Here is a 115,343-nt window from a genome sequence, read left to right as displayed (position 1 = left end):
GTACGTTGGATTTCTCCAATGAGGCATTGGATGCGGCCGATAAGGGGTATAAACGTCTTATGACAGCCATCGGCCTTTTGGATAAATTGAAGGTATCGAAAGGCGCTGATTCATTCAATTTAGCTGAAATCCGCCGTAAATGTTATGCTGCTATGGATGATGATTTCAATAGTCCTGTGCTCATTGCCGAATTGTTTGAAATTGTACGTATCATCAACTCAATTTATGATGGTAAGGCGAAGGTAACGGAAGAGGGATTAGTAGACCTTAAAATATTCATGAAAGAATTTGTTGAGGATATCTTAGGGCTCAGAAACGATCAGACTTCCGCATCTGATGATATCGATGACGTTATGAATCTGGTTATTAAATTACGTAATGAAGCGAAGGCAAATAAAGACTTCGTGACTTCAGATCGTATCCGTGATGAGCTTAATTCTATTGGAATTCAGTTAAAAGATAGCAAAGAAGGAACACTTTGGAATAAGATTTGATAGATAAGAAAATCGAATTTATAAAAAGAGGAAAGAAAGATCATTTGCATATGAATTTTTGGAATAGGCTATCCGTCGTCGCATTGATGAGTGTCGCTGGTACGACACTATATGCACAGATACCCGAGAAAGTTGGAAGCCTATTACAGGCCGATAAGGACGCTGCTGCATTGTCGAAAGCGTCTACGCCGCATCAGGCATTTTTATCGATCATTGATAAGGAATCTACGTTTTATGTTCCATCGGCGGTAAATGCTTATAACTACCTCAATAATAGACCAAATATTCCCGATGTTTTGAATTGGCAGCCTACATTTGCACTGATTGCTAAGAGTCAGGAATTTGGTGTTACTTCGGGCTCCATGGATTTTCAAAAAGTAGGTGCTCGATTGCGTCATGGAGAATATCTGACCGTATGGAAGCGGAATAAAAAGGGCAAGTGGTTGGTTGATATTCGTGCCGAAGTGGAAAATAATGGAAAGGATGGGGATTTTGATCTTGAATATATCGAACCTACCGATTCCTGGTATTTGAAACATCGCTCTAAAGTGCGTTTAAATCAGCGCGAAGATATTGTCTTGGAAACGGACAAATTGATGTCAACCGTATTGAAAGCAGACAACCCAACCGCATATAAGGAGTTTTTAAGCGAGGATGTCCGGTTTTTGTTCCCGTGGACCAGTCCGATGGAAGGAAAGGCAACAATGATGGCTTATCTCAAAAAACAACGGATGACGATAGAAACAGTTCCTGAAGAGGTAAAACGTTCTTACAGTGGTGATTTTGCGTATACAAAAGGAACTGCAACAGTAAGGCAAAAGGATAAAGTTGTGAAGTATAATTATATCCGTATCTGGCAACTGAGCGAATTGGCGAAAGATGATGTGAAGAAGGCCAATTGGAATATTCTGATTGAGATGATGTTTGAGAAATAATAAACGACAACTGTAAAATAAAAAGGGCTTGAATATTTTATTCAAGCCCTTTTTATTTGATTAGCGTTGTACGCTTATTGTTTTTTCCATTTTTTCAATTCATCGCAAGAACCAAATTCGTCACTGATATTGATAAATGTTGTTTTCGATTTATCGTCAAACCATTTACTTAGATTGCGATTGATTTTATCTTGTTTGGCAGCCTCTTTAATCTTTGTGAAATCTTCGTCCAAATTTGCTTTATGTGGCGGGATACGTGTTTTCAGGTAATTGAAACGGTAGCCAACATCGCCCATTTTGTCCGTAAATTGCTCCGGTTTAGAATACTCGCCAGGTTTTAGCTGGTCAATCGCTGTAAAGACTGATTTCTCCAATCCATCCATAGGAATCACAGTGGTACGGCTTGACCCCTCTTGATTTAGGATCATACCACCATTAAATTTACTTTCTTCTGCATCCGAGTAACTTGTAGCGGCGTGATAAAAATCCAATTTTTTGTCAACCACCAATTTATAGATACTGTCCAGTTTATTTTTTGTCCGTTCCAATGCGGCTGGACCAGGATTGATCTTCATCAGGATATGGCGAGTGTGTACCTCTTCACCACGTCTTTCGAGTACTTGTATGATATGGAAGCCATATTTGGATTCTACAATAGGTGAAAGTTCTCCCGGTTTTAATTTAAAGGCCATCGCGGAGAATTCTTTTACATAATTGTCACGTGTGCCAAAACCTAAATCACCACCATAAGGAGCGGATCCCGGATCCTGGGAATATAGACGAGCCATTGTGCCAAAGTCAGAGCCATCTACAATCTGCTTGCGAATACCTTCAATTTTCTCCCGTTGTTCTTTTTTCTCTGCATCTGTCAATTTGGGCATCATAACAATCTCACCAATTTCCACTTCAGTATTAAAATAAGGAAGGCTGTCTTGGTTTAGACCTTCAAAATAACGTTTGACCTCTAATGGTGTCACATCGACTTTTTGAACAATATTTTGTTGCATCTTATTTGCTTTCAATTGCTCAAAAACACTTGGACGCATTTCTTCCTTATATTGTAGAAGAGAGCGGTTGAGGAATTTCTCAAGACGTTCTTGTCCACCCGCCTGTTGGGACATATGGCGCAAACGGGAATTAAGGTTGTCATCAACTTCAGTTTCAGTAACATCGATAGAGTCGATGACCGCCTGTTGGGAAAGCAGTTTTTGAATAATTAATTGCTCAAGTACGCCACATTTAAATTTTTCATTAGGTTTGTTTCCTTGCGCCAACCATTGTGAATATTGCATATCCACGTCGGACTGTAAGATAATGCCCGATCCGACCGTTGCAACAACGCGATCAATAACCTGACGTTGCGCAAGACTGGCTTGAATTGATGCAAACAGCAATAAAAACAATATATAAATGGTTTTTTTCATCCGTATAAATTATTTATGATATTAATGAGTGTTCCTCATTTTGTTTTAAATGAGTTCGTTTACTCATTACCTTCGTACTCTAAGGTATTCGTGAGCTCACTTCGTTCGGTTCACTCTTTTTTGTTTATGATTTACTCATGATTAAAGACACAAGCCCTTGCCCATATGAGTCGTAATTCTGTCCAATATATACTTTTTTGAACAACAGCACAAAATTATCAGATTATATGAATTATTCGTACTTTTATTTAACAATATTTTTGTATTCCCAATATTTAAAATTGGCGATTTTGGAATTGTTAAAATTGATGCGCTAAAATACGCATTTGCCTATAAGAAAGGACGGTTTTAACCAAATTTAACAAGTCTATTGCCGATATTTACGCGTATAAAATGGCTGGGGTGAGTATCAACACTTATAAAATAATTTCAATGAAAAAAGCATTTATTTATTTGATGACAATTTTACCACTTGCTAGTTTTGCTCAGCAGATTCCTATGTTTGTGGGGACGTATACCAGCAAAACTGAAAGTAAAGGTATCTATATCTATAATTTTGACGTTAAAACAGGTGAAACAACCTTGTCGAGTACACAGGAGAGCAAAGACCCTTCATTTTTGGCGCGAAATAATAACTTTATTTATGCCGTCAATGAAGTTCCAAATCAGGAGGGAAGTGTTTCCGCTTATTCTTTTAAGGATGGTCATTTAACCTTTCTAAACTCGCTTCCTTCTGGCGGAGAGTCACCTTGTTTTGTTGAAGTGCACCCGAAAGGAAGTCTGCTTGCTGTGGCAAATTACACGGGTGGGTCAGCAGCTTTGTTTGATTTAGAAAGTAACGGTGTTTTGAGTAAGAGAGCTCGATTGATACAGCATGAAGGCAAGGGAGTTGATCCGCAGCGTCAGGAAAAACCACATGTACATTCGACCTTTTTTTCCAATAAAGGAGATAAGTTATATGTTCAGGATCTTGGGCTGGATGAGATCTCCATATATCCGGTGAATAAAGCTGGGAATATCTATAGTCTAGCCGAGGAATCTGAAGACATCTTTACACCTGCAGGCGGTGGTCCACGACATATTGTATTCGATAAGAAAGAGAAATTCCTGTATGTCGTCCTGGAAATGACTGGTCAAATAGCATCGTATAAAAAAGATGGTGATGCGTGGATGTACCAGAGTACTTTTGAAATCAATCCGGAAGGCTTTAAGGGTAATAACGGTGGCGCGGATATTAAGCTGTCTGCTGATGGGAAATTTCTGTATGCGACCAATCGTGGTGATGCAAATACAATAGCTACTTTTTCGGTTGAGAAGGACGGAGATCTGAAGAAAATATCCAATCTTTCAGTGAAAGGTAAAGGACCTCGTAATTTCAACCTTTCTCCAGACGGGAAATATCTTTTGGTTGCCAATCAATATACAAATAATATTGTTTTGTTTAGCCGGGATGCCAAAACTGGTTTGTTGACAGATACTGGGAAAGAAATTTCTGTACCAGCACCTGTTTGTATCATATTCTAATCAAGACAAGAAGTTCAAATAAGACAAGAAGATGTTTAAGAAAAACCGTATACGTTTTTCTTAAAAATCTTCTTTGCGGCAATCCAGTTTGCCTTCGTTCTCAAGATCATTTAAGGTAGTTCCCTTCCATGTTTTAACTCGTTGGATATAGGCTGCTCTGCCAATCATATGTGCTGCAACTGGAGCCGTTAGGATCAGGAAAAATCCAATAGCGATGGCCTTGGTCGTTACGGATACATCCGGGAAGGTCATGGCTGCACAGATGAGTAAAAGCCCTACCCCCAATGTTGCCGCTTTGACAGTTACCGAAAGACGTAAATAAAAATCGGGCATCCGCAAGATGCCAATAGAAGCAAATAGTATGGCCAGTGCCCCAATGGTGCTGAGTATGGCTAAAGTAATATCAATCATCTTTACTTTGTTTTTCTAAATAAAATGAAAAAGCTATAGTACCTAGAAACGCGATGAGCGCCAAGATCATGGCAATATCCAGAAACACTTCCTGCGAAGTTCGTATACTATAAACGGTAATAATGCCGATCCCGATGGTGATAATGAGATCTAAGGCAATAACACGATCAAATATCTGGGGACCTTTATATAACCGAATAAAAGCCAATATGACTGAAATAGTCAGGATCGGGAGGATCACATAATCGAAATAGCTATTTAAAGTCATCTTAAAAGTTCTAAAAGTCTTCGTTCAACATTGTTTTTAAGGGTAGAAACAAACTGCTCCTTGCTCTTCATATACATCACATGGATAAAGAGTGTTTTTTTATCTTCACTTACATCGAGGATAAGTGTGCCGGGTGTCAACGAGATAAAGGTTGAAAGAAGGTTGATTTCTAAATCCGTTTTTGCATCCATGGGATACTTGACAATCGCTGGTTTGATAAAGAACTTAGGCGTTATCACGTCATAGGCCACCTGTACATTGGCGACAATCATTTCCCACAGGAAGAAAAGAATAAAACTCAATGTTTTGGGTACCCGATAAAAGTAGCGTTGATCCACCTCATTCCGATTCATCAGCCAGAGAATACCAAAGCCTAGCATAAAGCCGAAGAGAAAGTTAGTATAATACATCGACCCCGTCAGTGCGACCCAAATAAAGGATAGCATAAGGTTCATTAAAAACTGTTTTATCATATCATTTCTGCCCTCCTAATACAGCGTTTATGTAAGGTGATGTGTCCAACAATTGTGTCGCAATCTGATCTGCGACATGGATAATCGCTTCGGCGTTGAGCCCGATATACAGGGACGCAGATGCCAAAATAACGACGGGAAGTATGAGCATTGTTCTTTTATAACCGATCATACCTGCAAATTTATCCTCAATGATTTCGGGATCGGGTGCATCTTTCCAGAATACCTGTGCCCACATTTTGGCGATGACAAACAAGGTGATAAAGCTGCCAATAATCAGGGCACCTGCGAAAGCATATTTTTCCAGTTGGAAAGCATCTTTGAATAGATAGATTTTAGGCCAGAATCCCGAGAGAGGGGGGATGCCCACCAGTGAAAAAAGAACGATGGCGAAAAGTAAGGAGATCTTCGGATATTGTGCATAAAGTCCACCCAGTTTGGTCATGTCCATGGTTCCGCGGAGCTGCCTTATAACACCTGCCATCAAGAATAAATTTGTTTTCACCATAATATCATGGATCAGGTAGAATACGGCTCCCAATAAAGCCCATTTGCTATACAAGCCCAGTCCTCCAATCATAAAACCAATATGACAAACGATCAGATAGGAAAACAACCTTCGGATATTGGTTTTGATCAATGCGCCAAATGCACCGGTCAGAATCGTTAATATGGCTAGCACGATAAGGAGTTCCTTGGTAAAATGATTGGGGATAAATAGCAAGGAAAAGACCCTGAATAAGGCGTAAATCCCAACCTTGGTCAATAATCCTCCAAATGTCGCTGCTACGGCCGAAGGCGGAGTATGATAAGAGGAGGGTAACCAGAAATAGAGTGGAAATACGGCAGATTTAATGCCAAAGCCGATCAGGAAAAATGTTGCTGTAATTTCTACTAATGCCTGATTTTGTATTTTCGGGATACGCAGGGCCAGGTCCGCCATGTTTAATGAGCCCGAAATACCATAGAGTATTCCAATACCTGTTAAAAAAAATGTCGAGGCCAGGATATTCATGGCCATATATTTTACGGCACCTTCCAGTTGGGATTTTCTTCCGCCGAGGGTCATGAGCACAAAAGAAGAGATAATAATAACTTCAAACCATACATATAGGTTGAAGATGTCACCTGTCAGAAAGGCGCCATTAAGTCCCATCATCAAAAAGTGAAAGATCGGGAAATAACCATAGAGGATGCGCTGGCGCCCCACGCCGACACAGGAAAAGATGGAGACCGCCAGACCTGCGATAGAAGTCAGGAGAACAAGAGTACTGCTGAATAGATCGGCAACAAAAACGATCCCGAAAGGAGCTTTCCAGTTGGCTGCATTCATGGTCAAAATACCACCATCATAAACCTTGAAGAATAGTTTAAAGGCAAGAATGAGTGCGAGCAAGCTTCCGCCAACGCTCAGAAAACGTTGTGCAGTAGATTTGCGCCACAACATCAGTTGGACAATAGCAATAAATAAATGCACGATAATCGTGGCAATAATGTGGTTATCTATCATATATCTTCTTCCTCAGGCGTGTTCAAATCATCCAGATCATCTGTCCCCAGCAATGCATATACACGCTTGAGTAAAACGATGGCAAAGGATGTTAGACCAAAGCTGATCACGATGGCCGTTAAAATAAGTGCTTGCGGAATCGGGTCCGCATAAATATCGGTGAATACCTTCAGATCGGGTCCAATGATGGGTGGTTTGCCTTTAATAATGTTTCCCAATAAGAAGATTAATATGTTGGTTCCATTGCCAAGCAACATAATACCCAACAACAATTTCACCATACTTCGACGCAGAATGAGGTATATTCCGGCAGCATAAAGGATGCCGATCAATAGTACGAGTATCAGTTCCATTATTCTTCTTCGGTAGTTAAAGCAATTGTAAATAAAATTGTTAGAACGACACCTATGACAACAAAGTATACGCCAAGGTCAAAAAATAAGGCTGTTCCTATCATCCCGATGACGGGGATTTTCTCTTCAAGCCAAAGCCCCGTCATAACGGGATAGCCAAAAAATGCAGGTAAGAACATACTTATGGCCGAAATTCCCAACCCTATAGGGATGAGTGACAGGGGTTTGTACTGAATCAATTTCATGGTATTTTGAGGGCCAAAGGCAAAACTATGCAGGACAAAGGCGATAGAAGCAACCAGGCCACCGACGAAACCTCCGCCTGGATAATAGTGTCCTCTTAGCAGGAGGAATACCGAAAAAAGTAAAAGTATCGGTAATAGATACCGCGTAGCGGTTTGTAATATTGTACTGTTCATCTGTTATTATTTAGCTATGCATCATGAGATCTTAGCTCATGAGTGGATAGCTGTTAAACATCATTATTCTTTATCTGAGGATTTTAAACGTAATTTCAATAAGCTATATACCCCTAATGCAGCAATACTCAATACGACGATCTCAAACATGGTGTCAAAACCCCTGAAATCCACCAGCAATACGTTTACTACATTTTTTCCTTTAGCAAGCACATAAGCATAATCTCCGTAGAAATCACTGATATTTGTCGTTGTTGGTTCATGCAGAACACGAAGAGCAACCATGGACAGTAGAACGCCGAAAATGATAGCGACGATAGCGTCACGAATGACGGTACGTCGGTTTGCTAGATTCAAGAATGAAGGGAGTTTAAAGAGTACCAATACAAAGAGCACCACGGTTAGGGTATCGATGGTAAATTGCGTCATGGCTAGATCCGGTGCACTGTAAAACACGAAAATAAGACATATGGCATAACCTACAACACTTGTAGCGACCACGGCTGTCAATCGGGATGAAGTGCGGATCGTCAATACAATGGCACCGATCAAAATGCAGACTGTGGTAACTTCATAAAAGCTTACCGGAGATAGGGTATCCCATTTAATATGAAGTGGGCCGCCTAGGTACAGTTGATAGGCAATCAGCAATTCAGCAAATAAGATAATTTTCAATAAATACGAACGCAAATAACCGTTGTGCATCTTGTTTGTGAAGAAGGCAGAAAATAAAACAATTTCCTGCGCACAGATCCTGATGATATTTTCAGGAGAAATCTTATTAAAGGTTGTGATCCAAGCTAATTTCTTATCGCTAGGTCGATTGACGAAATAGAGCAGTGTACCAGCAGCAATCGTAATTGCACTTAGGAGCAGAATTAAATTAAATCCATGCCAGATTTTCAAATGAAACGTTTCGGGCTTTGCGAGTATGCTTGTTGCGGTAGGTCCGGCAATCCATTCGCCAATAAGTCCGGGGATACAGCCAAAAACAACACCTAGAACGGCTAAAAGCAGAGGTGGGATCCACATGGCTTTATAGGGTATATGGATTGCACTAAATTGCTCCGGCAACTTCCCCATAAATGGTTTTATGCCGGCCATAAATCCTGCAGATACCAAGAGTATATTGGTGGCTACTGCGGCGATGGTCAAATAGAGAAATAGATTTGGGGCGGCGTGTAAGGTTGCTTCGTAAATCAGATCCTTTCCAATAAATCCAAAAGTAAGTGGAACACCGGCGCTGGAAAGAGCAGCCAGAAAACCAGCAATAGCGACAGGCATCAAAACCTTGTGCAGACCCCGCAGGACTGTGAGATCTCTTGTTCCGGTTTCATGGTCTATAATCCCCGTAATTAAGAATAATGCAGCTTTATATAAAGCATGTACAAGGATAAAAACACTGGCTGCAATGATGGCGTCCTTTGTGCCCAGACCCAATAAGAAAACCAAAATACCTAAGGCAGATATAGTTGAATAAGCTAGGACCCCTTTTAAGTCGGTTCTGAAAAGCGAATGGAATGCGGCATAAAGCATCGTGAAACCACCAATAAGCATAAGCGAATAAGTCCAGATCGGATTGCCACCAAGAATTGGTGAAAAACGAGCCAAAAGATAGATTCCCGCTTTGACCATAGTTGCCGAATGTAGGTAAGCTGATACCGGCGTCGGTGCTTTCATGGCACCAGGTAACCAAAAATGAAAAGGGAATTGTGCTGATTTCGTAATTGCACCAAGTGCTATCAGGCCGAAGACCAAGGGGAACAGCGGGTGTTGCTGAATGACTGATACTTTGTCAATGAGTGCTGTAATATGGTAGGTGCCGGCAATATTACCCAGCAAAATAAAACCTGCCAGCAGAAAAAAGCCTCCGAAACCTGTAATGGATAATGCCGTTAATGCGCTTTTGCGTGAATCTTTGCTGTCATTATTAAAGCCGATTAGAAAAAATGAACTGATCGAGGTCAGTTCCCAAAAGATGAAGAGTAATAGCATATTGTCCGACAGGACGAGCCCCAACATCGCCGACATAAAAAGACAGAGGTAACCAAAGAATCGATCGAAATACCGATGCCCTTTAAGATAGGCATTCGCGTAGAAAAAGATACAAGCCCCGATTCCAGTAATCAATAAGGAGAAAAGTAGAGATAGTCCATCTAATTTAAAATCCAGATTTATGCCTAAGGAGGGTACCCACGACGTTGATTGTACGAAATAGGAACCTTGACCAATAGGTACGATATATTGAGCAAAGTATAAAAATAGAAGTACCGGTAAGAATGCGAGAATAAAACCCCATTTGGTTTTTAGGAATCGACCAAATGGAACAATAAGGCTCGATGTTATTAATCCTGACAGAACAGTAAATAGCATTTAGTCTTTGTTTTAATTTTTTGAAAGTCTACAATATAGTAAAAAAAGCGGAAAAATGATGTTTTTTTGCCGTTTTCCCTCTATATAAATGATAAAAGTGGGTATTTTGTTTGGGACTAAGAACAGATTTTTTAGGGGAAAATATGTTTGTAAAAATGAAATAGGGGACTCTAATTTATTGAGAAATAGATTTTTTTAATATGTAGTATGAGTAATTTATGTAATAAATATGTTAAATTTTGTTTAAAAAAAATTAAAAATTCTATATTTACAGTAGACTAGTTTATCAGCCGCCAACGATTGTTGCTAATCAATTTTGTTATACCCGTTAGGATTATGGGACCTGAAGAGAAGTTATTTAGATTGTATTATAAAAGCTTGTGTCACTTTGCGTGGAAATTTGTAGGGGAATCTTCTATTGCCGAAGATTTGGTACAAGAAGCATTTATTACTTTCTTTAAGGAAAGGCAGCGTATGGATGAATCTGAAAGTTTTGTGCGAAATTATTTATATACTGCGGTCCGGTTTTCTTGTTTAAAACATCTTAGGCATGAAAAGGTAAAGGAAAAGTATTGGACTCGAGTTAAGTTCAATGAGGAAGATGAGCATTCTGTTGAACTCTCGATAATTCATACCGAAGTGCTCAATGAGGTCTATCGGATTATTGCCGAAATGCCTACCTCATGTCAGCAAATATTTAAGATGGGTTATTTGGAAGGGTTGTCGAATCTTGAAATTACAGAAAGACTTCAGCTTAGTGTGAATACTGTTAAGACCCAAAAACAACGCGGAATGAAGATCTTGCTGGAAAAACTGCACCCCGAATTTCTACCCATTATTATTTTTTTATTAAAATAATTTTAATTTCTTGTCACCCTCGACAAATCTATAGGGTTTCTTACCTATAGATATGAAAGCTAATACCAATTACATAGCCAGACTCATTTATAAGTTACTTCGTGGTCAAGAAACCATGGCGGAACGGGATGCTATTGAGCATTGGCGAAAATCTGCCAAGAGTAATGATGATTTGATGGAAAGCTTTCGGGACGCAAAGAATATTGAGACAGATCTTCACTTTTTTGCCAATTTGGATGAAGACGGTGCTTGGCGTAATATTCAGCAAACTCCTCGGAGATTAAAGAAAAATTATAGACAATTTCTTCGTGTAGCTGCCATTCTCGTCGTATTATTAGGAGCATCACTCTTTTATCTATTTCAGCAGGACGGGAAAGTGTCTGACAAAGTAGCATCTACTACTCCTGTAAAAAAAGATATTTCACCTGCGCAGCCAGGAGCCCTATTGGTGCTAGCAGATGGATCAATAATGCCTTTGGAGAAGTCAAACAAAACAGTAGATCAAAAAATAGTAGCCTTAGCGAATAAAGATAATGGCAAGAATATAGATAATCCAATAAAGGAAGCTCCTCTCCAATTTAATACATTGGTTGTTCCTAAAGGCAATTTTTATAAGCTAACCCTAGAAGATGGTACTCACGTATGGATTAATGCTAACTCTCAACTCAAATTTCCTATAAAATTTAAAGATAATGAGCGTCGTGTGTTCTTGGAAGGTGAAGCTTATTTTGAGGTAGCACATGAGGCAGGGCGTCCTTTTTTTGTGGAATCTAGGGGAAACGAAGTGAAGGTATTGGGGACGCATTTCAATATTAATGCTTATGGAAATAATGTTCGTACGACATTGTCTTCGGGAAGAGTGCAAGTGAGTCATTCTGGAAATGTTGTTGTTTTGGAGCCCGGGGAATACGCGAATCTTGTAGGAGAACAGCTTCGGAAAGGAAAGGCAGATTTGGAACACGATCTATCATGGCATAACAATCAGTTTTACTTTAAGAAAGAAACCATTGTTGAAATTGCCTCAACACTTTCTAAATGGTATGACATACAAGTTAAATTTAAAAAAGATGTTGCATTAGATAAAGTGTATACTGGCAACTTTAAGCGTGATGTTAAGTTATCGGAAGTTTTGGAAATGCTGACTTACGTCTGTGATTTGAAATTTGAGTTTCAAGGAAAAGAATTAATTGTCGAAAACAAATAAAAAGGAGTGCTTATGTAAGAGAAATAATACCTAACCTTAAGGTCTTACATATAAAAAATAGAACAGGAATGTTGCAGCATCCCTGTTCCGGAATGATCAAAAAGGCCTTAAAAAAATTAAAAAGCGAATTAAGTAAACCCAATTAACCACAAAGAGTAAATGTATGAATAACTTACCATTTGGCAAAACGTGGCGACTGATACCTCATGACCCTCGGTTTTGCAAACCTTTACGTATTATGAAAATTAGTACCTGTCTTCTTTTCGCCTTTGTGACCGGAGTTCAAGCCAACGGCATTGCGCAAAAAGTTACTTTGAAGATGAAAAATGCACGGATTGAGGAGGCGCTCAATGCAATTTCCAAGCAATCCGATCTGCAGCTATTTTATGGGGAAAATATTGATTCTAAAGTCAGGGTCAATGTGAATTTAAAAAATGCTACAGTAGAAGAAGCATTGAATTCTGTTCTGCGCAGTAATCATATCGACTATAAGATTATTGCCAATACGATCTCAGTGAATGGTGATGCAGATAATCGTTCTACCATAAATACTTTACAACAGGTTGTTTCTGGAACTATTAAGGATCAAAACGGGAAAGTTTTGAGCGGAGTCACTGTGTCTGTGAAGGGATCTTCCATATCAACTCAGACAGATGAATCTGGGCATTTTAAGATTAATGCTTCAGCCAATGCTGTTTTGATTGTACGATTTATTGGCTATTCACTGAAAGAAGTAGCAGTGGGAGGACGCAGTAATATTGCTGTTGAATTGGAATCCGATGAAAGACAGTTGGATGTAGTTGATGTTGTTTCTACCGGTTATCAAAATTTAAATAGAAAACTATTTACTGGAGCCGCGACTACAATAAAAGGGTCGGATATCAAACAGGACGGTATTACCGATGTCAGTAGGATGTTGGAAGGACGAGTGGCGGGGGTATCTGTACAAAATGTATCTGGAACTTTTGGTGCAGCCCCTAAAATACGTGTCCGTGGAGCAACTTCAATTACAGGGGATAATAAACCGTTATGGGTTGTTGATGGTGTTATTTTGGAAGATGTTGTAAATATATCGAATGAACAATTATCGTCTGGTGATGTCAATACACTGATTGGTTCCTCTGTCGCTGGAATCAATGCGGATGACATTGAAAGTTTCAATATCTTGAAAGATGCCGCCGCAACAGCACAATATGGTGCCAGGGCGATGAACGGCGTAGTCGTTATTACGACCAAAAAAGGAAGAATAGGAAAACCGTTAATATCGTATACAGGTAATTTTTCAACCTTTTTGAAACCGACATATAACAATTATAATATCATGAATTCTTCGGATCAAATGTCGGTTTATTCAGAGCTTGCACGTAAAGGCTGGCTTAATCACTCTAGTGCATCAAGAGCTGAGAACGGTGGTGTTTATACCAAAATGTATCATTTGATCAATTCATATAATGAAAGTAATGGGAAATTTGGGCTCGAAAACACGCCTGAAGCTCGAAACAAATTTTTAAGTAGATACGCGCTTGCTAATACAGATTGGTTTGATGTCTTGTTCAAAAACTCATTTATGCAAGAGCATGGTGTAAGCGTTTCATCAGGTACTGATAAATCTCAGTTGTACATGTCAACAAGTTATTTAAACGATAATGGATGGGCTGTCGGAAATAAAGTACAACGCTATACGACAAATATCAATGCTTTATTTAATCTGTCAGAAAAATTAACACTTAATTTTATTACTACGGGTTCCATTCGTAATCAAAAAGCTCCCGGCACAGTAGGAAGAGTGAGTAATCCTGTTGAAGGAAAGTATTCTAGAGATTTTGATATTAACCCTTTTAGCTACGCCCTTAATACGAGCCGAACAATGACGGCCTATGATGAAAATGGGAATAGAGAAAGTTTTACGAGAAACTTTGCTGACTTTAATATTTTAGACGAATTGGATAACAATAGTTTGGACCTGAGTATGTTGGATTTAAAAATTCAAGGTGGGGCAAATTATAAGTTTTCCAAGCATTTTAAATATGATGTGTTAGCTTCCATGCGCTACGTAAAAAGCGGTAACGAACATAAAGTAAGGGAAAGTTCCAATATGGCAAATGCATATAGGGCGGACTACGATTCTTATGTTCAAGATAATAATCGCTTCCTATACCGAGACCCAGCCCACCCTGAATTACAACCAGTAGTTGTACTTCCTTATGGAGGATTTTATAATACCAACGATGATTTCTTAAAATCATATATGGTTAGAAACTCATTTGAGTACGATAACACTTTTAATGAAAAGCATCTCGTAAATATTTATGCATTCCAAGAGTTACGTATTGCTGATCGTCAAGCCAGAAGTATGATTGGTTACGGGTATCAATATGATAAAGGGGGAGTGCCATTTATCGATCCGAATATTATAAAACAGGCGACATTAAACAACCTGAATTATTATTCAATGGGACATAAGTATGACCGCTTTTCGGCATTCATGACGCGGGCTGCATATTCCTATGATGGAAAATATTCTATCAACTTTACTGGTCGTTATGATGGATCGAACCAGTTAGGAAGTTCGAAGACAGCACGATGGTTACCCACTTGGAATATTTCGGGCGCATGGAATGTTGATGAAGAAGCATTCATGCAAAATCAGGATATCTTAAATAAATTAACGATTCGTGGTACCTATGGTTTAACAGCTAGTCTTGGTAATGCAACCAATTCAGCTTTAGTACTTCGGAATGGAAGTGCCTTAAGACCTTATTTAGATGAAATAGAATCTGTAATGAATATACAGTATATTGAAAATAAGGATCTAACTTGGGAAAAACAATACGAAACCAACCTCGGTTTCGATATGAGTTTCTTCAAAAGTAAATTGAACCTGACCGTTGATCTATATAATCGAAATGGTTTTGATTTGATTAGTCCCTTGCGTACTTCTGGTATAGGAGGCCAATATTTGATTACAGCCAATTATGCTGATATGAATTCTAAAGGTATTGAGGTGACATTGAGTGGACCGATTATCAAGAATGATTCGTTCAGCTGGAGAAGCAATTTCAATTTTGGCTACAATAAAAACAAAGTGACAAAGTTAACGAGCCCCCAATCTATTTTTAATTTGGTAACGGCTGATGGTGGACCGCAAGAAGGTTATCCATATCGTGGATTATATTCCATCGAATTTACGGGGTTAAATCACGACACCGGTATTCCTGAATTTATCAATGAAAAGGGAGAAAAAGGTATTGATGTTTATATGCAGAGTCTCGAAACGAAGCATCTGAAATACGAAGGACCTACGGATCCTAAATTAACTGGAGGTTTTTATAATTCATTAAGTTATAAAGGATTTACATTAAATGCATTATTTACGTTTTCAGCGGGCAATAAAATTAGGTTAAATCCGTCATTCGCTACATCCTATTCTGATTTAGATGCGATGCCAAATGAATTTAAGGATCGATGGACGATGCCGGGAGACGAAACCATAACGAATATTCCATCTATTTTAGATGTTGAGGCTGCCAATACGATTAGTGGGCAGTACCCTTACAATACCTACAATTATTCTACTGTGAGAGTTGCTGATGGAGGTTTCGTTAGGTTAAAACAATTGGCATTAGCGTACACGCTACCATCCAATTTTCTCAAATCTCTCAAAGCAAATCACGCTTCGATTGGTATAACTGCGAATAACTTCTGGTTGATTTATTCGGATAAAAAACTAAAAGGCCAAGACCCGGAGTTTTTTGCATCAGGAGGAGTTGCTCTACCAATACCTAAGCAGTATACTTTGTCTTTAAAAGTTGGATTTTAATAAATAATGTTAAAATGAAAAGAAGAAATTTAATTCTATATATGGCGTTGTCTAGCTTATTTGTTGCAACAAGTTGTAATAAATTTCTGGAACATCAACCCGATGATCGTACTGAACTAAATAATGCTGTTAAAGTAGCAGAATTATTAGCAAATGCTTATCCACATGGTAATTATATTACTATGGCAGAGTCGATGAGTGATAATGCTGGAGATAAAGGTGGAACAACACGAGAATTGCCCAATTCATCTGCTTGGAATTACGTCGATCAAGTAGATCCAACTGACATAGATACGCCACCATATTATTGGAATGCTTGTTATAAAGCGATAGCAGCAGCAAACTATGCACTTGAGGCCATAGATAAAGCGGGTAATACAGAAGAATATGCTGCCAGCAGAGGTGAAGCCTTGCTCGCACGTGCCTATGCTCATTTTATGCTAGTAACATTCTTTGCGAAAGCTTATGATCCAGCGACTGCTAAAACGGACCTCGGTATACCTTATGTTACACTTCCGCAAAAAGTCGTCGAAGGCAATTATACACGTGGTACTGTTGCCAGCGTTTATGAAAATATTGAAAAAGATTTGACAGAAGGCCTCCCATTGATTAAAAACAACAAATATGTAGTTCCGAAATACCATTTCACGACACAGGCGGCGCATGCTTTTGCTACTCGTTTTTACCTATTCAAAAAAGAATACGCGAAGGTTGTTGAACACGCCAATGCACTATACCCGGGTTCGACGGTAGGAGAGGATCTACGTCCCTGGAATACAACCTATAATGCGTTGGGATATTACGAATTGCAAGCAATTTATACGAATTCGACAGAGGCGGCGAATATTTTGCTCCAGGAATCTCAGAGCGAGTGGGGAAGAAGTTATGCCGGTTATAATTACGGTTTAAGTTCTAGTTTGTTGGGGATATTTAGTCCGGCAAATAATCCTAGTGGAAAACAATTGGCCATGGCAACTAAGATTTTTGGAGGAACTGAAATGGTTTACAATATTCCCAAATTCAAGGAACATTTTGTAAAGGAATCGATTAATGCAACTATAGGTGACGCCTATAATATGGTGCCACTACTTACCGCTGAAGAAGTTTTGTTTAACAGAGCGGAAGCAAATGCGATGCTAGGAAATAGTGCACAGACAATCAGTGATCTTGATAAGTACCTTTCAAAGCGTATTATAAATTATTCAGCTACGGCCGACAAATTCTCTGTAGAAAAAGCGAAAAACTTTTATCAGAATTCATCAGATAAAGATGCTTTAGTATCATCTATTCTAACTTTTAAAAGAATGGAATTTATGCATGAAGGCATGCGCTGGTTTGATATCATCCGATTGAAAATCCCGATCGAACATGTTAGTGCTAATGGCAAGAATAAAATTATATTGGGTGCAGATGATCCAAGGAGAGTGGTACAAATACCTCAGGACGCAATTGCTGCTGGACTTGAAGCTAATCCTAGGTAATGTCGACTTTTAAAAATTGAATTATGAAAAAGAAATTTAAAAATATATTTTTTCTACTGCTTGTGTCTTCGCTGATTTTCGGATGTAACGATAAAGACAAGCTGACATCGGATATTGTAGGTCTAGGAGGAGATACTTGGACCAAGACAGAGGTAGACGATTGGATAAGCAAGAATTTTACTACGCCATACAATATCGAAGTAAAATATAAATGGGATAGATCTGAACTACCAGAGATATATAAGAATGTAATTCCAGTGCAAGAGCGGTTGGTTATTCCAGTGATGGATATTATCAAAAAAACTTGGATTGAACCTTATATCGCTATTAAGGGGGAGAATTTTATGAAAAGGTACACTCAAAAGCAGTTCTTTTTGGCTGGAAGCCCTTCCTATAATAGCAATGGTACTATTACGCTAGGTACAGCTGAAGCTGGACGGAAAATTGTTTTGCTGGACTTGAATACATTTGATCCAGATAACAAACCTGCAGTGCGACAAATATTACATACAATGCACCATGAGTTTGGACATGTCCTGAACCAGAATATTGCTGTAACGCCTGACTACCAGAGAATAACTCCTTCCGACTATACGGCAACTTGGTTCAATATTTTTAGAGGGGCTTATAGCAGTACGGCTGCTTTGGATAAGATTATGTATGAAGCTGATTTTTGGGGTAAAGGTTTTGTAACACCTTACGCGAGATCTAACAAGGACGATGATTTTGTCGAAACATTATCTACACTACTTGAAGGCGGAGACGCTTATTATAATAATATCGTCAATAACTTATTTGTTTATGAAGGGCAATATATTAAAAGAAATGGAAAAGGTATTTATGAGCAAAATACAGATGCGAGAAATAAACTTTTAAAGAAGAAGGCGATCGTAACCACTTATATGAAAAATGAATGGGGAATTACGTTATCAGATCTTCAAATTAAAACGCAAGAGGCTATAGAGGCTAATTCTCCAACACCAGCATTGAGCGAACTGTTAGGACCGCAAAAAACTTATAGTACGATTGCAGTAAATCCTCAGAAATTGTCGGGTTTATCCGCTAAATTTTTGACAGCATTCAATACATCTAATGCTGCATTGCAGGCAAATATGGGGTTATATGTCGATAATGTTTCCTTAATTTTTAGTACTGCAAATAGAGTGATCCTCCGTGTAAATTTTATGGATCCGACGGTTGCTGTTGGTGCAGGTTATAATGCTGATTTTAGTTATACAATTACAAATACAGATGGAGATTTAAAATTGACTTATACGAATCCACAGCCAACGAATGCAAATGCGAGAGCAATAGAAGCTTCGGTGTCGCCGATTGTTAATTATTTTTCTAATCAGACTTTTACAATGAGATGGATAGATGATATCATTCCACAGTCAAAAGGAATCTTTGGTGGCTTAATCAATAAAAATGATCCGACGTCTTATGTTTTTGGAACATTGTAATGAAAGAAGAAACGCAAATTAGAACAAGATGAAAAAGTACTTATTATTTTATATATTATTTATTCTCGCCTTCTCGAGCTGTAAGAAAGATAAAACTTCGCCAGTTCTAGATGATGTTGACGTCAGATTGGCGGATAGTCTCGCTCAGTATCAAGCCACGCTTGCTAGTGCTCAATATGGTTGGAAGGCCTATCTTCTAACTAATATTGATATAGCCGTAGATTTTACCATGAAATTTAATGACAAAAATCGCGTAGTCATGACTGCTGAATACGGGGCTGATGAGGAAGAAAGCTCTTATAGACTTAAAGCATTGCAACGCCCGACATTGTTGTTTGATACCTATTCTATATTACATGAGCTTTCTGATCCCAATCCCAATGTTTTAGGAGGTGGGGTCGGAACTGGTTATGAAGCAGATTTTGAGTTTGCAGTAATTTCAGCTACCAAAGATAAAATTGTCTTGGAGGGGACTTTCAATAAAAGTAAACTTATTTTGGTTAGGGCAGAATCAAAAGTTGATTTGGAATCAACCTATAACGAGACGAGTGCTATGCAGGATAAATTGTCTCAGATACATACCTATTTTAAAAGAACTGAAATCGGTGGAAAAAATTACGAAGCTAAGATTGATGTAGGAAATAAACGTATCAATTTTATTTCCTCAGAGACCGGTGATAATGTGGGAAGTAATTTTTATGTCGTCAAAAATGAGGTTAGATTTTTTAATCCAATAGTGATTGGCAAGGATAGTATTGTGAGTCTTTCAGATGTAAAGTATGATCCTTCTGGCTTTTTATCGGCAAGTTCAGGATCTTTAAATATGAGGATTACAGAATCAATTACGCCAATGAATTATGATAAGACCGCAGTAACGCGTTTTTGGAGATCAGATCGTCAGATTTCTTTTTCGGCTTGGGTTAAGGATGGTGTAGAAGACTATTTGAATGACAATAGTGTTTCTGTAGGTACAGGAATGAACAGAAGAATTGCCTGGTTGGATTATGGTCCTGGTTATGATTTGCTTGGATATGCGCAAGGCAATTCGTTGTATTTCGGTACTGCGATTGCTAGTACGATTGACTTACAAACGGGGCTTATTAAGTATCAGTATGTAGGAGCTCTGGGAACCATTCCAGCAGCCTATAGAAATATAATTTTACAAACAGCACTTGATTTTACGGATCCAAAAGGATTATACGTTATCGAAACAGCGCTAGGACAATATGATTTAGTAACTGTGTCCGATGCGCGAAAATGGATTAGTTTTGGACGATAGTCAACCAACTCTTCAAAATAGTTGGAAATCTATGTAAGAAAAATTTATGATGTGACAAGGAGATACACAAAATGTGTATCTCCTTTTTAATAATTTCGCATAGAATAAAATAATAAATGGTTAAGCTAATAAATAGATTTAAATGATGTATTGGAAAGAAATGATAAATGGCAATAATTTACCGAAGTTGGTCCGCCTTCTTTCCCAGATTGGACTACTATGCATCGCCTTGCTGATTGCACATTATTCTACATATCAATATCTTCCAGATTGGATTAATACGATTATTTCTTTTATTGTAGAACTTTTTACGATTCCATTGATGATTATGGTCATATTCATTTGGATAATGTCGCTTTTTTTTCTTGTATTTAAGAAAACGCATAGAGCTGATTGGATCTTGAGTATACTTTATACTTCAGCAACTATTATTTTAGTGTTGTTTGCAGATTATTTGGTATAAACGCCATGGCTTTAGGCTTATTAATCGTTGAGCTATTTATTTTTGTTTTCTTTTCGCATTTACCCTGATAAAATTGAAGCTGAAATTCTGCCTTTGGTGAAGTTTCTAGAATTTGGCTGCTAGATATTAAAATAATTGATCTATTAAAAAATCATTAGTTATGAAAGAAGTCTTTAAAACACACATAAATTTCGGAAGCTATATCTGGGGTGTTGCTATGATCCTATTTATTGTAATGATATCTTATGAAGGACTTGAAAAGGGACTCTATATGGGTACATTCCTCTTGTTTGGTGTATTTGCATTAACCTGGTATTTCACCTTCTTTTTTAAACGGTATTGGATTGAAGGTGATAAGCTTTTTATTAAGACAGTCTCAGGTACAAAGTCTGTAGATATTACTTCTATACGCAAATTAGAAACTGACAAGGTAGACTGGTTTGGAACGATGAGACTTACAATTTTAAGACCCTATAGAAAAGGTATGTTGTTACATTATAATTTGGCTGACGATATATTCGTCGATCCTGAAAATCCCACTCAGTTTATTGATAAATTAAAACAGATTGCTCCGAACATCGATGTGATAGAGGGGAAATAATCATTCCTCTGGAATATATGTTAAAAAAATAGGTTATATAGGTTTTTTTGTTACAATTAAATTGACTTTTTGGGGAAAATCTCATTTTCTGATGTGATCCCAATTTTTTGTTTTACTTTGCTTAAAGTAATTATTCTTTTCTTTTTTATTTCTGATTTTCTAAGTTTAGAAGGATAGTGGGGAAGAAGAAATTCTCCTTGGTAACTTTTTTGCGTAAATAATAAAAAATATTTAGCACTTTTACCAAACAATTATTAATCACTTATTTTAAGTGTACACATATGTCCTAAAATGTCCCCTACGAATTACAATTTGTAGTTACGGAATGTCTAACTATGCAGAAGGAAGAAGTATTATTTAAAACACACTATAATGGGCTGTGCCACTTTGCCTGGAAAATTGTCGGTGATTTAGCTGTGGCAGAGGATCTTGTGCAAGATGCTTTTGTTGCTTATTTTAAAAACACTGGGCAAATCAGTGACAATGAGATTGCGATTAAGAATTACTTGTATAGTTCGGTTCGTTTCGCCTGTTACAATCATATTCGTCACGAAAAAGTACAACAGCGATATTGGAATGTCGTCGGATTTACAGAGGAGGATAATATTGCTCTTGAATTAAACATGATTCATAGTGAGGCCATTCAAGAAATTTACAAAATTATAGAACAGATGCCGGCCTCTTGTCAACAGGTCTTTCGCCTTGGTTATTTGGAAGGCTTGTCTAATCTTGAAATAACCCATGAATTGAAAATTAGTATCAATACCGTAAAAACCCAAAAACAACGCGGTATGAAAATGCTCTTAAAACGGCTAAATCCTGAGTTTTTACCCCTTATTATTTTTTTGTTAAAAAATATTTAAATTCTTGTCACCCTTTTTCCTGTCTTAAGTTTCTTTACTATACAAAATGGAAGAAAACTCAGGACATATCTCTCAGCTGCTTCAAAAATTTCTATTTGGTCAATTGACTGATGTAGAAAAAGTAGAATTTGAAGAATGGCTACAAGCTAATGACCAAAATAGACGGCTTTTAGAATCCTTTCGAAAAGCGAAGAATATCGAACAAGATTTAGCTATTGTTAAGCAATTGGATGCAAATAAAGCATGGCAAAAACTTAACAACAAGAATGAAAAGTCTAATAATAAATGGTTTATCGGGATTGCGGCATCATTACTCCTTTTGGCTAGTTTTTTCTATCTGTGGCAGAGTAACCATTTGCGAACTGATGATGATACCGTATATACCTCGGCTTCGTATTTGGCGCAAGATGTCGAACCGGCACAGAGTGGCGCTATCTTGCAGCTGTCAAATGGTAAAAAAATCGCGCTTAATGACAAAATTTCGAGGACATATGATAGCAATAAGACATTTGTAGGAAATGGGAGCGAATTAATCGTTAACAACACTAAAAGCCAGCATGTATCTCGTTTGAATTCGCTCATTGTGCCGCGTGCAAGTTTTTACAAAATTACATTGAGTGATGGTACCAGAGTATGGGTCAATGCGCAGTCTAATCTAAAATTTCCAGCACAGTTTTCCGAAAATGAAAGAAGGGTTAGTTTAGAAGGAGAGGCTTATTTTGAAGTGGCACACGACGCTAAAAAGCCTTTTTTTGTTGAGTCAAAAGCGGGTGAAATCAAAGTATTGGGTACCCATTTCAATGTATTTGCTTATCACGACGATATTCGTGCAACTTTAGTCGAGGGAAAGGTCGAAGTAAGACAGCATGAGAATAAACTGGAACTGAATCCGGGAGAGTTTGCTTCCCTTTCAAAAAATAATATGATAAAAGGGAGTGCTGATATTCAGCAAGATTTAGCTTGGCATAACAACGAATTTTACTTTAAAAAGGAAACGATTGTAAATATTGCCCATCAATTGTCCCGGTGGTACGATCTGGATGTAAAATTTAGAGGCAATGTACAGCTCAACAAAGAATATAGCGGCAGTATACAGCGGGATGTAAAACTTTCTCAGGTGCTGGAGATGCTATCTTACGTCAGCAATCTCCGGTTTGAAATTCATGGCAAAGAATTGATCATTGAGAACAAAAGCTAACTTATTTTAAACAAATATATAAACTAATTCAGCGAGGCTTATGATATAATTATACGCTCCAATCATTAAATGCCCAAAAAAGAGAACAGGAATGTTGGCGCATCCCTGTTCAGTAATGTGATCAAAAGGGCTCATAACTTAAAAGTGAACTATTAATTACCTAATTAACCACAAAATGTAAATGTATGAATAACTTACCATTTAGCAAAGCCTGGTCCTTGTTACCTCAAGACCATCGGTTTTGCAAACCCTTACGTATTATGAAAATTAGTACATGCCTTTTATTCGCATTTGTAACCGGTGTTCATGCAAAAGGAACAGCACAAAAAGTTACATTGAAAATGAGGAATGCACGGATTGAGGAAGCGCTCTCCGCAATATCCAAGCAGTCCAATCTACGCGTTCTCTATAGTGAAAATTTGAACGCAAAATCTCGCGTTACAATCAATCTAAAAAATGCTTCTGTAGAAGAGGCGTTAAACTCGATACTAAGCGATAAAAATATCGAGTACAAGATTATTGCAAATACAATTTCTGTCAATAGCAATGTAAAGAACCAAGGAGTTTTCGAGAGCATTCAGCAGTCGATCAGCGGAACGGTTAAAAATGCTAATGGAAATCCTTTGGCTGGCGCTACAATCACGGTCAAAGGAACTTCCATTTCCACGCAAACAGATGCAGATGGGCATTTTAAGATAAATGCTGGCGGAAATGCTGTATTGGTTGTCCGCTATGTTGGATTTAACAATATGGAGGTTGTTGTCAATAATAGAAATACAGTATCTATCGTATTGGATTCTAATGAAAATCAAATCGAGGAAGTTGTTGTAACGGGGCTTGGAGCTAAGATTGACAAACGAACATTTACAGGAGCTACGGCTAAGGTTGATATGAAAGATATCGAACTAGGCGGACTTCCTGATCCATCCAGAGCATTGGAAGGACGTGTCGCTGGGGTCTCTGTTCAAAATACAACCGGAACTTTCGGATCGGCACCGAAAATTAGGGTTCGTGGGGCGACGTCAATTTACGGTAGTTCAAAGCCACTTTGGGTAATTGACGGGATCATTATAGAGGATGTTGCGAATGTTTCTTCGGATGATTTGTCTTCAGGAGATGCGTTGACCTTAATCAGTTCTGCTGTCGCTGGATTAAATGCCAACGACATCGAGTCATTCACTGTGCTTAAGGATGGTTCTGCAACTTCGATATATGGTGCTAGAGCCATGGGGGGGGTTATTGTTATTACTACAAAGAAAGGAAAAGCTGGTCGAAATTCTGCAAATTATGTTGGCGAGTTTACCTCAAGAGCAATTCCTTCTTATGATAATTTCAATATCATGAACTCGCAACAACAGATGGCATTTAATCAAGCACTCGAACAAAGAGGATGGTTAACAATGGCTGACGTTGCAAGTAAATCCGAATCGGGTGTATACGGGAAAATGTATGAGTTAATCAAATCGGGGCAATTAGAGAATACACAAGAGGCACGAAATGCCTACTTAAGAAAAGCAGAATACCGAAATACAGATTGGTTTAAACAATTGTTCAGCCGGACAATTATGCAAAATCACTCGGTCAGTCTTTCTTCAGGTACAGATAGAGCACAATACTATACATCTATCAGTGGAGTCTTTGATAATGGATGGACGCGTAAATCGGATGTAAAGCGCTATACAGGTATGTTCAATGCCTCGTATAATCTATACGATAACCTTAAGTTAGATTTGCGGACAAATGGATCTTATCGGGATCAGCGAGCGCCTGGTACGATTGGTTCAACGGTGGATCGAGTCTCCATGGAAATTAAACGCGATTTTGATATCAATCCTTATACCTATGCGTTAAGGAGCTCCAGGACACTCGACCCTAATGAATTCTATACGCGGAATTATGCGCCATTTAATATCCTGCATGAATTGGACAACAATTACATGGATATCAATGCTGCCGATATCAAATTCCAGGGAGAATTGAAATGGAAGCCAATTAAAGCGCTGGAGCTAGGTTTATTGGCTGCTACAAGATATCAACAAACGTCGCAGCAGCACTATATCAAAGATCAGTCAAACCAAGCATTGGCTTATCGCGCGATGCCAACAACATTTATCCGCGATGCGAATCCATTCTTATACAAAGATCCAAATGACCCTTATGCCGTTCCTGTTTCTGTCTTACCTTATGGCGGTATTTATAATCGTACGGATAATAAAATGTTTACTAAGGATTTCCGTTTTACAGCAGCTTTTGACAAAACTTTTAAGGAGATTCATAAAGTATATGCATTTGCTGGTGCTGAAACGAATTCTGTGGATCGAAATCAGAACTGGTTTAGAGGTTGGGGGTTACAATATGATTTAGGAGAGATTCCATTTATAGATTATAATCTGTTTAAGAAGAGCCAAGAGGAAAATGCTGATTATTATTCTATTGACAGAAAGAAAAATGGTGATGTTGCTCCGGCTCGTAACAGACAGGTGGCGTTTTATGGAACCGCCAATTATACGTTTGACAACCGATATACCATTAATGGTACATTACGGTACGAAGGAACCAACCGTTTGGGGCGTACAACCTCTGCACGTTGGATGCCGACATGGAACGTTTCAGGAATGTGGAATGTGATGGAAGAAGATTTCTTTAAAAAACTGAATACGCCATTTTCAAATTTGAGTTTCAAGGGTTCTTATAGCTTGACAGCGGATAGGGGACCAGATTTCGTTACCAATTCGAAAATTATTATTCAGAGTTACAATCCTTGGCGACCTAGTACAGCTGATAAAGAAACCGGATTGAATATTAATAGTTTAGAGAATTCTGAACTCACTTATGAGAAAAAGCATGAGCTAAACATTGGTACATCAATTGGTTTATTTAAGAATAGAGTTGCATTGGATGTTGATTACTATAAACGTAAAAATTTTGACTTAATCGGTATCGTCAATACACAGGGACTTGGTGGTGAAATTTCTAAATACGGGAATGTTGCCAATATGGAATCTAATGGATTGGAATTTAGTCTTTCGGCAACAATATTGAAAAAGCAAGACTTCTCTTGGGTTTCTAGTTTTATCTATACCAAAGCAAAAAACAAGATTACTGCTTTAGAAAACAATAGTAGAGTTTCAGATTTAATTGCTGCCGGAGGATATGGATTGGTTGGTTATCCCGTAAGACCGCTATTTTCCATTCCATTTAATCGACTTCTTCCAAATGGTCTGCCAGTGTACAATTACATTGATGGTACAGAGACAACGACAGGTGTTTATTTTCAAGAACGCAAGAGAATAGAATTCTTAAAGTACGAGGGACCGACCGAACCAACCGATATGGGAAGTTTTGGGAACATATTTTCGTATAAGAATTTTAAACTCAATGTATTTATTACCTATTCCTTTGGAAACGTGATTCGATTAGATCCTGCTTATAAAACAGGTTATACAGACTATAATGCTACACCAAAAGAGTTTTGGGATGCATGGACTGTTCCTGGAGAAGAAGCCTTCACGAATATTCCAGTTATTTTGGACTCTCGCTTTATTCGTAACAGCAGTCAATTTGACTATGCATATAACGCTTATAATTATTCCACGGAAACTGTTGCAAAAGGTGATTTTATTCGTTTGAAGGACATTTCCTTATCTTATGAGTTGCCGAAACATTTTGTGCAATCCATTAAGATGAACAATCTTGGTGTGCGATTTAATGTGGTCAATCCTTGGCTAATTTATGCCGATAAGCGACTCAACGGACAAGATCCTGAATTTGTGAACTCAGGAGGTGTGGCATTACCGATTGCGAAACAATATACATTAACCTTAAAAATGGGATTCTAGCATATGAAAAAGAGACTATCATATATATTAATTGCCGCGGGAATAATAGCGACAAGCTTTTCTTCCTGTAAGAAATACTTGGATGAATTGCCCGACAACAGGGCCGAATTAAATACAACGGATAAAATAGGGAAGATGCTTGTGGGCGCTTATCCTGAGAATGCTCATGTCTTGGTATCAGAACTGTCCTCGGATAATGTGGATGACGTTGGACCAGTTTATCTGAACTATTCTCGTTTTATTGCACAAATATTTGCGTGGGAAGATATTACTGAAACCAGTAATGATGGGATTGATCGTATTTGGGGATCTTGCTATAGTGCGATTGCCAGCGCTAATGCGGCTTTGCAAGCAATTGAAGAACAGGGAAATCCAGCGAGTTTAAGCGCTCAACGTGGCGAAGCATTATTAGCACGTGCTTATAACCATTGGATCCTTGTTAATATGTTTGCCCAGAATTATTCGAAAAAGCATTCGACAACAGATTTGGGGGTTACCTATATGACAAAAGGGGAAACGACTTTAAATCCCAAATATGAACGAAATACTGTTCAAGAGGTTTACGATTTTATTAAGAAAGACGTAGAAGAGGGCTTGCCATTAATTAATGATGCTTCTTATGCCAACACTAGTGTTGCAAAATATCACTTTAACCGTGCGGCAGCGTACACATTTGCCTCACGCGTTGCATTGTTTATGGAAGATTGGGCGAAAGTAGTTGAGTATTCTACCGAAGCGTTGGGAAATAATCCGGCAACAACTTTACGGGATTATGCAACGATTGCTTCGTTCTCCGCTGCCTACGACAATACAACAAGGGCGTATAATGCGAGTTCTTTAAAAGCTAATTTCCTAATTGCTACAGCTTATTCAGCTATGGGAACTACTTTCCGTGGAAGTTCCACGAATAACAGAATCAACCATGGTGGCACGATTGCAAAATTCGAGACAACTTTTGCTAAACAAGTTTTCGGAACAGCAGTATCAAGTACAGACTATAGAGTCCGTGTATTTGGTTATGTCAGTACTACAGCAAATAAGGTGCTTTTTCCACATGCAGCATATATGTTCGAATATACCGATCAGGTGGCGGGAACTGGATATACTCGTGGAGTTTATACACCAATCACTTCAGAAGAGGCATTATTGAATAGGGCTGAAGCAAATATCCAGCTTAAGAATTACCCAGCAGCCATTGCTGATATGCAAATCCATATCAACAACAATACCATTAATAACCCAGCGACAATTAGTGAGGTGTCTATTAACAATTGGGCAAATTCATTCGATTATTTTACACCAACAGCTCCTACACCCAAAAAGAGATTAAATCCAGATTTTGAATTCGAAAAAGGGGGGACACAGGAGAATATGATTCATGCACTACTATCGCTCAAACGTCTCCAATTCCTACATACCGGATCAAGATGGTTTGATGTAAAACGTTATGGCATTGAAATTACCAGAAGAACAGCACCAGGAGTCTTTAATGCCAACAATTTCCCAATTACCGTGACAGATAACACGTTAAAAGTAAGAGATAATCGTCGTGCGATTCAACTCCCTCAAGATGTGATCAACGCAGGTTTAACCCCAAATCCTAGATAATATGAAATTAAATACAAGAATATTTATGTTATTAGCTTCATGTGGCGTATTGTTGTCCGCATGCAATAAGGAAGATAAATTGGATTCCAAAAGTGTTTTTGTGGATTCCGAAATTCCTAAAAATGCTTTGGATAACTATTTATATAATAATTATACTAAACCTTATAATGTTGAGATACTTTATAAATATGTAGATAAAGAATCTGATATGTCCTTTCGTTTGGTCCCCGCCCCTTATGAGGCTTCTATACGATTGGCAAAATTGATGCAGTTCCTGGTGATAAAACCTTATGATGAGGTCACAGGAAGCCAACAGTTTTTAAAGAATAATTTCCCTAAAATTATCACGTTTACAGGATCAATGCCTATTCAGACAAATGGGACCGCAATTTTGGGAACTGCAGAAGCAGGAACCAAAGTCTCCTTGTATAACTTATTGGCTTTAAACGAAACAAGTGGAAAAGATCGCGATTTTTTAAATTCCAATTTCTTTAAAACTGTGCACCATGAGTTTCAGCATATTTTGAACCAAAATAAGCCCTATCCAAGTAATTTTTTGGAGATTTCGGGCCGTGGATATGTAGAGGATGAATGGAATACTAAATATACCAGTACTGGGGCTGCGGTTGCTGCAGGCTTTATATCACCATATGCATCTAAAGCTAATACAGAGGATTTCGCGGAATTATATTCTTTTTATGTAACTCGTAGCCAAGCTGATTGGGACGCGATTTTAAATTCAGCTGGATCAACGGCAGAAGGTCGGGCAACCATTGCTTCTAAGCTGGTGATCGTAAAAAATTATATGAAATCAGAATGGGGAATAGACATGGATGTATTGCGCTCGAATATTTTAGCGAGATATAGTCAACTGAGTACTTTTGATCAAACAACTTTAAATTAGGAAAAATGAAATTTAAACTATTTATATTAGGAATATCCATTTTGTCTTTGAACGCAAGTTGTGAGAAGAAAATGGATCATATTTTCGACGATAGTCCGTCAGACCGATTAAATGCAAGTGTCGAAAAAGTTTATTCAGGAGTCCAGTCGAATAAGGATGGCTGGTTGATTAAATACTTTCCGAGCAGTGGGTTGGAATTTGGTGGTTACACCTTGTTTGCCAAATTTACGAATAATGTTGACGTAAGCTTTGAAGGAGATATGACGACCTTGGCAGCACAGACTAGTACTTATACTGTAGTTTCCGGTGCTGGTCCTATTTTAACTTTTGATACTTACAATAAGATCTTCCATTTTTTCGCATTACCTCAATATTTCAATAAGAATAGCAATTATCAATTGCCGGGTTTTATTACGTCAACAGCGGGGGTTGGTGCATCTAATGAAGGGATGAAAGGGGAAAATGACTTTTTGGTAACCAAAGTAACAGCAGATTCGATTGTTATGGAAGGCAGAAAGTCCTACAATAAGCTGGTGATGGTGCCGATTAAATCTGCAGACGCAGCTACAATTGTGGCAGCATACCGTGCAGCTGTCACAAAGTTTAATGCCTTTTCAAATTACAAATTCGAGGTCGGAACAGAGTCTTTTCCTGCAACATTTGCAAATGCGACAACGAAGAGAGCATTGCTTATCGCAGGAAATGCGAAACCATATGCTTATCGCTATACGCCTACAGGACTCGAATTTTACACTGAATATGATGTAAATGGAGTGAAGTTTAGAGAGTTGAAGTATGTAGAACCGACAGGTGCATATACCAAGGGCTATTTTACCAATGATGCAGGTACGATCAAGTTAGTTCCACAAAGTTAAAAACTGATTTTCTCCCTGCGAAATCAGGGAGAAAGTTTCATATGTTTATTTAGTGGCCCCTTCAGAATATTTTTTGGAGGGGCTTTTTTGCAAATATTTTTTTCCATGTAATGATTCTATTGATTTAGTTGTCATAATTAAAGTGTAAAGTCTTTGCCTTAAATTAATATGAACCAAATTGTAATTATGAAGTATTTTTTTAGTGTCTTTTTATTTGTTTTTGTAGCTCAGTTATTCGCGCAACAAAAAAACAGTCAAACTAAGCACCTACCATTTGAGACGATCTATTTTGCTGGTGTTCAATTTAACAACGCCAGCAATTTGAATAGGATCTTGAAAGAATATGATTCCGGAAAGGTGCCTGGGTTTGGTTGGAATGCAGGCGCCGGACTGGCATACAGGACGAAACAAACCCTGATTGGCGTGAATTTTAGCCTGTCGACAAGCAGTAAAAACGACAATACGATGAACACAGGAGATTTTACGATTTATGTATCTACCAATGCGATACGTACAGGCAGATTGATCTTTAGTCCACAGCTGGGAATCGGTACGCAGTCTACTACTTTTACGGTTCAAAAGAAAAATCTGAATGGAGAATTTGGCGACTTTTTGACCACGCAGTCCAACCAAACAAAAATGGAGCATGATGCTGCGATTGTCGATTTAAGTGTTACGTTGAAAACATCTAATTCCGAACGAACGAGCGTTCTCCCGGAATGTAGAGTCGGTTATAAATCTTCTATTACACAGAATGAATGGAAAGTAGTGAATGCTGCCGTTTCAAATGTTCCGAAGGACAGACTTGGACATTTTTATGTTCAGTTGGCTTGGGGTATTGGACGATAAAAAAATTAAATTCTAATTATTTCTGCTGAAAGTGGATTTTATTTTCTAAATCTATAGTGGAGATTAATTTGAATATTAGTTTTGGATAATTCATTTTATTAGCAGACAGGAGTAATAGTTACCACTCATAGATCTTTATGAAAACACACTGTAAGTTATTTTTTCTTTACTGCCTTATTATGGTAGTAATTATATTAAGTCAGCAACTTATTGACGTTTACTTTCGAGGTGAAGCAGCAGAATTTACTGTCGGTAGAATTGTTGCAACACTTGTGTATTTGATAATCGGGGCGTTGGTGCTTACATTTGTGGAAATAAAGACAAAGAGAACTAAATAGATTAGAATCTCTAAATATAGCTGCTCTAACCGTAGAAAGTGATACCTGGGAAAATATAGAAAAGCTGATTATTTCACCAAAACAAATGATGAAAAGATTATTGTTCCTTGTCTCTTTGATTTTCTTCATGCTAGGATGTAAGAAAGAAAAAGACGATGCTAACCCTTTCTTAGGAGAATGGGAAGTCAAAACTATCTATACAAAGTATACCGACCCAGTTGCTGGACTAAGAGAGGAAACAACTGACGTTAAAACATTTTTGGCGAAGAATGGCTATTACCCATCGACATATAAAGGACTGCTGTTTTATAGTGTTGATAGTGCCGCATTGATAACATCGGAGACATTTACTGTGTCTGACAACGGTGACTATTTGTATATAGGTCCAGATAAACCTGGTCACAAAGACGAAACGAGAGATAGGTTAAGCGCGAGCTATAAGGTCGATGGCAATACCATCACTTTTCAATTGGAACCATTACCTGTTCCGCAGAAGTTAACTTATCATTATGCTTTCGTGAATGGTTTTCTTGAACTTACTGTAAAAGATATAGATAGTGAACTGGAAGGAAAGCCTGTGATCCATAAAGAAGTATGGACATTGCAGAAGAGTAAATAATGCTATAACTTAGCGTATTGCCTAATTTTTGAAAATCTATTAAAGCTCCAATGAAACGAATCATTGTCATCCTGTTGATTAGTATTATAAATACAGTTGCCTTGCAAGCGCAGCAAAAAAACAGGCCATTTCAATTTAAGAAACCTGTTAAGGTCGTTGAACATGCTAAGTATGGCAAGATTAGCCTATACGACGCGAGAGAAATAAAAGATAATCTTGGCGTGATACAAGTCGGTATGTTGAATGCAAACCGACTGTTGGTGGCAGATCCATCATTGGAAAAGCAATTGCAAAACCAATTAGAACAAATGGCATCAGGCAATAAAGCTGACGGCGAATTACTGATGCGGTTGGAGAAATTCTGCATGGCCGAATTGACAGGTGCTTTCTCCGAAAAGGGATTTTTGGATGTTAGAGCGATTTTATTTTCTAAGGAAGTAAATGGGGATTATTTACAGGTTGCCCGTATTGATACGTCGATCGTTGTGAAAGGGATGGATGTAACGAAAGCGACTTTGGCGCGTGCAAGTGAGGTGGTCAATAACCTGATCTTTGAGGCTTTAACCAAAAACAGCGATACGACAAAAAGCTACAGTTTCAGTGAAATCGAAAATTACGACTATATTCAAAAGAAACAATTAGCACTTTACAACGCCACAAAATTGAAAGATGGGTTATATCTGACCTATGATGAGTTTGCCCATCAAACACCATCCGGAGGAGAAGCTCAATTGAAAGATGGTGATTTATACTTAGGATTCTTTAAAGAAGATGAAAAAGGGAAGCTTAAAAAGATAAAACCAAAGGATTATTACGCAGTAGTGCATACTGGTCATCCATTTGTTTCAAGTCAAGAGCAGTTTTATTCGTTAAGCAAGGAAGATAATGATTTTATTTTTGTAGGACCAGTTAAGGAAACGGCTTCTGCGACCAATGTCGTTGTGGCTTCAGTGTTACTGGGTGCAATAGGGGGGATGCTAGTGTCAGGCCCCGAAATAAACTATTATACCCAGAAGCTTGATTATGCTAACGGTACCTTTATTCGAATGAAATAGGAGGCAGAAAAGTACTCCGGATTCTCGTCACGCCGTATTGACGAAGAACACAGACTGATCTACAAGTATGAGGAAATTCAAATTCTAATTGCTAAATGTAGGTTCTGTTATCATTGATCTGTTTTGAGGAGTAGAAAAATGACTCGGAGCAAAATGTATTTTAAGTTTTCCACATGATGTTAATAACGATGTGGAAAACGATGTATTGCTATACTTTTCTGATACCAACTTCATACCAACTAGTGGTCAACTCCGTACTGTAACCGCCTTGTGTGCACAGTGAGTCCACGTTGAGTCCACCTTCTAAGGGTGCCTTCACTGTACAGACATCCTGTTTGCATCTTGCTTGCAATTAGAAGGTGGTTAGGAGTTAGTTATAACTAATCCCAAAAAAGGTATCACTAAATTTTCAAATTTATAATTGCTATTTGCTGCAGTTTTCGAAATCCTTAAAAATGAACAAGATACTTGACATAGGGTCGTTTTGGTGGTATATTTATTGTATGGGAATAAATGATAATGGCTATATCCGTGGACTGGTTGGCCCACTGGTAAGCAGAAAGGTAGGAACAAAGAACTACATTCAAGGTAAACCACATCGTGTAAAACAAAACGTCGACACGAAGAAAGCTGGTAAAGATTTTGGACAGGCAAGTCGCGCGGGCGCTGCAATTAGGCAGGCTTTTAGGTTAGTGCATCAGGAACTGCATGATGGACAAATGGGCAATCGCTTGAATAGACAGATTTATAGGGCAATGAAAACAAATATCGATGACGATAGGGGAACACTGTGCCTAAACAACTGTAGGCTCGACAGATTGGTGAATTTCCAATTCAACGAAAATTTCCATATGCAGGATGCGCTGAATATCGATCCAACGGTTAGCCTAACCGAGGAGAATCAGATCGAAATCTCATTTCCGATATTTGACATTAACAGAGCATTAATGCTACCCAAAGATTGTAATGCTATCGCCTTTAAATTCCATACCTTTTCTTTCAATTTCAAAGAAAGGGAATTTATAGAAATAAAGGATGAAGAATGGGAGATCGATATCGTCTATGGACAGGATCCAATTCCGGCCAAGACGATCAGCATCCCATGCAACGAATTTGTTGGTACACCCATCCTGGTTGGATTTACGATCATATATCTTCATAAAAATGGCCAACGCTGCAATGTGCTCAATGAAGTTGATTGTACGCCTGCAACTATTCTAGCTGCTTTCCAGTTATAAAAGTGATCTTAATCTTTACCTATATTTTTTCCTACCGGAGCGGATATCCATTTACCGCTCCTTTACCTCCATTTACCGACTTTTTTATTCCTTTGATCTAAATGTAATAAAATGGAATGCCGGGTTGTCTTACTTTTGAATCAGAATCTTAAAGGAAATGATGCAACAAAATCAAGTTCCTTGCGACAATTAGAAAAGAGACAAAAAAACTAACACTATAAATAAAGTATTATGAAAACTTTAGTAAAGACATTCGCAGCAGCAGCATTGATTACGGTATCAACTTTCGCAATGGCAGCAGCTGACCCAGGTAAAGCATTAAACCTTTCCACAGCTGATTTAGCAATCGATAGTTACGTGTCAGTAATGACCGAAGGGGCATCTCAGGGAGTAGAAAAATTATTCGCATCCGAATTCAATCAAAAAATTCAAGGCAAAGTTGCGCGTACCAATAGCCGTTCGGAAGTTATCTCTTTCCTGAAAAAGCAAAAAGGCGAAAAGTTAAACTGCAGCACAAATACAGAAGTTCTTGAGGAATCTGAAAACTATATGGTTGCACGTATCACCATGAAGTTTGATGATTTCACCAAAACAGATTTAGTGACGTTGGTTAATGAGTCAGGAAGCTGGAAGGTTGCAAGCTCTGTAAACTCCTATAAATAGAAACTGTTTAATTAAATTCATATGTTTATTTTGGCCACGTCGGGATGATGTGGCTTTTTTTTTTATCAGAAATAGCGTATGGATATTTTTGATCAGGAAATCTTGGAGTTGTAGCAGAATTTAAAGTAGTCAAATGTAGCATACATTAGTAAGTTCTCTAAGTTATCAACAATGTTATTAACATCCTGTGGAAAACATTGGGTTCAATTGGGATTACTTTGAGTGAACATAATAATTATTTAACCTGCTAATTTCTTACTTATCTGGTTTATTTATTATCATTGCGAAACTATTAACAAATTTTATGAAGTCCAGGGGGTATTTAGTGCCAAAACTGATTTGTTTTTTGCTAGTCAATCTATTTATATTAAATGCGGGTGCTCAGATTGCGACAACAGTATATTGTACAAAGAAAGGGCAGGAAACCAAACGAAATGATTCTGCTTATTTTTCCAGAACTATAGTCCCCATGACGGATCAGGCGATGTCATATTTTAAGATTGAGGAGCATTATTTAGCGAATAATGCCATTAAGTTAATAGGGACAGCACAGGATACAGGTGTTATTATAAAATTTGTGGGGAAGCTGCAGGAGTTTTATGACAATGGTGGAAAGAAGAGTGTAAAAAATTATAACGCAGAAAGTTTTCTAGTTGATTCGGCATTCTATTGGTATCCAAATGGGAAATTAAAAACGGTTTCATATTACCCATTGAACGAAAAAGTGGATAGAAATATGCCTTTTTATATTGCTCACTACGACTCTTTAGGCAATAGGACCCTTGAAAATGGAAATGGTTTTATTCGCATTGAGTATGATGATGACAATTATCAAGAAGGAAAAATGACAGACCATCACCATGATGGCAAATGGCAGGGTATCGTTTTTGGTATGCCTACCACTGAGGTATTTAATAAAGGCAAATTTCTTTTTGGTGTTAAGACCCGAAAAAATGACACAGCTATTAACTACGATTCAACCACTTATATGGTTAATCCGGAATATCCTGGCGGGATGTCAAAACTCATGAAATTCGTTTCAAAACATTATAGATTCCCTAAAGAAGCCAAGCGAAATAATGTAAAAGGAACACTGGAAATTAGTTTTTTGGTTAATCAGGATGGGTATTTAGAGGATATTGCTGTGAAAAAAGATTTGGGATTTGGGACGGGGGCTGAGGGTGTGCGTGTATTAAAAATGGCAGAAAGATGGAAACCTGGAATCAGCCGCGGGGAACCTATCCGTGTCATGTATACGATGCCGATTCGGCTAAATTCAAACTCCTGATTGATTGCCTGTATAAAAAGGATTGTGTTTTTTGAGCGGCTGTCCCTTTGTTCCTATGATGGGGACTAGAATTAAATGACGTTCTCAAATTTGGCAATAAGACGGGGGTATCAACAATCTTATTAACACAATTATTTGCACTTTTAATTAATTTGGATATATCTTATTATTACCGCTATACAAACAATTATTATGAAGTATTATTTACATTTTGGGGCGACACTCGTTTGTTTTCTGCTGGTCAATCTATGTTTATCGAGCCTTTATGCCCAAGTTGCTTTTACAAGTTATCATAAGAGAAATGGTGCAGAAACGAAACACACTGATTCGGCTTATTACATGCGTACAATTCATGTGGATGCATCGGGAAAGGATAAAGTTTATCGTGTCGAGGAGTTTTACACGCGCAATGATTCGATCAAACTCAGTGGGATCAGTACAAATGCGCTTTATCCATTTAAATTTCGCGGACGAAAGTACGAATTTTATGAACAAGGGACGTTAAAAAGCTTAGAAAACTATAGTGACGAGAGTGCTTTGATAGATTCTGCTTTTTATCTATACCCAGGTAATAAATTGGAGAAGATTGTTTTTTATCCCAGTAGCCTCGATAAAAAAGGAAAACTGAAAATAGAAGATCCTATGTATGTTGTGTACTACGATTCTCTCAACAACAAAACACTGGAAAATGGAACTGGTTTTATGCGTATAAATTATGGCTGGAGCTATGAAGAAGGGCAAATGAAAAACCATTTACGTGAAGGTGAATGGACAGGAAAGATGGGAAAGGATAAGTTTGTTGAAACTTATTCGAATAATCAACTAGTATCAGGTACTAAAACAAAGGTTTCCGGCGAAGTTTTTAAATATGATTCGTCCAACTTTATGAGTCCTCCAGATTACCCCGGTGGAATTTCAAGACTCATGGGCTTTATCGCAAGCAACTATGTCTACCCAAGGGAGGCCATTAGTAATCAGGTGTCTGGTATTGTAATGATAGCCTTTGTGATAGATAAAGATGGCAATATAAAAGACCCAGTTGTCAAGAAAGATTTAGGTTTCGGAACAGGAGAGGAAGGCATTCGTGTGATAAAAAAAGCAGGTAAATGGAAGCCCGGCATACAGCGTGGAGAGAAAGTCAATGTGCAGTATTCGCTCCCAATCCGGTTGAACACGTCAAGATAGACCTGTTTCTAAGGCATAAAAAAGAACTATACGCAGTAATGTCTTAACTGTTCGAAATTGCGTGATGGGGTTATACTGGCAAATTAAAGAAAAATGGCTGTCCGATCTTTTTTTGGACAGCCATTTTTAGGGATAAAAGTATAAAATATACTATTTTTTCAAGGCTGCTGCGCCTTTGATGATGCCCTCCACAACAGTAGGGTCTTGAAGCGTAGAAGTATCTCCTACATTGGCGATATCGTCTTCGGCAATCTTGCGTAAGATACGACGCATAATCTTTCCTGAGCGTGTTTTTGGTAGGTCATCTACAAACTGAATAATGTCTGGTTTAGCAATCGGACCGATAATACGCGAAACAGTCTCCATGATATCTTTTTTGGTTGCTTCGGCGTCCGTATGGTGGTTGGCAATGACGTAGGCATAGATACCTTGCCCTTTTACAGGGTGCGGATAACCGACAATGGCAGACTCCACAACGTCAGCGTGCATATTGATCGCATTTTCTACCTCTGCTGTGCCGATGCGATGTCCCGAAACGTTCAGTACATCATCTACACGGCCTGTGATTTTGTAATAGCCCTCCGGACTGCGGAAACATCCATCGCCCGTAAAATACATATCCTTATAAGTCGAGAAATAGGTTTGACGGCAACGGTCATGATCTCCCCATGTCGTGCGTAACATGCCTGGCCAAGGGAATTTGATACACAGATTGCCCGTAACATCATTGCCCTCAATTTCTTTTCCACTTTCATCCATCAAAGCAGGTTGAATACCTGGCATTGGGAACATGGCATAACTTGCTTTTTCGGGTGTTACTCCCGCTAATGAAGTGATCAAGTGACCGCCATTTTCTGTTTGCCAATACGTATCCACAACAGGACAGTTCTTTTTGCCAACTTTTTCATTAAACCAATTCCAGGCTTCTTCGTTGATCGGTTCTCCTACGGATCCCAAAACGCGCAAAGAAGAAAGATCGTTTTTGTCTACGAATTCGTCACCAAAAGCCATCAACGAGCGTAAAGCAGTAGGGGATGTATAAATGATGTTCACCTTGAATTTATCGACTATATCCCAATAACGGCTCGCGTCAGGGAAAGTTGGCACACCTTCAAACATCAAAGAAGTAGCTCCCTGTGACAGCGGTCCATAGACAATGTAACTGTGTCCTGTAATCCAGCCAATATCTGCCGTACAGAAAAATACATCGTTTGGCTTATATTGGAACGTATTCATAAAGGTATAGCCTGTGTATACCATATAACCACCACAGGTGTGTACAACACCTTTAGGTTTACCTGTTGATCCTGATGTATAAAGGATAAATAAAGTATCTTCAGCATCCATCTCTTCGGCTGGACATGCCGGATTTCCTTGTGTTTCTACTTTTTTGATCTCATCTTCCCACCATACATCACGACCTTTGATCATCGATACCGGCGTACGTGTACGTGTTAAAACAATTACTTTTTCAACGGTGTCGCATTGCATTAATGCATCGTCTACAATATTTTTTAGACCAATGGTTTTATTTCCACGGTAACTACCATCTGAAGTAACGATCAGTTTGCATTCTGCATCTACGATACGATCCGCAATAGAACGTGCTGAAAAGCCTCCAAATACCACAGAGTGAATAGCACCGATACGAGCACAGGCCAATACAGCAATGACCAATTCAGGAACCATTGGTAAGTAAATACATACCCGGTCTCCTTTTTTGACATTATTATTTTTAAGTACATTGGCAAATTGTTCTACCTTTTGCAGTAATTGCTTATAGGATAGAATGCGGTGTGCTTCATTGGGATCATTAGGTTCCCAGATGATGGCAGGTTTATCGCCATTAGCATAAATATGACGATCAAGACAGTTTTCTGTAATATTTAATTTTGCACCCTCAAACCATTTGATATTGGGTTCTTCAAAGTTCCAGTTCAGCACTTTATTCCATTTTCTCTTCCAGAAAAAATGATCTGCAATACTCGCCCAAAACTCCTCAGGTTGTTCTACACTTCGCTTATATTCACTTTGATATTCTTCAAATGATTTTATTTGTAGGCTCATCGTTATTAGGATTATTATGAATTATTTTACTTTATATTGTTATCGTTGCGAAATTGTTTTTGATATTTCGATTTCGGTGTACAATTTAGCGGTTTTTGCCCATTTTATCAAAAAATTGATGTTTAATATAATGTTAAACTACTTTTATCTATAAGATTGTTATCTTGCAACAAGATTTACCAAGATGTCTTTTCTAAGAAAGCTATTCTATATTACAATCTATACAAATCTCCTGATCGCTATGGCGGCCATGGCACAATGTGCACTGACTTATATCATATTCGAACGGTCAATCAATTGGTATATCGTTTTAGTGGAGGGGACAGCGACTTTATTGCTTTATAATTTTAGCCTGTGGTGGTCCAAGCCGAAGAAGCCAAAAGAATCAAAGTTCCCCCGGACACGCTGGATCTTTAATCATGAATGGGTCATGTGGTTAAACAATGGTGTAGCTTTACTGGTACTGGGGTATTGCTTGTGGTATATCCATATTTACTCTTTTCTGTTTTTAGGATTTATTGGAATTCTAAGTTTATTATACGGAATGCCACTGTTTACTTTCCGTGATCGCAAAGTGGGGCTTCGACAAATCCCCGGTGCCAAGATCTTCCATATTGCCTTGGTCTGGGTCTGCAGTAGCGTAGTACTCCCCTACGTGGAATTGGTCAACGTAGGTGTCAAAATAGATCAGTGGGTTTTTATTGCCCTTTGCGGATTGAAGTTTATATTTTTGGTTATTTGCACCTTGCCTTTTGATATTCGGGATATCCAACAGGATTCCTATTATCACTTAAGGACTTTGCCCAATATGCTGGGCGAACAAAAAGCTAAAAATCTAACTTATCTGCTGTTGGGCCTTCATTGTATTTTGATCTTGACGGTACCCTATACAGTACCTATTAAAATTGGGTTGATTCTGACGAACTTGCTCGTATTTGCCCTGCTAAAATTGGCTGTTTTCAAAACAAAAGGTCACTACCACTACGCTTATCTGCTAGACGGTAGCCTGGTGCTGCAGTTTCTGATCGTTGTTCTTGTTGGCATTTTTAATCCCGGAACGTAAGTTTTTATACATTCAAAACAACTAGACGACCTTAACGTTCGACGTCTGTAAGCATAGGACCCGCTTGATTGGATATTTTGGCAAATGAACCGTTGTAATAATTAAGATGCCAGAAAGGCGATGATCTTATCTGCGGCCACTTCCGATAATTTATAATAACTTTCAAAGGTCCATCCGGCAACGTGTGGTGATAAGATTACATTATCTCTTTGAATAAGATTTGTGTACCATGTCTGTTCAGCTAGTTTCGGAAACTTTTCTACCGGTAACACATCAAATGCCGCACCGAGAATAGCGCCAGAATCGAGATGATCAAGCACTGCGGGTACCTGCACAATACCGCCACGTGCTCCGAGTAAAAAGAAAATAGGTTTTTCAAATTTAGCCAGATAATCCGCATCAATCATTCCGCGTGTTTCGTCTGTTAAAGGAATATGGAAACTGACCACATCGGCTTCCTGGTAGATCTTCTCCATAGTTGCCGCTTCTGCATACTGATCTGTGTAGTCGGTCCGGTATTTATCATAGGCGAGCACATGGACGTCAAAACCGGATAGCTTTTTTGCCATCGCCATCCCATTGTGCCCATAACCAATTAAGCCAACGGTGCGCCCCTTAAGTTCATAGCCACGGTTAGCTTCCCGAAGCCAGTGTCCCGATCTGATTTGCTGGTCGCCACGATTCAGATTGTTCATTAAACTTAACAGCATGCCGATCATATGCTCCCCCACGGCATCCCGATTGCCTTCGTTGGCCGGAATTAACTGCAGGTCTCTTTGTGCAGCAATGGCATCGTCGATATTGTCCATGCCAGCACCGGCACGGGCAATAAAGCGGAGATTTGGCGCTAAGTCAAAAAAATCTTTATCGACCTGAAATTTGGAGCGGATGACCAGGCCTGAATAGTTGTGAATAATTTTCTCGGCTTCTTCCCGGCTGATATCAGGTTGATAATCGTAATGGATACCGGCCTGCTCAAATTTCTCAAGCATAATCTCATGAATGTCGTCGACGATCAGAATAGTAGTTTTCATCCAATTATTTTTTATGCGGGAACTAAATCATAGTGCTTCAGTTGAGCACTATAATTTAGCTCCCGACGTCATGATTACGGTTAATCTGCATAAAATCTACAGATAGTAGTTTGTTAAGCTGCTGTTGTTTCATGCGGTTCGGCATGATTTTCATACAAAAATTTCGCATTCCTATCAGAAATGGATTTTCCCATTGTGCAATTTTGCCTATCCTCCAGGATGTATTGCAGATATAATTTACCCGATCCAATCGTCTTTTTTCGAACCGTTGAAAGGCTAAGGTAATCGAAGCTGCAGTTCGCAGCTCATCCATCAGTACAGCAATATCTTCAATAGCCTGACAGGCACCCTGGCCCAAGTTTGGTGTGGTGGCGTGCCCGGCATCTCCAAGCAATAATATATTGTCAAATGCAAGCTGCCTGAGCGGAGCGATGTCGATGATATCGTTTGCTATTAGCTCGCTATCCTTCGTTTCCGAGAGGATTGTTGGAATAGGAGTATGGTAATCACTGAAGTTGTCGAGCAACTCCTTTGTTTTCCAATTTTTTAAAACAGGGTTCTGTGCTTCGGTATTGATGCAAGCGTACCAATAAATACGGTTATTGACAAGCGGGGTCATGCCAAAGCGTCCTTTTGCGCCCCAGGTTTCCGTACCTTTCTCCAGCTTTATGCTGCTGTTGTCTATGGTGGCCCGCCAGCAGGTATAGCCCGAATAGCGAGGGGAGGAGCCCGGGATAAGTTGCTGCCTTAGTAGCGAATGTACTCCGTCGGCAATAAAAAGGGCTTGGCCCTGTACATGGCTTCCATCCGCAAAATAAACATGAATATCTTCGCCCACACGTTCCAAGGAAACAGCGCGTTTGCCAAGGTGGATTTGTGTGTTTGGGATTTTGGATAACAGAAACTGATGCAGGTCTGCCCGATGGATAGCAAAGTTGTCCTGTTGGTATTTTCGGCTGATTGATTTGGTGTCTGGTTCAGCCAGCATATTTCCTTTTTGATCCAGGATATTATAGGATGCAAGGTAATGTCCTATTGGAATGATCTCGTCTTTCAAGCCTAAATGTTCCAAAGCCTGCATGGCGTTGGCCGCAAGTCCGAATCCTGCACCTATGCCCTTGAGCTCGGAAGCACTCTCATAGAGATGTGCTTCAATGCCCAGCTTTGCGAGTCCTATTGCAGCACATAATCCCGCGATACCTCCACCAACGATAATAAATGTGCTGTCTGCTGTCCGCATATTAAAGACTATTTGCTATTTCATTTGTTAAGCCCACAAAATCATCGACCGTCAGTCGTTCTGCACGGAGTTCATACAGTGGATTGTCGGACATTTTATCTTTGGGAACGACACCCGAAAGTGAGTTTCGGAGGGTCTTACGACGTTGGTTGAAACCCGCTTTTACAACACGCCAAAATAATTTCTCATCACAATTCAATTGCTCACGGTCATTGCGCGTCATGCGAATAACGCCCGACAATACTTTTGGTGGTGGGTTAAATGCGCCCGCCTTGACGGTAAATAGGTATTCTACCTTATAGTATGCCTGTAAAAAGACACTTAATATGCCATATTCCTTGCTGCCCGCTTTAGCCGTACAGCGTTCGGCTACCTCTTTCTGGAACATACCCGCCATCTGAACGACACGTTGGCGTTCATCCAAAATTTTAAAGAGAATTTGCGAAGAGATGTTATAAGGGAAATTTCCAATAACAGCCATTTTCTCACCAAAATACTGTGAAAAGTCAAGGGTTAGAAAATCACCGTGGATCAATCGTTTGCCCAATTGGGGATATTTATCATCCAAATAAGCAATAGATTCATCATCCACATCGATCAAATAGGTCTCATATTCCTCCTTCTGCAGGAGAAAATCCGAAAGCACCCCCATTCCTGGACCTACTTCAAGCACCTGGCTAAAACCCAATTTAGGATCCAATGCTTCCACAATCTTTTGTGCAGCATTTTTGTCGTTCAAGAAATGCTGTCCTAAATGTTTTTTTGCTCTTACTGTACTCATGTTGCAAAAGTAAAAAATAAATAAGTGAAAAAGAACAATAAGCCCTGGCTGTATGAATTCATGTCGTGATGAGAACTACGCTATACGTACTACTCTATACTTAATATGTTATTCTAAGAAAAAAAATCCCTATTTTTGAATCAAAGCATTTAAACAGAATGAGCGATAAATTAAAAATCGGAATTACCGTAGGCGATATTAACGGCATTGGACTTGAAGTAATCATTAAATCTTTGGTAGATCAACGTATGTGTGACTTCTTTACGCCAGTGGTTTACGGAAACACAAAGGTTGCTTCTTTTCACCGTAAAGCGATCGGGGTAAATGATTTTAGCTTTAATGTTATTAATGATGCTGAGCAGGCGCATTCCAAAAGAGCAAATATGATCAATTGCTGGCAGGAAGATGTCAAGATTTCGTTGGGTGAAGAAAACGAAATTGGCGGTAAATATGCTTTTCTATCCCTGGAGAAAGCCGTTGAAGATCTAAAAGCGGGTAAAATCGATGGTTTGGTGACGGCTCCTATCAATAAGCATAACATTCAGCAGGAGGGATTTCAATTTCCGGGTCATACCGAATACCTGCAAGCCAAAGTTGGAGCCGATGATGTGCTGATGTTTATGGTATGTGATGAATTGCGTATTGGCGTGGTGACAGGTCACATCCCTCTGCATGAAGTCGCTACTCATATTACCGAAGAAGCCATTCTTAAGAAACTTGCACTGATGAATGACTCTTTAAAGAAAGATTTTTGGATTGAAAAACCTAAGATTGCAGTATTGGGACTTAATCCGCATGCTGGTGATCATGGGATTATTGGCACCGAAGATGATCAAATCATTAGGCCTACGGTAGAAAAGGCAAACGAACAGGGGATCTTCTGTTTTGGCCCTTACCCAGCCGATGGTTTTTTTGCAAAAGGGGCTTATGAAAAATTTGATGCGGTATTGGCGATGTACCACGATCAAGGGTTAATTCCTTTTAAACATATCGCTAAAGGCGCTGGTGTGAACTATACTGCTGGTCTACCCATCGTACGTACTTCGCCGGATCATGGTACGGGCTATGATATCGCTGGAAAAAATCTAGCTTCCGAAAGCTCTTTTGTAGAAGCCATTTTTTCAGCTTTGCACATTGTAAAGCGCCGTCGTGAACAAGCCGAGTTACTTAAAAATCCACTTGCTTTCCGTAAATTATCCAAAGATAGGGATTAGGGGAAAAAATTGTTACTTTTGCAAACTGTTTGGTTTTTTACCTGCTGTTTTGACTATGTACGATAATTTACAACATCCAATCTTTTCTATCATTAAGGAACTCGCCGAGACAACAAATACCGAATGCTATGTCATTGGTGGGTATGTTCGCGACTATATCATGAAGCGTCCTTTTAAGAATGATGTTGATATTGTTGTTGTCGGTAGCGGTATTGAATTTGCGACTTTATTGGGTGAAAAGTTGCATACTAAAGTTGCAGTATATAAGAATTTTGGCACAGCAATGCTTGTCTATGAAGGACTGAATGTAGAGTTTGTCGGTGCGCGAAGGGAATCCTACCGTGCCAATTCACGTAAACCTATTGTAGAAGATGGTACCTTAGCCGATGATCAAAATCGCCGTGATTTTACGATCAATGCCATGGCATTTTCGTTAAATAAGTCCGATTACGGCACTTTAGTTGATCCATTTGAAGGTGTACAAGATCTTGAGCACCGTCTAATTCGGACGCCCTTAGATCCGATAGAAACGTTTTCTGATGATCCATTGCGGATGATGCGGGCTATTCGCTTCGCTACACAGTTAAATTTTAAAATTGCTATCGAAGCCATTACAGCGATCACCGATACCAAAGAGCGGATAAAAATTATTTCTAAAGAACGGATTATCGATGAAATCAATAAAATTATTCTTTCCCCAAAACCTTCTGTAGGTTTCAAATACCTATTTGATACGGGGCTATTGGAATTGATATTTCCGGCGATGTATAATTTACATGGTGTGGATGTTATTGATGGCAAGGGGCATAAAGATAATTTCTATCATACCTTGGAAGTGCTGGATAATGTATGCGAACTATCAGATGATCTCTGGTTACGTTGGGCAGCCATTATGCATGATATTGCTAAACCGGCTACAAAACGTTTTGATAAAAAGCTCGGTTGGACTTTCCACGGCCATGAAGATCGTGGTGCCCGGATGGTGCCTAAACTTTTTGCTGAATTGAAGCTTCCGCTCAATGAGAAGATGAAATTTGTTCAGAAACTTGTACAATTGCATCTTCGGCCGATTGTCTTGGCACAAGATATCGTAACAGATTCTGCGGTACGTCGTCTGCTGTTTGAGGCTGGCGATGATATTGAAGCCCTGATGATGCTGTGTCATGCAGATGTGACGACAAAAAATGAGTTCAAAAAGAAAAAATATCGCCAAAACTTCGAGCTTGTCAAACAAAAACTGAAGGACGTGGAAGAACGGGATAAAGTCCGGAACTGGCAGCCACCAATTAGCGGAGAAGATATTATGGTCTTGTTTGGCTTAGCTCCGGGGCGTACCGTAGGACAACTGAAAAATTTGATCCGAGAAGCTATTCTGGAAGGTGAAATTCCAAATTCCCGGGTAGAGGCCTATCAATTTTTGGTGAAAAAAGGTGGGGAAATGAACCTGACGATCAAACAAGAAATCCCATTGGAAATTTCCAATTCTTAAAATATAGTATTATTTTTAAAAGATTAAAAGAAGAAAATAGCAGAGATGGCAATTTATAGATTTAGAGTTACTTTTGAAGATTATGAAGATGTATATCGTGAAATCGACATGCCTTCAAAAAGTACATTTATAGAGCTACATGAGGAAATCCATAAATCAACAGGGTATGCTGCAGATGCATCTTCCTCTTTCTATGTGAGCAATGATCAATGGAAAAAGGGAACAGAGATCGCATTTAAGCCTACACAGCGTAAGAAAGATGCTGAGGTGTTGTTGATGGAGAATATCCGTTTAAGTAAGTTTATCGATGATCCACATCAGAAATTTTACTACGTTTACAATTTTGATCGTCCTTATGATTTTCAGGTTGAGTTGATCAAGATTCTAAAAGAAGAGGATGGCAAGGATTATCCGGCGCTGTTTAAGTCTATGGGTCAGGTTCCTAAAACAATGACTGCTGCTAATTTTCCAGTATCAGATGCTGTTGAAGAGGATGAGTATGTGGAGGAGGATGATACACAATATGGTGTAGACGACGAAGACGAACTGGACGGCTTTGATAGCGATGATGAGGAGGAAGATGAAGATGGGGGAGAAGAGCGTGAAGAATCCAACGGCTACGAAGACGAATATTAATTAAGAATACTTCACAGGCCATTTTCAGTCTGTGGAGTGCTATATTATATGGCAAATAGAAAAACATTGATAGCCATTGTGGGGCCAACTGCTGTTGGTAAGACTGCAATGGCTATTTCATTGGCTCAATATTATAAAACAGCGATAATTTCCGCAGATTCCCGTCAGTTCTATCGGGAAATGTCTATAGGTACAGCAAAGCCTGATCCGGAGGAACTCCATGCTGCACCACATTTTTTTATCGACTCGCATACAATCACGCAGGATTATTCTGCAGGAGATTTTGAGCGGGAGGCCTTACAGAAACTGGAAGAGTTATTCCAATTGCATGAGGTCGTGATTATGGTAGGTGGTTCCGGCTTATTTGTCCGCGCTTTATGTGAAGGATTGGATGATCTGCCTAAGGCTGGTGATGAAGTGCGCGAGCGACTTAATCATGAACTTGCCACTAATGGATTGGAAGTCTTAAAAGATCGATTGAAAAGCATCGATCCTGCCTATTTTGAAACTGCAGACATCGATAATCCACAACGTGTAGTTCGGGCTCTTGAAGTTTTTGAGGCGACAGGCAAACCAATGTCCTTTTACCACAAGAAAGAAGTTGAGAAAAGACCTTTTGACGTACTTACAATAGGACTGCATATGGATCGGGCTCAGTTGTACGAAAGGATCAATTTGCGTGTGGATTTGATGTTGGCCAAGGGCTTATTGGATGAAGTGAAAGCTTTACTTCCCTTTAGGACGAAGCCTGCATTGCTCACTGTGGGGTATGCGGAGTTGTTTGATTATCTGGATGGAAAACAATCTTTGGCAGAAGCTGTAGAAAAAATCAAACAAAATTCGAGGCGTTATGCCAAGCGGCAGATCACCTGGTTTAAAAAATATGGTCATACACATTGGTTCCAATCCCAGGAGACAGGCGCTATCATTGATTTTATTCAAAAGGAGCTGAGGGGAGAGCATTCCTAAGGATCTGACTGGAGAGAACTTGGAGTTTAGATAGATGAAATAAAAAAAGCCTTTGTTATTAATAACAAAGGCTTTTTTTATTTCATCGTGGAAATTACTTCACTAAATAGTTCCATCCGAATGGATCTTCTACTTTGCCATAACGCAAGTCGTTAAGGTAATTCAAAACACGATTTGAAAACTCGCGGCCCTCTACTGGCGGCAAGTGATAATCTTGTCCTTCAAAACCGATACGGCTGATATCCGTAATTGTGGCTGCAGTACCAGCTGCGAAAGCTTCCGTTACTGTACCGGCTTTAATACCGTCAATTAGTTCTTGAATAGATACCTTTCTCTGCTCGGCTTTATAACCCCATTTCTCCGCCAATTCCATAATTGTACGGCGTGTTACACCGTGTAAGATAGTATCACCATGTGGTGTGATAATCGTATCTCCAATGCGGAAAATAAGATTTGCCGTACCTGCTTCTTCAATATATTTATGTTCAGAAGCATCTGTCCACATAATTTGGTCATAACCTTCGTCATTAGCCAATTGTGTTGGGTAAAGCGATAAGGCATAGTTACCTGCATTTTTAGAAAAACCAACACCACCCTCTGCTGCACGTGTATAGTAGGTCTCAACTTTTAAGCTGATTGCTTTGCTGTAATATGCGCCTACAGGGCCAGTGATAATGATAAATTTGTATGACTTAGAAGGGTGTACACCTAATGCTGCTTCTGTTGCGAACATAAAAGGACGGATGTACAATGATGAACCTTCTTTTGCCGGGATCCAGTTACGGTCGATGTCCAATAGTTTGCTTAGACCATCCATAAAAATTTCCTCAGGTACCTCCGGCATTTGAAGACGTGCGGCAGATTTGTTGAATCTTTCCCAGTTTCTGTCCGGACGGAAGATACTCACTGTTCCATCTGCAAATTTATAAGCTTTGATTCCTTCAAAGATCGCTTGACCATAATGTAATGCGGACATCGAAGGACTAATACTGATATCTCCATAAGGGACGATGCTGACATCTTTCCATTCACCGTCATCATAGTTTGCGACCAGCATGTGGTCGGATAAAATCTTTCCGAATTTTAGATTGTCGAAATCTACTTGCGAGAGTCTTGAATTTTGAGTTGGCTCTACGCGAATTGAATAGTTCTCTGTCGCGTTCATCTTATTTTTTAATTACTTAGGCTAAGTTAGGAAAAAAATGAAATATAAGTTGCACCTATAGCCTGATAATTTACTCGCCTTGATATGCCTGTTATTTCGGACAGTTGTTCCCTATTTTACTACACTTTTTTTTGAAATGGAAGAATTTAACTTCATATCTCTCGGTTAGTCTGTATTAATAATTAAATGTGTTAATTTTTTATTAATTAACACGGTTATTTCATATTATGGCATAAAGTTTGGCTGTAAAGAATGCGGCCATATAGATGGGCTTTTTGGTCCGCAGTAACGCTATAAAATCACTTATCATAAAAATAAACTTAGTATGGAATTGACTCACAGTCTTAACAAAAGTAGTGAAGTAACATCAGGTGATAATCGCTCAGTGTTACAGGGTGAAGTTGAAGTTCAGAAGAAAGGTATTTCTATGAATTTTATCCTTGGTTTTTTTGTTTTTTTATATAAAACGGCAATTAAACCTTAACAAACCTCCATTATAGTCTAAGCTTTCTTGAGCTTATCAATCAGACGAACGCAAAGCCGTTCTCAAAAAACAACAAAACAGCAATATGAGATTAGCCAAAATATAGGGAAACCCAGGAAATTTTGGCTAATCTCCAGCCGAAAGCACTGATTTTATTCAGCTAATATCTTTAATAAAGGATCGAGGTATTCGCGGCTATTGCTTAATCTTGGAACCTTATTTTGTCCACCTAGCTTACCTCTCGATTTCATCCATTTATAGAATGTATCTTCGGGTGCGTTGTGTACAATAGGTGGACGAAGAGCCATATTCTTAAAACGTTTGGCGTCGTAATCGGAATTGATTTCACGGAGTTTTGCGTCTAATATTTCACAAAAACGCTTAAAATCATTGGGTTGTTGCTCAAATTCGATCACCCATTCATGTGCTCCAGCTTCAGCATCTTTAAAATACACAGGTCCGGCTGTATAATCTTTTATACGTGCCTGTGTTAATTTGCTCGCTTCGGCCAGCGCCTGTTCGGCATTGTCAACAATAACCTCTTCACCAAACGTATTGATGTATTGTTTGGTGCGTCCGGAGATCTGAAAACGATATGGCGATAATGAAGTGAATTTGATGGTATCTCCGATTTTATAACGCCATAAACCAGCGTTAGTAGAGATGATCAACGCATAGTTTTTACCGAGCTCCACCTGATCCAAACGTAAAGTAGACGGATTTTCCTCGTGCATTCGCTCTGTCGGTAAGAATTCGTAATAAATACCATAATCTAACATGAGCAGAAGATCTTCCGAATCAGATTGATCCTGTAAACCAAAATACCCTTCTGAGGCATTATAATTCTCAAGATAATACATGTTGTCCGAAGGGATCAATTTTTGGAATTGCTCGCGGTATGGCTTGAAGCTCACCCCGCCATGTCCATAAAACTCTAGGTTTGGCCAGACCTCCAAGAGGTTGTCTTTGCCTGTAATTTCAAGGATACGCTTGGCCATAACAATATTCCAGGTCGGTACGCCGGCTAGGCTGGTTACGTTTTCTTTAATCGTTATTTGGGCAATTTGCTCAATTTTCTCCTCAAAGTTGGGATTTAAAGTAACCTCCATATTGGGAGTTCGCTTAAATTCAGCCCAAAAAGGAAGGTTACGGATGAGGATCGATGAAAGGTCCCCATAATAGGAATCTGGACTGAAGTTGTTTATTTGCGAGGATCCGCCAATAACGACAGATTTTCCGGTAAAAACGCGGTTTTCGGGTCTATTATGGCAATAGATCGTCAGCATATCCTTGCCGCCCTGAAAGTGACATTCCTCAAGCGCTTCTTCGCTGACAGGAATAAATTTGCTGCGATCAGATGTGGTACCCGAGGATTTTGCAAACCATTTGATATCGGAGGGCCACAGGATATTCTGTTCGCCTTTTATCATGCGGTCAACATAACCTTTGATATCATCATAATCCTGTATTGGGACACGTTCCTTGAAAATCTCTGGTGTCAATATACTGGTGTAGTCGTATTTTTTTCCCCATTCCGTCGCCTCAGCAGTGGCAATTAAACTTTGAAACCATTCTTCTTGTACATCGTGTGGGTATTTCATGAAAAGTTCAATCTGGTGGATTCTTTTTTTCATGAACCAAGTAAAAATGGAGTTTAATAAGGCCATAGGGGGAGATCTGCTTTAATCTTTAAAATTTTTTCCTTCTTAATTCAAAATGTCGACCGAGGTAAAATTTACGGGCGAGCTCATTATCTGCAATTTCCTCAGGTGTACCTGTCAGCATGATCTTTCCTTCAGTCAGGAGATAGGCCCTGTCCGTGATGGATAATGTTTCCTGTACGTTGTGATCGGTAATTAAAATGCCGATATTACGGGTTTTGAGTTTGGCCACAATCGTCTGAATTTCTTCCACGGCGATCGGGTCAACCCCTGCAAAAGGCTCATCCAAAAGTATAAAGGATGGATTTGCAGCTAATGCTCTCGCAATTTCGGTACGTCGACGCTCCCCTCCGGATAACAAATCACCTCTGTTTTTACGGACACGGTGTAAACTGAATTCGGTAAGCAATTCTTCCAGTTTCGCCAGACGCTCCTCTTTATTCGGATAGTGGATTTCTAATACAGCCAAGATATTGTTTTCTACAGAAAGTTTCCGAAAGACGGAAGCCTCTTGGGCTAAATACCCTATGCCACGTTGAGCACGCTGGTACATTGCATCTTGCGTAATTTCTTGATCATCGAGGAATACTTTACCTTCATTGGGCTTGATAAGACCAACAATCATATAGAAAGAGGTGGTTTTTCCTGCTCCATTAGGCCCCAATAGTCCGACAATCTCTCCTTGTTCTACATGGAAGGAAACATTGTTGACAACGGTGCGTTGTTTGTATTTTTTTATGAGATGTTCTGCCTTTAAAATCATCTTCGTGGAATGTCTTGTGTTTTATGGTATGCTTTCATACATGGTATTCAATCCAGTATGTGGGTTCTTTGCCTCGGACAAATCTTGTGTAAATATATTTAATATCTTCTTACTATTGCAATACTAATACTTAATCCCTTTGATGTTTAGCTGTAAGTTTCTTTTGTTGCGCCACACATTCTCTTCAATGCTGTAGCAGATGTCGAAACTTTGTCCGGAATTGATATGCGTGATATGTTCGGCCAGACCAAAACCGATACAGTCAAATGAAGGGGAGTCTTCCTGAACAACCGTCATTTTGAGATGATTGGTACCTACTATAAAGGCTTGTCCTACTGCGTTTACTTTTTTACTGAGGAATATAGGGGCTTCATTCTGGGGACCGAAAGGTTCAAACTGTTGGAGAATCCGAAAGAATTTAGCGTCGATGTCCTTCAATGCTAATTTTGCATCGATTAAAATTTCCTGCGTAAGCATTTCCGGACTGATACGTCGCGATACCACTTCCTCAAAACGATCTTGGAATAATGTGACATTATCTAAGGACATCGTTAGTCCAGCAGCATATTTATGACCACCAAATTGTTCCAATAGATCAGCGCATTCGCTCAACGCCTCATATAAATCAAAACCCAGTACCGAACGGCAGGAACCCGCAATATGACCATTTGTTTCAGTCAATATAATTGTCGGACGGTAATATTTTTCGGTCAGGCGGGAGGCTACGATGCCAATGACCCCCTTGTGCCAGTCTGCTTTATACAATACGGTGGATTTACGGCTTTTAAGTAGGGCATTATCTTCAATGAGCGCTAGTGCTTCTTCTGTTATTTTGAGGTCAAAGTCTTTACGTACATTGTTTTGATCATCTATGCTCGAACTAAAATCTTTGGCTTCTTGCAGCGATTTGGAAATCAATAGTTTGACGGCGTCTTTAGCGTGATCTATTCTGCCCGCAGCATTAATACGGGGTCCGATTTGGAATACAATGTCGTTAACAGTAAAGATCTTTGTTCGATTATTTGATAAATCAATCAGTGCCTTTAGTCCAACGCAGGGATTCGTATTGAGTTTAATAAGGCCAAAGTGGCTGAGTATTCTATTTTCACCGGTAATAGGAACAATGTCCGAAGCAATACTCACGGCGACAAGATCCAAAAACTGATAACAGGCATTGATATCCATGCCGTTGGTCAGGATAAAAGCTTGAATTATCTTAAAGCCAATTCCACAGCCCGAAAGTTCTTTGTAAGGGTACTCACAATCCACACGCTTGGGATCCAATACGGCATAAGCCTTGGGTAGCTCTTCACCAGGGAGGTGATGATCGCCTATAATGAAATCAATTCCTTTGCTGTTTGCGTAATCTATTTTATCGATTGCCTTGATACCGCAGTCCAGGGCGATAATCAAGCTGAAACCATTGGCTGCTGCGTAGTCGATTCCTTGTGTAGAGATGCCATAACCTTCGGCATAGCGGTCTGGTATATAAAACTCCAGCTGGCTATGAAATTCCCTGAAAAAACTATAAACAACGGCTACTGCTGTGGTACCGTCTACGTCATAGTCTCCATAGATGAGTATTTTTTCTTTGTTGCCGATGGCCTGGATAATACGGGTGATGGCTTTCTCCATATCCCGCATCAAAAATGGATCGTGCAAATCCGATAATTGAGGTCTAAAAAACTGCTTTGATTCGTCAAAGGTCTCAATTCCCCTGCTTACGAGCAACTCTGCTAATACAGTGTTGATGTTTAATTCCTCGCGCAGTTTGTTGGTTATTTTGACATCAGTTTTAGATTTTAGTACCCACCTTTTTTGCATATCTTTGCACAATATTTTAAGTGTAAATATACGTTTTAAGGCTGGACTTACCTAATTCCTAAACCTGGTATTGGTCTGCTGTTGCTTAACGTGCATATTCCCAATGTTTTAAATATGGTGCAGGCTTATTCTTTATATGAAGGTTCTTTTTCAGTAGACAAAAGCAGAAAATTTATACCTTTTGACCCGTCAATAGACAATCCACAGGACCGGCCAGGTTCCCTATTTATCCAAGTTCACCCTTTTTTGATTGAAACTGATGCGGGGCTTGTGCTATGCGATACTGGTTTGGGCTATACCGATAAAAATGGCGGGCTGCAGTTGCATCATAATATCCGTAAATTGGGTTTCAGACCAGATGATGTGAAATATGTGTTAATGTCTCATCTTCATAAAGATCATGCTGGTGGGATGGTGACATTTGAAAACGGGACTGGTCGCATTGCATTTCCAGAAGCCGAATATATCGTCCAACGTGGCGAATGGGAAGACGCCTATTCAGGCATCTCCAGTTCATACAGGACCGAGATTTTTGATGTGATTCAACGCAGTGGAAATTTGGTTTTGGTGGAAGGTGAAGGAAGAATAAATACAGAAATCAGCTTCGCGCTCAATGGTGGACATACCGCACATCATCAGGCATTTCATATTCAAACGAGTGATCAGCATTATTTCTTTGGCGGTGATGTACTGCCTGAGCCCGAAGAAATTTTTCATAACTATGTCGCCAAATATGATTTTGATGGCCGGCGCTCCCAAGCCTTGCGTCAGGAGTATTGGGCGGAAGGCGCAGCAGCAGGCTGGATTTTTTTATTTTACCATTCAAAAAATATCACCATTGGCCGTAGTCAGATCCGAGAAGATGGAACCTATAAACTGATTGACGCGAAGTCATAAAAGAAAAACCTCCATGGCCTATTCGGCACATGAAGGTTTTTAGGATGGTTTTAGTAGCCTGGATTTTGCGGGAAGGCTGCACCGGTATTACTGTCAATAACTTCCTGCGGTATCGGCCAAAGAATAAATTCTTTCTTGACGACGGCTTTCGACTGCGGATTCAGTGTCTGCACCCGACGTAGGAAAATATCCTCGCCAAAACGGGCAAGTGTCATGCGGCGCATTTCCTCGCCAATAAGTTCTCTTGCGCGTTCGTCTAGAATGAAGTCTGCATTAACCGCTGAAGCATCAATTAAGGAGGCTTTCGCACGGGCACGGACAGCATTGATGGCATCTTTCGCTTGTGCGGGTTTATTGGCACGCCAGTAAGCTTCAGCCAACAGCAGGTAAGTCTCCGCCAAACGCACTTTCACGCGATCCTTCATATTTCCTTCAAATGCAGGATCGACAGCTGTTTTTCCATAGAAAAATTTGGTAGTTGTCGGGAAGACATTGCCCGACTCCTTGATCGCGTCCGTAAGTTCGATTTTCTTTCCATAGAGTTCAGGTACGGAAGGATCGTTATAATACCAATCACGTTTGATATTGAAAGAGGAGTTTCTGACATCTTGTTTTTCATAACTATCCAGCCACCATTGATAAGGACGTACATGACCAAGACCTCTTCCACCAAGGGAATCAGCCAAAGCAAATCCTTTTTGCTGTGAATAGAAAGGTACCCAGGCACGTTTGCTCCAATCGGTGTAACGGTCACCGCCGCCTTGTGTGTTGTACTCTAATTGGATGGCCCAGATTGTTTCTTGGTTACCAGAACCTCGATTTTGATTGTTTTCGATAAACATATCGTGGAAATAATCTCCAGCTTTATCTTTTTCGGCGCCGAATCGCTGGTCATTTAATTTAAAGAAACCGCTTTGAATCACTTTGTTGGCTGCCTCCGCAGCTAGATCTGGCTGTCCAGCTTCGATATATGCCTCTGCAAGGTAGTGTAAGGCAGCCCATTTTGTCAATTTACCCTCCTGAATGGTTCCTGGATTGTCAGGTAGATTTTCGCTCGCGTATTTAAGGTCTTCAATCATGTGCGTCAAGATTTCAGCTTTCGGTGTGCGGGTGAAATCGCGGCGTGGTGTTTCGGATACTTTGTCTACCCAAGGCACATCGCCATACAGATTGATTAAGTAACGATAGCTATAGGCGCGGAAGAAACGGGCCGTGGCTTCCACACGTTTTGGATCGTTTTCTTTGTCTGTCCAGCTGATACCATCCTTTTTTAGGGCCTCTAGGATCGTATTGGTATTACCAATAAATCCGTAGGCATATTTCCAATAATTGCGGACATAAGACGAAGCAGGATTTAGCGTATAATTGCTAAAAGGAGCCAATGTAGCGTCTGTACCTGTGGTTTTGATGGCAACAATATCTGTTCCGACCTGTAGTGCCTCTTGCGGAGTTGCTCCCTGGGAAAAAATACTTCCGTTCCAGGTCAGGAACTCCATGCGGGCATAAGAATATAAGCCATTTAGACCAGTTTCGAATCCTTTTGTATTAATATAAGTATTATCTGGCGATTGAAAACTGCTGGTGTCTTCATTTAAGAAGTTCTTGCTGCAGCCTGTGAAAAGTAAGGCGAGGCCAGCTAGCATTGTATATAAAGTTGTATTTCTTTTCTTCATGATGTTGATGTGTTTAGAATTGGACATTTACTCCCAATGAGAATGTTCTCGCAACAGGATAAGGACTGGCAATATTTGTCGTTGTTGGATTACCTGTCGTCGAACTTACGCTCAATGCCTCTACGTTGTAACCTTTGATTTTGGAGAATGTATAAAGGTTACGGGCGTTGATAAATGCTTTAATAGAAGATAGATTCAGTTTTTTTAGAAAATCTCCATCAAAGGTATAACCCAGGCTAAAGTCTCTGATTCGCCAGTACGATGAATTGATGTAGTAGGTGTGGTTGTTTACAGGAGTGTATCCAGGCGATGGAATATCTGTATTTGTATTCTCTGGTGTCCAGTAAGGCATATCAGCAAGGTAATTGGCCCCATTATTAGGTAAGAAACGTTCGATATTTTTGAAATCATCTACTTTCGTCCCACCAAAAGCTCCATTCATAAAGAATGATAGGGAGAAATTCTTATAGGTGAAATCATTGCCGATACCTAGTGTATAAGGGGATATTTTGTTTCCCATCATGGTGCGGTCACTGGCATCAATTTTACCATCGTTATTCAAATCTGCTAGCTTGGCGTCGCCGGGTTTCGCTTTAGGTTGATAGGAGTTTGCGATGTCGTCGCCCTCTTGCCATACACCAATGACCTTATAGTCGTAGAAAATACGAATTGGCTTTCCGATTAACCAGGCATTGGTCAAATCGTCTTTTCCATCAGCGCGCAGTTTCGTGATTTTGTTGTTGTTATAGGCAAAGGTTGTATTAACATTCCATTGAAAATTATCGTTTTTGACCGGTATGGCATTCAAAGTAACTTCGATTCCTTTATTGGAGGTCTCCCCGATATTGGTTAAAATGGTATTATAACCATTCATGACAGGGACCTGTTCGCTTAATAAAAGATCCGATGTTTTGGATGAATAGTAATCGATCGTTCCGGAAAGTCTATTTTTAAGGATACCAAAATCTAAACCAAGGTTTAACGAAGCTGTAGTCTCCCAAGTTAGATTGCTTCCACGGCCATTGAAATTCATCACAAGTCCTTTGACCGGGTCAAGACCATAGATATAATCTACGTTGGTCAGACGGTCGTAAGTTTGGTAAGGTGATACGGCCTGGTTTCCATTTTTACCATAAGAAACACGAAGTTTTAACAGATCGAAATAGTCCTGCACATTTCCTTCTTTAGAAATTACCCAGGCTCCTGCAATGGATGGGAAAAATGCATATCGGTTGTTGACAGAGAATGCACTATAACCATCCGAACGACCGGTCAAAGTTAATAGGTAACGATCCTTAAAAGCATAGTTGATTCTTCCCATATAGGAAATCATGGCCGTATTTTGGAGGTTGGATTCGATCTTAAGGTTTTTTGACGCAGAAGCCATGTTGTTATACCCAGCATCTGATACAAAATCGTCTCCATTCATCTTCGAGGTTTTGAGATTTGTTTTCTGTGAAGAATAGAGGCCCACGACATTGATCTTGTGGTCACCAAAGGTACGATCATAGGTCAAGAGATTTTCCCAGGTCCAATCCCAGAAATGCTCATTGTAAATTGAACCGGTACCATTCACGCCACGTCCAGTAACTGTATTTGAACCGTAGTAAGAGTTTTCGTTGATATTTCTGTAGTTTGTTCCGAAAGTAGTTTTGAAACTTAATCCTTCAATAGGGAGTTTCACATCAAGCCAGGTATTGGCATAGACTGTTCTTCGTGTCTGATCCCATTGGCCTTTTTCGTCTGCGAAAGGATGTGCCCAAAGTGTTTGTGCGTACATTGGGTACGTAACAGCAGTACCATCAGCCTCGCGGTTTTTACTATAAGGAGCGAGTTTGACAACGCTCTCAAGGTTGGGCTGCACGCCATCGCGGTTGCCTTGCGACGCTTGCATGGTCATTCCTAACTTTAACCAGGAGCTTAAACTCTGGTTGAGATTTAGGTTGACATTGTATCTTTCATACGGGGTGTTTTTTACCACGCCATCTTGATTGAGGTAACTGACAGAAGCATAATAATCGGATTTATCCGTTCCGCCTGAAAAGCTGAGCTGATGTTCCTGAACTGGCGCTCCGCTATTGAATACTTCATCCTGCCAATTGACTTCTTCCCCTTTTTTGTACTGTTCCAAAACGTTGGCAAAAAGATAATTCTCCGGATTCAGCTGGTCGCCGGTTTTTCCTTTTGAAGCCTGGTAATCACGCATAAATTGGATGTACTGTGGACCATTCATCAATTTAAGGCGGCGTTCTACACTTTGAACCCCAAAATAACCATTGTAATTGATGCGCGCTTTTCCTGCTGCTCCTTTTTTCGATGTGATGATGATGACACCATTTGCCGCTCTTGAACCATAGATTGCAGTAGACGAAGCATCTTTCAATACGGAAATACTGGCAATTGTATTGGAGGAGATATCACCTAGGGAACCGCTAAAAGGAATACCATCTAAGATAATTAACGGGGCGTTGGAAGCTGAGATCGAGTTCTCGCCCCGAATATTGATGGATGCTGTTTCTCCGGGTTTGGCAGATCCTGAATTGATCGCTAGACCAGAAATTTTACCTTGAAGTTTGTCGACAACATTTGGAGAGTTTATTCGTTCCAGTGATTTTGCTTCTACTGTCGCGATACTTCCTGTTAAATCGCTTTTCTTCTGCTTTCCATAACCTACGACCACGACTTCATCCAAAACATCCTCGGACTTCGTCAAGGTTATTTGTGCTGCTTGTGATGCAGAAACTTCTTTCGCTGTAAATCCGATGGAGTTAAATGTGAGGATGGCACTCTTTGAACTGACGCTCAGGGAGAAGACGCCGTCTTGATTGGTTGTTGTTGCTGCCGCTTTGCCTTTCTCGGAAACGGTAACGCCGCTTATTGGTTTTCCGGTTTCGTCAACGACCTTGCCGGAGATAACTTGCTGGAAAGGTGAACGGACGGTTATAGCAACCAAATTGCGTGGATTTGCTACCCCGCAAATAGGTGCTGCTAATGACAAGATTGATAAGGGTGTCAGTAGGATGAGATGACTCTTTTTGACCATAGGTGTGTAATTTAGATTCAGTAAGTGTGTAATTTAGATTCAGCAATTATAAAGAAATAAAGCGTTGTCAATTCTTTGCTTGTTGGAACAAACGATTGCATGAACTACGAAAACGTTATAGAAATCGGCATTTGTAATGAAAATGGAAGCTAATTGGATCTGGTCCGATCTGATCTAACAGGCTAAGCGTTTGAGCTGACACTTTAACAGCTAGGAAGTAGACTTAGTAGGGTGTTTAAGATGGAGTTGTCAAGTAGTCTTAGGTAGAAAATCTGGAAAAATAGGTTAAAAAGGTTGTTTTTCAGCTGTTTTTTTAGTATTTTGGGATAATTTGCTTCTTTTAGCCCATTCCGTCAGATGCCTGCGGATTCGTTTAAGATTGATTTTTTGGGTAAATTTGTATTTTAGTAGCTAAGGGCTAACGCTGTTTTTTCTGAAAGCAGTTATTTTTATTGATTCGTGTTTTTTTAAGAGGTATCAATGAGCTTGTTGCACTTGGTTATTGGCAAGAAAGAACCTTTTTTGTTTCCATCACTTTTGGAGCACACAAAATTTTGGAGGTTTTATTATTAGTATTTATTTAAATAGAAGATTATGTCTATTGTAAGAGAGTCCGATCTGATTGGAATTGGAAAAAAATTTCAAATTGAAACCGATGCTGGAGACAACATGGTTGTTGTTATCCATGACGATGGCAGACGGGAACTTTATCGCTATGATGACGAGGAGCACGAGTCACGTTGCGTTATGACGCTAAATGACGATGAATCTCGTCAGATCGCAGGTATTATTGGTGGCCTGTCCTACAAGCCAAAGGCTTTGGAGACAATTGAGGTTGCTTTGGACGATTTACGTATAGAATGGTACAAGGTAGAGGGTAAAAATGAAGGTGCCGGAAAGACAATTGGCGAGCTGGAAGTTCGTCAGCGTACCGGTGCTTCGATCATTGCTGGCATACGGGATGATGACACGGTTATCAATCCTGGACCATCTTATTTGATTAGCCCGGGTACAACCCTCGTCATTGCCGGAAAGAAGAATAATATCAAACTTTTAAAGGAAATTTTACTGTAATTTATGCTATCACATACCTTAATTCTGGAAATTGGAATCGCTGTAGGACTTGTTGCCATTGTTGGCCTGATTGCCAATAAGCTTAAGTTTTCTGTTATTCCGTTTTTCATTATCATAGGTATGGTGTTGGGGCAGCACGCCCCGCAAGTTGGCATGGTGGATTTAACATTTACAGAAAGTAAGCCCTTTATAGATTTCATGGGGCGGTTGGGCGTATTGTTCCTGCTGTTCTACCTTGGCCTTGAGTTTTCAGTCAATCGGCTTATTAAGTCCGGTAAAGCAATTGTGACCGGAGGGACAATTTATGTCTTACTGAATTTTACCTCAGGCTTATTGATCGGATGGTTAATGGATATGCCTTTTAAAGAAATGATGGTGCTATGTGGCATTATGACAAGTTCATCCACAGCTATTGTTGCAAAGGTTCTGACAGATCTTAAACGTACGGCTAACCCTGAGACAGAGGTTATTATGGGGATGATTATGTTCGACGATCTGTTTATCGCAATGCATATTTCTTTTCTTTCGGGTCTGATACTGACGGGGAGCAGTTCGTTTTGGACAGTTGCCGGTACTTCGCTGCTTGCCTTGGGATTTATATTGACCTTTTTGATCTTGGGCAGAAAACTGGTTCCTTCGATCGACCGTCTATTGAAAGAGAAAACTTCCGAATTATTCATATTGATCATCTTTGCGCTCCTTTTTATTGTCGCGGGATTTTCCGAAACGATTCATGTGGCAGAGGCTATTGGCGCGTTGATGGCCGGATTGGTGCTGGCGGATTCGCAATACATCAAAAAGATCGAATCGATGGTGCTACCCTATAAGGATTTCTTTGGCGCCATGTTTTTCTTTAGTTTCGGATTGTCTATTGATATTATGTCGCTTGGAGGTGCTGTATTGTGGGCTTCGATTGCAGCGCTGGTAACGGTGATGGGCAATCTTGCTTCGGGCTATTTTGCGGCGAAATTTTCGGGTATGAAACCAAAAACCTCATTTGATATTGGCTTTACTCTTTCAGCCCGTGGCGAATTTTCCATTATTATGGCAAATATTGGTAAAGCAGGGGCTTTATTACCGGTTATTCAATCCTTTGTGGTCGTATATGTGCTCATTCTTTCCATTGTATCCCCACTATTGACCAAAGAGTCACGCAATCTGTGGAAATTGCTTTTCGGTGCGGATGCCAATAGCGCCAAGCCTTTGAAAAAGCTGAGTGATTTGGAAAATAATCAGGGAAGGTAAACCCGTGGATAGGCTACAGCTTTTTGTGGGTTGGTCACAAAATAGGTGGTGCTAAAAAAATCAAGCCAAACTTTTTGAGCATCTAAAGCTCAAACGATCTTTTAGAAGAGGTATATAGAATATATAAACAAAACAGGGCTATCCAATATTTTTGAATAGCCCTGTTTGTATGATTAGGTGCTAAATTTTACAGAAAACCTAATTCTAGCTTTGCTTCTTCAGACATCATATCTTTGGTCCAGGGTGGATCAAACGTCAATTCGACCAATGCTTCTTTGACGCCTTCAACGCCAGCAACTTTTTCCTGTACTTCATTCATAATTTCGCCAGCTACCGGACAGCCCGGAGCAGTTAGCGTCATCACGATCTTTGCAACCCCCTCTTCCTTGGTAATGATTTCATAGACAAGCCCCAAATCTACAATATTTGCCGGTTTTAGCTCGGGATCATAAATCGTTTCCAGTACAGCTTGGATTTGCGGTGCCAAACCCAGTTTATCTAATACGATGATACTCATTTATTCAATTTTTTATCGTTAATAGCGTCCTGATAGATCGCCAATAATTTTTCTTCATTTATTTCAGGAGTAAAATTACTAAAATAATAAGCTTTGCTGGTCTTTCTTATCTCATCTTTTTCACTTGTCGACTTTGTACTCCAGGTTGTCAGGCACTGGATGATATCTTTTTTATTGTGGGGGTCGAAAGTCTCTCCTGTTTTGCCGGGAATGACCAGTTCGGGCAATGGACCTAGATTGGAGCAAAGCACGGCAGTCCCGACGGAGTAGGCTTCAAGGATAGTGATTGGCATGCCTTCAAAACAAATTGAAGGAACGAGCAGCGCCTGTGCATTTGCTATCAAGGGAAGTATTTCAGCCCTGTTTTTAAAGCCTAAGTAGGAAATATTAGGTTGATCTTTGATCCGCCGAATGACCTCCTCTTCGAGCGGGCCGCCGCCAATAATTCGTAATTGAAAATCTGTGCCAATAAAGGCGTCAATCAGATTTAATATCCCCTTTTCGTCCGAAAGACGACCGACGTAAATAAAATAAGGCTGCGTAATGTCTGGTGTTATTGCAGTAGGGAAGACAAAGTTGGGTTTAATATCAAATTGTGTTGATGGGAGTCCTAAAGTTGATCCAACAAAGATTTTTTTTGCAAAGGAGCTTAAGGTGATGTAGCGATTTACCTTTTTCCAAGTTCCGATTTTTCGATGAAACCAATAATTCAGCGCAAGAAGAAATGTTTTTACAGTCGAATTATTAAATGCTTTTTGTCGAACGGCCGTCCAGGGAAATCCTTCTTGGAGTGAGTCCAGAAAAAGATGGTTGTGGTGGTACAACGTCGCCGAAGGGCATAGTAAACGGAAGTTATGCAAGGTCATGACCTGTGGGATGCCAAGTTTAGCAATCGTACGTACGATGATCGGACCCGCAGCATAATGCGTGTTGTGAATGTGAACAATGTCCGGTTTAAATGCTTGAATTGTTTTCTTGATGTGCTGAGCTGCACAGATATTCCAAAAAGATCCCAATGTCTGTAGTGCACCCCGCCAGCCCTTTTTATTCTGAAAGGTCAGTCTGTGGACCTCATGTCCCTGAGCGAGGAGAGAAGATTCTTGCTGGAATACAGTGTCTTCACCACCAGGAGCTTGGTAAAATGTATGGATAATCAGTATGCGCATAATAAAAGACTTATACAAATGTACAATTTTGGGGTGACTTCCTTTCAAGGGACAAAATTGCCATTTCTATATGATTATTGCTATATTCGCAAGATTCGATCGTAAAGATATATGCAACATTTACAACAACTCGTGATAGAGGCGATAGAGACAAGTCAATTTCCTGAAACACCATCAAATTTATATGATCCAATACGGTATATATTGACTTTGGGCGGAAAGAGGGTTCGACCGGTGCTGACATTGATGGCCGCCGAATTATTCGGCATGCAAGAGATGGATGAAATTATCCCTGCTGCCAAAGCAGTGGAGTTTTTTCACAACTTTTCACTGATCCACGACGATCTGATGGATAAAGCTCCTTTGAGAAGAGGTAAAACAACAGTTCACGAAAAGTGGGATGCTAATATTGCGATATTGTCTGGCGATGGACTGTTGGTTAAAGCCTATGAGGAAATCTCAAAGTGTAATCCAATTTACCTGCCTGCGACCCTTAAAATTTTGAGCAAAGTAGCGATGGAAGTATGTGAAGGGCAACAATTGGATATGGATTATGAAAGCCAGGACGCGCTCACAATGTCTGAATATTTGGAGATGATCCGTCTAAAGACCTCAGTGTTATTGGGTGGAGCATTGCAGCTCGGTGCCATTCTGTCTGGAGCAGATGAACAGCAGCAGCAGCTGATCTACGAATTTGGCGAGAATGTAGGTTTAGCATTTCAATTGCAGGACGATATCCTGGATGCTTATGGAGACCCAGACACCTTTGGAAAGATCGTTGGTGGCGATATTATGATCAATAAAAAAACCTTTTTACTGGTGAAGCTGATGGCGGTGATTTCGGACGAAGATAAGACAGTCTTACAACGTTTATTGGAAGCTACCATGGAGACTGTTCCGTCAAAAGTAGCTGATATGCTTGCATTATACGAGAAGTATGGGATTAAAACAGCAGCGGACGAATTGAAGGATATCTATACACAGCGGGCTTTTGAAAAAATGGAAGCATTGAATGTACCAAATGATCGTAAAGAAGCGTTATTAGTGTTAGCAAATAACCTTTTGGTGAGACAGCAATAAGTATTAATTCTATTAAAATTCGTATCTTGCCATTAAATGGTTATTTTGTAAGAAAATAATTAAATAAATTTTTAGATTACGTTCATGGAGCCTTTAAAAATCACCGTATTTCAAGCATATCTATTCTGGGAAAATATAGAGAAGAATCTGAATAATCTCGCATTGAGACTTTCCTCATTGCGTGAGAAAACGGATGTTATTATTCTCCCCGAAATGTTTAATACGGGCTTCACGAACAATGTTGAAAAATGTGCTGAACCTGCAAATGGGCCTACCACAAGATGGTTATTTGAAATGGCAAGCTCGCTGAATTGTGTTGTTGCAGGTTCATTGATCATTGAAGAAGGTGGAAAATACTATAATCGTTTTGTATGGATGTTTCCAGACGGGAAATATGTTAAATATGATAAGCGACATCTTTTTGGATTATCGAAAGAAAGCGAATACTTCGAGCCAGGTAATGAACGCATCTTAGTGGATATCAAAGGATGGAAAATTTGCCCAATGATTTGCTATGACCTTAGATTCCCAGTCTGGTCGAAAAATCAAAATGGAGCATATGATATCTTAGTTTATACGGCGAGCTGGCCAGACAAACGCTCCGCGCACTGGAGAGCCCTTATTCCTGCGCGTGCGATAGAAAATCAGGCTTACGTCGTTGGGGTCAACCGCGTTGGGCACGATGGTAATGATATTTACTATTCCGGCGGTTCGATGTGTATATCTCCACTTGGTGATGTGGTGTATTACAAACCGGAAGACGAGGATCTGTATACGTTTACCTTAAATCCGAATGATCTATTGGAAGCTCGTGAGAAATTCCCTTTCCTGAAAGACTCTGACTCTTTTACTATTGGCTAACTCCCTCTAAAATAGGTATAATTGCAAGCAATTATTTTGTTTGTATCCTTTTTATTTATTAAATTCAGTCTAGTATAAATCAAATTTTTATGATTTATCAACATCTACTGATGACATGTTGATAAAATTTTGTTTGAGAGAGCTATATTAAAACGTAATTTAGGCTAACTATTAGCCAAAATACGTTTAGTTTTTTTCTCATGTTGTATGAAAGCCGACGTTTTATTGTTGCAATAAGTTGCGTAAACAACCATAACCATTATTCATATGTTGGACCAAGATTTAGTATCACAAGAGTATTTTTATAATTTCCTAACTGGAAAATACTCAATTGCAGTTATGCGGAGATTACAGCGTAATCTCAAGGAGGCCGGGTTAAACATTACTTCTGAACAATGGAGTATCATGTATAATCTGTGGGTAGAAGAGGGGCTTACCCAGCAGGAACTGGCTATTCGCACATTTAGAGATAAACCCAGTGTGACTCGCTTAATTAATAACCTGGAACGGGTAAATCTGGTTATCCGTGTTAATGATAAAAATGATAGACGGTCCAATCTGATCTATCTGACAAAAACGGGGCGAAAGATGAAAGATGAAGGGATGAAGCAAGCAAAAAACACGATCGAACAAGCTCTAGGGGGATTGGCCGACGATCAGATTGCCTTGTCAAATACGATTCTGCATCGCGTACTGTTTAATCTGAAATAAAAGATAGCTAGCTGTCTGACCTTTTTTAGTGTCTAACCTATCGACCAGCAAGAACCTTCGTTTGCTTTCATTGCGGTTGGTGCCTGTAAAGGCATGAAGATTTTGTAAGGAAAGTCTAAAGACATAAAAAGTCCCCTATGTAAGAAGAACATAGGGGACTTTTTTATAGGATTGTTAAGTATTAATCTTCAAAGAGCTTGCTTTCGAAATCTGTATGGCTGTTGACCAATTTGCCTTCCGTTCCGAAATAGATTTCTTGAAAGCTTAGTGTCCGGATGGCATCCACTTTACGATAAAATTTATCGGCCGATACATCCGATAGGGTCTTGAAACCACAAGCTTCCATAATTTCGACCGTAGCACGTAATGTGTTGCGGTGGAACTGAGCAACGCGCACATATTTATCGTTTACGTCGAGTCCTTTGTATAAATGCGGCTGTTGTGTGGCAACCCCTACAGGACAGACGTCTTCATTACATTTGAGTGCTTGAATACAACCTAAAGCGAACATCATACCGCGAGCACTATAACATGCATCTGCGCCTAAGGCAATGACTTTTAAGATGTCGAAGCCCGTTACAATGCGGCTTGATACAATAACTTTAACGTGTTTTTTTAAACCAAAGGCAATCAAGGTTTTCGTTACAAATGCCAATGCATCGTATAGTGGCATCCCTAAGTTATCTGTAAACTCCAGTGGAGCAGCTCCGGTGCCACCTTCCGATCCATCCACGGAGATAAAATCAGGGAAGATCTGCGTGTTTTGCATGGCGTGACAGATGTCGATAAACTCATGTTTGTCGCCAATACAAATTTTGAAGCCGATAGGCTTTCCACCGGATAGCTCGCGTAGCTGTTGTATGAAGTGCATCATTTCAGTTGGCGAGGAGAAAGCACTATGTGCTGGAGGCGACATCACATCTGTTCCAGGAATGACGTGACGAATAGCAGCGACCTCAGGTGTATTTTTTGCCGCTGGAAGAATACCTCCGTGACCAGGTTTGGCCCCTTGCGAAAGTTTCAACTCGATCATCTTCACGTTTTCACGATTGGATTTTTCTTTGAAAAGTTCAGCGTCAAATTTTCCTTCCTGATTACGACAGCCAAAATAACCTGTACCGACCTGCCAAATTAAATCACCACCATTGTTGTGGTAGTCACTGATCCCCCCTTCTCCGGTATTGTGTGCAAAGTTTTGAAGTGCAGCACCTTTATTCAATGCAGTGATTGCAGTTTTACTCAACGCTCCGTAACTCATTGCCGAGATGTTAAACACACTTAGGCTATAAGGCTTTTTACAGGCCGCATTTCCAACGGTAGTACGCAGATCGTGGTTTTCGATATGACAAGGGAAAACAGAGTGCGCAGCCCATTCGTTCCCCACAGCCTGCGGATCAGTCTGCATACCAAATGCTACAGTTTCACGCTGATTTTTAGCACGTTGGTATACGATCGAACGCTGTCTTCTGTTGAAAGGACGTCCATCCATGTCTGATTCCCAAAAATATTGTCTCAACTCAGGACGAATAGATTCGAAGATATAACGGAAATATCCAACTAAGGGATAATTGCGTAGGATGGCATGTTTGGTCTGGAAACTATGATATAACGCGATCAATAGCAATGGAAATGGAATGATAAGCAGCCAAAACCAGCTTGATGTAAATATAAATCCAAATGATACAATGATTAAATTAATCACAATCATTATTGAAAGAATGAGTTTTCTAACTTCCATAGAAAATACGATTGTTTAGTTTTAATTCGCTATTTTAATATTTAGCCCAACTGATTATTTTAGTACTCAATTAGCATTCCAAAATGCGCTTTTGGACGAAGCAAATGTACTAAAGTTCCTGAAGTAAATGGATATATTTACCCCCTGGAGGTAAGTTTTGATAAGTTTATAATCGTTTCTAACAAACTATTTTCTTTTAGTAATCTCCTGCGACAAAAGTTGATAGATTTGCTGTAAATCTGGTTTATTGCTAATAAATTGCAAATGTTTTTGCATTGTCGCTACATCTTGTCGGATCGCTGGCCCTGTCTGAACTGTTATTGGAATATGATTTTGTACTTTTTCTGCCGTCTCCAAGATGATTGGTTTGATCAGATCAAAGGATAAGTTGTTTTCTTCCAACAATTCATAAGCCATTTGATAGAGGATATTCGAAAAATTATTGACCATGACAGAGGCGAGGTGAATTGCGAGTCGCTGCTGTGAATTGCAATAGATGCTCTGTGGGGCAAATGTTTGTGCAAGCTTAAGTAGTGTGGCACTATTTTGATCCGTATTACCTTCAACACAAAATGGAATAGCCGAGAAATCGACTGCTTTGTTTTTTGACAGGGACTGCGGTGGATAAATGACTCCCGCATTTTTAAATTCAGTCAGTACAGATAGGTCGGTCGCTCCTGAACAATGGACAACAATGCCGGTTAAATCCTTCGGCAGCGCTTCTATTACAGGTAAGATGGCCTGATCCGAAACAGCAACAAGGTAAAGATCGGCATGTAAGTCAAGCTCAGACAGCTGGTCAATTGCAGTGCAATGAAGAGCAAAGGCCAATGCATCTGCATTGGCCTTTGTTTTACTGTAGATCTGAACGATATGCTGTCCTATTTTTTGAAACTGTTGTCCAAAATGCGTAGCGGCATTACCGCTTCCTAAGATCACAATGTTCATTATTTAAGTGCTTTTCGTTTCTCCTCTTTGTTTCTTCTCACGATGGACATGATAAAACCAATGGTCATAACAATTGTTCCACACCAGAAGAAGTTGATGTATGGGAATTTAATGGCTTTAAATACGACCCATTTCTTTTCCGGAAGTGGCTTTTGATAGACCATAATTTCCAGTTTATCTTTGTCAGGTTTAATTCCAGTAAATCTGAATTTAAGCCCCTGCTCGCTGACGTCCTTATTGAAGTCGTAAACGCCGCCCTCTTTAATCAAGTAGATAGGCTGTACCTCATAATGTTTGTTGTCGGCCGAAAATACTTTTATTTTCAATCCCACCATGACGTCATTAGGCCCCTTTGGAATTTTCTCCAGGTGAGCCTCTTTGTTTAAGCCTTCAATGACATAATATCCATTTCGGTAGCGTAAGGTGTCGCCGATATTCACCTGGTAGGTTGCTGGCTCCTCGTAGTCTTCGAAACCAGTTTTTTCTTCGGCTGGAACTTTAGCATGTGTTGCTTGACTTTCTGCTGCAGCGGCAGTAATCAGTGTATATACGTCATGTGTGATATAATGTTTGGTCGCTGGTGTACCAATTAAACCACCCATTTTCGCGTTGTTTTGTGCAAAAGGTTGCAGTACAAAATGCTCCTTCACTTTGCCTGTTTCTTCGTCGATACGTTCATATTTTATTTTATAAAACGTATTCGGTGCAACAATGCTATCACCGATATAGGTAATTTTGTATTCACCCATTTGTACAGGTTCACCCTCAGTCAAGAATAAGTTGTCGCCAGGCTTTTCTACTTTGTCAAATCCCGATACAGCGATGTAACCCGTGTTGTTGACTGAGATGACCTCGTTGGTCGCCGCAGCAACCATAGCGCCGATAAGTAGTAAACCAAAGCCGATATGGGCTACCGAAGAGCCAGCCAGTTTCCATTTACCTTTTACAGCGTCACCCAATACGCGAATATTCGCCAGGATACAGAAAATACTAGCGAAGGTGATCAAAATGTAGATCAAGTTGGTATAGGTCTTCGTAAAATAGACGACAGCAGCCGTTAGGATTAGAGACACAACCAACGATGCTACAGTAGAAGCCAAAAACTTGCGGCTATCGGTACGTTTGTATTTTAAGAATTGCGTAAATCCGGTTAAGATCATCACGATGACGGCAAAACCCGATTGCCATTTGTTATAATGTTGGATCGGATCCAAAGGTGGAGCTACCTTGGTACCAAAGATCTTGTTGAACACGGGAATTGATGTTGAAGCAATGATCTGTGCACAGGCTACAGTCAATACCAATGCGCCAATAAACATCCAAAATTCTCTCGAATAGATATCTTCATCCTTTTCTGTGATGGGCATCTCCTTCTTTTTGACCGTAAGAAATACCACCATGATAACCAAAAAGACAACATTGAATAAGATCAATTGTCCGCTCATGCCCAGATCGGTAAAGGAGTGTACCGAAGTCTCTCCAAGTACGCCACTGCGTGTCAGGTAAGATGCGTAGATAACAAGAACAAAGCTGATCATCGCCAAAAATGTAGCGGTGAAATAGGAATGGCCTGAATTCTTGTAAGCAATCATGACGTGAACAGCAGCAATCAAGGTAAACCAAGGAATAATGGATGCATTTTCTACCGGATCCCATGCCCAGAAGCCACCGAAGTTAAGTGCTTCGTATGCCCAGAATGAGCCCATGATAATACCTGCACCTAAAATCATCACGGCAAATAAAGCCCAAGGAAGTGCTGCATTGATCCATTCTTTGTATCGCTTGGTCCAAAGAGCACCGGTTGCATACGCAAAAGGAACAATCATTGACGCAAAGCCAAGGAATAGTGTTGGTGGGTGAATCACCATCCAGTAATTTTGAAGCAAAGGGTTCAAACCATTACCGTCCGTAATGAGTGAAAGATAATTAGCTTCTCTAAAGATTGGAATATCCATTGCTTCACGCAATAAGATAAACGGAGAGCTACCGATACGCAGACCGAAGATTTCCACACCAATAATCATGGAAGCTAAAAATGCTTGGCATAACATGACGAAAGTCATGACAGACGATTCCCAGCTTTTTGCTTTAAATAGCAAAACAGAACCTAATACTGTTTGCCAGAACATCCAGAGCCAAAAACTACCCTCCTGACCTTCCCAAAAACTGGAAATGATGTAGTAGGTAGGGAGTGTCTTGGACGAGTGCGCCCAAGCATAATTATATTCAAAAAGATGATTGTATATAATGTAAAATAAAGTTGCACCAATCGCTACTACGGAGACCGCATTAGCCCAAAAGGCAATACGTGCAATTTTTTTCCATGAATTCTCTTCAGGGTATTTTGTTGCAAAAAAGTAGCTGATACAAGATAGAAGTGCAGCACCAAAAGAAAGTACAATAAAGAATTGTCCGATCTGCCCTGGTAGCAGGTGCTCACCAACGTAATTAACGTCCATTGAAAATTGATTTTACGAATTAATTATTGAAAGCAGTAGCATTGATCTCGGTGACGACCGATTTATCGTTATATTTTGACGGACATTTCATTAATATCTTACTTGCCCTAAACACATTCCCGTCCATTTTTCCTGTCAATACAATTTGCTCTGAACGTTCAATATCTTGAGGTTTGGCGCCTCTAAAAATCACTTCACATTCTGTACCATCGTTGTCACGCATGAAAAACGAAAATTTGTTGGCATCAGTTTTGGGATCATAATGAAGCGCTTTGTCTTTATTCAATTGACCTACCACATATAGTTCGGTTTTCTTTTCTTTAGCTTCGGTAAATGTCGAATAAGTACTTGAATCGGTGTAGATCACAAGTATCATGGCAATTGCGACAGCAATGATAGCGATTAGAATAATTGAACTTTTTTTCATCTTGTATTTTAAATTATTATGAGCGTTGAATCTCCTCGTTATAAATGAGATCGGTTCACTCGATTTGTTTTTTATGGGCGGTAAAGCAACCCTTTACTTATTATCTATTAATGGCTGTTCCGATCTGTCAGATATCTTCCTGTTTTTTTCGAAAGATTATTACCCAAACCTGACAACGTTATGCGCGCTAAAATCCCAAATTGTTTACATTTGACACCTAATCGAATGCAAAATTACAAATAGATTCGCTAAGAAAGGAATAATGCAACTTTTCCATATTATTTATATCTATTCTAAATAGTTTGAATTAATTGGAAAAATAAGCTAGATTCGAATGCTTTTGAATAATTTGAAGTGAAATTTGCTATTTTGGTTCTAATGATATCGCATGAATTTTACAATTGCCTGTTAATATGAGTGTTGCTTTGCGATTTTTGGGGCTCCTTTGGGTCCTTATATTTCCTTGTTTTTTTGTGTTTGGGCAGGTAAAATTCCGTAACCAGGAAATTTCCATCCAGAATGACAATGATGTTTATCTCTTGACAGGTCAAGATCGGTATTATACCAATGGTATCAATATCAATTACAGGATTGCGTTGCCGGGGAAGCTGGATCGGCAGTCTTCAAATACCGTGTTGGATTTTGAACTAGGCCAACGCATTTACAATGGTATCAGTATCATTGATTATAAACGGCAGGAAAAGAAATACGATAGGCCATTTGCGGGCTACCTCTATTTTAGTGCAGCGGGAACACGATTCTTGCCGCACGATCAGGTTCTTGAACTCAAAACCGAATTGGCGCAGATCGGTCCAAAATCATACGGTGAAGAAGCGCAGAAGTTTATCCATCATCTATTTGGTATGTATGAGGCTACAGGTTGGGACACGCAGCTTCGAAATTCCTTTGGTATTGATTTAAGTACAACCTATAAAAAAGGACTATATCGCAGTCAAAACCAACAATTCGATGTGGGAATTATTGGTGAGGGGACTATTGGTCTAAATAACACCAATATGGCTATGGCGGTTCCCCTGCGCGTGGGGAAGCTGAAATCGTATCATGCCTCGACCTTTACACACGGGCATTTGACACAGGTGAGAGAAGATGCTGACAAAGAATGGTACTTTGTTTATCAACCGAGTGTAGCCCGCATTTTTTACAGTGCAACAGTAGAGGGAGGAAGGGGCGAAGATGATCCCATAGGTAAGCTATACACTGTCCAGCCATGGATGCTTAGTCACCGTATTGGTTTTAACTGGTCTAACCATAAGGTCAATTATGGCATCAATTACATCTTCAATTCGAAAGAGCTCAAATCGGTATTTCATCGACATCAATATGGCGAGTTGTTTTTTGCCTACCGTTTTTGATCCGCCAGCTATTAGGTGTGTCTATATTGATCCGCTCATAGATAGAGTCTCCTTAGATCCGTTGTCCTGTAAAATGCTTTTCGTTTGTAGCTTGTTTAACCAGGATTTTCTGGAACAGGATCAGCCAATTTTTGCCCAATTAATCGGGTAGTGAGCATAGCGGCTACGGTGTCTCCTGTGGCGTTGAGCATTGTTGCGAGGGGATCGACCAAAGTTGCGATAATCATAATGGACGGGATTACCTCGGTTGGCATCTGATAAACCGATATAATCAGCATTTCTCCGATATAGCCACCGTTTGGAATGCCACCGGCCACAATACTGACCAATAAGGTAATTCCTACCGCCATAATCAGATTCGACGGATCAAAAAATTCCTTTCCACTTAATAAAAGTGCGATATAGATTTTAAAGATACAGGCAATTGCCGATCCATGCTTGTGCAATGTGGTGCCTAACGGAATGACGACACTAGCGACGCTGTCGGGGATTCCAATTTGTTTGGCCGCGAGTAAGTTGGCTGGCATGGTGGCGAGGCTGCTGCAGCTGCTCAATGCCGTTAAAGAAGGCAGGATGTTGTTTTGCCAATATCGTTTGACCCCCTTAAGGCCGAATGCTAAAAAAGCGAATAGACTGAATACAGTAAAAAAATAGCAGATTCCAAAAAAATAATATAGACCGATAGGTTTAGCATAAAAACCAAAGAGCTGTGGGCCTAATGTTCCAACCTGATAGGCAAAATATGCACCCAAACCAATAGGGGCTAAGCCCATGACCATCACGAGTAGGTTGCCCATCACAATATTGCCCGAATTGATAAATTTGCGGAAAACTTCTGCCGATGTTCCGGATTTGCGTGTAGCAATGCCAACCAGGAATGAGAAGATGACAAAAGCCAGCATATTCTGACGTGATAATAAGCTTGAAAATTCGCTAACAGTCAGAAATCTAACCATTTTTTCACCCCAGGAATCATGAATAGCAGTGTCTATCATATTGCTGGTCTGTTCAACAGCTAACGGAGCATCTACTGGAAAGAGATAGAGGAAGAGTATGCTTGATACTCCGGCAACAACAATGCCCAGTACAAATACAAATGACATCATGCCGATAATCCTTCCCAATACACTATCGCCATCGATATTGGCAACGGAGGAGGATATCGCAAAGAATACCAAGGGTATGACGCTGACAAAGAGTAGGTTTAGGAAAATATCGCCGATAGGTTTAAGATTGTTGACACTATGAGGAAAAAAGATGCCGATCAAACTTCCGATACTGATTCCGAGAAGGAGAAGCAGGATGCTACCATAGTTCTGGACAAAAGTTTTTATAGCGTATGTCATAGGTAGATGATTAGTTATATTTCAAGAATTCACAATAAATAAAAGCTTATGTTGGATTTGTATCACGATCACCTTTGAGCCAAGTGGTGTTAAAGCATTGTCTGTACTTGTTAGGCTTGGATAGTTCATTAGGTTTTGTGAATATCTAGTATTTAGAGTGCTAAAATAGTGTTTTTCTCGAATAGGTCTATCAGCGTCAGTCGAATTAGTGCATGTTTGTTCATTTTTTTGTTTTTTTACTGAAAAAATCCGCTTTTTTCTCTGAACGTTTTTGTTCTATTGATTTGCGTTTTTTTACTAATGGTATCAATGAGCTCGCTATGATCGGTTATTGGCAAAAAAGAACCTTCTTTTGATTTCATGACTGTTGAGGTCTATGAAACCATGAAGGTTTTGATACTCGAGTAGGCTTTTTTATCTTTGGACAGTAGCAGTGATAAGCATCCTGGGCAAGGAGTACGCCATTTGTTTGGCTTCCATTTCTTTGTTTGGACTTCATGCGTGAAAATTGGAACTTAAAGTATTTGTAGTAAAATGGAATTTGTAACGACAGGAGATGGTTCGAAAACTTTGTTTAATGCCGAAATAGGTGAATGTTATCATTCTAAACACGGCGCGGTACAGGAAAGCAGACATGTTTTTATAAAAACAGGGCTTGACCACTATGTACAAACGACAGGAGCAACAGCTGTTGGTATTTTGGAGGTCGGGTTCGGGACAGGTTTGAATTTTTTGCAAACTGCCGACTTTCTTCAGGATAAATCCTTTCGAGTGGACTATGTCGGAATTGAAGGGTTTCCCTTGCCTTTGTCTATTATTGCTGCAACGGGTTATGATGCGACGGTGGGGCCGACGGTATGGGCTGATTATCTTGATACATACGAAAGAGCGTTGAAGGAAAATGTACAGCTTAATGAACGGCTAAAGCTTTATATTGACCATACCTTATTAATGAATTTTCAATCGGATAGGTTATTTGATGTCGTTTACTTTGATGCCTTTGCGGCAGTGCATCAACCTGAGATGTGGAATGATGCTGCTTTGGGGCATATTGCGCAGTTTGTCAAACCTGGTGGAGTCTTTGTGACTTACGCTATTACCGGAAATCTCAAGCGTAGTATGAAAGCATTGGGATTTTCAATTGAAAAGGCTCCCGGAGCACCAGGTAAACGGGAGATGCTTCGTGCGACAAAGTTGTAGAGGATAATTCTCTCGAAGATATTTGGCTCTACTTAATTTTTTAGATTATCTTTTATTGAGCAATACGAACATAAGTCGGGAAACAGTACGAAATTCTTTGTATACAAATCAGTTGTTTGTTGTCCAATTATAAGGCACTAAGTAAGCTGATATAATTATCAATATAGTGTAGTTTGTCTTTGGATTTGTATTGCTGGATATAGCGCGGATGGTCTAAGATGGTCATTTTCCCGAATAACTTTTCTTCTTTGTTGATCTTAGCAAGAAAGGTTGCATTTTTCTTTCCTAAAACAAAGACTTCATCGGTCTCCAGTCCCATGGAAATATGTTGTTTTAGTGAATCAAGCATAAAGGGTCTGACCATGTCAAAAAGCTGTTTGTCGTCGTAATAGTTGGCATTGATCCAGTTGTTGGGTTTTGTCTCTCGGACTATAGCTAGAGGAAAGGGTGAATTGATATAAAATTGTTTATAGAAAACATCGGGGCCGCCATAGGCTTCGATCATATCGTACATGAACACCGAAGATATTTCATGGGTATGCGCAGAATGCATTTGTATGCCACATGCACTAGCTAATCGTTTGGTATCCGTAAAAGGAACGCCCGTTACACCTGCGCCGTGTCTGCTTGGATTGATACCGATAATGAATTTTCTTTTTAAATTGTCATTATAGTATTTGTTGTAAAACTGTTCCATCACCATCAATGTCTCGGGATTATCAAGGTAAGGGTTAATTACGTTGAACTCCGAAGGTAGATTTCCTCTGTAATGAAGTTGTTTGTTAAATAAAACTACTTTTTCCGCAAATGTCAGCATGTTTAGTGTGTTTGAAGACAAGGTACGATTTTTAAAGAAGTTAAAAACAAAACAGGGCACCATTTTGGCGCCCTGTTTTATGCTTTATCTTGGGTCAGGATTAGTGACCTTGCGTACCGTCTACACCATGTGAGTGTCCATGAGACAACTCTTCTTCAGTAGCAGGACGTACTGTTAAGATTTCGATATCGAAATTTAATGTTTTGCCAGCCATTGGGTGGTTTAAGTCAGCAACAACTACTTCTGGAGTAACCTCAGCTACTACAGCGCGGAATTGGTTTCCTTGGTTGTCTTGTAAAGGCAATACTTCTCCTACTGGAGGTAAACCTGTTTCTTTGAACATATCTACTGGCAATTGCGCGAATGCTCTGTCGTCTTTTTGACCGTAAGCATCATCCGGTGCCAATTCAAATGAAATTTTATCACCAACGTTTAAGTCTGCGATGTTTTCTTCAAATTTAGGTAACATCATACCTACACCATATAAGAAATCTAAAGGTTGTTCTGCAGTTGTTTCTTCAACGAAAACTTTTTCACCGTTTTCTACTGTGTGAAGTCTGTACGTCAATGCTACGACGTCGTTTGCTTTTATAGCCATCTGATTTTGATTTTTGGAAGCCCGAGGCTACCGTTTATTAAATATAATTTATTAACGCTTGTATTGAATCCTGTGGTAGACTGCAGGTCCTGTTTTTACAAAGATATGCTTTTGTCTCCTTTCCGACTCTATGTTCGAGCAATGGAAGATTCTCTTCCGTACCGCCAAGAACAATTTTATTCGGAATATAATAGTTGCCGAGTTCATTTTTGAAAGCCATCGCTTTATCCCCCGTCAATGCAATTTCATTGATTCCATATATTTCTTCTAGCAATAATATTGCCCAATTTGAATAGGCCGAACCATAAGTCTTGATTTGCGGGAATACATTCGCCAGCAATTGGTCTGTAATGGCGATGTAATTTTCATCATCAAAAAGCAAACCTAATCTTTTCAGCTGACGAACCATCGTCGACGAAGAGGATGGGATTACATTATCCATAATTTCGCTTTTTCGTGCGATGAGTTCCTCTGCCTGCGACGATGTGTAATAGAATGTTTTTTGTGATCCATCGTAAAACAAAGCAATGGCCTTATCAGCGAGCTGTCTTGCTTTTGTAAGCCAATTGAGGTCAAATGTGGCCTCATATAAGGCTATAAAGGCTTCGATAGTGAATGCATAGTCATCTAGGAAGCCTGCGATTGCTCTATTGTTATCTTTTGGTTGGTGCAATAACTGGAGATCGTCTTGAATAAGATGCGTACAGATAAACTGCGCATTGTTTAAAGCGAGTTCAAGAAAATGGCTGTTTCCAAGACTGTGATAGGCATCAAGGAGTCCTTTTAGGAATAAGGCATTCCAAGTGGTCAGCTGCTTGTGGTCGAGTCCCGGCCGGACTCGTAGTTCACGATAGTTGTATAATTTTTTCTTTGAAATTTTTAGAAAATCTGCCCATTCGTCAGCTGACATATTGACCTTTGCTGCTAACAGGTCTGCATTAATGGCGCAAATTGGGATGTTAGTTTTCTCTTCTTCCCAGTTCCCTGCTTCGGTCATGTTAAAATATTGGCCAAGGAGGGTAGCATCATCGCCCAATACCTCGTCAAATTCAACTTTGGAGAAGGAATAGTATTTTCCTTCAATACCTTCGCTATCTGCATCTAAAGCGCTATAGAAACCATGGTTCGGCGCTAGCATTTCACGCTCGGCCCAAGTAATCGTTTCTTCGATAATCCGCTTATAGAATGGATCCCGACTTTGTTGATAAACTTCGGCATAAAGGGATAGTAATTGCCCATTGTCATAGAGCATTTTTTCGAAGTGGGGAATATGCCAATAATGGTCGACCGAATAACGCGCAAAGCCGCCACCGATCTGGTCGTATATACCTCCCGATCCGATCTTTTTCAACGTAAAATGAACATGATCCAAGAGTTTCTGATCGTTGGCCAGCACGCCATATTTTAGCAAGAATAACCAATTGTTTGGTAATGGAAATTTAGGTGCTCTTTGATAGCCGCCTTCCTTATTGTCGAAGGTTTCTGTCCAAGGCTCAACAATTGCGCTTAAGTCTTCGGAAGTATATTGCTCGGGAATGGGATTGATGGGTAGTTTCTCGGCCCGTTGAATACCGTTGTTTAGCTTTTCGGCATAGTCAAATGCGACTTCGGGTTTATCTTCCCACATTTGAGCAATTTGCAATAAGATATTCTGCCAGTCGTGCGGTTTGAAATAGGTGCCGCCATAAATTGGTCTTCCGTCGGGCAGGCAAATACAATTCAAAGGCCAGCCACCAGCATTGGTCATCAGTTGTACGGCGAGCATATAGACCTGATCAATATCGGGGCGTTCTTCGCGGTCAATTTTGATCGATACGAAAAACTTATTCATGGTTTGGGCGATGGCTGAGTTTTCAAAACTTTCACGCTCCATCACATGGCACCAATGGCAGGCCGAGTAGCCAATGCTTACAATGATCAGTTTATTTTCGTCTTTTGCTTTTTTTAAAGCTTCCGGCCCCCAGGGCATCCAATCTACTGGATTGTGCGCGTGCTGTTTAAGGTACGGTGAATGTTCAAATTGCAATTGATTCGCCATAAGACGAAGGTAGTGAAAAAGTAATTATTAACGAGCCTAGTGAAAAACATACACGTAGTAAACTTTGCTGTAGCATTTTTTTTTATTTCTACGTCGTATTAAAGTAACTTCATTGGCTTGAAAATTAATTAGATGTTATAAAATGTCCGATGAATTTGATTATTTTTACATACGTTTATTATTAGCTTTACCGAAGTCCTATGTCAAATGACGTTGACCTGCTTAAAAAGATAGTCCAAAAAGATCGTGATGCTTTTGAAGCTATTTATAAGGCCCATTTCCGCAAATTGTATATCTTATCTTTTCGTTACGTGCGAGAGGAAGGAATCGCCGAAGAGCTCACCAACGATGTATTTATGATGTTATGGGAAAATGCAGGAAAATTGACCATTAATCAATCACTTGGAGCTTACTTATCCCGGAGTGTTATCAATCTCTCGATTACTTACCTCAAAAAGAATCAACGTTTATTAGAACGGAATAATGATTATAGCAAAGAATTGGATCTGACAGATGAGGAGGATCAGACCGATAGCGCTGAACTTTACGAATCCAAATTATTGATGATCGAAAGCCTATTGGACGGGTTGCCGCCGCAGTGTCGAAAAATTGTCCTCATGAGTAAGTACGATAAGATGAAACAGCAGGAAATTGCAGACCAGTTGGGAATCTCCATTAAAACTGTAAAAAATCATTTGACCATCGCTTACGATAAAATTCGGGTAGCCTTGGCAAAGCAAAAAACATTTTTACTGCTTCTGATCGGCTTTTTATTTTTTTCATTGGGACTTTTTGTCCAGTTTATTATCTTATAGATATGGAAGAAAACAATATTTCAAGATTTATTCCTTATGACTTGATTCAGAAAGAGCTGGATGGGACTATTTCCGAAAGGGAAGGGGTGTTGCTTGAACGTTGGATTTCTGAAGACACGGAGAACCATCGATTATATGACGAAATCAGAACGATATCCGATGACCTTATTGCATTGGAACACTATAATAAAGTAGATACCAATAGTCAATGGAACAAATTTAAACTGAAGCTGGATAGAGCAGCCAATGTTCAAGATCAAGAGATCGCGATACCAATCAGAACGATCTGGAGACCGTGGACAAAATTTGCGGCAGCGGCAGTGTTATTTATCGTAGGTTTTGCCTGTTATTTGAACTTTGACCGTTGGATGGGCTATGAAATCCGAATATATGGCTCAGCAGCGCAGCAACCTATTTTGCTTCCTGATAGTTCGGTCATGATACTGCATGCAGGAGCAGAAGCTGTGTTCAATAAACGAACATTTTCGGAAGCAAGAATTGTTACACTAAAAAAGGGAAAAGCGCTATTTGATGTCAAACATCAAATAGGGAACTCTTTTATGGTTGATCTTGAAAATAATTATGTGCGTGATATCGGTACTACCTTTGAAGTAAATTTGCTGGCAGAAGATGTTGAAGTACTTGTTAAGGAGGGAACTGTAGCCCTGAGCAGTGGAAAGGGCGATCATGCGGAAGAACTTGTTTTACAAAAAAATCAAAAAGGACTCTATAAAAGGCAGACAGCGTCCTTATCCAAAATCGATCTGTCGGCAGAATATGATACTGATGTAGCACAAAAACTAAGCTACTCGAATGTTCGATTGGACAGTATCTGCGCGGATCTGGAAAAACATTTTCGAGCGAATATAACTGTTGTTGGAGATAGCCTAAAGGCACGTAAGCTGAGTATGTACTTTGATGGGCAAACGCTCAATGAGATTGTTCAGATTCTCTCCAAGACCCTAAATGTGAAATGGAAAACGGGTAAAAAAGGATATAGTATCTACGAATAGACTTTTCGCGTTGCTGATATGAAAGATAGGGTTCTGTATCGTCTGCTCTTTTTCTGCTGGTTAGTTATAGTTATGTGTTCGAAATCCATGGGCCAGGACTCCCCTGCAGACTGGCGAATTTCAATTGACACACATAACAAACAGATCATTCAGATACTTGCTGAAATTCATAAAACATACGATATATCTATGTCCTACGATGAGCAGATTTTTAACAAGGACATTATCTATAGTCGATCATTTAATAGATCGAGCTTAGAAGAGGTTTTTAATTATTTGCTGAAAGATTCTAATGTTGGATTTACGATTATTAATAGGGCGCTTATCTTCTATGAAGAAGATAAAACTTTTACCGTTAAGGGACGTGTTATAGATAGTCTAAGCGGTGAAAACCTGATCGGTGCTACTTTGTTGATTGCAGAGAAAAGTAAAAGCAGCTCAAGTAATAAATATGGGTTTTACTCGCTGACATTGCCGCGGGGAGAATACAATTGTTATGTAAGTTATTTGGGCTATAAGACAAGAGTAGTCTCATTGAATGCTGAGTTAGCAAATAATTATCTCGTCATTAAGCTCGCTCCAGTGGATTTTAACCTGAGTGAGGTGGTGGTGAATGTTGATTCTTCATTGACAGCGCAGCATTTGGGAAGTTTCACGGACAAGATCAATTGGTCTCAAACACGTAGAAATGCTTTTTATAAGGGCGAGGCAGATATCATGAAAGTCCTACAGATGCAAAATGGAATTAATGGATTGACGGAAGGTGGTAGCAATCTTTTTGTGCGGGGAAGCGGGAAGGATCAGAATCTTATTTTGCTTGATGAAGCTGTTGTGTATAATCCGTCTCATCTATTCGGTTTAACCTCCGTATTTAATTCGGATATATTGAAGAATACACAGCTTTATAAGGATGCTATTCCTGCAAGTCTAGGCGGACGACTTTCTTCCATTATGGATATGAGTACCAGAGACGGTGATGCCAATGCTTTTCATGTTTTTGGTGGATCGAGCCTATTGATAGCTCGGGTGGGAGCTGAGGGGCCCTTTATAAAAAAGGGAAAAGGTGCTTTCATTGCCACTGCACGGGGGAGCATATTAAATGCTTTTAATATGGATTACCGTCTGTTTAATGTCAAAGGCAAGTATAGCGACTATAATGTGAAGTTTAACTATACATTTGATGAAAAAAACCGAGTCTACCTTTCGGGGTACTATGGGCAAGATAAGGTGATTTCACCAAATAAGAATACAAATCGTTGGGGCAACTGGACGTCCACTTTGCGATGGAACCATGTACATAGTGATCGGTTATTTTTGAACCTTTCGGCTATTTTCAGTGATTATCATAATAAATTGGATGTCAGTAAGCCTGAATCGAGTGATAATCAAATCTGGTTGACACGTATACGTGATTTTAGTTTGAAATCGGATTTCACTTATTTTATGGGATTGGACCGTACCTTAGATTTTGGTCTTCAGGGGACCCTACATCGTTTCAATCCCGGCGAGATATCACCAATAAATTCGAATACGGAGGATAATATTTTCAGGGCACAAGCCTATGATTATACGGGGTATGTTTCTTTTAACTGGAAGATTGATTCTGCCTTCCGGATTGTTGCGGGAATGCGCGTCAATGCCTTTTTTAATGCCTCTTTTGGACGCTATTATTTATTGGATGGTAACTCGTATAAGCCACTGTCTAACGATGCCGACAAGAAAAAGTCGTACTATGGTTTGGAGCCACGCTTGTCTTTGCAATATAAAATGGGGACAGATTATGCTTTCCGATTGGCTTATAATCGAAACTATCAGTATTTGCAGCTATTGCAGAATGATGAATTGGCTTTTTCCTCTTTGGAGGCCTGGGTACCGGCAGGACTGAATATTAAACCACAGTATGTTGATGCAATTTCTTTTCGAATAAACAGGCTATTGTATTATGGAAATATTGGATTGGAAGGGTATTGGAAAAAAATGGGAAATCAGGTCGAATTGATCGATCATGCACAACTAATACTCAATCCTTTTATCGAAACACAATTGCGACAAGGCAAAGGGCATGCGTACGGGCTGGAATTATCCATCAATCAGCGTATCGGTGATTTTTCAGGGAATATTTTGTATAGTTGGTCGAGATCTTTTCGGAAGATCAATGGCATCAATAAGGGAAAGGAGTATGTGGCCAATTTCGACATTCCACATGTGCTCAAGAGTAACTTGTCTTATGATCTAGGACGTTCGGTGCATCTCAGTGCTTTTTATACCATTCATACAGGAAGGCCTTTGACTTATCCAATGGGATTTATGGAATATGAAGGGATCTATGTTCCGGTTTATTCAAGCCGTAATTCGCATCGGATGCCTACATTCAGTCGTTTTGATTTGAATTGTTCTGTAGATTTGGAAACGATAAAGCAGCGGGAACGCGGAAGAAAACATACCTTAAGTTTTGGATTGTATAATGTATTTGATCAGCGTAATCCACTATATTATAGTTTCTCCGAAGATGGCAATGAGAACTTAACGATTCAGAAAACATCATTTTCTGGGAGAGTACCGTCAATTAATTACACCATGAGATTTTGATATGAGATTCTTGTTGATTTTAGTTACTTATCTTCTAGTGGTTTCTTGCCAGAAATCAGCTGTAGACGAAGGGCAGTCATACGATATGATTGTTGAAGGGGGAATTAATACGATGTATAAAGAGCAGTATATCCAATTAAAGAAATTGGAAGGACTGAAGTCAAATGCGGGGACTGTCGGGATCAGCGGAGCTACTGTGCGTGTAGCGAATGGTCCCAATGTGATTGAATTCAACGATTTGGGCGGGGGACTTTATCTGGGTGAGCTGTTCAATCTAAAAGACACCGTCGGCAACGTATTTCTGCTGACCATTACATTGAATGGGAAATCGTATGAAGCTCAGGATCAATTGATCCCTGTGGTACCTATTGAAAATGCGTTTTTACCGGTAGAAAAAAGTAGTTTGAATAACAAATGGGAGGTAAAGGTCAGCAAACACTTATTTGGGATGCGTACCCCCAATAAATGGCTCATCATCCCTCAAAAGGATTTTTCAGAGGGTGATATCTCTTCTTTTCGATCTCCTTTTAGTTATAGTTATCGCTTGGGAGCACCCAATGTATTGAATAATCTACTTGGCAAGACATATAACTACGAAGTTTCAATGAAGGACAGTTTAATCGTTTCTAAGTTTTCCGAATCGCCTCGTTACTCTCGTTTTCTTTATAATCTATTTCAAGAGACAGAGTGGAAAGGGTTGTTGTCGGCAGTACCAGCCAATGTTGAAGGTAATATTTCCAATAATGCCCTTGGTTTTTTTTATGTCATGGACGGAGTCCGTAAATCTATTCCGGTAAAGGCTATTAGGACTAGTAAATAATACCTTAAGGAAGGATGCTAAAGCATTTTTAGCGACGAATAGATAGCCGAGTTGTCTCAAAGAATTGATATCATTCAAAGCAACTATTTATACATAATATATACACATGAAAACTGCACAATATAAAGCAGATAGATTATTCCTATTTCTATTTTTCTGGTTATGTCTTGCCCTAAAACCAATGTATGCAGAGGTGCTACCAAATTATGTTATCCCACTTAAGGATACGAATAATAAACAAAAAACAATGCTTGTGTTTATTACGGGTGATGGTGGCTACAATGATTTCAGCAAAAGCCTGCTGTCCTATTTCTCACTCGATGGCTATCCCCGTTTGGTTATCGATGCAAAAAAATATTTTTGGAAAAAGAAAACCCCACAGGAAGCGGGAAGAGAATTTGAACGGTATATCGACCATTTCAAAAAGGAGTGGGATTGTGATCAGATTTATTTAATAGGACATTCATTCTCGGCAGGGGTGTTACCCTTTGTCCTGAATAATTTCTCGGATCCATTGAAAAAGTCCATCCGGCACGTGACCTATCTGTCACCAGATCAGTATGCGAGTTTTGAGGTAACGGTTTCGACGATGCTCAACTGGAAACAGAAACCCAATGGCTATGAGGTACTCGCTGAAGTCATGAAGCTAAAGCAATTCTCCTCTACTTATGTCTTCTGCAAAGAAGGAGAGGAGGATCTTGTGAAAATGTTTCGAAATGCGGGCCTGAAAGTCGAAGTACTGGCAGGACCGCATAATTATAATCGCGATTTTAAGACTATTTATAATACGATTCGATTAAGATAACATTCTATTAGGACCTTTTTATTAAAACCTTGTCATTCTACTGAATTTTAGATGCAAGGTTTTTTTTATGCGATACCGTTTTTTATTGGTCTTACTGTTCTTTACTTCCCGACTATTTGGACAAGGAACTGCATTAACAGGAATTGTCTTAGATGCCTCGACAGCGAAACCTATACAAGGTGTGACTGTCAAGCTTTCCAATACTGCCAAATCTGTAGCAACAAATAAAGAGGGGCAGTTTCAGCTACCTTCAGTACCTGACAACTGGGAGTTACAGTTAAGTGCAGTTGGCTATAAAAAACAGGTATTCCCGATGAGTGTTGCGCAGGGTAAGAAAGTTCTTATTATCCGTTTGGAAGATGAACAACAAAGTCTCGATGAGGTTGTTGTGAACGCGCCTAAAAAGAGAAAATATTCCAATAAACATAACCCAACAGTAGATTTAATCCGTAAAGTAATTGAGAAAAGAGATGAAAATAATGCGTTAAATGGAACAGCCGGTAGCTATCAAGAATATGAAAAACTATCGATGTCTTTGTCTATCCAAAATCAAAAGGTGGATAAATCTCGTTTGCTCAAACGTTTCGGATTCTTGAAACAGGGGATGGATACGCTAAAGTATCCCGGTAGGTCGCTGGTACCCATATTTATGGATGAGAAAATAGGTCAGCGACAATTAGACGCTGCTAAAGGTTCTAGCTTTGTTTTACTGGGTGAGAATCAGTCGCGCGTAGATCAGTATTTGGATGAAGATGGTATCGACGAGTATTTGGATAAGATCTATGGCGAAACAAATATCTATGATACGGATGTCTCTATTGGGAATAGACGTTTTTTGAGCCCTATAGCGACGTTGGGACCTTCCTTTTATAAATATTACCTGGTTGACACTTTGAAGGATAGCAAACCTTGGCATGCCAAAATACGCGTAGAGCCACGGAATAGGGAGGATGCACTTTTTTCAGGCTGCATCTATATCCGCTTAGATGGGAGTTATGCATTGGATCAAGCGGAGCTGACCATCAACGAAGCGACCAATATCAACTGGGTAAAGGGGCTGAATATTGTATTGAATTATTCGGAAAATCAAGCACAGCGTTTTTTTCTGAGTAGAGGGGTGCTGACGATAGATTTGGGAATTTTTAAGGATGGTATGGGCTTGTTTGGGGAGAAAGTGACCAGCAGATCATTATCTAGTGAAAGTCAGTTGATTATCAGTGGTAAAGCATTGACTCGAACTGGGCCACAAAATCCAAATGGGATTGACTGGAATGTTGCAAGACCTGAGAAACTGAGTAAGTTGGAGCAGCAGGCCTTTACGAATATCGATAGTTTAAAACAGTCAAAATCTTTTAAAAACTTGATGGCTTTGGGTTCCTTTATCATGTCGGGATATTATGGGCGCGGTGTTATCGAAATAGGGCCAGTACCTTCATTTTATAGTTTTAACCCCGTTGAAGGAAGCCGATTTAAATTCGGGGGCAACACGACGGATATTTTTAGCAAGACATTGGTTCTCGATGGTTATGGTGCCTATGGTACGAAAGATAGGCAATGGAAATATAATGTGGGTGCCACATACTCCTTTAATGGTGAATCGGTCTATAAATTTCCAGTAAAGTTAATCACAGCAAAAGTTAGTAAAGAGGTGCAAGTGCCGGGACAGGATCTAAATTTTATCGACAATGATAATTTTCTACTTTCCTTCAGAAGAGGCGAAAATGATAAAATGTTTTATCTACAAAGAAGGCAGATCGAATATTGGCAGGAGTTTGAAAACCATTTATCTTTTAAATTGGGATTCTTCAATCAGATTCTTAGTCCAGGTGGGATTTTAGCGTTCGACCGCAGAGCATTCAGAAGAAGTAACGGTAATGAGCTCTGGACTTCTGCTTTCACTGGGGAAATACGCTGGGCTCCACATGAGAAATTATATCAGGGTAAACGGTACCGACGTATTATCAATACTGGCCAGCCTATTTTCACGTTAGCAGCGCAGATTGGCGTAAAGGGATTATTGGGAGGAGACTATAATTATCAGCGTTTTATAGTCAATGCCAATAAGCGATTTTTCGCTTCACAATTTGGCTTTGCGGATCTTGTATTTGAATCCGGAATCCAATTTGGAAAAGTACCTTATCCGTTGATGATTATTCACCGTGCAAACCAAACGTATTCGTACCAGCTCAACTCATACAATTTGATGAATTCGATGGAGTTTATGAGTGATAAGTATACTTCCTTATTGTTGCAACATTCATTCAATGGCTTTTTTCTCAATAAGGTTCCCTTGCTAAAAAAACTGGATCTCCGGGAAATAGCGTCAGTAAAGATGTTGTATGGAGCTGTCGATGCTTCCAACAGATACACCAAAAGTTTTGATGAATTGCCCAAAGATCCGCGGGAACCGCAGTTGTTCTCGCTTAACAATGGAGCTTATATAGAAGGCAGTCTCGGCTTGAGTAATATTTTTAAAATTCTACGCGTAGACCTGGTTCGTCGTTTTACGTACCTCAATAACCCCGGGATATCTCCCTGGGGCGTTAGGGCGAAGATCGGTATTGATTTTTGATGCTATAAAAATCGACAAATGGAATTGGGACTATTTTTAGGAAATGGTGTCATTAGTAAAAGCGGTTTAGAAAAATTAAAGAATTGGGCTTGTCAGTTCAAGATGTAATTATGCTGATGAAAAACAAAATGTTGATCTGGAAATCCTTATTGGGGCTATTGGTTCTTTTGGGGGCTGTGTATTTTTTTGTGAATCAAAGACAGGAATTGGCATCGTCTGTAGGGCTTATCCAGTCAAGTTCGTTGTTTTGGGTGGCAATAGGTATCGTTGTTTCTTTGGCTTACATCGCCATGCAAGGTTTGGTCTATGTATATAGTTTCAGGTCTTTGCAACAAAAGCTATCCCTAGGTGGGGCTACTCGCTTATTTCTAAAGAGAAACTTTATCAGTGTCTTTCTTCCGGTAGGTGGATTTACCTCACTGGCTTTCTTTAAAAAAGAAGTCAATCAGGAAGGAATCGACGATTCAAACGCCAATCTTTCTTCGGTTATCTATGCCGTCATTAGCCTAGTATCCTTATTTATACTTTGTCTTTTTGTTTTTCTGTTTGTAGGGATAGCAGGTCTTGATGTTCAGATCATAGGGATTATGTTTGTTTTTAGTGTCCTATTGTTGGGATTTGGCTGGTACTGCAGGTCGTTTTATCGAGGCGGAAGTGCATATACGCTCACCATACGTTATTTCCCGTCGATAGCAGGCACCTGGGATGAATTGCATAAAAAGGGCGTAAATTTCTGGGCAGTATTGCAAAGTCTAATTTGGGCAACAGCCATTGAGCTAGTCGGGATTTTACATATCTATATTGCTATGCTTGCTTTAGGCTTTGAAACATCGTTATTGGCCTGTACGGTAACCTATGCAGTCGGAACGTTAGTTTATTGTTTTTCGCCATTGATGAAGGGGGTGGGACTTATCGAAGTGTCTATGGTTGTCATTCTGTGTAAGTTTGGCTACAGCGAAGAACAGGCTATTTCGATATCCTTGTTATACCGTTTATTTGAATTCTGGGGGCCATTGGCATTGGGCGGCATTAGTTTCTTTGTAAATAAGAATAACATCTTTGTTCGGATACTTCCATCTGTTTTTATTTTTGTGATGGGACTTATAAATATCATTTCGGTATTGACGCCAGCTATCCATAGCCGTGTAGCTGCATTAAAACAATTTATATCTTACGACGCGTTAAACTTTTCTAATGCAGCTGTGCTTTTCTTTGGCATACTGCTGGTGATGTGCTCGGGCTTTTTATTGAAAGGTTTACGTATGGCCTGGTATGCTGCGGTGGCACTATGTTCACTTTCTATTATTGCCAATCTTTCCAAAGGTCTGGATTTTGAAGAAGCCTGGTTCGCTTTTTTGGTGCTGTTGATGCTCCTTTATTCATCAAAACATTATTTTATACAAAGCAATAGAAGGCTAAGCTCCTTAAATCTCAGTTTGGTCCTGTGGCTTATCGGAGTTGTGCTGATGTATGGGATTGCTGGGTTCTATTTCTTGAATGCGAAGCATTTCAATATGGACTTTACCATTGTAAATGCGGTGAACAATACATTGCATTGTTTTCTATTGCTGAATGGTGATGTCGCAGAACCCCAGACTGCCATAGGACAGTACTTCTTGTATTCCATTAATTTTTTTAGTGTCGTTAGTCTTTCAGCATTATTCTACTGGATGGTAAATCCTTGTCAGTTAGCGGAAGAAGATGCCGGTGGACAGATTGAAATTGCGCAGCATCTTTTGGAGCGTTATGGTAAATCGCCTGTCGATTATTTCAAGACCTATGGAGATAAAGATCTTTTCTTTAATGCTGAGCAGACGGGTTTTATTGCGTACAAAAAATGTTATGGTTTTGCTATGGTACTGGAGGGACCCGTTTGTGAGGACAGGGAGGATGCGATGAAAGAATTGATTAATGCATTTGAACGCTATTGTCGCAAATCGAGTTTGAAAACAGCCTATTACCGAGTTGACGGTAGACATTTAGGGATTTTCAAACAACTTGGCAAAAAATCTTTTCTGATCGGAGAAGAAGCGATTGTCAATGTCGATAATTTTTCACTGGAAGGTAAGAAACGAAAATCGCTTCGAAATGCGGTGAATAGTATTGAGAAAAAAGGATTTGTTTCGAATTTATATCGGGCACCGTTGTCAAATGGTTTGCTTCAGAAGTTGCAGGTTGTATCGGATCATTGGTTGCGGGATATGAAGCGCTCAGAACGTGTTTTTTCTCAGGGGATGTTTGACGTTGGAAAGATTAAAAATAGTCATGTAATTACTTTGGAGGACAATGAAGGACGCATTTTGGCTTTTTTGAATATCATTCCCAATTATGCTCCGGACGAGGCAACTTACGATCTTATTCGAAAATTGCAAGATGCTCCTGGCGGAAATATGGATGTATTGATTATTCGTTTTTTGGAGTATTGCAAAGAGGAAGGTTATTCTTTTCTAAATATGGGGTTGGCGCCTTTTTCGGGGTTTGACAAGAAGAAAGGGCTCGTTGAACGCATTATTAGTTTTTTATATGAGAATAACCCGTATTTCCGTCAACCAAAGGGACTAAAAGAATTTAAGGAAAAATTCGATCCTTGCTGGGTCGAGAAATTTGTCGTGTATTCACATGATTTGGATTTGATTTCAGTGCCTTTGGTGATTGATAAGGCAATGAAATCAAATGCGGGTAAGTGATAGGGGTGACTTTTGCTGAAAGTGAGTTTGTTCTTTGAATAGAATTTTAATCAATTATTTGCACAAGATCGGCACAATTGCCGCTGAGCATCTGAAAGGTGAAACCGGTATCGAGTTTTATCTCTGCGCATGATGACGTACGTAGGTACGCCGCTTTTCGGGTCAGGTATTCCACGAGATCAGTTAATGTGGGGTTGTGGCCAAAGAGCAAAACATGATTGATATGATCGGGAATTGCATTGATGATGGATAACAGGTGTTTGTAGGTGCATTCATAAATTGTTTCTTCAATTTGAATATCAAAAGAAGAAGCGCCCATCACATCCAGAAAAATACGTGTTGTTTGGAGTGCCCGGTTGGCCGGCGAGCTGATTACAATACTGTTTTCATCTAGGGTCAATTTTGTAGCGAGCTTGGCAGCAACCTGTTTTGCATGCTGAATTCCATCAGAAGTAAGAGCGCGGTCAAAATCGTTTATGCCCGGAATGGTTTCAGCTTTGGCATGTCGGATGATATAGAGTTTTTTACTGTTGTCCATGATTAAAATTTTTGATTCTATACTAATAACGCTTTTGTTCCTTGTTCATTGTGTTTGCTAAGGGAGACAAGGGGTTATTGCTTATGAATACAAATAAAAATAAATCAAGTTTTGAAAAGTAAATATTATATGAATAATTATTGCACTTTATTTAATTCTTTGTATCTCTCAAGGGGGCTGACCATGTATCGGTCACTTGAAAAGTGTGCAAGGGACTTTCACCTCTATATTTTTGCATTTGATGATGAGTGTTATCGTATTCTGTCTGAATTACAGCTGGCTAAGGCTACTGTCATCCGATTGTCTGATTTTGAAGATGAGCAATTATTGGCTATAAAATCCACTCGTACTACAGGAGAATATTGTTGGACTTGTACGCCTTCAATTATTCTATATAGTATTCGAAAATTTGGTTTATCCAATTGCACGTACCTGGATGCGGATTTGTTTTTCTATGCCGATCCAGTGGTGTTAATTGACGAGGCAGGGGGAGCATCCGTGATTATAACCCCACATCGATACAGCCCAATGTATGAAGATAGCGAATCGGGAGGGATCTATTGTGTGCAGTTTGTTTACTTTAAGAATTCAGATGAAGGTATAGCGGTTTTGGAGTGGTGGCGTTCAGCGTGTATTGAATGGTGCTACAATCGCAGGGAACCCGGAAGATTTGGCGATCAAAAATACCTGGATGTATGGACGACTAGGTTTACAGGGGTGCATGTCCTGGAACATTTAGGCGGAGGTGTAGCGCCCTGGAATGTTCAGCAATATGATTTTGAACATAAAATAGGGCAAGTCTGGGGCAAAGAGCTTGCTAGTCAGTGTTTATTTCCCGTGGTGTTTTATCACTTTCATGCGTTAAAATATGCAGAAATGAATTCTTTTACTCTTGCAGGCGGCAATTTAATAAGTGATAATGACATCCATTTTTTGTATAAACCTTATGTAAAAGCATTAAAAAATTCAGGTCGTGAAATACGGTCTTTATCACGCTTACTCCAATTCCATGAGATGAATGAAATTCCGCGTATTCGTAAATCACTACGCCGAATGTTTAATTTATATGTACTTGGCAAATTTAGAGAATACTACCATCAATCCTATTTCTTAAGATAATGGCTTATCAAATTGATTTAAAAACATTTACCGATGATCGTGGACATTTAACGGTGATCGAAAAAATAACCCCTTTTGAGGTGAAAAGGATATTTTATATTTATGGTGTTGACGGATCCATACGGGGTGGACATCGACATCATAAAACTGTACAGGCTGCAATTTGTTTAAAAGGCAGTTGCGCGATTTACAATCAGGATGGAGGCAATGAACGGATTTTTGAATTGAACTCACCTGATCAATGTTTAATATTAGAACCAAGGGATTGGCATCAGATGTTTGACTTTTCGGAAGATGCTATTCTTATGGTACTTGCTTCTGAATATTTTGATTCAACGGATTATATTTACGAACCCTATTTTATACATGATAGCTTACGAGAGTTTACGTCAGGTCAATAAGGAATTTATGGAGGAGTATACGCAGGTTTTTCATGACGTATTGCATGGAGGCTGGTATATTTTGGGAAAAGAAGTACAGCAATTCGAGCAATCATTTGCGGCTTATTGTGGTGTGCAACATTGCATCGGTGTAGCCTCTGGACTGGATGCGTTAGTTTTGTCATTACGTTATTTTGGCTTTACTCCCGGCGATGAAGTGATCGTTCCTGCTAATACCTATATTGCTTCAATTCTTGCCATTATGCAGGTGGGGCTAAAACCCGTACTTGTTGAGCCCGATGTGGATACCTACAATATTGATCCTAAAAAAATTGAGTCAGCTATTACAGAAAGGACCAGGGCGATTTTAGTTGTTCATCTCTATGGTAAATTGTGTGAGATGGATCCCATCATTTCTCTCGCGGGTCGATATGGACTACGTGTCATTGAAGACTGCGCCCAAGCACATGGCGCTAGCTACAATGGCCAAAAGGCGGGTTCATTTGGCGATTTTGGAGCGTTCAGCTTCTATCCGACTAAGAATTTAGGCGCTTTAGGGGATGCTGGAGCTATAACATGTAAGGATGATAAACTGAATAATTCGATTCGGACCCTACGTAATTATGGTTCGTCTGCTAAATATGTCTTTGATGAAGTAGGTTATAACTCGCGGCTCGACGAGTTGCAAGCTGCCTTTCTATCTGTGAAATTAAAATTTCTAGATAAGATTACAGCTCACAAACAAAAGCTGGCGGCAGTCTATCTGCGTGAGTTAAAGTCTGATTTTATACTTCCGGTTGTACAGCCTCAACAAGAGGATGTTTATCATATTTTTGCAATCCGTCACCCTGAACGCAATCGGTTGAAAGAATATCTATTGGATAATGGTATCGGAACGGAAATTCATTATCCTATTGCACCGCATCAACAAAAAGCGATGAAAGGAATTTTATCAAGCGATAGATATCCCATTTCTGAGGAACTTCATCGAACTATATTGAGCCTTCCTATTTCTTATGGACATACGGAGGATGATATTAATAGAGTGGTCGAGGTAATGAATAAGTTTTCCTGAAATTTTTTACGAGCAAATTATTGAGAGACCTTATCAATGGAATTTTTTTAAAGAAAAAAAATAGGGCAATACGTCTTCTGTTGGCTTTAATTTTTTTAGGATTAAGATCTTGCCAAATTTCGAATGTCGCATAATGTAACCCTAAGATCTCTAAAAAATTGAGGTCTTTTGTATTTGGTAGAGTGCCCAAAATCATGCTCCCATTTCTGGTTGTATTTAATAATTCCGAAGCCGAGGTCCGTAAACGAAAAGCATCAGGGCAGGTTGACTTAAGGAAGTTACCGTAAGTTTCATATTCGGAGAATCCAGAAAGTGCCATATCTTTTGTGGCTATATTTTCAAGGATATAATATGGCCAGACCTGATTCTCAGCGTTTGTGCTCAGCTCAAGTAACATTTTTTGCATCAGCTTTGTTTGGACCATAAAATGCTCAGATATAAACGAGTAGTTGACTGTTTTTGTTATGCCAAGTATATGTTCTAATGTTTCAAAATAAGGATTATGATTTTCTTCACTCTTGTGGATGAGCACCTTATCTTCTTGATCAAAGAAATTGATTGGTTTTAGTGGGATTGTATCTGCATCCCATATTAGATAATAGTCACTTTGAATGATTTTGGAAACTTCCATTTTTAAGAATTGCTGGAAGTACCAGCCGGCTCTATCTCCATTCGCTATTTTGTGTTTTAGGAAGTCAGCTACAGATTGAAAATTAAACTGGTCAAACAATTTATTTTCATTAATAAGAAGTAAATTGTTTAGATTGAGCGCTTGAAATTTTTCGAAATGAGAAGGGTTTGTTATGACATAGATTTGTTGCGCTTGAAAAAATAGTTTAACCTGATTGATCACGATCTTTGCAATTTCGATGTGTTGCGGACCTACGCAGATGACAATATCGTAGTTTGGGTTATTTATAAATAATTGCATCACTGGAGAATCTAGATGAGTTAAAATGTGACAAAAGTTGGTAGGATTAATCCCGTAGTCTCTATCGTAGCATCATTAATCCATTTTTTTGGCGATACCACAACTTTATCCGGATTATCGTTTAACCAAGCTCCCCACCAGCTAAAACTGCTATTCGCGATAATATGATGTTTACACAATGACATGAGCTGTAGATCGCGAAAACTGTTAGAGCCGGAGTTATGTTCAACGAAGATAGCATTTATATCTTTAAACTCTGATTTACACCATTTAATATCATTAGAAAATACTACAAAAAGCGGTGAATCCTGTGTCTCAAGTATATACTGTATGCTTTTTTGATAGTATTCCTCCGTACATATATCTTTAAATAAGGGTTCTTTTAGATAATCGCCTCTCCGGACATGTAGTGAAATTGCATTGTGATTGTTTATTAAATGCTGTATTTGGATGTTTTTAGCGTCTTCTAAAGGAGGGAATATGAGATGCTTGTGAAGAAGTGAAGCTACATGATTGACATAGTCAATGTGTTGCCAATAGCCCCAGTAATAGCGACTTTTATTCTCTTCAAAAATCTGGCCTGCATAAGCAAATTGCGGAGATTCCTCAAAATAGGCATTTTTGGTAAAGCACATTCTTCTTAATTTTCGCCAACTCCAATTTCTGTTTTTTTGAGAATATAGATTTCGTTCAAAGGAATTTATCTTAGGAAGCTTAATATTAAATATAGTTTCCAGTTCAAAACCGTTATGCAATTCATAATCCTCAAAATCAATTAAATCAGCTTTTACACATTTGAATTTTTGCTTTAATGCTAAAAAAAAAGCATATTGAAATAATTGGTTGCCGAGACCACCTAAAAATTTAACTATTTTCATTTTTTAGATTTTAAAAAAATTTGACAGTTTTTTTTAATGCCCTTCTAAATTGTTTTGCTGTAATATATTTCCATCCAAAAAAGGGCTTAGAGAAGAAATAGAATAAAGTTTTTTTTCCACCATTATTCATGATTACCTCATACCATTTTTGAAAAATAAATTGATATGTTTTAGATGATAATGATTGATTAGTGGGATTAATTTGATGTAATAATTGGATATAAAATTTTTTATACTCATCAATGCTAATGCCGGGCCAGTCAAATGGAGGTGTTATCATTTTTTGATGCTTTATATCTGAGGGCAAATTAAGGCTATAAAGAATATTTTCTTTTATCGGTAAAATTTGATTTTCAAGTTCTACTGCATATTTTTTTGAAATGCCTGAAGTATGATCCCGATATAAGAGTAGGCACTTATCTAAATTTGCCACAGGGTACTTTGTTGAAATTCTCAAAAATAAATCGTAATCTTCTGCGAGGGGGATTCGGTATCCATTGAATTCTCTAAAAATATCCATTCTCATCATAACGGATGAGTGAGTGAAGTTATTGCCAAAAAGCAAGAGATGTCGAAGTAAGTCAGGGTCTGTCTCTACCTTAAATTTTTGCCCCGTAGGTATTCCTTGGGGATTTATTACATCTGCATGCCCGCCAATTAATGCGAGTTCGGGTCTCTTAATAAATTCGTCTATTAGTAATTGCAAACGATCTGGGATCGCAATATCGTCACTGTCCATTATCGCGATAAAATCTCCAGTAGCTTCCTGTAAAGCTCTATTTCTAGTGATTACAACGCCTTGATTAATTTGATTCTGCAATAATTTGATCCTGCTATCATCAAATTTCATTATCTCCCTTACGGTATTATCCGATGAACAATCATCTATTATTAGGAATTCGAAGTTACTATAGGTTTGATTCAGTATACTTTGAATTGCCTGTGCAATATATCTTTCGGTATTATATGCGGCCATTAAGACCGTTATCAAAGGCTGGTTTGAGCTCATTATAGTGTTGGGTACATTTTAATCAATGCCATATTTAAAACCCTAGCTTATGGCAGAATGGTATAATATTTTCTTTTCTTGTAAAAATATGCAAAATATCTATATTGGAAGGTCTTTTTATTGATTCTATTATCAAGCTTTCTGTGAAATTTGACCTGAAATGAGGAACAAAATATTTTCAAAAAAAACTCAATTATCAACGAGTTTGAAAGCTTATTTTTATCTTTATTGTGTTGATGAGAAGTTCACCAGAAGAGATGATAGTATACTCGATAATGACGAAGAATAGGATATTATTGGTGTGTATATATGGGAATTATGTATATATTTTATGAAGAAAAGAATTTTGCTGCTTGTTCCAAATGATTATAAACTCTATTTGTTAATAGAACGAAATTTGTTAGAGATTGGTTTTGAGGTAACAGTTGTCCTCCATGACTCCATAAAATTTAAATATAAAAATATATTCCAGAGAGTCATTAATACGATAAAAAAACTGATAGATGGTAACAATCAATATAAACAACAACTTGCCCGCGAATATACAGCTGAACAGCTTTTAAAGAGAATTGATACCTTTGATTTATTTGATTATTGTTTGGTTCTTAGAGCCGATTTTTTTCACAAAAATGTGTTATTAGCGGCCAAAAACAAATCTAGGTATATGGTGTCCTATCATTACGATGGGTTAAGACGGAATCCAGATATCTTTAAAATGATTCCACTATTTGATAAATTTTATGTATTCGATGAAGACGATGTTATCATAAATGACGAACTGCAGACTTATCTTTTACATAATTTTTATTTCGACTTTGTTCAAACAACTGATTCGATTAATTATGATACCTATTTTTTAGGCTTTTATAATAAGAGTCGGGAGCTTTCTTTGTTAAACTTGTTTGATATTTTAACTAAAATTTATCAAACAGTAAAATTTCAGATTGTGTTTCCTTCCAACCAGTTAGAGCATTCAAATCTTTATAAAGAGAGGGGGATAGAGTGTTTAAATGAAATTATTCCATTCGAAGACTATTTGAGGCATATAGAGCAAACAAAGGTAGTAGTGGATTTTTTAATTGGTGATCATAACGGATTATCCTTTCGGATATTTGAAGGATTGAAATATGAAAAAAAAGTGATTACGACCAATGTAAATATCATTAAATATGATTTTTATCATCCCAATAACTTCTATGTCTTAGACTCTTCTTCAATGAATTATATAGATATCCTTGCTTTCCTCGGAACTCCATATGTTGCCATTGATCCAAGCATTAAAAAGGAATATAGCTTCTCTTCTTGGATCAGTCAAATATTAGATATTGATTGAGATTAATAATTTGCTTCGGAGGCTACTAAATTTCCATCCTCGTCAAATTTCCAAGAGCTTGAGCTCGAAGATGTTCTCATGTAAACATTTTGCTCTTCTGTAAGGTTTTTAGGATCCAAATACCAACCCATATGTTTACAAGTGAAATCTCCTGCAATGCGGATACCTTCATAAAATTTCATTGGTTTCACTTTGAATTTTTTCGGATATTTTGGTTTATAAAGAGCAAATGTAGTATCTATACCTGCTTTGTATATATTTGATCCTAATTTCTCTTGCCAGAATTGTTTTTCCCATTTTAGCACCTTCTCTTTAAACGGATAAAACTCAGGGATTGTTTTTAAGTCAAGGGCAAATCCGACCTTTTGTATTTTATCATGGTACTTATCCATGACATTTATCATGATATCTAAAAAATTATCTGGCAATTTTTCGTTTGGAAGAATATCCGCATCAGTTATACAATAATATCCGTATCCATATTTATTTTGTAGATCCTCGTTTTCAAAAAATACCATGTGTCCCAAATTTTCAGACATCATTTCTATTTTTACCTTATCTTTGATTTGACTATAATACGCTAAAAGAGGCTGATATGTTGATTTATTGTCAATAATTATTATATTTTTAATATTCTTAGCAAGAAGAAATGAAACCAAATTTTTTAAATTTTCCAATTGGTTATAATTGATAATTATTATAGGAATGCTGCTAGCATCTTTTCTTTGCTTTTTTACTTTTTTATCGAAATAAATTAAAGATACGTACTGTAAAAAATGATATATCCGTTTTAATTGTTTTTTCATTAGCCAAATTCATTGTGGTGAATGCCAAATTTACTAAAAATAGTTTTTTCAAATATTATAAAGTATGCGTGTTTTTCTTTTTACTGTATAATTTTGATGTAAGATTAAAAAGACGAATTATGTTTTTTTAAGGTATTTTTCCATGCATCTGTTACGTCCTCTCTTTCATTGGCTATACTATAATTTGTCAAGATAAAATCTGAAGCTTGTTTTCTTTGACGTGTTACTAGATCTGGGTTTGTCTCAAATAAACCTACTATATAAATAATTTTATTGACATATCCTATTATGTCTCCTTCCTCTATCGAATATGAAAATTCTGGGTTAAAATATTCCGCGCCTCCTCTGCCTTTATATCCCACAACAATACAGCCACAGGCCATTGCTTCGGCGGGTGGTAGACCAAACCCTTCCCGATGATTGAAACTTAAAAAAATTGCACTTTCACGCATAATCCGTGCTACTTCTTTTTCTGATTTATTTTCAATAGGGATTAACCTCCAGGAATCGTCGATCCCTTTAAGTTGGAGTATTTTGATGACTTGTGAGATATCGTGAGACAACTTTCTAGGCATAAAACATATTTGTCTTTTCTTGTCTGGAGAATAAAAGAAAAGTTCATTGTTTATTCCTAACCTTAACTTATGAATTGAGATCTCAGGAAAGACATATTTCAGGTAACTTTGGGAGTCTTCAGATACTGTGATTACTGCCAGAGTCTTATCGTCAGTATATGTGTTTTTCTGTAATTCAAAGTTAGTTGAATGGTCAAATGTATAATAGCAGTTTTGATTAAATATTACCCGCGATAAATTTGGTGTAATTTTATGTGCATTTAAGCCATAAAATTCTGGAAACACCAATATTGAATTACTTTCTAATCTTTTGCTGACCAACTTCAGCAGAAATAAAGTTATTCTTCTGAAGATATTGATGGTTTTCGACTTAGCAATGTATTTTATTTGCTTAAAGATATATGGATTATAGGAAATTGGAGGATTATTTTCTAACCATTTCTCTTTATTCCCATACCATTTATGTAGAATTTTAGCGTTAATTCCAGCGTTATTTAATATATCTACTTGTCTATACATCTGCTTTACACCACCAGTAGCATATTTATTTGTCGGACAGATGAAATAAATGATAAAATCTTTTTTCATTATGATGTAACGCTTTCTACCCAATTTTCTAAAGAGTATCTTTTTGTTATTTGTAAACTCGGATTAAGGTACTCATCTTTTAGAAATTCCTCAGGGAGCTCAATCTTATTGATATCTTGAAGATATAGTATATTTGTCGTATTGTAAAATTCTAGAGATTTTACATTTTCAGCTGTTGTAATCAGTTTCTTTTTTAATCCTAGCGCCTCAAAAGGGCGAAAAGAAAGTCCCTTTTGATGCGGATGTGATAGATCTAAAATGACCTTGCTGTCGAAATAATATTCACAGGATTTTTTAAAAGGGATAATTTGCTCAATTATTTCCATATTTTCCGGAAGTTTTTCTTTGATTTGATCTTTTTTATAGACAAAAATTCGTGCTTTTGCTTTTATCCCTTGGCTGTTGAAGTATTGAAATAGTTTGATAGCATCATGAATTCTATTGTCATATGTTATCAATAGGGCGACGTCAAATTTTATCTCCCAATTTTGAGCTTCCTTAAAGTAAAAATTAGTGATAGGGGTAAATCCATAATTATAACAGTCATCTGGGTCGAAGCTTAATATATTGTCAAATTTAGCAAGAAATTCATTTGATTGTGGAATTTTCTTGATACTGTCCCACAGAATTGCCTTGCTTTTTTTTGACTTAGCAATAGCAGTCTCTAATGCCTGTTCTGTCAACATATCTGGTCGATTTACAAGGAGCAAATCATATTCTTCGGATCTTTCAATGGTCTGCCGGATATATAATTCAGTTTTTATTTTTTTTAGATTATGTCCTTTAAAAGTTTTTAGGAAAAAATTGAATATTCTTTCACCAATATTTTTATACTTATAGGGTTTTGTTGAGTCTATTTCAATTACTTCATAATCGCTATAGGATTGTAATCCTTGATAGACAACTTCATTAAATCCGTAATAATTAGGAGCTATAAAGAGTAATTTTTTTTTCATTTAAGATTTGTTCAAGACCAAATACGTTGTCAAGCCAATTATCTAAAGTGTATTTTCTAAATAATTCGGTGGAAATTCTTTTGTATGGAGTGTGAAAAAAAGATTCGTTTAGAATTTCTAGATCGTTATCGATATATAGAATATTTTGAGGATCGTAAAAATCATAGTTCAGAATACTAGGGTTGTCAGTGATGAGTTTTTTCTCAAAAGCCATCGCTTCAAAAATACGAAAGCTTAATCCTTCTTGGCCATCTCGCATAAGATCCAAAATTACTTTGTTTTTCTTATATTCGGCTAATACTTCATCTATATATATCGGGGTTTTTCTTAGTTGAATATACTTACCAAGTAGTCTGCTAGAAGATAATTGCTTTAGTTTCTCTTTCCATATCTGTTTTCCGACCACAATAATCTTACTGCGTACTTGGAGAGCGGAAAGACGAGCCGCGAGTTTACGCAAAAGCTTGATGCGCCGTTTGTCATAGGAAGTAATATAGAATAAGTCGTTTTCAATTTCCTCAGCCGGAATTGGTTGTTCAGAAAGATAATTGTAGTTTGTTATCTTCTCAAAACCATATTTTTCTACGTCCTTGTCTTCAAAAGAGTAAATCTTATCAAACAATTCCAATTTTTCTTCTACAGGAAAACGATCGAGGTTGTCATAGAGATAAGAGATTAAATAAGGAGTATAAGATTTGATCTGTTTAATAGTCCCATAATCTAATGTATGGGGATTTAGGACGAGTATTTGGTCTTGAGGGCCTAGTTCTTTCAGGGTATTTATTACGTACTCCTGACGTTTCACATGTTTGATGTTTTTATTCAGAAAAATTTTGCTTATTGCATTAGAGGCCCGTTCACCAAAATTTTTGTATTTATATGCACCCATATTGATATGTGATGCATCAATACCCTTTTCTTGTAATTTCTTTACAATATGGTGGTCGTAGTTCCAGTAATCAAAGCTTATAATGCAAATCTTCATTTTTTTCCTTCTCTTTTCAATGACTTAAAAGTTTCATGTACACTGAGACTCTGTAAGTAGCAAAGTTGGTATCCTCGTCGCCCATCTAATATTCCTAGTTTCAAAAAGTATGCCTTAAAAAATTTAAAGGATACTTTGGCTAGGTGACTTAAGAGCGAATACCGTTTATTTTTGGCGTATAGCTCTTTACCTTTAAGCTGACCATAATGGATCATTTTTTCCTTATAACTCGCATAGTCTGCAAAGGAATAGTGCCATATCTTGTTTTTTAAGCTACCAATTGTGCCATTGACAAGCAATGTCTCATGCACTTTCTTTTTCGTGTCGTATGTTGCTTTACTTTTTTTGAACAAACGGAAGTTCTTATCGTTTTGTGTTCCCGAAAAATTAATGCGTTCGCCACAAAAGAAAAATAGCCGATACATATAATAAGCATCTTTTGCTTGCGGATCGTTTATTGTCGATAATATCTCCGTTTGGCAAGCCGAAGTCAAACGCTCATCGGCATCCAAAAAAAGTACCCAATCGTTATTCGCATAAGTCAAGGCCAAATTGCGCTGCTTGGTGAAGTCCTCAAACTTGTTTTGATAAATTTTCACTTTGGGGTGCAGACCAGCTAATTCAACTGTTCGATCGGTACTGAATGAATCCACAACAATGATCTCATCTGCAAACTCCATGCTTTTGAGGACTTCTGCTATATTATCCTCTTCATTGTATGTAATGATTAAAGCGCTTATTTTTTGACTCAAGGTATACGATATAATTGAAAAATTGGACCATACTTTATTGTAACGTGAAAGTTCGCTAATTCGTTACAATTTAATTGAAAAAATGACATTTAATGTTTTCACAATGTAGATCACTATAGTGGGCTTTATTGCTTTGTGACAAATATATTACATATTTTTTGTAATAAAATATAAAAAAAATGAAATGTTTGTGAAGCGAATATTTATTGTTCTCTAGAACAATATGTGATTAACTAAATACAAGAAAATACATATTTGTAAGGGATATATCGTTATTTTTGCATGTTTTATAGTTTTGAATCTATTTTTACAACACTGTATACGCTATTTATTACCATAATTTAATTTTTATTCCAAGTGGCTATTCCAAAAGTTATCTATCAGACTTTTAAAACCAATAAGATACCCTTGTTGACGAAGTTTTATATTTGGCGATTTCTGAAGCGAAATAAAGGCTATAGTAGGAAGTTCTTTGATGATGCTCAAATTGATACACTTATCAGGGAAAATTTTGACCAACGTACGTATAAGGCCTTTGCCCGTTTACAGATCGGAGCCGCTAAAGCGGATTTTTTTAGGTATGCGGTTTTATATGTTTATGGCGGTATTTATTTAGATTTGGATAGCGATATTATCGGTGTGTTGGATCGTGTTATTAGGCCTGATGATACTGCTGTTATTACCCATGAAAAGAATAGAAGTCTTTATGCGCAATGGGCATTGATCTACGATAAAGGACACCCGTTCCTGAGAAGGACGATCGAATTAATTGTACGGAATATCGAGGAAAACAGATACCCCCATGACGTCCATCAGATGACGGGACCAACTGTATATACAGAAGCTATAAATTTGGTCTTAAAAGAAGATCCTCAGGTTTCCTATCGCCGGATAACAGACGATTATCAAGGGCTCCTGAAATTTAAGTATAAACTCAGTAAGATTCTGATTTACGGAGATCGCTCACTGCATTGGAAAAAAATGCAGCTTCGTGTGCCTGTGGTCAAACCTAAGGATGATTAGATCTAGACAGCTCTTATTTCTTATATATGCTATGAATTTGAATTTCAAAAAGATCTTTTTAAAGAATAAGAATGTTAAATTCTTTTATTATCTGAGTGTATTTGGACGGCAGTTGAGGCCGAAGCTACTCTTACGGAAGAAAGCATCGGTACTATTGAACAAAAACCAAACAGAAGAGTCTGAATGGGTCCGATTTCGGATAAACTATTATAATAAATTATCGCCACAGCAGCCTTTGTCAGATCAAGCGATTCAAATCAAAGATTATAAAATGCCCGAGAAGATTCGTGTTTATTATTTTGATAGTAAAGAATATCTTGATTATTTTGATCAACAATTGAAATTTCAAATTCTCCCTGGAGATATTATTGATATTCCGGATAAACCTGCGCTGGTGAAAAGTAGGCCAATTGCAGGTGATAATGCCAACTCGGTATTGTTAAACTTGGATAAGAGCAGGCACTTTAACTTTATTACCGACCATGTTGCTTTTCAGAAGAAAAAAAATGCGCTTGTTGGCAGGAGTGAGTTTGCACAGGTCCATCGGGAACTTTTCTTTCAGAAATACCACAAACATCCATTATGTGATTTAAAAAGAGCGTTTAAGTCTTCAGATCCAGATTATCTATCGATCACTGGACACTTGTCTTATAAATTTATTCTTGCCTTGGAAGGAAACGATGTGGCGACAAATCTGAAATGGATTATGTCGTCTAATTCGATTGCTGTCATGCCAATGCCCAAATATGAAACTTGGTTTATGGAGGGTAGCCTGATCCCTGACCATCATTTTATATGTATTAAAGAAGACTATTCGGACTTGGAAGAGAAATTAAATTATTTTATTAACCATGAAGACGCCGCTAAATGTATTGTGAAAAATGCGCATGAATACGTTGCCCAGTTTAAGAATAAGAAGCTTGAAGATCTAATATCGCTAAGGGTACTACAGAAGTATTTTATTTCAACGGGCCAATCGGTCAATTTATAATTTAGCGTAAATGGAAGCCATTTGTTTGGCAACCTGGTCATCATTAAACTTCTGCACAAATTCAAGCCCTTTTTCGATCATTTCATACCGCTTGGCAGAATCTGCAAGTAGCGTTGTTATAGCACGCTGTATCTGCGATACATCCTTAGGATCAATATAACAAGATGCCGGACCTCCTGCTTCTGGAAATACGCCCATTTTACTTGTAATCACAGGGGTACCTGAGTAGAGCGCTTCTATAATAGGAATGCCAAAGCCTTCGTAAATTGAGGGGTAGATAAAAATCGTTGCCGAAGCATATAGAACTGCCAATTCTTCCATAGCTAGGCCCTGGAAAAAGAAGATCCTGTTCTCCATATTATTTTGTCGGATATAGTCCATGATCTCCTGATGATAGCGTGTCGGCTTTCCTACAATAACAAGGGGAATATCGATGTCTTTGATCGCTTTTACTGTTGGTAGGATATTCTTTCTGGGTTCAATTGTTCCAACATTTAATAAGAATTCCTTTGGTAATTTTAGCTTGTTTCTAAGTTCCGCCTTCTGCTCTTCAGTTTTGAGGGTCTTGAATGCTTCATGGCATCCTTGGTAAACAACATCTATTTTTTCTTCAGCGATATGAAATAGGTCGACAATGTCATTTTTAGTACATTCGCTTATGGCAACGATACGATCGGACGCCTCACAGGCATGTCTGAATTTCTTTTTATAAATCCAACGGTCAATTGGATGATAAAGTTCAGGATGTCTTAAAAAAATTAAATCGTGAATGGTAACGATGGATTTAATGTGTGCCTTTGCTAATCCTAAGGGAATTTCACCTGACAGTCCATGGAAAATATCAATCTTATCTTTTTTTAAATCATGAACGATACGCTGGTTGCGCCAGAGATTGGGCCAGGTGCTATTGATAAAACCCTGAGGCAAGCGGATATTGTCTTGCGTTGCAGACTGATTAATATATTGATCGCCAATTTTTGGTGTATATTTTAGGTACTCATTTTCGGGAGCGTACTTTTCGAGTATGCGAATGAGGTCCCGGCTATAATTCCCTAGACCGGTCTTGTTTAAGAAATAGCGTTTTGCATCGAATCCAATCCTCATCTTACTCCATTTATTTTTTCGATCACCATTTCCGGTGTAATTAAATCAATTGCTTCTATGCCATCACAATTACAGGCTTTGTTACCGTAGACTGAACTCGGTCGATTGGGGTGTTCTACTTGGATACAATCCGTTAGCTGTTGCCCGTAACCAGTGAATCCAGCATAAGGATGCGTTGCTCCCCACAAAGAAAGGCACCGCACGCCCATGAGAGACGCCATATGGAGCCCCGAAGAGTCCATACTGATCATGAGAGCTAGATTAGAGATCAAATCGAGCTCTTCCCTTAACGAAAATTTGCCTATTGTATTATAGGTGTTGGGAAATCGCTCGGTCCAGTTTTGGGCAATCTGAAATTCTTCTTCACCACCGCCAAATAACAGTACGTCATAGCCATTGTGCGTCAAAGCATCTATTACTTTTTCCATTTTTACCTGTGGAAAAATCTTATAACGATGCTGTGCAAAGGGGGCAATGCCGATTTTCTTTCGATCGAAGTTACCAAACATACTAAAAGCCGCTTTGGGAACGTCCTGCAAATTAGGAACCAATTTATTGCTGAGCTCAAATTTAAAGCCTAATGCGCGAAATACATCTGCATAACGCTCTACTGTTAACTTCAAAGGAACTTTAATTTTGTTGTTCTCCCGGGTTAGCGCATTCTTCTCCGCACGTCCCTTATCAAGCTGCTTGACTTTTACGCCCGATAGGGAAAATAAGAGATCAACTATACGTGAACGTAAATTGAAATGTAAATCAGCGACAGCGTCTGCACCATATCTGGCCAGTTCCTTTTTTAGTCTAACCAACCCCCAAAAACCTTGATGCGTTGTTTTGGGTTCAATCGCGTGAAAGCGTATGTTTTTTATGCCTTCAAAAAACGGGGCAAAAAATTGCCTGCTGACCATAATGATTTCTACAGAGGGATACTGCATGCAGAATTCTTTCAAGACCGAAGCAACCATGGCAACATCGCCCATAGCTGAAAATCGTGTAACTATGATCCGTTGCGGTAAGGGCATCGTTTATTTTCCTGATGAATATAATACTGGGTTCAATGATGGATCATTATACATTTTCATCTGTTTATAGACTTTCATGTATTTATCGCCAGAAGCGATGGCGTCCATCAAATCGTCAATACTTTGTGATAAATCCTTCCGCTGTTCCAATAAAATATTCAGTTTTTCCTGACAAGCATTGATATGGGCTTCAGAAGCGTCTGTACGTAATGTTTCCTGCTCCATATGGTAGATTTTTAACGCTAAAATAGAGAGTCTATCAATTGCCCAAGCTGGACTTTCTGTATTGATTGTTGCTGTTGGACGAGCTTGTATATCTTGAAATTTTTGTAGGAAATAACTGTCAATATACTCCACTGTATCGGTACGGTACTGATTGGATTCGTCAATCCGTCTTTTCCAATATAAACCTTCTTGGGGTTCAATAGCGGGATTACGCACAACATCTTCCATATGCCATTGTACGGTGTCAATCCAGCATTTTAAATAGAGGAGATGTTCTAGGGATTGTTTGTCATACGGATTTTGGATTGGATGATCAATCTGGTCGTATACGTGGTAATCCTGGATAGCACGTTGAAAAATTGGATTTGCTATTGCACTAATCATGGTACAAATATAAAATATATTATGGAGTTATTCTTACTATTCGGCTGAGACATTAAGCCAGTGAATGGAACGATAACCTTGTTTAAAATGAAAAAAAATCCCTGTTTTCTAAAATGCCGAAAGTAATAAATTGGGAAAGATACCCAAGATCAAGACTGCTACGGTACATAGGATTCCAATACACAAAAGTACGGCATTGAATTTAACCGCTGGAGATGCCGTTCTGTCCTTTAGAAAGGCGTTCAAGGGAATCTTAAAATAGTAAAACAACGAGATAACCGATGTGAGCGCTCCGACAATTAGCAATACCAATAAACTGAAAGATTGGAAGTTTTGGTATTGTTCAAACACTTTGGAAAAGACCAAAAGCTTTCCGACAAAACCGGCCGTCGGAGGAAGACCAATCAAGGCTATTAAAACGATTGAAAATGATGTGAACAGTAGTGGGAATTGTTTTCCTAATCCTCGATAGGATTCAATCCATGTATTGCCCAGACTTGCTTCCAAGGTGTCAATAAAGATAAATACTGCGATATTCATCAAGGCATAAATGGAAAGATAAAATAATAAAACATTTGATTCATTATTTTGATAAACCAATACAGCCATCAGTAATATACCAGTATGTCCAATAGAAGAATAGGCCATCATCCTTTTGGCATCCTGTTGACGTAAGGCCGCTAAGTTACCGATCAGCATGGTTGCAATGGCGATCGCAATAATGACATACGTTAGGAAATCGCTGAAATAAAAGGAAACGTTAAGCCATGCGGAGAGTATTTTGGATAACAGGACGACAACTGCAATTTTCGGTACAGTGGCAAGATAGGTCGTAATCACTGTTGGGGCTCCTTGGTAAACATCGGGACTCCACACATGAAAAGGAAAGAAGCTCAGTTTAAAACCAATACCTGTCAGCAAAAAGAGTAAAGCTATACTGATCATGATCTGTGGTGCTTCCATCAAACCAGCGATGTGGCTAGGGGCATCAAAATTCAAGTTTCCCGTGAAACCGTATAGTAAAGACAATCCATAAAGCATAACGGCAGCACAGATCGATCCGAAGAGTACATATTTTAAAGCGGCTTCCGATTGAACTTTAGTGGTCGAAAAATAACCGACCATAATATAAGAGCTGATCGAAACGGTTTCCACGGCGATAAAGATCATCAGCCAATTGCTCGACATCGTCAACAGATTTAAGCCTAGGGTTGCCGTAAGCAATACGGCGTAAAGATCTCCTAAAGGTCGTTCTTGATGACGTTGTTGAATGAAAACAGCGATGAGGATTGTTGACAGCAGGATAATCAATCGAGCAGCTATAGCAAATGCATCAATATGGATCATATCAAAGAAGCCCGCTATTTCTACCTGACTAATTCCCTGTCCCACTAGATAGCAGCCGCTCAGCAACAGTCCGATGAGGGTAATGGTAAAAGATGTATGCTTCCAGTGTTTGTCAATAAAAAGACTAGCGAGGATAGTACCAATAAAAGTGACGATCAATGTCAGTTCGGGCTTAAAATAGGGGATACTGACGATAATCTGATCGAGGAATGAACTGATATATGGACTGAATGCAAGCATGCTGAATTAAATAAATTGTTGAATAAAGCTCACGAGATTCAGGACGCTGGCATTTAGATTGTTAAATACTAATGCTGGCATAATACCGAGTAATAAAGCGAGTGCTAAGGTCGGAAACAGGATCAGCTGTTCTCGTGAATTCACATCCGTTAGGGCATTGCTCCAGGACTCTCCACCTTTCAAACGGACTTGTCCAAAGAACATCCGTTGAAGAGTCCAGAGGAGGTAGGCAGCACTTAATAGAATACCTATTGAACCTGCCAAGGCCATCCAGCGTGGTAATCCTGTACCTACACTTTCGGCATTGAATGAGCCGATAATGACAAAAGCTTCGCCAATAAAGGCTGAAAAGCCTGGTAGTCCCAAAGAAGCAAAAAATGCAACAGCGACGTAGCCTGTATATTTTGGCATAATTTGCGCCAAGCCACGGAAACTATAGATGTTCCTGTCATGTACACGATCATAGACCACGCCGACCAGGAAGAAGAGTGCAGCGGATAAAAATCCATGGGAAATCATCTGAAACATCGCTCCAGAAATACCTTCTGCTGTCAGCGATGCAATACCAAGCAACACAAAACCCATATGTGAAACCGATGAATAAGCAATCATCCGTTTCAGATCTTTTTGTGATAAGGCATTTAATGCGCCATAAATAATAGAGACAACTCCAATTAATCCAAGCCACCAGTTAGATAAGGCTGCCATGTCGGGAAAGATGCTATAACAGATGCGGATGATACCGTAACCACCGATTTTCAAAAGGATACCTGCTAAGATAATAGATACCGGAGTTGGCGCCTCGACGTGGGCATCCGGTAGCCAGGTATGTAGAGGGACAATGGGTACCTTAATGGCAAAAGCAAAGAAAAGCACAATGAAACCAACCAATCGGGCCGAAATGCCCAAAATCTCCTGGTAACCTTCCCAACCGAAAATAGAACCCTCAAGATAATTCTGTGGATTCATCATATAGATCATATTGAAGGTATGTGCACCAGTCACCGGGTTGATAACTGAAAAATACAAGCCTACAATGATCAACAACATAAATACAGACCCAAATAGGGTATATAAAAAGAATTTTATGGCTGCATATTCGCGTCTTGCACCACCCCAAATACCGATCAAGAAGTATAGTGGCAGTAACATGACTTCGTAAAACAAATAGAACAGGAAGAAATCCAGTGCACAGAAAATCCCCATGACGGCCATATTGAGCACCATGAGCAGGGCAAAGTATCCTTTAGGGCTTTTCTGTATATTCCAGGATGCACCGATAGCCATCAGCATAACGAAGGCACTCAATAGCAAGAGGGGCATGGAGATTCCATCAATACCGATAAGATAATCGATTTCTAATTTACCTATTGATCCTAAATCTAACCGGATCCAGGAAAGCTGTTCAACAAATTGATAGCCCGCCAGATCTTGGACTCCTGTTTTGCTTGCATCAAATTGTGCATAACATATTCCGGCCAGTACAAATTGTATTGCTGTGAATGCTAAAGCAACATATTTGTAACTCGATTTATAGCGTGTTGGTAAGGCGAGAATGAGCGCCGTAGCCAATAGCGGTAAAAATATCAATAAGGATAGAATAGGCATTTCCTAAAAGAATATAAGATAAATTAAACCAAGTAAAACTAATAAAAAGACGGAGTACAACGTAGTCTGTAGCTTTCCGTTTTGGACCAAGCGGACTTGATTGCCCGTCCAATAGGCGACAGAAGCAACCGTATTGACAAAACCGTCTACAATATATTTGTCTATCCACACACTTAGCTGAGAGAGGGATAAGACGATAAACTGAATCAAAGAAACGAAAGCGTCAACGATATGACGGTCAAACCAATAACAGAACTGCGCTAATTTTAATGTGCCATTCACAAAGACTGCTTGGTAAAATTCATTGATATACCCCTGGTTGAAAGCGGCTTTTAATGCCTGGCTATCGGGGTTCAAAGGGTATTTATTTTGGACATACCATTTCCAGCCGATGATCCAGCCAATACCCGAACCTAATAGTAATATGGCAGGAATGATAAGGTGCGCACTATGGCTTGGCGCAAAAGCATATTCGTCCAATAAAAGGCTATCCATCAACCAGGAATCATGATAAGAAAACGGATTGAAAGAGAATACCGGAAATAGACAGAAGAGACCCAACGTAAACATGGGGATCAACATGGTCTTTGGTGCTTCATGTAGCGGATGATCATGTAGTTTGCCCTGCAGCTGTGTCAACAGTCTGAACTCTCCAAAAAATGCTTTAAAGAGCAAACGACCAATGTAGAAAGCCGTTAATATACTTACCAGAATTAAAATCGCGGGGATGATAAGGTATAAGTTACCTTTTGAAATAGCCCATTCAAAGGAAGAGATAACGATACTATCTTTGGATAGATAACCTGAAGTCAACGGGAAGCCTGCAAGTGCCAGCGAAGCGATACTCATCAGCACGAAGGTCTTTGGCATATATTGACGTAATCCACCCATATTCCGTAGATCCTGTGGATCGAAGTCTAGATGGCTATGTGCCTTAAGATGCGCCATTTCATGGATGACAGCTCCTGCAGAAAGAAACAATAGACACTTAAAGAAGGCATGTGTAGTCAGATGGAATAAGGCAGCATCCCATGTTCCAATGCCAATTCCAACCATCATAAAACCTAACTGCGATATGGTGGAAAATGCAAGAATACGTTTGATGTCGTATTGGCCAAGCGCAAAGTATGCCGCCGATGCAGCAGTGATTGTACCTATAATGGCTATAAATAGTAACGCCGACTCATTAAATAAGGGAAATACAGTAGCCAAAAGAAATACACCTGCAGCAACCATGGTCGCAGCGTGAATCAAAGAGGATACCGATGTTGGTCCTTCCATGGCGTCAGGAAGCCACACATGTAATGGAAATTGTGCAGATTTAGCCATAGCTGCCAAGAAGAAGGCAAGTCCAGCAATGGTTAGCCAGATCTGAGGTAAGCTATTGACTGGAGATGTCCAAAGTCCATCCGTGATCGTGGATTGATAGATTAAGCCATTTTCACCAAATAAATCGATTAAATTGAGTGTCTTGAATTGCGTAAATAGGATCGCAAGCCCAATTAGAAAACCGAGGTCGCCGATGCGATTGACCAAAAATGCTTTTTTATTAGCTTGTACAGCTGTTTCACGTGTGAACCAGAAGCCGATGAGGAGATACGATGCAAAACCGACCAATTCCCAAAAAACGTACATTAGTAAAAGACTGTCCATAATGACCAATCCCAGCATGGCAAAACAGAAAAGGCTGAGATACATCCAATAGCGGTGGATACCCGCATCGCCATGCATATAGGCTCTGGAGTATATATGTACGGGCAGGGCAACAGTAGGTACCAAAAAGAGCATCAAAGTACTCAAATTGTTCAGCAGGATACCAACTTTGAATGTTGTTTCACCAATGGTGAACCAATTTACTTGAATTGATACCGCGGGATTATTCCATATGGAGAACCAAGTAAACCCACCAGCGATAAAGCTGAGGGTGATAGCCATGAGAGAAACTAGGCCAGACTGGTCGCGTTTGCCTACTATTGCTTGATATAGGAATGCCACTAATGGTGCCACCAAGGTAAGTAGCGCGGTCAGAAGGGGTGATATGTGAACAAATTGATCCAATGTTTACTTGTCTTTTAATTGGTTTATCTCATCCGGATTAATGGTTTTGTAATGTCTATAAACATTTAATACGATAGCCAATCCAACAGCGACTGCGGCCGCTGCAAGAACGATGGCAAATAATGCGAAAATTTGTCCACCATAACTCAATTTATCGTATTTTCCAAAGGCCACAAAGTTCAGGATCGCGGCATTGATCATCAACTCAATACCGACCAAAATCATAATTGCATTTTTCTTGGAAAGAACCGTATAGAGTCCAATACAAAAGATACAAGCACTTACCACCAAAAAATGGGTTAGTGTAATCATGTCGTGCGCTCCTTTCTGGATAAATGTGATGCTCCTATCAAAGCCATCATCAAAAACACGGATATAATTTCAAATGGCAATACATAAAAAGTCATAAAACGCAATCCGATTTGATGGATATTATTATCTGTTGCGACAATCTCGGTATTATTTTCTCTAGCTTGTAAAATCCATGTAGGCGGGGCTTGTTGCCATTCAATAATGCCATATAGCATTAATAACAGGAAGCCTAGCACTACTGGAATAGTTTGCCATTTGGGCATGCTTAAGAATGAACCGCTGCTATCTTGGAGATCTTTCAAGAGTTCTTTGTTGGAAAGCATAAAGGCAAATAACATCAAGATGAGCACGCCTCCGACATACACCATTATTTGTGTGATGGCCACAAAATCGGCCAAAGCAAATAAGTAAAGTCCTGCCATGGCAAATAGCACAATAAAAAACAGGAACAAGGCACGTGCAATATTTTTAAGATTGACAAGTAAAAGTGCTGAACCGATTGCTAGGGTAGCAAAGGCGTAGAATAAAATACTTTCCATCTTTTATTTTTGCTTTGCTGCCTCCTTTTCAGCTTGAAACTTGGTCCATTCTGCTTTGCGCTGTGCGACCTCACTATCGGTCATATCTGAAAATCCATAGATAAGGTCAGTCAGTTTTTGCGAACTGCGGTCATATTCGTTGGTCATGGTAATACATTCCGTCGGACATACGACCGTACATAATCCACAATACATACATTTGGCCATATCAATATTGAATTTAGCCGGATATAGTCTTTTAACGCTACCATCTGAAGTTTTACCAATCGCTTCCGGTGATTTGATTGCTTCGATTTCGATGCAGTCGACGGGACAAGCCTTTGCACATAGATCACAGACAATACAGTCCTCGATATCGACTTGCAGCTGATAGCGGGCAACCTCGGGAATAGGCATTTTTTCACGCGGATATTGAACCGTGACAATACCCTCCTGTTGATCAAAGTAATTGTCTTTCTTGATATTTAATTCCGTTCGCGAACGTCGGGCACCAAACAAGTGTTTAACAGTCAAAGATAAACCTTTGATTGCCGTGCGAAATGCATGCGAAGCCGTTTTAAATATCATATCCTATGCTATAACTAAAATTCGCCAAATTGCAGAAATGGCCATACAAAGAAAAGCCAGCGGTGTCAATACTTTCCAGCATAAACTCATCAGCTGGTCTGCACGTAACCGCGGTAATGTCCATCGAATCCACATTTGGATACCGACAATAAATAATGATTTGGCTAAGGTCCAAAATATTCCCCAAGCTAAGCCCGTGGTCCAATCAGCCAGCCTTATCGTGCCAATATTGGGTAACGGTGTGTTCCAGCCCCCCAAAAAGAGAACGACACCCAACATGGAGACCAAAAACATCATGGCATACTCCGCCAAAAAGATAAAGGCAAATTGTATCCCCCCATATTCTGTATGGAAACCACCCACCAACTCAGATTCGGCTTCCGGAATATCAAAAGGAGCACGATTACACTCGGCGAGAGTTGCAATAAAGAATATAATGTAGGTAATAATCAAATGTGGGGCCTGAAAAATGTTCCAAGCGAAGAGACCGCCAATTTCATTGACCTCCCAAATGCCTAGGAACTTAATGCTTCCATTGGTTAAAATACCTTGGCCAATGGCGATTTCATTCAAGTTTAGGGTTTGGGTAAGCATCACTACAGCAATCAGGGAAAGGCCTACCGGTATTTCATAGGATACCATTTGTGCTATGGCACGCATGGAACCCAATAAAGAATATTTGTTGTTAGATCCCCAGCCTGCCATTAAAATGCCTAAGGCGTCAATGGAGATGATGGCCATAATAAAGAACAAGCCCGTATGTGTATTCGCCGGGATAAAATCTTTGGCCCAGGGAATAACAGCAAAACCTGTAAATACAGCAACGAAAATAATGATAGGAGCAATCCTAAAGAGGATTTTATCGGCTGATGAGGGGGTAATTAATTCTTTTTGGAGCAGTTTAAGAATGTCGGCGATCGTTTGGAGACTGCCATACTTTCCTGTTTCCATTGGTCCTAGGCGATCTTGTACGAATCCGGCAATCTTTCGTTCGGCGTATACTGCAAACAAGGTGAAGGCTGCTATAAAGGTGAAAATAGCAATGGGAACCAAGATATGTAGTATTGTATCTAACAAGTCTTATTTATAATGATTTTTAATAAGCGACCAATGAATACGCAAACTTAACGAAAAACAGGGAATTTAGATAAGGAAAAATTAAAATATACTTAACAAGTAGATTATCGTGACAATAACGTAACGCATAGCAAGGCTATATTG

The 115,343-nt window shown here is 39.1% G+C and carries 98 protein-coding genes and 1 pseudogene (1 of these 99 only partly in view); 52 read left to right on the top strand and 47 right to left on the bottom strand.

Features of this window, described 5'->3' with window-relative positions; translation table 11 throughout:
• Positions 1-494 carry the 3' end of a cysteine--tRNA ligase gene (gene cysS / locus AB1Z56_RS17935; protein WP_309365826.1) on the top strand. It extends 973 nt beyond the left edge of the window, so the window shows 494 of its 1,467 coding nt (coding positions 974-1,467); its start codon lies off the left edge, out of view; the stop codon is at positions 492-494.
• A 50-nt stretch (positions 495-544) separates the two neighbouring features.
• Positions 545-1,429 (top strand): DUF4440 domain-containing protein, encoded by an 885-nt coding sequence (locus AB1Z56_RS17930; protein ID WP_426789803.1) that lies wholly within the window; start codon positions 545-547, stop codon positions 1,427-1,429.
• 74 nt (positions 1,430-1,503) lie between these two features.
• Here the strand turns inward: AB1Z56_RS17930 and AB1Z56_RS17925 are convergent, their stop codons facing one another.
• Positions 1,504-2,853 carry a foldase protein PrsA gene (locus AB1Z56_RS17925; protein WP_426789802.1) on the bottom strand — a complete coding sequence of 450 codons (1,350 nt, stop codon included), beginning with the start codon at positions 2,851-2,853 and terminating at the stop codon, positions 1,504-1,506.
• Between the two features lie 432 nt (positions 2,854-3,285).
• Between AB1Z56_RS17925 and AB1Z56_RS17920 the strand changes: the two genes are divergently transcribed.
• The gene (locus tag AB1Z56_RS17920) at positions 3,286-4,377 is read left to right on the top strand and encodes a lactonase family protein (RefSeq protein WP_309365829.1); all 1,092 of its coding nucleotides are present in this window, start codon (positions 3,286-3,288) and stop codon (positions 4,375-4,377) included.
• A 60-nt stretch (positions 4,378-4,437) separates the two neighbouring features.
• Here AB1Z56_RS17920 and mnhG read toward each other — a convergent pair whose 3' ends face one another.
• The 7 genes from mnhG to AB1Z56_RS17885 form a co-directional block, all read right to left on the bottom strand.
• Positions 4,438-4,788: a monovalent cation/H(+) antiporter subunit G gene (gene mnhG, locus AB1Z56_RS17915; protein WP_309365830.1), complete on the bottom strand. Its 351-nt coding sequence runs from the start codon at positions 4,786-4,788 to the stop codon at positions 4,438-4,440.
• On the bottom strand, positions 4,781-5,056 hold the full coding sequence (locus AB1Z56_RS17910) for a monovalent cation/H+ antiporter complex subunit F (RefSeq protein WP_046671612.1): 276 nt from the start codon (positions 5,054-5,056) through the stop codon (positions 4,781-4,783). Before AB1Z56_RS17910 ends, mnhG begins: the two co-directional genes overlap by 8 nt.
• On the bottom strand, positions 5,053-5,511 hold the full coding sequence (locus tag AB1Z56_RS17905) for a Na+/H+ antiporter subunit E (protein ID WP_227550155.1): 459 nt from the start codon (positions 5,509-5,511) through the stop codon (positions 5,053-5,055). Before AB1Z56_RS17905 ends, AB1Z56_RS17910 begins: the two co-directional genes overlap by 4 nt.
• A 19-nt stretch (positions 5,512-5,530) precedes the next feature.
• Positions 5,531-7,039, bottom strand: a complete 1,509-nt coding sequence (locus AB1Z56_RS17900; RefSeq protein WP_426789801.1) for a proton-conducting transporter membrane subunit — start codon at positions 7,037-7,039, stop codon at positions 5,531-5,533.
• Positions 7,036-7,392 (bottom strand): Na+/H+ antiporter subunit C, encoded by a 357-nt coding sequence (locus AB1Z56_RS17895; RefSeq protein ID WP_046671609.1) that lies wholly within the window; start codon positions 7,390-7,392, stop codon positions 7,036-7,038. Before AB1Z56_RS17895 ends, AB1Z56_RS17900 begins: the two co-directional genes overlap by 4 nt.
• Entirely contained in the window at positions 7,392-7,811 is a 420-nt protein-coding gene (locus AB1Z56_RS17890) for a Na+/H+ antiporter subunit B (RefSeq protein ID WP_075994294.1), read from the bottom strand. Before AB1Z56_RS17890 ends, AB1Z56_RS17895 begins: the two co-directional genes overlap by 1 nt.
• 63 nt (positions 7,812-7,874) lie before the next feature.
• Positions 7,875-10,184 carry a putative monovalent cation/H+ antiporter subunit A gene (locus AB1Z56_RS17885; RefSeq protein ID WP_426789800.1) on the bottom strand — a complete coding sequence of 770 codons (2,310 nt, stop codon included), beginning with the start codon at positions 10,182-10,184 and terminating at the stop codon, positions 7,875-7,877.
• Positions 10,185-10,520: 336 nt separating this feature from the next.
• Between AB1Z56_RS17885 and AB1Z56_RS17880 the strand changes: the two genes are divergently transcribed.
• From AB1Z56_RS17880 to AB1Z56_RS17775, 22 genes and pseudogenes are all read left to right on the top strand, one after another.
• Positions 10,521-11,042 (top strand): RNA polymerase sigma-70 factor, encoded by a 522-nt coding sequence (locus AB1Z56_RS17880; protein ID WP_426789799.1) that lies wholly within the window; start codon positions 10,521-10,523, stop codon positions 11,040-11,042.
• Between the two features lie 52 nt (positions 11,043-11,094).
• Positions 11,095-12,246, top strand: a complete 1,152-nt coding sequence (locus AB1Z56_RS17875; protein WP_426789798.1) for a FecR family protein — start codon at positions 11,095-11,097, stop codon at positions 12,244-12,246.
• Positions 12,247-12,484: 238 nt separating this feature from the next.
• Entirely contained in the window at positions 12,485-16,066 is a 3,582-nt protein-coding gene (locus AB1Z56_RS17870) for a SusC/RagA family TonB-linked outer membrane protein (RefSeq protein ID WP_426789797.1), read from the top strand.
• A gap of 14 nt (positions 16,067-16,080) precedes the next feature.
• Positions 16,081-17,547: a RagB/SusD family nutrient uptake outer membrane protein gene (locus AB1Z56_RS17865; RefSeq protein WP_426789796.1), complete on the top strand. Its 1,467-nt coding sequence runs from the start codon at positions 16,081-16,083 to the stop codon at positions 17,545-17,547.
• A 23-nt stretch (positions 17,548-17,570) separates the two neighbouring features.
• Complete coding sequence (locus AB1Z56_RS17860) at positions 17,571-19,010, top strand: substrate import-associated zinc metallohydrolase lipoprotein (RefSeq protein WP_426789795.1); 1,440 nt, start codon at positions 17,571-17,573, stop codon at positions 19,008-19,010.
• Between the two features lie 28 nt (positions 19,011-19,038).
• Positions 19,039-20,289, top strand: a complete 1,251-nt coding sequence (locus tag AB1Z56_RS17855; protein WP_426789794.1) for a DUF4302 domain-containing protein — start codon at positions 19,039-19,041, stop codon at positions 20,287-20,289.
• A gap of 142 nt (positions 20,290-20,431) precedes the next feature.
• Entirely contained in the window at positions 20,432-20,752 is a 321-nt protein-coding gene (locus tag AB1Z56_RS17850; RefSeq protein WP_313269100.1) for a hypothetical protein, read from the top strand.
• 160 nt (positions 20,753-20,912) lie between these two features.
• On the top strand, positions 20,913-21,353 hold the full coding sequence (locus AB1Z56_RS17845) for a PH domain-containing protein (RefSeq protein ID WP_313269102.1): 441 nt from the start codon (positions 20,913-20,915) through the stop codon (positions 21,351-21,353).
• Positions 21,354-21,688: 335 nt separating this feature from the next.
• Positions 21,689-22,216 carry an RNA polymerase sigma factor gene (locus AB1Z56_RS17840; protein WP_426789793.1) on the top strand — a complete coding sequence of 176 codons (528 nt, stop codon included), beginning with the start codon at positions 21,689-21,691 and terminating at the stop codon, positions 22,214-22,216.
• A 46-nt stretch (positions 22,217-22,262) separates the two neighbouring features.
• Positions 22,263-23,414, top strand: a complete 1,152-nt coding sequence (locus AB1Z56_RS17835) for a FecR domain-containing protein (RefSeq protein WP_426789792.1) — start codon at positions 22,263-22,265, stop codon at positions 23,412-23,414.
• A gap of 185 nt (positions 23,415-23,599) precedes the next feature.
• Positions 23,600-27,253: a SusC/RagA family TonB-linked outer membrane protein gene (locus AB1Z56_RS17830; protein ID WP_426789791.1), complete on the top strand. Its 3,654-nt coding sequence runs from the start codon at positions 23,600-23,602 to the stop codon at positions 27,251-27,253.
• A 3-nt stretch (positions 27,254-27,256) separates the two neighbouring features.
• The gene (locus AB1Z56_RS17825; RefSeq protein ID WP_426789790.1) at positions 27,257-28,861 is read left to right on the top strand and encodes a RagB/SusD family nutrient uptake outer membrane protein; all 1,605 of its coding nucleotides are present in this window, start codon (positions 27,257-27,259) and stop codon (positions 28,859-28,861) included.
• Position 28,862: 1 nt separating this feature from the next.
• Positions 28,863-29,765 carry a zinc-binding metallopeptidase gene (locus AB1Z56_RS17820; protein WP_426789789.1) on the top strand — a complete coding sequence of 301 codons (903 nt, stop codon included), beginning with the start codon at positions 28,863-28,865 and terminating at the stop codon, positions 29,763-29,765.
• Between the two features lie 5 nt (positions 29,766-29,770).
• Positions 29,771-30,640, top strand: a complete 870-nt coding sequence (locus AB1Z56_RS17815; RefSeq protein ID WP_426789788.1) for a DUF4302 domain-containing protein — start codon at positions 29,771-29,773, stop codon at positions 30,638-30,640.
• Between the two features lie 186 nt (positions 30,641-30,826).
• On the top strand, positions 30,827-31,489 hold the full coding sequence (locus tag AB1Z56_RS17810; RefSeq protein WP_426789787.1) for a hypothetical protein: 663 nt from the start codon (positions 30,827-30,829) through the stop codon (positions 31,487-31,489).
• Between the two features lie 423 nt (positions 31,490-31,912).
• Complete coding sequence (locus tag AB1Z56_RS17805; protein WP_426789786.1) at positions 31,913-32,446, top strand: hypothetical protein; 534 nt, start codon at positions 31,913-31,915, stop codon at positions 32,444-32,446.
• Positions 32,447-32,496: 50 nt separating this feature from the next.
• The gene (locus AB1Z56_RS17800) at positions 32,497-33,501 is read left to right on the top strand and encodes a hypothetical protein (RefSeq protein WP_426789785.1); all 1,005 of its coding nucleotides are present in this window, start codon (positions 32,497-32,499) and stop codon (positions 33,499-33,501) included.
• Between the two features lie 18 nt (positions 33,502-33,519).
• Positions 33,520-33,618, top strand: a pseudogene (locus AB1Z56_RS17795) (type II toxin-antitoxin system YoeB family toxin); the annotation flags it as partial.
• Between the two features lie 338 nt (positions 33,619-33,956).
• Positions 33,957-34,739 (top strand): hypothetical protein, encoded by a 783-nt coding sequence (locus AB1Z56_RS17790; RefSeq protein ID WP_426789784.1) that lies wholly within the window; start codon positions 33,957-33,959, stop codon positions 34,737-34,739.
• 231 nt (positions 34,740-34,970) lie between these two features.
• Complete coding sequence (locus tag AB1Z56_RS17785) at positions 34,971-35,402, top strand: nuclear transport factor 2 family protein (protein WP_309365857.1); 432 nt, start codon at positions 34,971-34,973, stop codon at positions 35,400-35,402.
• 346 nt (positions 35,403-35,748) lie between these two features.
• Complete coding sequence (locus AB1Z56_RS17780) at positions 35,749-36,690, top strand: energy transducer TonB (RefSeq protein ID WP_426789783.1); 942 nt, start codon at positions 35,749-35,751, stop codon at positions 36,688-36,690.
• 192 nt (positions 36,691-36,882) lie between these two features.
• Entirely contained in the window at positions 36,883-37,875 is a 993-nt protein-coding gene (locus tag AB1Z56_RS17775) for an energy transducer TonB (RefSeq protein ID WP_309365859.1), read from the top strand.
• A 150-nt stretch (positions 37,876-38,025) separates the two neighbouring features.
• Here the strand turns inward: AB1Z56_RS17775 and acs are convergent, their stop codons facing one another.
• The gene (gene acs, locus AB1Z56_RS17770) at positions 38,026-39,942 is read right to left on the bottom strand and encodes an acetate--CoA ligase (protein ID WP_313269134.1); all 1,917 of its coding nucleotides are present in this window, start codon (positions 39,940-39,942) and stop codon (positions 38,026-38,028) included.
• 184 nt (positions 39,943-40,126) lie between these two features.
• Here acs and AB1Z56_RS17765 point away from each other — a divergent pair, with 184 nt between their 5' ends.
• Positions 40,127-41,005, top strand: a complete 879-nt coding sequence (locus AB1Z56_RS17765; protein ID WP_313269137.1) for a hypothetical protein — start codon at positions 40,127-40,129, stop codon at positions 41,003-41,005.
• Positions 41,006-41,106: 101 nt separating this feature from the next.
• Here AB1Z56_RS17765 and AB1Z56_RS17760 read toward each other — a convergent pair whose 3' ends face one another.
• The 3 genes from AB1Z56_RS17760 to rsmA are packed head-to-tail and all read right to left on the bottom strand — an operon-like array spanning position 41,107 to position 44,060.
• Complete coding sequence (locus AB1Z56_RS17760) at positions 41,107-42,039, bottom strand: NAD(P)-dependent oxidoreductase (RefSeq protein ID WP_313269139.1); 933 nt, start codon at positions 42,037-42,039, stop codon at positions 41,107-41,109.
• A 55-nt stretch (positions 42,040-42,094) separates the two neighbouring features.
• Positions 42,095-43,279 (bottom strand): FAD-dependent monooxygenase, encoded by a 1,185-nt coding sequence (locus tag AB1Z56_RS17755; RefSeq protein WP_426789782.1) that lies wholly within the window; start codon positions 43,277-43,279, stop codon positions 42,095-42,097.
• Between the two features lies 1 nt (position 43,280).
• Positions 43,281-44,060 (bottom strand): 16S rRNA (adenine(1518)-N(6)/adenine(1519)-N(6))-dimethyltransferase RsmA, encoded by a 780-nt coding sequence (gene rsmA / locus AB1Z56_RS17750; protein WP_309365864.1) that lies wholly within the window; start codon positions 44,058-44,060, stop codon positions 43,281-43,283.
• A gap of 158 nt (positions 44,061-44,218) precedes the next feature.
• On the opposite strand from rsmA, the gene pdxA reads away from it, so the two are divergent.
• From pdxA to miaA, 4 genes are read left to right on the top strand one after another with little or no spacing between them, the layout of a single operon-like run.
• Positions 44,219-45,274, top strand: coding sequence for a 4-hydroxythreonine-4-phosphate dehydrogenase PdxA (gene pdxA / locus AB1Z56_RS17745; protein ID WP_426789781.1), 1,056 nt, complete (start codon positions 44,219-44,221; stop codon positions 45,272-45,274).
• Between the two features lie 55 nt (positions 45,275-45,329).
• Positions 45,330-46,763 carry a CCA tRNA nucleotidyltransferase gene (locus tag AB1Z56_RS17740; protein WP_313269148.1) on the top strand — a complete coding sequence of 478 codons (1,434 nt, stop codon included), beginning with the start codon at positions 45,330-45,332 and terminating at the stop codon, positions 46,761-46,763.
• Positions 46,764-46,808: 45 nt separating this feature from the next.
• Entirely contained in the window at positions 46,809-47,399 is a 591-nt protein-coding gene (locus tag AB1Z56_RS17735) for an IS1096 element passenger TnpR family protein (RefSeq protein WP_309365867.1), read from the top strand.
• 48 nt (positions 47,400-47,447) lie between these two features.
• Entirely contained in the window at positions 47,448-48,368 is a 921-nt protein-coding gene (miaA, locus tag AB1Z56_RS17730; protein WP_426789780.1) for a tRNA (adenosine(37)-N6)-dimethylallyltransferase MiaA, read from the top strand.
• 94 nt (positions 48,369-48,462) lie between these two features.
• On the opposite strand, the gene AB1Z56_RS17725 is transcribed toward miaA, so the two are convergent.
• Entirely contained in the window at positions 48,463-49,533 is a 1,071-nt protein-coding gene (locus AB1Z56_RS17725) for a branched-chain amino acid aminotransferase (RefSeq protein ID WP_046672808.1), read from the bottom strand.
• 325 nt (positions 49,534-49,858) lie between these two features.
• Between AB1Z56_RS17725 and AB1Z56_RS17720 the strand changes: the two genes are divergently transcribed.
• Complete coding sequence (locus tag AB1Z56_RS17720; protein ID WP_157698580.1) at positions 49,859-50,017, top strand: hypothetical protein; 159 nt, start codon at positions 49,859-49,861, stop codon at positions 50,015-50,017.
• Between the two features lie 152 nt (positions 50,018-50,169).
• Here the strand turns inward: AB1Z56_RS17720 and AB1Z56_RS17715 are convergent, their stop codons facing one another.
• From AB1Z56_RS17715 to recJ, 3 genes are all read right to left on the bottom strand, one after another.
• Positions 50,170-51,684: a GH3 auxin-responsive promoter family protein gene (locus AB1Z56_RS17715; RefSeq protein WP_309365869.1), complete on the bottom strand. Its 1,515-nt coding sequence runs from the start codon at positions 51,682-51,684 to the stop codon at positions 50,170-50,172.
• A 22-nt stretch (positions 51,685-51,706) separates the two neighbouring features.
• Positions 51,707-52,441, bottom strand: a complete 735-nt coding sequence (gene lptB, locus AB1Z56_RS17710; RefSeq protein ID WP_028072074.1) for an LPS export ABC transporter ATP-binding protein — start codon at positions 52,439-52,441, stop codon at positions 51,707-51,709.
• A 123-nt stretch (positions 52,442-52,564) separates the two neighbouring features.
• On the bottom strand, positions 52,565-54,265 hold the full coding sequence (gene recJ, locus AB1Z56_RS17705; RefSeq protein WP_313269161.1) for a single-stranded-DNA-specific exonuclease RecJ: 1,701 nt from the start codon (positions 54,263-54,265) through the stop codon (positions 52,565-52,567).
• 114 nt (positions 54,266-54,379) lie between these two features.
• Here recJ and AB1Z56_RS17700 point away from each other — a divergent pair, with 114 nt between their 5' ends.
• Positions 54,380-55,162, top strand: coding sequence for an MBL fold metallo-hydrolase (locus AB1Z56_RS17700; protein ID WP_426789779.1), 783 nt, complete (start codon positions 54,380-54,382; stop codon positions 55,160-55,162).
• 50 nt (positions 55,163-55,212) lie between these two features.
• Here the strand turns inward: AB1Z56_RS17700 and AB1Z56_RS17695 are convergent, their stop codons facing one another.
• Positions 55,213-56,835, bottom strand: coding sequence for a RagB/SusD family nutrient uptake outer membrane protein (locus tag AB1Z56_RS17695; protein ID WP_309365871.1), 1,623 nt, complete (start codon positions 56,833-56,835; stop codon positions 55,213-55,215).
• 13 nt (positions 56,836-56,848) lie between these two features.
• The gene (locus AB1Z56_RS17690; RefSeq protein WP_426789778.1) at positions 56,849-59,878 is read right to left on the bottom strand and encodes a SusC/RagA family TonB-linked outer membrane protein; all 3,030 of its coding nucleotides are present in this window, start codon (positions 59,876-59,878) and stop codon (positions 56,849-56,851) included.
• 594 nt (positions 59,879-60,472) lie between these two features.
• Between AB1Z56_RS17690 and AB1Z56_RS17685 the strand changes: the two genes are divergently transcribed.
• Together AB1Z56_RS17685 and AB1Z56_RS17680 are read left to right on the top strand one after the other, a co-directional pair.
• Positions 60,473-60,952 carry a cation:proton antiporter regulatory subunit gene (locus AB1Z56_RS17685; protein ID WP_046672804.1) on the top strand — a complete coding sequence of 160 codons (480 nt, stop codon included), beginning with the start codon at positions 60,473-60,475 and terminating at the stop codon, positions 60,950-60,952.
• Positions 60,953-60,955: 3 nt separating this feature from the next.
• Positions 60,956-62,197, top strand: coding sequence for a cation:proton antiporter (locus tag AB1Z56_RS17680; RefSeq protein WP_309365873.1), 1,242 nt, complete (start codon positions 60,956-60,958; stop codon positions 62,195-62,197).
• Positions 62,198-62,384: 187 nt separating this feature from the next.
• Here the strand turns inward: AB1Z56_RS17680 and AB1Z56_RS17675 are convergent, their stop codons facing one another.
• Both AB1Z56_RS17675 and AB1Z56_RS17670 read right to left on the bottom strand, forming a co-directional pair.
• On the bottom strand, positions 62,385-62,714 hold the full coding sequence (locus AB1Z56_RS17675; RefSeq protein ID WP_309365874.1) for a metal-sulfur cluster assembly factor: 330 nt from the start codon (positions 62,712-62,714) through the stop codon (positions 62,385-62,387).
• Positions 62,711-63,880 (bottom strand): glycosyltransferase family 4 protein, encoded by a 1,170-nt coding sequence (locus AB1Z56_RS17670; protein ID WP_426789777.1) that lies wholly within the window; start codon positions 63,878-63,880, stop codon positions 62,711-62,713. Before AB1Z56_RS17670 ends, AB1Z56_RS17675 begins: the two co-directional genes overlap by 4 nt.
• A 111-nt stretch (positions 63,881-63,991) precedes the next feature.
• On the opposite strand from AB1Z56_RS17670, the gene AB1Z56_RS17665 reads away from it, so the two are divergent.
• The 3 genes from AB1Z56_RS17665 to AB1Z56_RS17655 all read left to right on the top strand — a co-directional run bounded on the left by AB1Z56_RS17665 (position 63,992) and on the right by AB1Z56_RS17655 (position 66,532).
• The gene (locus AB1Z56_RS17665) at positions 63,992-64,960 is read left to right on the top strand and encodes a polyprenyl synthetase family protein (RefSeq protein WP_426789776.1); all 969 of its coding nucleotides are present in this window, start codon (positions 63,992-63,994) and stop codon (positions 64,958-64,960) included.
• Between the two features lie 84 nt (positions 64,961-65,044).
• A complete protein-coding gene (locus tag AB1Z56_RS17660; RefSeq protein ID WP_046672799.1) occupies positions 65,045-65,821 on the top strand; it encodes an amidohydrolase in 777 nt (258 codons plus the stop codon).
• Positions 65,822-66,160: 339 nt separating this feature from the next.
• Complete coding sequence (locus AB1Z56_RS17655; RefSeq protein ID WP_309365877.1) at positions 66,161-66,532, top strand: MarR family winged helix-turn-helix transcriptional regulator; 372 nt, start codon at positions 66,161-66,163, stop codon at positions 66,530-66,532.
• A 181-nt stretch (positions 66,533-66,713) separates the two neighbouring features.
• Here AB1Z56_RS17655 and AB1Z56_RS17650 read toward each other — a convergent pair whose 3' ends face one another.
• The 4 genes from AB1Z56_RS17650 to AB1Z56_RS17635 form a co-directional block, all read right to left on the bottom strand.
• Positions 66,714-68,270, bottom strand: coding sequence for an FMN-binding glutamate synthase family protein (locus tag AB1Z56_RS17650; protein ID WP_309365878.1), 1,557 nt, complete (start codon positions 68,268-68,270; stop codon positions 66,714-66,716).
• 186 nt (positions 68,271-68,456) lie between these two features.
• A complete protein-coding gene (locus AB1Z56_RS17645) occupies positions 68,457-69,218 on the bottom strand; it encodes a Rossmann-like and DUF2520 domain-containing protein (protein WP_426789775.1) in 762 nt (253 codons plus the stop codon).
• Entirely contained in the window at positions 69,218-71,677 is a 2,460-nt protein-coding gene (locus AB1Z56_RS17640) for a heme lyase CcmF/NrfE family subunit (RefSeq protein ID WP_426789774.1), read from the bottom strand. The genes AB1Z56_RS17645 and AB1Z56_RS17640 overlap by 1 nt, the downstream gene beginning before the upstream one ends.
• A gap of 19 nt (positions 71,678-71,696) precedes the next feature.
• On the bottom strand, positions 71,697-72,104 hold the full coding sequence (locus AB1Z56_RS17635; protein WP_046672794.1) for a cytochrome c maturation protein CcmE: 408 nt from the start codon (positions 72,102-72,104) through the stop codon (positions 71,697-71,699).
• A 413-nt stretch (positions 72,105-72,517) separates the two neighbouring features.
• Here AB1Z56_RS17635 and AB1Z56_RS17630 point away from each other — a divergent pair, with 413 nt between their 5' ends.
• Positions 72,518-73,477, top strand: coding sequence for a lipid A-modifier LpxR family protein (locus AB1Z56_RS17630; protein WP_426789773.1), 960 nt, complete (start codon positions 72,518-72,520; stop codon positions 73,475-73,477).
• 95 nt (positions 73,478-73,572) lie between these two features.
• On the opposite strand, the gene AB1Z56_RS17625 is transcribed toward AB1Z56_RS17630, so the two are convergent.
• Positions 73,573-74,823 (bottom strand): dicarboxylate/amino acid:cation symporter, encoded by a 1,251-nt coding sequence (locus AB1Z56_RS17625; protein ID WP_426789772.1) that lies wholly within the window; start codon positions 74,821-74,823, stop codon positions 73,573-73,575.
• A 534-nt stretch (positions 74,824-75,357) separates the two neighbouring features.
• Between AB1Z56_RS17625 and mnmD the strand changes: the two genes are divergently transcribed.
• Positions 75,358-76,023 carry a tRNA (5-methylaminomethyl-2-thiouridine)(34)-methyltransferase MnmD gene (gene mnmD, locus AB1Z56_RS17620; RefSeq protein ID WP_426789771.1) on the top strand — a complete coding sequence of 222 codons (666 nt, stop codon included), beginning with the start codon at positions 75,358-75,360 and terminating at the stop codon, positions 76,021-76,023.
• 127 nt (positions 76,024-76,150) lie between these two features.
• Here the strand turns inward: mnmD and AB1Z56_RS17615 are convergent, their stop codons facing one another.
• From AB1Z56_RS17615 to AB1Z56_RS17605, 3 genes are all read right to left on the bottom strand, one after another.
• The gene (locus AB1Z56_RS17615; RefSeq protein WP_426789770.1) at positions 76,151-76,840 is read right to left on the bottom strand and encodes an SMUG2 DNA glycosylase family protein; all 690 of its coding nucleotides are present in this window, start codon (positions 76,838-76,840) and stop codon (positions 76,151-76,153) included.
• 100 nt (positions 76,841-76,940) lie between these two features.
• Positions 76,941-77,438 (bottom strand): FKBP-type peptidyl-prolyl cis-trans isomerase, encoded by a 498-nt coding sequence (locus AB1Z56_RS17610; RefSeq protein WP_046672788.1) that lies wholly within the window; start codon positions 77,436-77,438, stop codon positions 76,941-76,943.
• A 37-nt stretch (positions 77,439-77,475) separates the two neighbouring features.
• Positions 77,476-79,476, bottom strand: coding sequence for a thioredoxin domain-containing protein (locus AB1Z56_RS17605; RefSeq protein ID WP_426789769.1), 2,001 nt, complete (start codon positions 79,474-79,476; stop codon positions 77,476-77,478).
• 200 nt (positions 79,477-79,676) lie between these two features.
• Here AB1Z56_RS17605 and AB1Z56_RS17600 point away from each other — a divergent pair, with 200 nt between their 5' ends.
• The 7 genes from AB1Z56_RS17600 to AB1Z56_RS17570 all read left to right on the top strand — a co-directional run bounded on the left by AB1Z56_RS17600 (position 79,677) and on the right by AB1Z56_RS17570 (position 90,777).
• Positions 79,677-80,291 (top strand): RNA polymerase sigma factor, encoded by a 615-nt coding sequence (locus AB1Z56_RS17600; RefSeq protein WP_313269196.1) that lies wholly within the window; start codon positions 79,677-79,679, stop codon positions 80,289-80,291.
• Positions 80,292-80,293: 2 nt separating this feature from the next.
• The gene (locus tag AB1Z56_RS17595) at positions 80,294-81,304 is read left to right on the top strand and encodes a FecR family protein (protein ID WP_426789768.1); all 1,011 of its coding nucleotides are present in this window, start codon (positions 80,294-80,296) and stop codon (positions 81,302-81,304) included.
• Positions 81,305-81,391: 87 nt separating this feature from the next.
• Positions 81,392-83,893: a TonB-dependent receptor gene (locus AB1Z56_RS17590; RefSeq protein ID WP_426789767.1), complete on the top strand. Its 2,502-nt coding sequence runs from the start codon at positions 81,392-81,394 to the stop codon at positions 83,891-83,893.
• 1 nt (position 83,894) lies between these two features.
• Entirely contained in the window at positions 83,895-84,713 is an 819-nt protein-coding gene (locus AB1Z56_RS17585; RefSeq protein ID WP_313269202.1) for a hypothetical protein, read from the top strand.
• A gap of 106 nt (positions 84,714-84,819) precedes the next feature.
• Positions 84,820-85,518, top strand: coding sequence for an AcvB/VirJ family lysyl-phosphatidylglycerol hydrolase (locus AB1Z56_RS17580; protein ID WP_309365914.1), 699 nt, complete (start codon positions 84,820-84,822; stop codon positions 85,516-85,518).
• Between the two features lie 67 nt (positions 85,519-85,585).
• Entirely contained in the window at positions 85,586-88,090 is a 2,505-nt protein-coding gene (locus AB1Z56_RS17575; RefSeq protein ID WP_426789766.1) for a DUF5686 family protein, read from the top strand.
• A gap of 116 nt (positions 88,091-88,206) precedes the next feature.
• Complete coding sequence (locus AB1Z56_RS17570; RefSeq protein WP_426789765.1) at positions 88,207-90,777, top strand: flippase-like domain-containing protein; 2,571 nt, start codon at positions 88,207-88,209, stop codon at positions 90,775-90,777.
• Positions 90,778-90,823: 46 nt separating this feature from the next.
• On the opposite strand, the gene AB1Z56_RS17565 is transcribed toward AB1Z56_RS17570, so the two are convergent.
• The gene (locus AB1Z56_RS17565) at positions 90,824-91,315 is read right to left on the bottom strand and encodes a SixA phosphatase family protein (RefSeq protein WP_309365920.1); all 492 of its coding nucleotides are present in this window, start codon (positions 91,313-91,315) and stop codon (positions 90,824-90,826) included.
• Positions 91,316-91,444: 129 nt separating this feature from the next.
• Between AB1Z56_RS17565 and AB1Z56_RS17560 the strand changes: the two genes are divergently transcribed.
• From AB1Z56_RS17560 to AB1Z56_RS17550, 3 genes are read left to right on the top strand one after another with little or no spacing between them, the layout of a single operon-like run.
• Positions 91,445-92,434 carry a glycosyl transferase gene (locus AB1Z56_RS17560; protein ID WP_426789764.1) on the top strand — a complete coding sequence of 330 codons (990 nt, stop codon included), beginning with the start codon at positions 91,445-91,447 and terminating at the stop codon, positions 92,432-92,434.
• Complete coding sequence (locus tag AB1Z56_RS17555; RefSeq protein ID WP_426789763.1) at positions 92,434-92,835, top strand: sugar 3,4-ketoisomerase; 402 nt, start codon at positions 92,434-92,436, stop codon at positions 92,833-92,835. Before AB1Z56_RS17560 ends, AB1Z56_RS17555 begins: the two co-directional genes overlap by 1 nt.
• On the top strand, positions 92,801-93,889 hold the full coding sequence (locus AB1Z56_RS17550; protein WP_309365926.1) for a DegT/DnrJ/EryC1/StrS family aminotransferase: 1,089 nt from the start codon (positions 92,801-92,803) through the stop codon (positions 93,887-93,889). The genes AB1Z56_RS17555 and AB1Z56_RS17550 overlap by 35 nt, the downstream gene beginning before the upstream one ends.
• Here the strand turns inward: AB1Z56_RS17550 and AB1Z56_RS17545 are convergent.
• The 3 genes from AB1Z56_RS17545 to AB1Z56_RS17535 are packed head-to-tail and all read right to left on the bottom strand — an operon-like array spanning position 93,852 to position 96,707.
• Complete coding sequence (locus tag AB1Z56_RS17545) at positions 93,852-94,820, bottom strand: DUF6492 family protein (RefSeq protein ID WP_426789762.1); 969 nt, start codon at positions 94,818-94,820, stop codon at positions 93,852-93,854. The genes AB1Z56_RS17550 and AB1Z56_RS17545 overlap by 38 nt on opposite strands.
• Positions 94,821-94,840: 20 nt before the next feature.
• Entirely contained in the window at positions 94,841-95,698 is an 858-nt protein-coding gene (locus tag AB1Z56_RS17540) for an alpha-1,2-fucosyltransferase (protein WP_426789761.1), read from the bottom strand.
• Between the two features lie 10 nt (positions 95,699-95,708).
• Complete coding sequence (locus AB1Z56_RS17535) at positions 95,709-96,707, bottom strand: glycosyltransferase family 2 protein (RefSeq protein WP_426789760.1); 999 nt, start codon at positions 96,705-96,707, stop codon at positions 95,709-95,711.
• 331 nt (positions 96,708-97,038) lie between these two features.
• Here AB1Z56_RS17535 and AB1Z56_RS17530 point away from each other — a divergent pair, with 331 nt between their 5' ends.
• Positions 97,039-98,040: a hypothetical protein gene (locus AB1Z56_RS17530; RefSeq protein ID WP_426789759.1), complete on the top strand. Its 1,002-nt coding sequence runs from the start codon at positions 97,039-97,041 to the stop codon at positions 98,038-98,040.
• Between the two features lie 2 nt (positions 98,041-98,042).
• Here AB1Z56_RS17530 and AB1Z56_RS17525 read toward each other — a convergent pair whose 3' ends face one another.
• From AB1Z56_RS17525 to AB1Z56_RS17505, 5 genes are all read right to left on the bottom strand, one after another.
• A complete protein-coding gene (locus AB1Z56_RS17525) occupies positions 98,043-98,846 on the bottom strand; it encodes a hypothetical protein (RefSeq protein WP_426789758.1) in 804 nt (267 codons plus the stop codon).
• Positions 98,847-98,950: 104 nt separating this feature from the next.
• A complete protein-coding gene (locus AB1Z56_RS17520; RefSeq protein WP_426789757.1) occupies positions 98,951-100,009 on the bottom strand; it encodes a glycosyltransferase in 1,059 nt (352 codons plus the stop codon).
• Positions 100,009-100,965: a hypothetical protein gene (locus AB1Z56_RS17515; RefSeq protein WP_426789756.1), complete on the bottom strand. Its 957-nt coding sequence runs from the start codon at positions 100,963-100,965 to the stop codon at positions 100,009-100,011. The genes AB1Z56_RS17520 and AB1Z56_RS17515 overlap by 1 nt, the downstream gene beginning before the upstream one ends.
• Positions 100,934-101,950 (bottom strand): hypothetical protein, encoded by a 1,017-nt coding sequence (locus tag AB1Z56_RS17510; protein ID WP_426789755.1) that lies wholly within the window; start codon positions 101,948-101,950, stop codon positions 100,934-100,936. Before AB1Z56_RS17510 ends, AB1Z56_RS17515 begins: the two co-directional genes overlap by 32 nt.
• A complete protein-coding gene (locus tag AB1Z56_RS17505) occupies positions 101,947-102,702 on the bottom strand; it encodes a glycosyltransferase family 2 protein (RefSeq protein WP_309365943.1) in 756 nt (251 codons plus the stop codon). Before AB1Z56_RS17505 ends, AB1Z56_RS17510 begins: the two co-directional genes overlap by 4 nt.
• A gap of 357 nt (positions 102,703-103,059) precedes the next feature.
• Between AB1Z56_RS17505 and AB1Z56_RS17500 the strand changes: the two genes are divergently transcribed.
• Together AB1Z56_RS17500 and AB1Z56_RS17495 are read left to right on the top strand one after the other, a co-directional pair.
• Positions 103,060-103,725, top strand: a complete 666-nt coding sequence (locus tag AB1Z56_RS17500; RefSeq protein WP_426789754.1) for a glycosyltransferase family 32 protein — start codon at positions 103,060-103,062, stop codon at positions 103,723-103,725.
• Positions 103,726-103,756: 31 nt separating this feature from the next.
• Positions 103,757-104,716: a glycosyl transferase family 90 gene (locus AB1Z56_RS17495; protein ID WP_426789753.1), complete on the top strand. Its 960-nt coding sequence runs from the start codon at positions 103,757-103,759 to the stop codon at positions 104,714-104,716.
• On the opposite strand, the gene AB1Z56_RS17490 is transcribed toward AB1Z56_RS17495, so the two are convergent.
• The 10 genes from AB1Z56_RS17490 to nuoH all read right to left on the bottom strand — a co-directional run bounded on the left by AB1Z56_RS17490 (position 104,711) and on the right by nuoH (position 115,199).
• Positions 104,711-105,820, bottom strand: coding sequence for a glycosyltransferase family 4 protein (locus AB1Z56_RS17490; protein ID WP_426789752.1), 1,110 nt, complete (start codon positions 105,818-105,820; stop codon positions 104,711-104,713). The two genes, AB1Z56_RS17495 and AB1Z56_RS17490, sit on opposite strands and share 6 nt — an antisense overlap.
• A complete protein-coding gene (locus AB1Z56_RS17485; protein ID WP_313269247.1) occupies positions 105,817-106,842 on the bottom strand; it encodes a glycosyltransferase family 9 protein in 1,026 nt (341 codons plus the stop codon). Before AB1Z56_RS17485 ends, AB1Z56_RS17490 begins: the two co-directional genes overlap by 4 nt.
• A 3-nt stretch (positions 106,843-106,845) precedes the next feature.
• Positions 106,846-107,451, bottom strand: coding sequence for a DUF4254 domain-containing protein (locus AB1Z56_RS17480; RefSeq protein WP_313269250.1), 606 nt, complete (start codon positions 107,449-107,451; stop codon positions 106,846-106,848).
• A gap of 108 nt (positions 107,452-107,559) precedes the next feature.
• On the bottom strand, positions 107,560-109,038 hold the full coding sequence (locus AB1Z56_RS17475; RefSeq protein ID WP_426789751.1) for an NADH-quinone oxidoreductase subunit N: 1,479 nt from the start codon (positions 109,036-109,038) through the stop codon (positions 107,560-107,562).
• Between the two features lie 6 nt (positions 109,039-109,044).
• Entirely contained in the window at positions 109,045-110,646 is a 1,602-nt protein-coding gene (locus AB1Z56_RS17470) for a complex I subunit 4 family protein (protein WP_309365957.1), read from the bottom strand.
• 3 nt (positions 110,647-110,649) lie between these two features.
• Positions 110,650-112,704, bottom strand: a complete 2,055-nt coding sequence (locus tag AB1Z56_RS17465; RefSeq protein WP_426789750.1) for an NADH-quinone oxidoreductase subunit L — start codon at positions 112,702-112,704, stop codon at positions 110,650-110,652.
• 3 nt (positions 112,705-112,707) lie between these two features.
• Positions 112,708-113,016, bottom strand: coding sequence for an NADH-quinone oxidoreductase subunit NuoK (gene nuoK, locus AB1Z56_RS17460; protein ID WP_075994232.1), 309 nt, complete (start codon positions 113,014-113,016; stop codon positions 112,708-112,710).
• Positions 113,013-113,555, bottom strand: a complete 543-nt coding sequence (locus AB1Z56_RS17455) for an NADH-quinone oxidoreductase subunit J family protein (RefSeq protein ID WP_309365960.1) — start codon at positions 113,553-113,555, stop codon at positions 113,013-113,015. The genes nuoK and AB1Z56_RS17455 overlap by 4 nt, the downstream gene beginning before the upstream one ends.
• A gap of 3 nt (positions 113,556-113,558) precedes the next feature.
• A complete protein-coding gene (locus AB1Z56_RS17450; RefSeq protein WP_046672765.1) occupies positions 113,559-114,122 on the bottom strand; it encodes a NuoI/complex I 23 kDa subunit family protein in 564 nt (187 codons plus the stop codon).
• 3 nt (positions 114,123-114,125) lie between these two features.
• Positions 114,126-115,199: an NADH-quinone oxidoreductase subunit NuoH gene (gene nuoH, locus AB1Z56_RS17445; protein ID WP_426789749.1), complete on the bottom strand. Its 1,074-nt coding sequence runs from the start codon at positions 115,197-115,199 to the stop codon at positions 114,126-114,128.
• Between the last annotated feature and the right edge of the window lie 144 nt (positions 115,200-115,343).

Source organism: Sphingobacterium sp. WOUb80, from assembly GCF_050058145.1.
In the GTDB taxonomy this organism is placed as follows: domain Bacteria; phylum Bacteroidota; class Bacteroidia; order Sphingobacteriales; family Sphingobacteriaceae; genus Sphingobacterium.
This window is presented reverse-complemented; position numbering and strand designations above follow the sequence as displayed.

What these genes read in the sequence shown, in the direction of transcription:
- AB1Z56_RS17840 (WP_426789793.1), top strand. Translation starts at nt 21,689, where the DNA reads ATGCAGAAGGAAGAAGTATTATTTAAAACACACTATAATGGGCTGTGC.
- AB1Z56_RS17830 (WP_426789791.1), top strand. Translation starts at nt 23,600, where the DNA reads ATGAATAACTTACCATTTAGCAAAGCCTGGTCCTTGTTACCTCAAGAC.
- AB1Z56_RS17560 (WP_426789764.1), top strand. Translation starts at nt 91,445, where the DNA reads ATGAATAATTATTGCACTTTATTTAATTCTTTGTATCTCTCAAGGGGG.
- AB1Z56_RS17690 (WP_426789778.1), bottom strand. Translation starts at nt 59,878, where the DNA reads ATGGTCAAAAAGAGTCATCTCATCCTACTGACACCCTTATCAATCTTG.
- AB1Z56_RS17565 (WP_309365920.1), bottom strand. Translation starts at nt 91,315, where the DNA reads ATGGACAACAGTAAAAAACTCTATATCATCCGACATGCCAAAGCTGAA.
- AB1Z56_RS17800 (WP_426789785.1), top strand. Translation starts at nt 32,497, where the DNA reads ATGAAACGAATCATTGTCATCCTGTTGATTAGTATTATAAATACAGTT.
- AB1Z56_RS17515 (WP_426789756.1), bottom strand. Translation starts at nt 100,965, where the DNA reads ATGAAAAAAAAATTACTCTTTATAGCTCCTAATTATTACGGATTTAAT.
- AB1Z56_RS17775 (WP_309365859.1), top strand. Translation starts at nt 36,883, where the DNA reads ATGAAGTATTATTTACATTTTGGGGCGACACTCGTTTGTTTTCTGCTG.
- AB1Z56_RS17495 (WP_426789753.1), top strand. Translation starts at nt 103,757, where the DNA reads ATGAATTTGAATTTCAAAAAGATCTTTTTAAAGAATAAGAATGTTAAA.
- AB1Z56_RS17725 (WP_046672808.1), bottom strand. Translation starts at nt 49,533, where the DNA reads ATGAACGCGACAGAGAACTATTCAATTCGCGTAGAGCCAACTCAAAAT.
- AB1Z56_RS17790 (WP_426789784.1), top strand. Translation starts at nt 33,957, where the DNA reads ATGAACAAGATACTTGACATAGGGTCGTTTTGGTGGTATATTTATTGT.
- AB1Z56_RS17665 (WP_426789776.1), top strand. Translation starts at nt 63,992, where the DNA reads ATGCAACATTTACAACAACTCGTGATAGAGGCGATAGAGACAAGTCAA.
- AB1Z56_RS17865 (WP_426789796.1), top strand. Translation starts at nt 16,081, where the DNA reads ATGAAAAGAAGAAATTTAATTCTATATATGGCGTTGTCTAGCTTATTT.
- AB1Z56_RS17475 (WP_426789751.1), bottom strand. Translation starts at nt 109,038, where the DNA reads ATGCTTGCATTCAGTCCATATATCAGTTCATTCCTCGATCAGATTATC.
- AB1Z56_RS17655 (WP_309365877.1), top strand. Translation starts at nt 66,161, where the DNA reads ATGCGGAGATTACAGCGTAATCTCAAGGAGGCCGGGTTAAACATTACT.
- AB1Z56_RS17740 (WP_313269148.1), top strand. Translation starts at nt 45,330, where the DNA reads ATGTACGATAATTTACAACATCCAATCTTTTCTATCATTAAGGAACTC.
- AB1Z56_RS17490 (WP_426789752.1), bottom strand. Translation starts at nt 105,820, where the DNA reads ATGAGGATTGGATTCGATGCAAAACGCTATTTCTTAAACAAGACCGGT.
- AB1Z56_RS17470 (WP_309365957.1), bottom strand. Translation starts at nt 110,646, where the DNA reads ATGCCTATTCTATCCTTATTGATATTTTTACCGCTATTGGCTACGGCG.
- AB1Z56_RS17870 (WP_426789797.1), top strand. Translation starts at nt 12,485, where the DNA reads ATGAAAATTAGTACCTGTCTTCTTTTCGCCTTTGTGACCGGAGTTCAA.
- AB1Z56_RS17685 (WP_046672804.1), top strand. Translation starts at nt 60,473, where the DNA reads ATGTCTATTGTAAGAGAGTCCGATCTGATTGGAATTGGAAAAAAATTT.
- AB1Z56_RS17845 (WP_313269102.1), top strand. Translation starts at nt 20,913, where the DNA reads ATGAAAGAAGTCTTTAAAACACACATAAATTTCGGAAGCTATATCTGG.
- mnhG (WP_309365830.1), bottom strand. Translation starts at nt 4,788, where the DNA reads ATGATTGATATTACTTTAGCCATACTCAGCACCATTGGGGCACTGGCC.
- AB1Z56_RS17890 (WP_075994294.1), bottom strand. Translation starts at nt 7,811, where the DNA reads ATGAACAGTACAATATTACAAACCGCTACGCGGTATCTATTACCGATA.
- AB1Z56_RS17660 (WP_046672799.1), top strand. Translation starts at nt 65,045, where the DNA reads ATGGAGCCTTTAAAAATCACCGTATTTCAAGCATATCTATTCTGGGAA.
- AB1Z56_RS17575 (WP_426789766.1), top strand. Translation starts at nt 85,586, where the DNA reads ATGCGATACCGTTTTTTATTGGTCTTACTGTTCTTTACTTCCCGACTA.
- AB1Z56_RS17875 (WP_426789798.1), top strand. Translation starts at nt 11,095, where the DNA reads ATGAAAGCTAATACCAATTACATAGCCAGACTCATTTATAAGTTACTT.
- AB1Z56_RS17835 (WP_426789792.1), top strand. Translation starts at nt 22,263, where the DNA reads ATGGAAGAAAACTCAGGACATATCTCTCAGCTGCTTCAAAAATTTCTA.
- AB1Z56_RS17910 (WP_046671612.1), bottom strand. Translation starts at nt 5,056, where the DNA reads ATGACTTTAAATAGCTATTTCGATTATGTGATCCTCCCGATCCTGACT.
- AB1Z56_RS17735 (WP_309365867.1), top strand. Translation starts at nt 46,809, where the DNA reads ATGGCAATTTATAGATTTAGAGTTACTTTTGAAGATTATGAAGATGTA.
- AB1Z56_RS17550 (WP_309365926.1), top strand. Translation starts at nt 92,801, where the DNA reads ATGATAGCTTACGAGAGTTTACGTCAGGTCAATAAGGAATTTATGGAG.
- AB1Z56_RS17525 (WP_426789758.1), bottom strand. Translation starts at nt 98,846, where the DNA reads ATGAAAAAACAATTAAAACGGATATATCATTTTTTACAGTACGTATCT.
- AB1Z56_RS17615 (WP_426789770.1), bottom strand. Translation starts at nt 76,840, where the DNA reads ATGCTGACATTTGCGGAAAAAGTAGTTTTATTTAACAAACAACTTCAT.
- pdxA (WP_426789781.1), top strand. Translation starts at nt 44,219, where the DNA reads ATGAGCGATAAATTAAAAATCGGAATTACCGTAGGCGATATTAACGGC.
- acs (WP_313269134.1), bottom strand. Translation starts at nt 39,942, where the DNA reads ATGAGCCTACAAATAAAATCATTTGAAGAATATCAAAGTGAATATAAG.
- AB1Z56_RS17650 (WP_309365878.1), bottom strand. Translation starts at nt 68,270, where the DNA reads ATGGAAGTTAGAAAACTCATTCTTTCAATAATGATTGTGATTAATTTA.
- AB1Z56_RS17700 (WP_426789779.1), top strand. Translation starts at nt 54,380, where the DNA reads ATGGTGCAGGCTTATTCTTTATATGAAGGTTCTTTTTCAGTAGACAAA.
- AB1Z56_RS17810 (WP_426789787.1), top strand. Translation starts at nt 30,827, where the DNA reads ATGAAGTATTTTTTTAGTGTCTTTTTATTTGTTTTTGTAGCTCAGTTA.
- AB1Z56_RS17530 (WP_426789759.1), top strand. Translation starts at nt 97,039, where the DNA reads ATGAAGAAAAGAATTTTGCTGCTTGTTCCAAATGATTATAAACTCTAT.
- AB1Z56_RS17510 (WP_426789755.1), bottom strand. Translation starts at nt 101,950, where the DNA reads ATGAAGATTTGCATTATAAGCTTTGATTACTGGAACTACGACCACCAT.
- mnmD (WP_426789771.1), top strand. Translation starts at nt 75,358, where the DNA reads ATGGAATTTGTAACGACAGGAGATGGTTCGAAAACTTTGTTTAATGCC.
- AB1Z56_RS17625 (WP_426789772.1), bottom strand. Translation starts at nt 74,823, where the DNA reads ATGACATACGCTATAAAAACTTTTGTCCAGAACTATGGTAGCATCCTG.
- AB1Z56_RS17860 (WP_426789795.1), top strand. Translation starts at nt 17,571, where the DNA reads ATGAAAAAGAAATTTAAAAATATATTTTTTCTACTGCTTGTGTCTTCG.
- AB1Z56_RS17695 (WP_309365871.1), bottom strand. Translation starts at nt 56,835, where the DNA reads ATGAAGAAAAGAAATACAACTTTATATACAATGCTAGCTGGCCTCGCC.
- AB1Z56_RS17580 (WP_309365914.1), top strand. Translation starts at nt 84,820, where the DNA reads ATGAAAACTGCACAATATAAAGCAGATAGATTATTCCTATTTCTATTT.
- AB1Z56_RS17785 (WP_309365857.1), top strand. Translation starts at nt 34,971, where the DNA reads ATGAAAACTTTAGTAAAGACATTCGCAGCAGCAGCATTGATTACGGTA.
- AB1Z56_RS17905 (WP_227550155.1), bottom strand. Translation starts at nt 5,511, where the DNA reads ATGAACCTTATGCTATCCTTTATTTGGGTCGCACTGACGGGGTCGATG.
- AB1Z56_RS17880 (WP_426789799.1), top strand. Translation starts at nt 10,521, where the DNA reads ATGGGACCTGAAGAGAAGTTATTTAGATTGTATTATAAAAGCTTGTGT.
- AB1Z56_RS17670 (WP_426789777.1), bottom strand. Translation starts at nt 63,880, where the DNA reads ATGCGCATACTGATTATCCATACATTTTACCAAGCTCCTGGTGGTGAA.
- AB1Z56_RS17520 (WP_426789757.1), bottom strand. Translation starts at nt 100,009, where the DNA reads ATGAAAAAAGATTTTATCATTTATTTCATCTGTCCGACAAATAAATAT.
- AB1Z56_RS17450 (WP_046672765.1), bottom strand. Translation starts at nt 114,122, where the DNA reads ATGATATTTAAAACGGCTTCGCATGCATTTCGCACGGCAATCAAAGGT.
- AB1Z56_RS17540 (WP_426789761.1), bottom strand. Translation starts at nt 95,698, where the DNA reads ATGAAAATAGTTAAATTTTTAGGTGGTCTCGGCAACCAATTATTTCAA.
- AB1Z56_RS17610 (WP_046672788.1), bottom strand. Translation starts at nt 77,438, where the DNA reads ATGGCTATAAAAGCAAACGACGTCGTAGCATTGACGTACAGACTTCAC.
- lptB (WP_028072074.1), bottom strand. Translation starts at nt 52,441, where the DNA reads ATGATTTTAAAGGCAGAACATCTCATAAAAAAATACAAACAACGCACC.
- AB1Z56_RS17815 (WP_426789788.1), top strand. Translation starts at nt 29,771, where the DNA reads ATGAAATTTAAACTATTTATATTAGGAATATCCATTTTGTCTTTGAAC.
- AB1Z56_RS17675 (WP_309365874.1), bottom strand. Translation starts at nt 62,714, where the DNA reads ATGAGTATCATCGTATTAGATAAACTGGGTTTGGCACCGCAAATCCAA.
- AB1Z56_RS17600 (WP_313269196.1), top strand. Translation starts at nt 79,677, where the DNA reads ATGTCAAATGACGTTGACCTGCTTAAAAAGATAGTCCAAAAAGATCGT.
- AB1Z56_RS17555 (WP_426789763.1), top strand. Translation starts at nt 92,434, where the DNA reads ATGGCTTATCAAATTGATTTAAAAACATTTACCGATGATCGTGGACAT.
- AB1Z56_RS17535 (WP_426789760.1), bottom strand. Translation starts at nt 96,707, where the DNA reads ATGAGCTCAAACCAGCCTTTGATAACGGTCTTAATGGCCGCATATAAT.
- nuoK (WP_075994232.1), bottom strand. Translation starts at nt 113,016, where the DNA reads ATGATTACACTAACCCATTTTTTGGTGGTAAGTGCTTGTATCTTTTGT.
- AB1Z56_RS17635 (WP_046672794.1), bottom strand. Translation starts at nt 72,104, where the DNA reads ATGAAAAAAAGTTCAATTATTCTAATCGCTATCATTGCTGTCGCAATT.
- miaA (WP_426789780.1), top strand. Translation starts at nt 47,448, where the DNA reads ATGGCAAATAGAAAAACATTGATAGCCATTGTGGGGCCAACTGCTGTT.
- AB1Z56_RS17900 (WP_426789801.1), bottom strand. Translation starts at nt 7,039, where the DNA reads ATGATAGATAACCACATTATTGCCACGATTATCGTGCATTTATTTATT.
- AB1Z56_RS17930 (WP_426789803.1), top strand. Translation starts at nt 545, where the DNA reads ATGAATTTTTGGAATAGGCTATCCGTCGTCGCATTGATGAGTGTCGCT.
- AB1Z56_RS17680 (WP_309365873.1), top strand. Translation starts at nt 60,956, where the DNA reads ATGCTATCACATACCTTAATTCTGGAAATTGGAATCGCTGTAGGACTT.
- AB1Z56_RS17455 (WP_309365960.1), bottom strand. Translation starts at nt 113,555, where the DNA reads ATGGAAAGTATTTTATTCTACGCCTTTGCTACCCTAGCAATCGGTTCA.
- AB1Z56_RS17605 (WP_426789769.1), bottom strand. Translation starts at nt 79,476, where the DNA reads ATGGCGAATCAATTGCAATTTGAACATTCACCGTACCTTAAACAGCAC.
- AB1Z56_RS17885 (WP_426789800.1), bottom strand. Translation starts at nt 10,184, where the DNA reads ATGCTATTTACTGTTCTGTCAGGATTAATAACATCGAGCCTTATTGTT.
- AB1Z56_RS17595 (WP_426789768.1), top strand. Translation starts at nt 80,294, where the DNA reads ATGGAAGAAAACAATATTTCAAGATTTATTCCTTATGACTTGATTCAG.
- AB1Z56_RS17590 (WP_426789767.1), top strand. Translation starts at nt 81,392, where the DNA reads ATGGGCCAGGACTCCCCTGCAGACTGGCGAATTTCAATTGACACACAT.
- AB1Z56_RS17755 (WP_426789782.1), bottom strand. Translation starts at nt 43,279, where the DNA reads ATGCGGACAGCAGACAGCACATTTATTATCGTTGGTGGAGGTATCGCG.
- AB1Z56_RS17765 (WP_313269137.1), top strand. Translation starts at nt 40,127, where the DNA reads ATGTCTTTTCTAAGAAAGCTATTCTATATTACAATCTATACAAATCTC.
- AB1Z56_RS17640 (WP_426789774.1), bottom strand. Translation starts at nt 71,677, where the DNA reads ATGGACGTTAATTACGTTGGTGAGCACCTGCTACCAGGGCAGATCGGA.
- AB1Z56_RS17805 (WP_426789786.1), top strand. Translation starts at nt 31,913, where the DNA reads ATGATGAAAAGATTATTGTTCCTTGTCTCTTTGATTTTCTTCATGCTA.
- AB1Z56_RS17925 (WP_426789802.1), bottom strand. Translation starts at nt 2,853, where the DNA reads ATGAAAAAAACCATTTATATATTGTTTTTATTGCTGTTTGCATCAATT.
- recJ (WP_313269161.1), bottom strand. Translation starts at nt 54,265, where the DNA reads ATGCAAAAAAGGTGGGTACTAAAATCTAAAACTGATGTCAAAATAACC.
- AB1Z56_RS17480 (WP_313269250.1), bottom strand. Translation starts at nt 107,451, where the DNA reads ATGATTAGTGCAATAGCAAATCCAATTTTTCAACGTGCTATCCAGGAT.
- AB1Z56_RS17585 (WP_313269202.1), top strand. Translation starts at nt 83,895, where the DNA reads ATGAGATTCTTGTTGATTTTAGTTACTTATCTTCTAGTGGTTTCTTGC.
- AB1Z56_RS17895 (WP_046671609.1), bottom strand. Translation starts at nt 7,392, where the DNA reads ATGGAACTGATACTCGTACTATTGATCGGCATCCTTTATGCTGCCGGA.
- AB1Z56_RS17545 (WP_426789762.1), bottom strand. Translation starts at nt 94,820, where the DNA reads ATGCAATTATTTATAAATAACCCAAACTACGATATTGTCATCTGCGTA.
- AB1Z56_RS17850 (WP_313269100.1), top strand. Translation starts at nt 20,432, where the DNA reads ATGATGTATTGGAAAGAAATGATAAATGGCAATAATTTACCGAAGTTG.
- AB1Z56_RS17825 (WP_426789790.1), top strand. Translation starts at nt 27,257, where the DNA reads ATGAAAAAGAGACTATCATATATATTAATTGCCGCGGGAATAATAGCG.
- AB1Z56_RS17485 (WP_313269247.1), bottom strand. Translation starts at nt 106,842, where the DNA reads ATGCCCTTACCGCAACGGATCATAGTTACACGATTTTCAGCTATGGGC.
- AB1Z56_RS17630 (WP_426789773.1), top strand. Translation starts at nt 72,518, where the DNA reads ATGAGTGTTGCTTTGCGATTTTTGGGGCTCCTTTGGGTCCTTATATTT.
- AB1Z56_RS17855 (WP_426789794.1), top strand. Translation starts at nt 19,039, where the DNA reads ATGAAAAAGTACTTATTATTTTATATATTATTTATTCTCGCCTTCTCG.
- AB1Z56_RS17820 (WP_426789789.1), top strand. Translation starts at nt 28,863, where the DNA reads ATGAAATTAAATACAAGAATATTTATGTTATTAGCTTCATGTGGCGTA.
- AB1Z56_RS17920 (WP_309365829.1), top strand. Translation starts at nt 3,286, where the DNA reads ATGAAAAAAGCATTTATTTATTTGATGACAATTTTACCACTTGCTAGT.
- AB1Z56_RS17720 (WP_157698580.1), top strand. Translation starts at nt 49,859, where the DNA reads ATGGAATTGACTCACAGTCTTAACAAAAGTAGTGAAGTAACATCAGGT.
- rsmA (WP_309365864.1), bottom strand. Translation starts at nt 44,060, where the DNA reads ATGAGTACAGTAAGAGCAAAAAAACATTTAGGACAGCATTTCTTGAAC.
- AB1Z56_RS17760 (WP_313269139.1), bottom strand. Translation starts at nt 42,039, where the DNA reads ATGAAAACTACTATTCTGATCGTCGACGACATTCATGAGATTATGCTT.
- AB1Z56_RS17570 (WP_426789765.1), top strand. Translation starts at nt 88,207, where the DNA reads ATGAAAAACAAAATGTTGATCTGGAAATCCTTATTGGGGCTATTGGTT.
- AB1Z56_RS17715 (WP_309365869.1), bottom strand. Translation starts at nt 51,684, where the DNA reads ATGGCCTTATTAAACTCCATTTTTACTTGGTTCATGAAAAAAAGAATC.
- AB1Z56_RS17645 (WP_426789775.1), bottom strand. Translation starts at nt 69,218, where the DNA reads ATGAACATTGTGATCTTAGGAAGCGGTAATGCCGCTACGCATTTTGGA.